General features: G+C 32.9%; 105 protein-coding genes and 3 pseudogenes (1 of these 108 running past the window's edge). 64 read left to right on the top strand and 44 right to left on the bottom strand.

The features are described from left to right. Positions 1–30: 30 nt before the first annotated feature. The 3 genes from NSR03_RS13200 to bioB form a co-directional block, all read right to left on the bottom strand. Entirely contained in the window at positions 31–1131 is a 1101-nt protein-coding gene (locus NSR03_RS13200; protein WP_069821165.1) for a hypothetical protein, read from the bottom strand. Continuing rightward, positions 1124–2377, bottom strand: coding sequence for an ATP-grasp domain-containing protein (locus NSR03_RS13195; protein WP_002511734.1), 1254 nt, complete (start codon positions 2375–2377; stop codon positions 1124–1126). Before NSR03_RS13195 ends, NSR03_RS13200 begins: the two co-directional genes overlap by 8 nt. Before the next feature lie 306 nt (positions 2378–2683). Beyond that, on the bottom strand, positions 2684–3667 hold the full coding sequence (bioB, locus tag NSR03_RS13190; protein WP_002511733.1) for a biotin synthase BioB: 984 nt from the start codon (positions 3665–3667) through the stop codon (positions 2684–2686). Between the two features lie 270 nt (positions 3668–3937). On the opposite strand from bioB, the gene NSR03_RS13185 reads away from it, so the two are divergent. Then, entirely contained in the window at positions 3938–5356 is a 1419-nt protein-coding gene (locus NSR03_RS13185) for a sodium:solute symporter family protein (protein ID WP_002511732.1), read from the top strand. 128 nt (positions 5357–5484) lie between these two features. Here NSR03_RS13185 and NSR03_RS13180 read toward each other — a convergent pair whose 3' ends face one another. Beyond that, complete coding sequence (locus NSR03_RS13180; RefSeq protein WP_069802185.1) at positions 5485–6489, bottom strand: NADP-dependent oxidoreductase; 1005 nt, start codon at positions 6487–6489, stop codon at positions 5485–5487. 189 nt (positions 6490–6678) lie between these two features. Here NSR03_RS13180 and NSR03_RS13175 point away from each other — a divergent pair, with 189 nt between their 5' ends. Both NSR03_RS13175 and NSR03_RS13170 read left to right on the top strand, forming a co-directional pair. Further along, a complete protein-coding gene (locus NSR03_RS13175; protein ID WP_021339371.1) occupies positions 6679–7020 on the top strand; it encodes a helix-turn-helix domain-containing protein in 342 nt (113 codons plus the stop codon). A gap of 72 nt (positions 7021–7092) precedes the next feature. Then, positions 7093–7452: a DUF1304 domain-containing protein gene (locus NSR03_RS13170; RefSeq protein ID WP_002511730.1), complete on the top strand. Its 360-nt coding sequence runs from the start codon at positions 7093–7095 to the stop codon at positions 7450–7452. 72 nt (positions 7453–7524) lie between these two features. On the opposite strand, the gene NSR03_RS13165 is transcribed toward NSR03_RS13170, so the two are convergent. Beyond that, positions 7525–8289 carry a 2OG-Fe dioxygenase family protein gene (locus NSR03_RS13165; RefSeq protein WP_069802187.1) on the bottom strand — a complete coding sequence of 255 codons (765 nt, stop codon included), beginning with the start codon at positions 8287–8289 and terminating at the stop codon, positions 7525–7527. 410 nt (positions 8290–8699) lie between these two features. On the opposite strand from NSR03_RS13165, the gene NSR03_RS13160 reads away from it, so the two are divergent. The 3 genes from NSR03_RS13160 (at position 8700) to NSR03_RS13150 (ending at position 12121) form a co-directional block, all read left to right on the top strand. Continuing rightward, positions 8700–10079, top strand: a complete 1380-nt coding sequence (locus NSR03_RS13160) for an LLM class flavin-dependent oxidoreductase (protein ID WP_021339374.1) — start codon at positions 8700–8702, stop codon at positions 10077–10079. Positions 10080–10104: 25 nt separating this feature from the next. After that, positions 10105–11604, top strand: a complete 1500-nt coding sequence (locus NSR03_RS13155) for a sodium:solute symporter family protein (protein ID WP_069802189.1) — start codon at positions 10105–10107, stop codon at positions 11602–11604. Positions 11605–11731: 127 nt separating this feature from the next. After that, complete coding sequence (locus NSR03_RS13150; protein WP_069821164.1) at positions 11732–12121, top strand: tautomerase family protein; 390 nt, start codon at positions 11732–11734, stop codon at positions 12119–12121. A 105-nt stretch (positions 12122–12226) separates the two neighbouring features. Here the strand turns inward: NSR03_RS13150 and NSR03_RS13145 are convergent, their stop codons facing one another. Then, a complete protein-coding gene (locus tag NSR03_RS13145; protein WP_002506316.1) occupies positions 12227–12370 on the bottom strand; it encodes a hypothetical protein in 144 nt (47 codons plus the stop codon). Positions 12371–12743: 373 nt separating this feature from the next. On the opposite strand from NSR03_RS13145, the pseudogene NSR03_RS14490 reads away from it, so the two are divergent. From NSR03_RS14490 to gtfB, 6 genes and pseudogenes are all read left to right on the top strand, one after another. After that, positions 12744–12842 (top strand): annotated as a pseudogene (locus NSR03_RS14490) (YSIRK-type signal peptide-containing protein); the annotation flags it as partial. A 1569-nt stretch (positions 12843–14411) separates the two neighbouring features. Continuing rightward, positions 14412–15785, top strand: a pseudogene (locus NSR03_RS14485) (hypothetical protein); the annotation flags it as partial. Between the two features lie 210 nt (positions 15786–15995). Next, entirely contained in the window at positions 15996–16451 is a 456-nt protein-coding gene (locus tag NSR03_RS13135) for an LPXTG cell wall anchor domain-containing protein (RefSeq protein WP_305143915.1), read from the top strand. A gap of 109 nt (positions 16452–16560) precedes the next feature. Beyond that, on the top strand, positions 16561–16749 hold the full coding sequence (locus NSR03_RS13130; RefSeq protein WP_002506318.1) for a hypothetical protein: 189 nt from the start codon (positions 16561–16563) through the stop codon (positions 16747–16749). Between the two features lie 44 nt (positions 16750–16793). Beyond that, positions 16794–18299 carry an accessory Sec system glycosyltransferase GtfA gene (gtfA, locus tag NSR03_RS13125; protein ID WP_069821161.1) on the top strand — a complete coding sequence of 502 codons (1506 nt, stop codon included), beginning with the start codon at positions 16794–16796 and terminating at the stop codon, positions 18297–18299. Continuing rightward, positions 18292–19614, top strand: coding sequence for an accessory Sec system glycosylation chaperone GtfB (gene gtfB, locus NSR03_RS13120; RefSeq protein ID WP_069821160.1), 1323 nt, complete (start codon positions 18292–18294; stop codon positions 19612–19614). Before gtfA ends, gtfB begins: the two co-directional genes overlap by 8 nt. A 60-nt stretch (positions 19615–19674) precedes the next feature. Here gtfB and NSR03_RS13115 read toward each other — a convergent pair whose 3' ends face one another. From NSR03_RS13115 to NSR03_RS13100, 4 genes are read right to left on the bottom strand one after another with little or no spacing between them, the layout of a single operon-like run. Next, complete coding sequence (locus NSR03_RS13115) at positions 19675–20310, bottom strand: ABC-2 transporter permease (RefSeq protein WP_069802503.1); 636 nt, start codon at positions 20308–20310, stop codon at positions 19675–19677. After that, positions 20310–21152, bottom strand: coding sequence for an ABC transporter ATP-binding protein (locus NSR03_RS13110; RefSeq protein WP_069821159.1), 843 nt, complete (start codon positions 21150–21152; stop codon positions 20310–20312). Before NSR03_RS13110 ends, NSR03_RS13115 begins: the two co-directional genes overlap by 1 nt. Positions 21153–21180: 28 nt before the next feature. Then, positions 21181–21900, bottom strand: coding sequence for a DUF3169 family protein (locus tag NSR03_RS13105; RefSeq protein WP_069821158.1), 720 nt, complete (start codon positions 21898–21900; stop codon positions 21181–21183). Next, positions 21897–22100 carry a helix-turn-helix transcriptional regulator gene (locus NSR03_RS13100; protein WP_002506324.1) on the bottom strand — a complete coding sequence of 68 codons (204 nt, stop codon included), beginning with the start codon at positions 22098–22100 and terminating at the stop codon, positions 21897–21899. Before NSR03_RS13100 ends, NSR03_RS13105 begins: the two co-directional genes overlap by 4 nt. Positions 22101–22227: 127 nt before the next feature. Here NSR03_RS13100 and NSR03_RS13095 point away from each other — a divergent pair, with 127 nt between their 5' ends. Then, positions 22228–22752, top strand: coding sequence for a DUF3267 domain-containing protein (locus NSR03_RS13095; protein WP_069821157.1), 525 nt, complete (start codon positions 22228–22230; stop codon positions 22750–22752). A 10-nt stretch (positions 22753–22762) separates the two neighbouring features. Here NSR03_RS13095 and NSR03_RS13090 read toward each other — a convergent pair whose 3' ends face one another. Next, positions 22763–23587 carry an AraC family transcriptional regulator gene (locus tag NSR03_RS13090; protein WP_069821156.1) on the bottom strand — a complete coding sequence of 275 codons (825 nt, stop codon included), beginning with the start codon at positions 23585–23587 and terminating at the stop codon, positions 22763–22765. A 185-nt stretch (positions 23588–23772) separates the two neighbouring features. On the opposite strand from NSR03_RS13090, the gene melB reads away from it, so the two are divergent. From melB to NSR03_RS13060, 6 genes are all read left to right on the top strand, one after another. Then, entirely contained in the window at positions 23773–25161 is a 1389-nt protein-coding gene (gene melB / locus NSR03_RS13085) for a melibiose:sodium transporter MelB (protein ID WP_069821155.1), read from the top strand. Positions 25162–25176: 15 nt separating this feature from the next. Beyond that, positions 25177–28152, top strand: coding sequence for a glycoside hydrolase family 2 TIM barrel-domain containing protein (locus NSR03_RS13080; protein ID WP_069821154.1), 2976 nt, complete (start codon positions 25177–25179; stop codon positions 28150–28152). 302 nt (positions 28153–28454) lie between these two features. Further along, positions 28455–29342, top strand: coding sequence for a cidABC operon transcriptional activator CidR (cidR, locus tag NSR03_RS13075; protein WP_002506331.1), 888 nt, complete (start codon positions 28455–28457; stop codon positions 29340–29342). Positions 29343–29451: 109 nt separating this feature from the next. Then, positions 29452–29979 carry an acyl-CoA thioesterase gene (locus NSR03_RS13070; RefSeq protein WP_002511719.1) on the top strand — a complete coding sequence of 176 codons (528 nt, stop codon included), beginning with the start codon at positions 29452–29454 and terminating at the stop codon, positions 29977–29979. Positions 29980–29984: 5 nt separating this feature from the next. Then, positions 29985–30359 (top strand): hypothetical protein, encoded by a 375-nt coding sequence (locus NSR03_RS13065; RefSeq protein WP_002506333.1) that lies wholly within the window; start codon positions 29985–29987, stop codon positions 30357–30359. A 38-nt stretch (positions 30360–30397) separates the two neighbouring features. Next, positions 30398–30586 (top strand): hypothetical protein, encoded by a 189-nt coding sequence (locus tag NSR03_RS13060; RefSeq protein WP_021338994.1) that lies wholly within the window; start codon positions 30398–30400, stop codon positions 30584–30586. A gap of 210 nt (positions 30587–30796) precedes the next feature. Here the strand turns inward: NSR03_RS13060 and NSR03_RS13055 are convergent, their stop codons facing one another. The 4 genes from NSR03_RS13055 to NSR03_RS13040 form a co-directional block, all read right to left on the bottom strand. Further along, positions 30797–30928: a hypothetical protein gene (locus NSR03_RS13055; RefSeq protein WP_256092634.1), complete on the bottom strand. Its 132-nt coding sequence runs from the start codon at positions 30926–30928 to the stop codon at positions 30797–30799. Between the two features lie 285 nt (positions 30929–31213). Then, positions 31214–32212: a FecCD family ABC transporter permease gene (locus tag NSR03_RS13050; RefSeq protein WP_021338991.1), complete on the bottom strand. Its 999-nt coding sequence runs from the start codon at positions 32210–32212 to the stop codon at positions 31214–31216. Then, positions 32209–33204 carry a FecCD family ABC transporter permease gene (locus tag NSR03_RS13045; protein ID WP_069812878.1) on the bottom strand — a complete coding sequence of 332 codons (996 nt, stop codon included), beginning with the start codon at positions 33202–33204 and terminating at the stop codon, positions 32209–32211. Before NSR03_RS13045 ends, NSR03_RS13050 begins: the two co-directional genes overlap by 4 nt. 18 nt (positions 33205–33222) lie before the next feature. Then, positions 33223–34215: an ABC transporter substrate-binding protein gene (locus NSR03_RS13040; RefSeq protein WP_069821153.1), complete on the bottom strand. Its 993-nt coding sequence runs from the start codon at positions 34213–34215 to the stop codon at positions 33223–33225. 215 nt (positions 34216–34430) lie between these two features. Between NSR03_RS13040 and sbnA the strand changes: the two genes are divergently transcribed. From sbnA to sbnI, 9 genes are read left to right on the top strand one after another with little or no spacing between them, the layout of a single operon-like run. Next, positions 34431–35411, top strand: coding sequence for a 2,3-diaminopropionate biosynthesis protein SbnA (gene sbnA / locus NSR03_RS13035; protein WP_069821152.1), 981 nt, complete (start codon positions 34431–34433; stop codon positions 35409–35411). Next, positions 35408–36418, top strand: coding sequence for a 2,3-diaminopropionate biosynthesis protein SbnB (sbnB, locus tag NSR03_RS13030; RefSeq protein WP_002511711.1), 1011 nt, complete (start codon positions 35408–35410; stop codon positions 36416–36418). The genes sbnA and sbnB overlap by 4 nt, the downstream gene beginning before the upstream one ends. A 13-nt stretch (positions 36419–36431) precedes the next feature. Then, complete coding sequence (sbnC, locus tag NSR03_RS13025; RefSeq protein ID WP_021338986.1) at positions 36432–38201, top strand: staphyloferrin B biosynthesis protein SbnC; 1770 nt, start codon at positions 36432–36434, stop codon at positions 38199–38201. After that, positions 38191–39450 carry an MFS transporter gene (locus tag NSR03_RS13020; RefSeq protein WP_002511709.1) on the top strand — a complete coding sequence of 420 codons (1260 nt, stop codon included), beginning with the start codon at positions 38191–38193 and terminating at the stop codon, positions 39448–39450. The genes sbnC and NSR03_RS13020 overlap by 11 nt, the downstream gene beginning before the upstream one ends. Continuing rightward, a complete protein-coding gene (locus tag NSR03_RS13015) occupies positions 39440–41167 on the top strand; it encodes an IucA/IucC family protein (RefSeq protein ID WP_069821151.1) in 1728 nt (575 codons plus the stop codon). Before NSR03_RS13020 ends, NSR03_RS13015 begins: the two co-directional genes overlap by 11 nt. Then, positions 41154–42926: a staphyloferrin B biosynthesis protein SbnF gene (sbnF, locus tag NSR03_RS13010; RefSeq protein WP_256092638.1), complete on the top strand. Its 1773-nt coding sequence runs from the start codon at positions 41154–41156 to the stop codon at positions 42924–42926. Before NSR03_RS13015 ends, sbnF begins: the two co-directional genes overlap by 14 nt. After that, positions 42901–43695, top strand: a complete 795-nt coding sequence (locus tag NSR03_RS13005) for an HpcH/HpaI aldolase family protein (protein WP_021338983.1) — start codon at positions 42901–42903, stop codon at positions 43693–43695. The genes sbnF and NSR03_RS13005 overlap by 26 nt, the downstream gene beginning before the upstream one ends. Next, positions 43670–44860 (top strand): type III PLP-dependent enzyme, encoded by a 1191-nt coding sequence (locus NSR03_RS13000; RefSeq protein ID WP_002511705.1) that lies wholly within the window; start codon positions 43670–43672, stop codon positions 44858–44860. The genes NSR03_RS13005 and NSR03_RS13000 overlap by 26 nt, the downstream gene beginning before the upstream one ends. A gap of 11 nt (positions 44861–44871) precedes the next feature. Continuing rightward, the gene (gene sbnI / locus NSR03_RS12995) at positions 44872–45636 is read left to right on the top strand and encodes a bifunctional transcriptional regulator/O-phospho-L-serine synthase SbnI (RefSeq protein WP_021338982.1); all 765 of its coding nucleotides are present in this window, start codon (positions 44872–44874) and stop codon (positions 45634–45636) included. An 89-nt stretch (positions 45637–45725) separates the two neighbouring features. Here sbnI and NSR03_RS12990 read toward each other — a convergent pair whose 3' ends face one another. From NSR03_RS12990 to NSR03_RS12980, 3 genes are all read right to left on the bottom strand, one after another. Next, a complete protein-coding gene (locus NSR03_RS12990; RefSeq protein ID WP_394802332.1) occupies positions 45726–47627 on the bottom strand; it encodes an endonuclease/exonuclease/phosphatase family protein in 1902 nt (633 codons plus the stop codon). Positions 47628–47889: 262 nt separating this feature from the next. Next, a complete protein-coding gene (locus tag NSR03_RS12985; protein WP_069821148.1) occupies positions 47890–50796 on the bottom strand; it encodes a DEAD/DEAH box helicase in 2907 nt (968 codons plus the stop codon). Positions 50797–50798: 2 nt separating this feature from the next. Further along, the gene (locus NSR03_RS12980; protein ID WP_002511701.1) at positions 50799–51191 is read right to left on the bottom strand and encodes a (deoxy)nucleoside triphosphate pyrophosphohydrolase; all 393 of its coding nucleotides are present in this window, start codon (positions 51189–51191) and stop codon (positions 50799–50801) included. Between the two features lie 222 nt (positions 51192–51413). Here NSR03_RS12980 and NSR03_RS12975 point away from each other — a divergent pair, with 222 nt between their 5' ends. The 3 genes from NSR03_RS12975 (at position 51414) to NSR03_RS12965 (ending at position 55246) form a co-directional block, all read left to right on the top strand. After that, a complete protein-coding gene (locus NSR03_RS12975; RefSeq protein ID WP_141714500.1) occupies positions 51414–53207 on the top strand; it encodes a purple acid phosphatase family protein in 1794 nt (597 codons plus the stop codon). An 84-nt stretch (positions 53208–53291) separates the two neighbouring features. After that, the gene (locus tag NSR03_RS12970; protein ID WP_069821147.1) at positions 53292–53969 is read left to right on the top strand and encodes a hypothetical protein; all 678 of its coding nucleotides are present in this window, start codon (positions 53292–53294) and stop codon (positions 53967–53969) included. A 149-nt stretch (positions 53970–54118) separates the two neighbouring features. Further along, the gene (locus NSR03_RS12965) at positions 54119–55246 is read left to right on the top strand and encodes an MrcB family domain-containing protein (RefSeq protein ID WP_002511698.1); all 1128 of its coding nucleotides are present in this window, start codon (positions 54119–54121) and stop codon (positions 55244–55246) included. 570 nt (positions 55247–55816) lie between these two features. Here the strand turns inward: NSR03_RS12965 and NSR03_RS12960 are convergent. Next, positions 55817–56425, bottom strand: a complete 609-nt coding sequence (locus tag NSR03_RS12960) for a GNAT family N-acetyltransferase (protein ID WP_002511697.1) — start codon at positions 56423–56425, stop codon at positions 55817–55819. 285 nt (positions 56426–56710) lie between these two features. On the opposite strand from NSR03_RS12960, the gene NSR03_RS12955 reads away from it, so the two are divergent. From NSR03_RS12955 to NSR03_RS12945, 3 genes are all read left to right on the top strand, one after another. Next, positions 56711–57973: a putative glycoside hydrolase gene (locus NSR03_RS12955; RefSeq protein WP_046465738.1), complete on the top strand. Its 1263-nt coding sequence runs from the start codon at positions 56711–56713 to the stop codon at positions 57971–57973. 226 nt (positions 57974–58199) lie between these two features. After that, on the top strand, positions 58200–59147 hold the full coding sequence (locus NSR03_RS12950) for a glycosyltransferase family 2 protein (protein WP_065367531.1): 948 nt from the start codon (positions 58200–58202) through the stop codon (positions 59145–59147). A gap of 1 nt (position 59148) precedes the next feature. Continuing rightward, positions 59149–60645: a DUF6056 family protein gene (locus NSR03_RS12945; protein ID WP_069821146.1), complete on the top strand. Its 1497-nt coding sequence runs from the start codon at positions 59149–59151 to the stop codon at positions 60643–60645. Positions 60646–60773: 128 nt separating this feature from the next. Here NSR03_RS12945 and NSR03_RS12940 read toward each other — a convergent pair whose 3' ends face one another. From NSR03_RS12940 to NSR03_RS12910, 7 genes are all read right to left on the bottom strand, one after another. Continuing rightward, complete coding sequence (locus NSR03_RS12940; RefSeq protein ID WP_046465740.1) at positions 60774–61442, bottom strand: PepSY domain-containing protein; 669 nt, start codon at positions 61440–61442, stop codon at positions 60774–60776. Further along, positions 61439–62797: a sensor histidine kinase gene (locus NSR03_RS12935; RefSeq protein ID WP_069821145.1), complete on the bottom strand. Its 1359-nt coding sequence runs from the start codon at positions 62795–62797 to the stop codon at positions 61439–61441. The genes NSR03_RS12940 and NSR03_RS12935 overlap by 4 nt, the downstream gene beginning before the upstream one ends. A gap of 5 nt (positions 62798–62802) precedes the next feature. After that, entirely contained in the window at positions 62803–63480 is a 678-nt protein-coding gene (locus tag NSR03_RS12930) for a response regulator transcription factor (protein ID WP_002511690.1), read from the bottom strand. A 12-nt stretch (positions 63481–63492) separates the two neighbouring features. Further along, positions 63493–64896, bottom strand: a complete 1404-nt coding sequence (locus NSR03_RS12925) for an SLC13 family permease (protein WP_040762665.1) — start codon at positions 64894–64896, stop codon at positions 63493–63495. Further along, positions 64886–66091 (bottom strand): glycerate kinase family protein, encoded by a 1206-nt coding sequence (locus tag NSR03_RS12920; protein WP_002511688.1) that lies wholly within the window; start codon positions 66089–66091, stop codon positions 64886–64888. Before NSR03_RS12920 ends, NSR03_RS12925 begins: the two co-directional genes overlap by 11 nt. Before the next feature lie 103 nt (positions 66092–66194). After that, a complete protein-coding gene (gene chrA / locus NSR03_RS12915) occupies positions 66195–67349 on the bottom strand; it encodes a chromate efflux transporter (RefSeq protein ID WP_021338970.1) in 1155 nt (384 codons plus the stop codon). Positions 67350–67373: 24 nt separating this feature from the next. Continuing rightward, the gene (locus NSR03_RS12910) at positions 67374–67676 is read right to left on the bottom strand and encodes a PadR family transcriptional regulator (RefSeq protein WP_002506400.1); all 303 of its coding nucleotides are present in this window, start codon (positions 67674–67676) and stop codon (positions 67374–67376) included. 274 nt (positions 67677–67950) lie between these two features. On the opposite strand from NSR03_RS12910, the gene NSR03_RS12905 reads away from it, so the two are divergent. Genes NSR03_RS12905 through NSR03_RS12880 form a run of 6 tightly spaced genes read left to right on the top strand, consistent with a single transcriptional unit; the run spans position 67951 to position 72635 of the window. Continuing rightward, positions 67951–68604, top strand: coding sequence for a DUF2848 family protein (locus tag NSR03_RS12905; RefSeq protein WP_069821144.1), 654 nt, complete (start codon positions 67951–67953; stop codon positions 68602–68604). Positions 68605–68614: 10 nt separating this feature from the next. Beyond that, positions 68615–69202 carry a nitrilase-related carbon-nitrogen hydrolase gene (locus NSR03_RS12900; protein WP_340719246.1) on the top strand — a complete coding sequence of 196 codons (588 nt, stop codon included), beginning with the start codon at positions 68615–68617 and terminating at the stop codon, positions 69200–69202. A 25-nt stretch (positions 69203–69227) separates the two neighbouring features. Next, positions 69228–70214, top strand: coding sequence for a DctP family TRAP transporter solute-binding subunit (locus NSR03_RS12895; protein WP_069821143.1), 987 nt, complete (start codon positions 69228–69230; stop codon positions 70212–70214). An 11-nt stretch (positions 70215–70225) separates the two neighbouring features. After that, positions 70226–70690 (top strand): TRAP transporter small permease, encoded by a 465-nt coding sequence (locus NSR03_RS12890; protein WP_141714499.1) that lies wholly within the window; start codon positions 70226–70228, stop codon positions 70688–70690. Further along, positions 70687–71961, top strand: a complete 1275-nt coding sequence (locus NSR03_RS12885) for a TRAP transporter large permease (protein ID WP_069821142.1) — start codon at positions 70687–70689, stop codon at positions 71959–71961. The genes NSR03_RS12890 and NSR03_RS12885 overlap by 4 nt, the downstream gene beginning before the upstream one ends. Before the next feature lie 20 nt (positions 71962–71981). Continuing rightward, positions 71982–72635, top strand: a complete 654-nt coding sequence (locus NSR03_RS12880; protein WP_046465742.1) for a GntR family transcriptional regulator — start codon at positions 71982–71984, stop codon at positions 72633–72635. Between the two features lie 346 nt (positions 72636–72981). Here the strand turns inward: NSR03_RS12880 and NSR03_RS12875 are convergent, their stop codons facing one another. Next, a complete protein-coding gene (locus tag NSR03_RS12875) occupies positions 72982–73416 on the bottom strand; it encodes a helix-turn-helix domain-containing protein (protein WP_256092637.1) in 435 nt (144 codons plus the stop codon). Positions 73417–73696: 280 nt separating this feature from the next. Here NSR03_RS12875 and NSR03_RS12870 point away from each other — a divergent pair, with 280 nt between their 5' ends. The 7 genes from NSR03_RS12870 (at position 73697) to NSR03_RS12840 (ending at position 79185) form a co-directional block, all read left to right on the top strand. After that, positions 73697–73885 (top strand): DUF3955 domain-containing protein, encoded by a 189-nt coding sequence (locus NSR03_RS12870; protein ID WP_251471057.1) that lies wholly within the window; start codon positions 73697–73699, stop codon positions 73883–73885. 236 nt (positions 73886–74121) lie between these two features. Next, on the top strand, positions 74122–74886 hold the full coding sequence (gene fadH, locus NSR03_RS12865; protein ID WP_002511678.1) for a 2,4-dienoyl-CoA reductase: 765 nt from the start codon (positions 74122–74124) through the stop codon (positions 74884–74886). 199 nt (positions 74887–75085) lie between these two features. After that, positions 75086–75742, top strand: a complete 657-nt coding sequence (rpe, locus tag NSR03_RS12860) for a ribulose-phosphate 3-epimerase (protein ID WP_069821140.1) — start codon at positions 75086–75088, stop codon at positions 75740–75742. A gap of 11 nt (positions 75743–75753) precedes the next feature. Further along, positions 75754–76203, top strand: coding sequence for a ribose 5-phosphate isomerase B (gene rpiB, locus NSR03_RS12855; protein ID WP_069821139.1), 450 nt, complete (start codon positions 75754–75756; stop codon positions 76201–76203). A gap of 38 nt (positions 76204–76241) precedes the next feature. Continuing rightward, complete coding sequence (locus tag NSR03_RS12850; RefSeq protein ID WP_069821138.1) at positions 76242–77615, top strand: PTS transporter subunit EIIC; 1374 nt, start codon at positions 76242–76244, stop codon at positions 77613–77615. A 75-nt stretch (positions 77616–77690) separates the two neighbouring features. Next, positions 77691–78146 (top strand): PTS sugar transporter subunit IIA, encoded by a 456-nt coding sequence (locus tag NSR03_RS12845; RefSeq protein ID WP_069821137.1) that lies wholly within the window; start codon positions 77691–77693, stop codon positions 78144–78146. Between the two features lie 28 nt (positions 78147–78174). Further along, on the top strand, positions 78175–79185 hold the full coding sequence (locus NSR03_RS12840; protein WP_069821136.1) for a LacI family DNA-binding transcriptional regulator: 1011 nt from the start codon (positions 78175–78177) through the stop codon (positions 79183–79185). Positions 79186–79224: 39 nt separating this feature from the next. Here the strand turns inward: NSR03_RS12840 and NSR03_RS12835 are convergent, their stop codons facing one another. Then, positions 79225–80145, bottom strand: coding sequence for a PfkB family carbohydrate kinase (locus NSR03_RS12835; protein WP_069821135.1), 921 nt, complete (start codon positions 80143–80145; stop codon positions 79225–79227). A 22-nt stretch (positions 80146–80167) separates the two neighbouring features. Beyond that, on the bottom strand, positions 80168–81160 hold the full coding sequence (locus tag NSR03_RS12830) for a LacI family DNA-binding transcriptional regulator (RefSeq protein ID WP_256092633.1): 993 nt from the start codon (positions 81158–81160) through the stop codon (positions 80168–80170). Between the two features lie 130 nt (positions 81161–81290). Here NSR03_RS12830 and NSR03_RS12825 point away from each other — a divergent pair, with 130 nt between their 5' ends. The 5 genes from NSR03_RS12825 to NSR03_RS12805 all read left to right on the top strand — a co-directional run bounded on the left by NSR03_RS12825 (position 81291) and on the right by NSR03_RS12805 (position 86062). After that, positions 81291–82670 carry a PTS transporter subunit IIC gene (locus tag NSR03_RS12825; protein ID WP_069821133.1) on the top strand — a complete coding sequence of 460 codons (1380 nt, stop codon included), beginning with the start codon at positions 81291–81293 and terminating at the stop codon, positions 82668–82670. Between the two features lie 76 nt (positions 82671–82746). Then, a complete protein-coding gene (locus NSR03_RS12820) occupies positions 82747–83211 on the top strand; it encodes a PTS sugar transporter subunit IIA (protein ID WP_069821132.1) in 465 nt (154 codons plus the stop codon). 11 nt (positions 83212–83222) lie between these two features. Next, complete coding sequence (locus tag NSR03_RS12815; RefSeq protein ID WP_069821131.1) at positions 83223–83501, top strand: PTS sugar transporter subunit IIB; 279 nt, start codon at positions 83223–83225, stop codon at positions 83499–83501. 18 nt (positions 83502–83519) lie between these two features. Then, positions 83520–84887: a PTS ascorbate transporter subunit IIC gene (locus NSR03_RS12810; RefSeq protein ID WP_069821130.1), complete on the top strand. Its 1368-nt coding sequence runs from the start codon at positions 83520–83522 to the stop codon at positions 84885–84887. Positions 84888–85222: 335 nt separating this feature from the next. Further along, complete coding sequence (locus tag NSR03_RS12805; protein WP_002506402.1) at positions 85223–86062, top strand: YitT family protein; 840 nt, start codon at positions 85223–85225, stop codon at positions 86060–86062. A gap of 99 nt (positions 86063–86161) precedes the next feature. Here the strand turns inward: NSR03_RS12805 and NSR03_RS12800 are convergent, their stop codons facing one another. The 7 genes from NSR03_RS12800 to NSR03_RS12770 form a co-directional block, all read right to left on the bottom strand. Then, positions 86162–87199, bottom strand: a complete 1038-nt coding sequence (locus NSR03_RS12800) for a galactitol-1-phosphate 5-dehydrogenase (RefSeq protein ID WP_002511676.1) — start codon at positions 87197–87199, stop codon at positions 86162–86164. Between the two features lie 27 nt (positions 87200–87226). Beyond that, entirely contained in the window at positions 87227–87382 is a 156-nt protein-coding gene (locus NSR03_RS12795; protein WP_002506404.1) for a hypothetical protein, read from the bottom strand. 54 nt (positions 87383–87436) lie between these two features. Next, positions 87437–88468, bottom strand: a complete 1032-nt coding sequence (locus NSR03_RS12790; protein WP_002506405.1) for a zinc-binding dehydrogenase — start codon at positions 88466–88468, stop codon at positions 87437–87439. 20 nt (positions 88469–88488) lie between these two features. Continuing rightward, positions 88489–89748: a galactitol-specific PTS transporter subunit IIC gene (locus NSR03_RS12785; RefSeq protein WP_002506406.1), complete on the bottom strand. Its 1260-nt coding sequence runs from the start codon at positions 89746–89748 to the stop codon at positions 88489–88491. A gap of 129 nt (positions 89749–89877) precedes the next feature. After that, positions 89878–90156 carry a PTS sugar transporter subunit IIB gene (locus tag NSR03_RS12780; protein ID WP_002506407.1) on the bottom strand — a complete coding sequence of 93 codons (279 nt, stop codon included), beginning with the start codon at positions 90154–90156 and terminating at the stop codon, positions 89878–89880. A 76-nt stretch (positions 90157–90232) separates the two neighbouring features. Next, positions 90233–90700 carry a PTS sugar transporter subunit IIA gene (locus NSR03_RS12775; RefSeq protein WP_002506408.1) on the bottom strand — a complete coding sequence of 156 codons (468 nt, stop codon included), beginning with the start codon at positions 90698–90700 and terminating at the stop codon, positions 90233–90235. 19 nt (positions 90701–90719) lie between these two features. Further along, a complete protein-coding gene (locus NSR03_RS12770) occupies positions 90720–92825 on the bottom strand; it encodes a BglG family transcription antiterminator (RefSeq protein WP_069821175.1) in 2106 nt (701 codons plus the stop codon). Between the two features lie 230 nt (positions 92826–93055). On the opposite strand from NSR03_RS12770, the pseudogene NSR03_RS12765 reads away from it, so the two are divergent. The 4 genes and pseudogenes from NSR03_RS12765 to NSR03_RS12750 form a co-directional block, all read left to right on the top strand. Beyond that, positions 93056–93181 (top strand): annotated as a pseudogene (locus NSR03_RS12765) (peptidase dimerization domain-containing protein); the annotation flags it as partial. A gap of 27 nt (positions 93182–93208) precedes the next feature. After that, entirely contained in the window at positions 93209–93478 is a 270-nt protein-coding gene (locus NSR03_RS12760; RefSeq protein WP_002506410.1) for a hypothetical protein, read from the top strand. Positions 93479–93839: 361 nt separating this feature from the next. Then, positions 93840–98963, top strand: a complete 5124-nt coding sequence (locus NSR03_RS12755; RefSeq protein ID WP_065367530.1) for a DUF4011 domain-containing protein — start codon at positions 93840–93842, stop codon at positions 98961–98963. 38 nt (positions 98964–99001) lie between these two features. After that, on the top strand, positions 99002–99529 hold the full coding sequence (locus NSR03_RS12750) for a DUF4064 domain-containing protein (protein WP_002506412.1): 528 nt from the start codon (positions 99002–99004) through the stop codon (positions 99527–99529). A 70-nt stretch (positions 99530–99599) separates the two neighbouring features. Here NSR03_RS12750 and NSR03_RS12745 read toward each other — a convergent pair whose 3' ends face one another. Beyond that, a complete protein-coding gene (locus tag NSR03_RS12745; protein ID WP_069821129.1) occupies positions 99600–101126 on the bottom strand; it encodes an SLC13 family permease in 1527 nt (508 codons plus the stop codon). Between the two features lie 255 nt (positions 101127–101381). Here NSR03_RS12745 and NSR03_RS12740 point away from each other — a divergent pair, with 255 nt between their 5' ends. Both NSR03_RS12740 and NSR03_RS12735 read left to right on the top strand, forming a co-directional pair. Continuing rightward, positions 101382–101891: a YfiT family bacillithiol transferase gene (locus NSR03_RS12740; RefSeq protein ID WP_002506414.1), complete on the top strand. Its 510-nt coding sequence runs from the start codon at positions 101382–101384 to the stop codon at positions 101889–101891. 465 nt (positions 101892–102356) lie between these two features. After that, positions 102357–103052, top strand: coding sequence for a transglycosylase family protein (locus NSR03_RS12735; RefSeq protein ID WP_046465751.1), 696 nt, complete (start codon positions 102357–102359; stop codon positions 103050–103052). 391 nt (positions 103053–103443) lie between these two features. On the opposite strand, the gene NSR03_RS12730 is transcribed toward NSR03_RS12735, so the two are convergent. Next, positions 103444–104112 carry an RluA family pseudouridine synthase gene (locus tag NSR03_RS12730; protein ID WP_002511670.1) on the bottom strand — a complete coding sequence of 223 codons (669 nt, stop codon included), beginning with the start codon at positions 104110–104112 and terminating at the stop codon, positions 103444–103446. A gap of 509 nt (positions 104113–104621) precedes the next feature. Between NSR03_RS12730 and NSR03_RS12725 the strand changes: the two genes are divergently transcribed. The 3 genes from NSR03_RS12725 (at position 104622) to NSR03_RS12715 (ending at position 106714) form a co-directional block, all read left to right on the top strand. After that, a complete protein-coding gene (locus tag NSR03_RS12725) occupies positions 104622–105332 on the top strand; it encodes a transglycosylase family protein (protein WP_069821128.1) in 711 nt (236 codons plus the stop codon). Between the two features lie 150 nt (positions 105333–105482). Beyond that, positions 105483–105902, top strand: coding sequence for a hypothetical protein (locus NSR03_RS12720; RefSeq protein WP_069802589.1), 420 nt, complete (start codon positions 105483–105485; stop codon positions 105900–105902). A gap of 68 nt (positions 105903–105970) precedes the next feature. Next, positions 105971–106714, top strand: a complete 744-nt coding sequence (locus NSR03_RS12715; protein ID WP_081333683.1) for an HAD family hydrolase — start codon at positions 105971–105973, stop codon at positions 106712–106714. 38 nt (positions 106715–106752) lie between these two features. Here NSR03_RS12715 and trhO read toward each other — a convergent pair whose 3' ends face one another. Both trhO and NSR03_RS12705 read right to left on the bottom strand, forming a co-directional pair. Next, entirely contained in the window at positions 106753–107706 is a 954-nt protein-coding gene (gene trhO, locus NSR03_RS12710; RefSeq protein WP_021338945.1) for an oxygen-dependent tRNA uridine(34) hydroxylase TrhO, read from the bottom strand. A 355-nt stretch (positions 107707–108061) separates the two neighbouring features. Then, the gene (locus tag NSR03_RS12705; RefSeq protein WP_002506421.1) at positions 108062–108280 is read right to left on the bottom strand and encodes a hypothetical protein; all 219 of its coding nucleotides are present in this window, start codon (positions 108278–108280) and stop codon (positions 108062–108064) included. A 153-nt stretch (positions 108281–108433) separates the two neighbouring features. Here NSR03_RS12705 and NSR03_RS12700 point away from each other — a divergent pair, with 153 nt between their 5' ends. Then, complete coding sequence (locus NSR03_RS12700; protein WP_002506422.1) at positions 108434–108904, top strand: peptide-methionine (S)-S-oxide reductase; 471 nt, start codon at positions 108434–108436, stop codon at positions 108902–108904. 95 nt (positions 108905–108999) lie between these two features. Here the strand turns inward: NSR03_RS12700 and rbsK are convergent, their stop codons facing one another. The 4 genes from rbsK to rbsR form a co-directional block, all read right to left on the bottom strand. Beyond that, positions 109000–109914: a ribokinase gene (rbsK, locus tag NSR03_RS12695; protein WP_021338944.1), complete on the bottom strand. Its 915-nt coding sequence runs from the start codon at positions 109912–109914 to the stop codon at positions 109000–109002. 20 nt (positions 109915–109934) lie between these two features. Continuing rightward, positions 109935–110339, bottom strand: coding sequence for a D-ribose pyranase (gene rbsD / locus NSR03_RS12690; protein ID WP_002511667.1), 405 nt, complete (start codon positions 110337–110339; stop codon positions 109935–109937). 23 nt (positions 110340–110362) lie between these two features. Further along, positions 110363–111244 carry a ribose/proton symporter RbsU gene (rbsU, locus tag NSR03_RS12685; protein ID WP_002506425.1) on the bottom strand — a complete coding sequence of 294 codons (882 nt, stop codon included), beginning with the start codon at positions 111242–111244 and terminating at the stop codon, positions 110363–110365. Between the two features lie 217 nt (positions 111245–111461). Beyond that, positions 111462–112457 (bottom strand): ribose utilization transcriptional repressor RbsR, encoded by a 996-nt coding sequence (gene rbsR / locus NSR03_RS12680; protein ID WP_069821126.1) that lies wholly within the window; start codon positions 112455–112457, stop codon positions 111462–111464. Positions 112458–113629: 1172 nt separating this feature from the next. Between rbsR and NSR03_RS12675 the strand changes: the two genes are divergently transcribed. Both NSR03_RS12675 and NSR03_RS12670 read left to right on the top strand, forming a co-directional pair. After that, positions 113630–114709: a GntR family transcriptional regulator gene (locus NSR03_RS12675; RefSeq protein ID WP_002506427.1), complete on the top strand. Its 1080-nt coding sequence runs from the start codon at positions 113630–113632 to the stop codon at positions 114707–114709. A 143-nt stretch (positions 114710–114852) separates the two neighbouring features. After that, positions 114853–115343, top strand: the 5' portion of a protein-coding gene (locus NSR03_RS12670; protein ID WP_081333682.1) for a xylulokinase. 1108 nt of this gene lie beyond the right edge of the window; the window shows 491 of its 1599 coding nt (coding positions 1–491); it begins with the start codon at positions 114853–114855; its stop codon lies off the right edge, out of view.

Genomic DNA, 115343 nt, shown 5'->3' with positions numbered 1-115343 from the left:
ATTTTATAATTTAACTATTTGAGTTTTTATCTACAGAGCTCCTTTTTGGTATTGAGTTTTAAGTAAAATAAGTAATATAGTTAATAAAATGAATGAGGGTAACCAAACAAGAGCCAAATTCAACATGCCTAGATAAATACAAACAGAAAAAATGGATAGGCCGAGTGCATTTCCCAGGGAATAAACACTTTTTACAGTGTGACTTGCGTATTCTGTCACGATTATTTTTCTGAATATGATTCTTGCACCACCAAAAGATAGACCAAAGCATAGCATTAATAGCAGTTTTATTATTATTGTATCCTCGTAGTAATACCACAGAACAGATATTGATATACTTATAATTAAAAAGATATTCATCCATTTATAGGACATATACTTACTAAGTAAAATACCGATAAGTGCCATACCAACGCCTAAAGCACTATCTAATAATGCTACTTCGTGTATCTCTCGATTTTTATATGCTGTAAATGTAGGTAACATAAAATTGATAGTTCCTAATATTGGCCACATAAGCATACCAATTAGGTAATGAACTATTTTTACAGTTTCCTTTGAAGTATGTGCAGTTTCACAGGTAACATCATGTGTAATCAATTTTACTTTTTTAATGCCTAAGTGAAGTAAGAAGTAGACTATCCCGTATATTAAAAAAATCCAAAATAAAGCAATGAATTTCATAATTACTGCAATAAACAAAGGGCCTATCATTAAAGCGACTTGATTGACTGTCATTGAAAGAGAACTATATTTATTAATAAATTCTTCATTTTTATTCTCAACTAATTCAGAAAACCACAATTCTAAACTTGTTTCTAATAGAAAAAATACAATCCATAAAGCAAAATTCAAAAGTATTAATAAAAGCGTGTTTTGGTAAAGCATGGTGATAGCGATAACTATAAAAAATATTCCTAAAAAAGATAATTTTGTAAGGTTACTGCCTGAATAATTTTTGAAAAATAAATTGATTAAAAATGGAGTGAATATTGCAGGAACGAATGAGAGAATAGTTGAAATCGCTAAATCACTTGTAGATTCAGGACTGGCTAATTCCCAGTTAATCGCTAGAATTAATCCACCACAGATAAATCTATATAAAGCCGTAATGATTAAGTAATTATTCATTATAATCATCACTACTATCAAAAATTTTATTTGCTAAATCATTAGCTTTATTTATATGTTTATATATTTTAGTAGTTGGTAGCTCGGGCCAGCTAAATTGTACTAAACCATCACGACTGCTCCAATTTTCAGGATCACTTATGATATCACCGATATTTTTTAATAAACTGATACGCTTAATTTCGGTATCTTTTGATATATCTGGGAAATTGATATTTGTTATTTTTCCTTTTTGTGCCTTCATGAAAGCTATTGCTGATGTGCTGTTTGGTCTGAATGTGAATGGAGGTTTGAGTTTGTTGTTTATATACATTGAAATATGTAGTTGATAGGGGTTAATACTGTAAGAAGATTCAACTAAATCCATAATAGCATCTCCGCCTGGTCTAGCTGCGGCTTCAATGACGTATAGATTGTTGTCTTTGATTTTTATTTCTATGTGAGCTACCCCACGATTAATTCCTAAAGATTTACATGATTGTATTGCTAGTTTTTTAATATTTTCATCTTTATATCTGTGGCTAGGAACTAAATGGCCCATTTCAGTAAACCAAGGTCTTGGAGATAAATATTTTTCTGTGACAGTGATTACTTCATAGAAGTTTTCACCACATAAGACTTCTACAGACACTTCCTCGTTACTATCGATAAACGCTTCAATTAGAAATGTATTTTTAGAAACTTTGAAAGAATCAGCATAAGCAGCCATAACTTTTTGAGATTTCATGTAAGTTTCCTTACATTCTGCTTCATTATGAGCTAAGTAAACGCCGCCACTACCACCAAAATCTACAGGTTTTATAATAACCGGAAATTCAAATGTTTGTATCAATTCTTTCAATTGTTCAATAGTTTCAAAAAGTTTCGATTTTGGAGTAGGGATATCAGCTTTTTCAAATACTTCCTTCATTAGATATTTATTTCTACAAGCTTCTACGACTTCATCATCAAGGTAAGGCAACCCGTAGTCTTTGTTTAACTTATTAGCTACTTTAAGTGTCCAATCATTTAAAGGAACTATAGATTTAGGTTCATAACATTGTGTTTTATAATAGTCTATTTTATTTTTTATATCCTCATAACTTAAGGGGTCTGCATCAATACAAAAATCAAAATAAGCATTGTATTTATATTTCGAACCTTTTATTGCTGTCCATATCTGAAAATCTCCTATTAATTTCCCACCGGCATATGATCGTTCTCTAAGGAATTGATCAGCTCCTAATAACAGTAAATATTCTTCCATATTAGCCTCCTTAATTTTTATGCATATTTTATTACATAAAAATAATACCATATTAATGTAAATTTAAAAAATTGGTAAAATGATTATTTTGTTATAGTATTGTGATTTATTTTATATAGTGTTACTTTGTCTTGATTAGAAGTTTGGAAAAACTTAGTGAGCTGATTGATTAAGAAGTATCATGATCTAAGTTAGCGTACAGATTTGAGGTTAATATATTAAAGGATTTTAAAGTTATAGTTTGGGGATGAAATCAAATTTCATATTTTTGATTTCATCCCCAGTTTTTTTTATTAAAATAAAGTTTTATTCTTCTTGCAGTTCATTGTATCCAAAGTCAATTTCAAAACCTAAATCTTGAATCATTTTATAGTCTAGTTGATTTGGCTGTCCTCCAGTAATTAAATAGTCTCCTACAAATATTGAATTTGCAGCCTTCAAAGCTAAAGGTTGTAGTGAACGTAAATTAACCTCTCTACCTCCAGCAATTCTAATTTCTTTAGATGGATTAACGAGTCTAAATAAAGCAATTAGTCTTAAACATTTCATAGGAGTTAATTCATCCATTTCTCCGAACTTTGTGCCTTGAATAGGATGTAAAAAATTAATAGGAATACTATCGGCATCAATTTCTTTTAAGGCAAATGCCATATCAATAATATCTTGATTTGATTCTCCCATACCACAAATGACACCAGAACATGGTGAAATATTGTTTGCTTTCATAATTTCTAAAGTATTGGTTCTATCCTTATAAGTATGTGTAGTTACAACTGTTTCATGGTAGTTTTCGCTTGTATTTATATTATGGTTATATCTATCGACACCAGCTGCCTTGAGTTTTTTAGCTTGCTCATCATTGGTTAATCCAAGACATGCACATACTTTCAACTGTGGGTGATTTGATTTTATTTCTTCTACAGTTCTACTTATATGGTCAATTTCTTTATTACTTGGACCTCTACCGCTCATAACGATACAATAAGTGCCTATATTGTTTTCATGCGCTACTTTGGCACCACTAACGATTTGTTCTTCTGGCACTAAACTATAGCGCTGCTTTTGTTTCATATCCCTAGATTGACCGCAATAACCACAATCTTCAGGACAGATACCACTTTTTGCATTTAAAATCATGTTTAATTTTACTTTTTTGCCGTAATAGTGTTTTCTTAATATGTAAGCCTCGTTTAATAAATCTAATGTGTCTACGTTAGAATCTTCATATACATTTAGCAACGTATCTTTAGTTAATATTTTCCCTTGTAAAATGTTTTCAGCTAATTTCATATTAATTCTCCTCATTTAATTAGGCTTTAATAGTTTCTCCTTTTTATAATAAGGCTATTTCTATACAAATGTAAACTAAAATAAATAAATGGTTTACATTAACTCCGTACTAGCTGAAAATTCTGATGAGGGGGGAACAAGGTTTTATATTCAACTTGCTTAAGGAAGTCTAATAAAATTTACAAAAACTTAAAATTTGATTTGATTCATCTAAGTAGTCACGATAAACTAAAGTCATTGTAAAAAATATATTTACGAGGGGATAGTGTAGTGTTTAATAGTAGCGAACAATTAATTTTAGGATTTACGATCATTATTTATTTTATTTTTCTATTGCTCATGTCTGTATACATACAACGAAAAATTAAAACTTATGATGACTATAATATGGCAAGTAGAACGGTAACATTATGGCCACTGATTTTAACATTTGTCAGCACTGGTGTAGGTGGCGCGACATTGTTAGGTTATATGGAGAATGGTTATACATTAGGTATGGGACAGCAGTGGATTCATATAACTATGATGGCCGCTGTTATCGTACTTGCATTCTTTTTATTAAAACGTATTAGATTATTAGGTGAAATGCACAATATGGTAACAATCGGTGATTATACTGCGCTTCGTTATGGAGAATCAGCACGTATTCCAACTGTTATCAGTTTCTTATTTGCTTATTGTGCGATGACAGGTATGCAGTTTGTTGCAATTGCTTCTATTTTAAATTTAACAATAGGATTAAATATGACAGCGGGTATTATTATAGGATGTATCTTGCTGACTATAAAAACTTATCTCGGCGGTTTAAAAGCTGTGATTTGGCAAGATGTTGTTCAAGGGACGATGCTAACGATTGGTATCATAGTACTATTCTTTGTGGTTATATTCTACTCAGGTAATTGGAGCGAAATTAAAGCTAATGCGAGTAGCCAAAATCAAAATGATATGTTGAACTTCCTTAATATCACACCAAATGAAATCTTAATTTATCTGTTAACATTAGCTTTTTATCAATTTATCAGACAAGATGTGTGGCAACGTATTTGGGCAGCTAAAGACTTGAAAACTGCGAGAAATGGTTATGGCCTCTCGATGATTATTGCGGTAGCATTAGGTGCAATGACAGTGTTTATTGGTGTCTATGCTAAGTTTGGTTTGAATTTGGACATAGCAGAAACCCCATTAGTTTATTATAATGTCATCCAAAACGTGTTCCCATTTCCATTAGTCCTTGTAATGATTATAATATTATTAGCAGCAGTCATATCTAGTGCGGATTCCTTCTTTATTGCAGGTTCTTCATCTATAGCTAACGATATTATAAAACCAAATGTGAAAAGTGATAATCAGAATAAAATGCTGTTATATAGTAAACTTTCAGTGTTAATCGTAGCTGTGATTTCTTTAGTATTGGCGCTTATGATCCCAGGATTAGTAGATCTTATGGTAACAGGTACTGCAATGTCAGTTTCAGGCTTACTTGCGCCAGTGATGTTCGGTCTATTTTGGAAAAAACCTACGAAGCTTGCAGGTAACATTGCAATGTGGAGTGGGCTTGGTTCAGCAGTGATATGGCAAATACTAGGTCATCCGTTTGGTCTACATCCAATCTTAATTGGGTTGCCACTATCAATAATTATGTTATTACTTGTAACATTCTTTGGTAAAAAAGATTACGCAACAGTTTAAGCAAACAGTTCACCAAAACTTTATAATAAATAAAAAATCTCACTCATCTTATTTGATGAGTGAGATTTTTATTATAAGCTAATTGTGTTTTTTATATCATATACTTTCATATTAGATTATATCTCAAGTTATTCTTCTGATATTTTAACCACTTGTTTACCAAAGTTTTCACCAGAAAATAATTTTCTAAATGCATTAGGCAATTGATCAAAACCTTCATCGATTGTTACTTGTGATTTTATTTTATCTTCAGCTACCCATTTGGCAAGTTGTTCGCTTGCTTCTTTAAAATGCTCTGCAAACTGTCCTACTACAAAACCTTGCATTAGGGCTTGGCTTTTAACTAGTGTTTCCTGAATTCTTGGTCCCATTTCAGTTTGCGTATTATTGTAAGTTGAGATTGCACCACAAACAGGTACACGTGCAAATGTATTTAAATGTTTGAAAACTTCATCTGATAATTTTCCACCGACGTTTTCGTAATATACATCAATACCATTTGGTACAGATGCGGCAAGTTGTGCTTCAAAATCATCGCCTTTATAATCAACAGCCGCATCAAAGCCTAATGTGTCTGTTAAATATTGTGTTTTTTCTTTTCCACCGGCAATGCCAACTACTTTTGCGCCTTTTATCTTAGCAATTTGTCCTACTACAGACCCTACAGCGCCGGAAGCAGCAGATACAACAACTGTTTCTCCCTCTTTTGGTTTACCTATTTCCAACAAACCAGTATATGCTGTCATACCTGGCATTCCTAAAATGCTTAAGTATAAATGTAGAGGAACTTCTGTGGAAGGTATTTTAGTCACTTGATTGGCATCAGTAGTGATTATTCTTTGCCAAGGTAAGACACCCGTAACATAATCTCCTTCTTCCAAGTATTCTACTTCGGATTTTATAACTTTCGCTAAAACATGCCCATCAATTGGTTTGCCGATTCCATAAGGTTTAACGTAACTTTTTGAATCATTCATTCTTCCACGCATATAAGGATCCACAGAAATATAAATAGATTTTAATTGTACTTCACCCGTACTAGGTTCTGGTGTTTGGATTGTTTCGTATTTAAAAGTGTCATCTTTAGGTAATCCTTCTGGTCTTTCGTTTAATACAATTTGTTCATTTTGCATAATAATCCTCCGTTTTAATGTTTTTTAATTAGTGTTTAAACTGACTTGCTTAAATAAAATGATTTCTTGTAATAATGATTGCTATTGAAGTATAGAAATCAAACCTTTTTTATTGTTTTTCCTCCTCTTGCGTGGTTATATAATAAGATAACAGTTAAACCTTAGTTTAAGAGAAGGGATGTGCTTACATTGGAAAAAATTTATATTGATCAAGTAGCAAGCATATGTGATATAAGTAAAAGTAAATTAAGATTTTATGAAAAAAAGGAGATATTAAAATTTATAGAAAGAGACACTAATAATAAAAGGCTCTATAGTAAAGATGATATTGAAATGATAAAATTCATCAAATGTTTAAGTAATTTGAATATGAGTTTAAAAGAAATCAAAAAAAATACAGGTATGTTATATGATAATGAAATAGATATAAAAACAATATTAGAAGTACATTTAGGGGTTTTAAATAACCAAAAAGAAGTATTGAACAAAAGAATTGGAGTTATTGAAGGAGAGTTACTTCAAATCACTTAATTTATTACTCCCCAGTTAAAGTTGTGATATTAATATATGGAAAGTTCATTTGAAAAAGAGGTGTATTCATTTATGAGTATTGTTACAGTAATTTTAGTTTTATTAGTTGCTATTGAATTTATATATATAATGATATTACAAACGATTAAAACGACTTCCCTTAGAACTAGTAAAATATTCAATATTAAGCAGGAAGAATTAAAAAAGCCCAATTTAAAGGTTCTTATGAAAAACCAAGGTGTATACAATGGACTTCTGGGTGTGATGTTATTATATGCGCTGTTCTTTTCCCATAATCCTAGAGAATTAATTACTTGTATTTTAATTTATATCATTTTAGTTGCTATATATGGGACAATTACTAGTCAAAAATCTATAATTTTAAAACAAGGCGGGCTCCCTATAATCGCACTTATTTCATTGCTTTTTTAGTTTGAACTTAACTTATTGCCGTAATGATGAGCTTTAAAATCCCCCTACTGTTATACAAGTAGGGGGATTTTATTATTCATCGACATCTGCAACAACTGTTTGTTGGTAATCAATTAATATGACAGATCTAAGACCTGTACCTTGTTCTGATCCTTTTTCAACTGGACTTACATAATGACTTACATTAGGGTCGTAAACGCCGTAGGATTCTAAAGGGTTCTCCATTTCAAAAACTTCTATTATATTGTTTTCATCAGTATCTTCCGGATTATTCCCAGCAGCTTCCGGTACAGCGATAGCATTCGTTCCACCAACAATATTCTTTCTTTCAATTAAATGAGCAAAAGTAAACGGCTCTCCGTCTTGGTGTAAACAGTTCGGTGAGGAAACAGCTTTATCTCCGTCATTTTTTACATACAATTTAACGAAATGCACTCCCACATGAATCGGTAAAATTTTATCCTCTTCGTTCCAAAACGTTTCATGATAGTTGGCTATTATAATATCGTTCAACAATTTATTACTTCTTATATTTTCATCAATAGAATGGAATTCTCTATATGAGCCAGAATGTTCTGGATTAAACTTCCCTTGAAAATACGCAGAATAATCAACGCCATTTCTTTCAATGGTAGGAAGCCAAAAAACATCTTCTGTGCCAGGTAACACGATTGCTCTAGAGTATCTTCTATATCTATTAAGGTTAGGGGCATAATCATCTTCAGGTAGATCAGCAAAGTACGCTAATATTTCATTATAATCTTGTTCAATACCCTCATAATTTAAACTTTTCATTAAATCATATCTTGAATAACCATCTTTTTGTAATTTATTCATTATTCAATAGTATCCTTTCTGTTTTTAAATCTAATAATGTTTGAATGTCCGTACTAATTGCGTCCAATTGTTCATGATTCTTATATATGTGACTTAATAATCTCTTTTATATTTTATACCATTGTAAGTAGCAAACACAAATATCGATAAATTTTGATTTTCTAAAAATGAACAAAAACATTTTACCGATTTAATCCGACTATTCTTATATCATTTACCATTTTGGTGTTGACGAAGTATATAATATTCGCTATATTTACTAGCATAGATGTTATCTGAAAATTCTATATATTGAGAATTTTCATCTTAGGAAATGAGTAAAGTAATTCAAAAAATATTAAATTAAATTTTAAAATTTCCTCAACAGTCACTATTAAGCACAACGAAACTACATTTAGGAGGAAAAACATATGCCGAAGAAGCAGATACATTTTAATGGATTTGTTCAAAACTCACCATCCCCACATTCATCTGGATTATGGAAACATGACAAAGACCAAGGTGCACATCATAATCAATTAGATTATTGGATAAATATTGCGCAAACTTTAGAGAAAGGTAAGTTTGATTCTATATTTATTGCAGACGTTTTAGGAACATATAGTGTTTATAATCAATCGAGTGATGCTGCAATTAAGCATGCAGTTCAACTGCCTGCGCACGATCCTATACCGATTATTTCTGCTATGGCGGCAGTGACAAAACATATTGGATTTGCCCCAACAATTTCTACTACATATGCACAACCGTATAGTTTAGCTAGACAATTATCTACATTAGATCATTTAACTAATGGTCGTTTAGGTTGGAATGTTGTCACTTCTTATTTAGAAAGTGAAGCGATTAACTTAGGATTGAAAGAACGATTACCAAAAGATTTAAGATACAACAGAGCAGATGAATTTCTCCAAGTCGTTTATAAACTTTGGGAGGACAGCTGGGAAGATGGGTCTGTAGTTAACGATAAAGACACGGATACGTACGCGGACCCTGATAAAGTGCATGAAATTAACCACGAAGGTGAATTCTTTAGTGTGCCAGGACCCCATATAGTTGAACCATCACCTCAAAGAACACCTGTATTATTTCAAGCAGGTGCTTCAGAAAAAGGTAAAACGTTTGCGGCGAAACATGCAGAAGCGGTGTTTACGAAACATACTTCAGTTGAATCATTGAAACGCTATGTAGACGATATACACACAAGAGCTGAACAGCATGGCAGAAGTAAAGAAGATATTTTAGTATTCCCTATGGTACTCCCAATTATCGGAGAAACAGAAGAAGAAGCCTATCAAAAATACGAAGCATTAACAGAACATATTAGCTATGAAGGTTCCGCATCATTATTAAGTGGACATACAGGTATTGATTTTTCAGAGTATGACCCAGATCAGTATATAGAAGATATTGAGACTGAAGCGATGCAAGGCAATCTTAATATGTATACCAAAGACCCACACCATAAATGGACACTCAGAGAAGCTGTGAAAAATCATGGTCTAGGCAATGGCACAGCTAAATTTATTGGAACGAAAGAGCAAGTCGCTGACAAGTTTGAAGCATGGGCAGTTGAAGGTGGGGCCGCTGGGTTTAATATCGCCCAAAGCTATTCACCTGGTACATTTGAAGAATTTGTCGATTATGTTATCCCTGAATTACAAAAAAGAGGTCTATATAGAACAGAATACGAAGGCACAACACTTCGTGAAAATATGTTCGGTAAAGATCAAAAAACAATAAAGGAAAATCATCCAGCAAAAAACAAGAGTGCAGCGAATACTCTTATATAAATTAATAATAAAGGAGTAAAGAACAATGGATGAAATTACTCTCTATACATGGATAGGCTTCATATTATTTATGATAGTCATGGTTATTGTCGGTTATATCAGTTCACGTAAGATGAAAAATATTGCTGATTTTGCCACTGGTGGTGGTAACATTGGGCCTAGAGTGCTTGGACTATCATTTGCAGCAACATACTTAAGTGCAGCCACCTTTTTAGGCTATCCCGGTTGGTCATATGAATGGGGTCTTAATAACTTATGGTTATTTCTAGCCATGTTTATTGGTGGACCCACGGGTGTCTTAATGGTGGCTAAAAAGGTAAGGAAATTGAATACAAATCAAAAATCTTTATCTCTTCCAGATTGGTTAGGAGATTTTTACGATAGTGATATTATGCGTGTCGGTACTGGCATCATACTTCTTTTTAATATATTTTATATAGCCAGCCAGTTTGTTGCAGGCGCAAGGATTTTTGAATATTTACTCGGTATGTCTTACTTTAGCGGACTCGTCTTTATAGCCGTTATTGTCGTACTATACGTATACGTTGGTGGCGCACTTGCAGATATCTATACCGATGCGATTCAAGTGGTAATTATGGCCATTGCAGGTCTTGCTGTATTTATCTCAGGAATCGTTATTTTTTGGAAAGGGAGTATAACAAGTACATTTGCTGGTATCGCAAATAATTTATCTAACCAAAATGAAAATTTAGTTAAGGTATTTAATCCAGAATCTGTACATTTCAACTCTTTTGCCATGGTTTTAGGTGCAATCGTTATACAGTGGGCGTTTGCTTCTGCACCACATTTATTCAATAAAATATTAGGTTTGAAAAATGAAAAAGATTTAGGGAAAATGATTAATACTTATATTATGGTCACGGGGCTGTGTCTACTCGTGCTATTCGGTGGTATATTCGCTCGTGTCGCGCTTGGAGATAGTGTCGAAACGTCAGACTTAGCACTGCTTGACTATATCATTTGGGCATTTCCTGCAGTGATTGTAGCACTTTTCGGTGTGGTCATTTTAGCTGCAGCAATGTCGACAACAGATGGATTATTTGTATCTATTTCTACAGTATTTGCGAATGACATATTCTTGAAGTTCTTAGTTAAAAGAAAAATAATTAATATTAGTGATGAAAAAGCGAATAGAATTGCATTTCAAATAAGTAAAATCAGTGTGCCAATTGTAGGTGTATTATCATTTTTACTTGTTTTACAACCACCAAAGCATATGAGTGACATTATGTGGATTGGAATATCAGGCATCGCAGCGGGCACATTAGGTCCTATCTTACATGCCATATACGCTAAAAGGAAAGCACCAGCGAGAGCAGCAGAGTTATCTATGTTTGTAGGGCTAGGTTCATATTTAGTCATTTACTTCGGCGGTATTATTCCAAGTACTATGTCGGCAGGGGCAGTAGCAACATTTATCGGTATCGCAACAATTACAATTGCTGCATTTTTCATCAAGCCAAAAGATAATCAAAAATATAATGTAGAAGAAGGTAATAATTAATGTTTGTTAATGAGATGTTATCGATATGGTTATATGGTTTTCTAGGAATGTTTGTTGTAGTGTTTATTTCGTTAAAAGTCGGATATTCAAATAAAGATAAATAAATAATTTTAAAAGGAGCATTTACATGCCATTAATTAAATTAGACATGATCAAAGGTAGAGAAAAAGAGGAAATCAAAAGTATTTTAGATATCACATATAACGTGATGTTAGATGCGTTTCAAGCACCAAAAGGTGATAAATATTTAATTGTGAATCAACATGAGGACTATGAAATGGAAATATTAGATACAGGCTTAGGCATCGAAAGAACGGATGACGTGATTGTATTTACTATTGTTTCAAGACCGAGAACAAAAGAACAAAAAACGACATTCTACAAAAATTTAGTGAATACGTTACATGAAAAAGTAGGCATTCGTAAAGAAGATATTATGATTAGTTTAGTAGAAAATACCGCTGAAAACTGGAGTTTCTTTAACGGTGAAGCACAATTTTTAACAGGTGAGTTATAATCTAACTCAAGGACATATTATTTCGTTAGGTGACAACACTTATATAAAGCATAAAAAATACACTTCCACTTAGTAGCGGAAGTGTATTTTTGTGTTTATCAAAAATTAGAATTTATCTTTTAAGTCTTTAGCTTTGTCTGTTGCTTGGTCTTTCAATTCTTCTTTTTTCTCGTCGTCATTTTTAATTTCGTTGGCCTTATCTTTAGCTTTATCTGTTGCTTGATCTTTATACTCGTCAAACTTACTCATAAATAAACGCCTCCTTAAAATGTTATATTACTATGATTCCACATATCAAAGAAGTTAAACATATTTATTTTTAACTTTTTCCATAATAAAGAAAATATTTTAAAACCTAGACAAACCCTGTGCTAAAAAGCATTAGGTTTGTCTTTTAGTTTTATTATATAACCATAAAATCTAATGAGAAAACGTTTTCAAATAACACATTTTTCAACTGTAAAAAGTATTAAAAATTAATCTTTATTAAGTTGAATTCTAATTAAAATATAAAAATAAACGTGAATAACACGAAAAAAATAATTTTTAATAAAGTAATAGTATTTTTATGAATACAATGTAATATGTAATCATACCTAATATTAGAGGGGGAGTTTATGCAGTGAGAGAGAGACAGAGGTTTTCTATAAGGAAATTGGGAGTTGGCGTTGGATCTGTATTGATTGGTCTTACGATTTTTGCAACAAGTGGGAACGTTGCATCGGCTGATGAGAGACAAAATAAGGGAGATAGTTTTGAATCCGTCGTGTCAGATAAAAGTGTAGGCGAAATTGGGAGCCCTATACAAAATGATACAGAAAAGCCAAGTGAAGATGAAAAAGGTACGATTGAAACTGCTCAACAAGAAATTGAAAATGTGAAAGCTGAGAATACATCAGAAGTTTCACAAGAAAAGTCAGAATTATCAAACGAAAGTAAAGAAGAAGTAACACAAGAAGAGACAACAACATCAACAGAAGATGTGAAAAGTACGGAAGAAGTTTCACAAGAAACACCAAAAGCATTACCTGAAGATGAGAAAAACATAGATGAGGTAACACCAGAAGAGCAAGAACCAGTAACTGAAGATGTGCAAAGTACGGAAGAAATTTCACAAGAAAAATCAGAATTATCAAACAAAAGTAAAGAAGATGTATCAGAAGTAACACAAGAAGAGCCAGTGACACCGACAGAAGATGGAAAAGATACAGAAGAAGTGACACAAGAAGATACGAAAGAATTACCAAAAGATGAAAAAGACACAGAAGAAATAATCGAAGAAGATACAGAAACGTCGCCTGAAGATGAAAAAGATACAGAAGAAGTACCTGAAGAAGATACGAAAACATCACCTGAAGATGAAAAAGACAAAGAAGAAGTGACACAAGAAGATACAAAAACATCACCTGAAGATGAAAAAGACACCGAAAAAATAACCGAAGAAGATACAGAAACAGCGCCTGAAGATGAAAAAGACACAGAAGAAATACCTGAAGAAGATACAGAAACGTCGCCTGAAGATGAAAAAGATACAGAAGAAGTGACACAAGAAGATACAGAAACGTTACCTGAAGACGAAAAAGACACAGAAGAAATAACACAAGAAGACTCGGAAATATCACCTGAAGATGAAAAAGAAATAATTGAACCGGCTGAAGAAGGATCAAAATCAGAAGATGAAGATATAGCAGAAACAAATGCGACACTTCAACGAAGAGCAGATGTAAATAATCAAGCTACTGAAGGTATACAAACCTATGCTGCGCTTGCAGATGTTACACTTTTGGATAATATGGAGCTAACAGCGACTCATAATAATGGTGTATTAAATCTACAATTAGAGGGGAGACCTTTAGTTGGTTTAGGCGTAGGAAATACGTATCCAACATTCCAATTGTCTCCACAATTCCGTGATTTAATGGCAGATTCTAATTTTTTAAATGCTATAGAATTAGATTATGATTTACCAGGATTGCTTGGTGTATTAAGAAATACTGGAACTTTACAGGGCAACGAATTGACGATTGACCCTAATACGGGTGTAGTTTACGGGACAGTTGAAAATTTAGTGAATTTAGGTGTTGGTAGTAGAGTTACTTATAATTTGATGATTGATTTAAACCAATTGACAGAAAATGGTATGTTACCTGAATCTGATCTACCAGGAAGACAAGAATATAATTTTTCATCAGCTGCGGGTAGTGGTTTAATAAATGTTGATCTTCTCGCAAACAGCGGAAATGACACATCTATTGTTATAGAAAACGAAGAGGATTCAGAGTCCATTAGTGAAAGCGAATCATTGAGTACGTCAGAGTCACTCAGCGAAAGCGAATCATTAAGTGATTCCGAATCACTAAGTGAAAGTGAGTCATTGAGTGCCTCCGAGTCATTAAGCGAGAGTGAATCGTTAAGTACGTCAGAATCGCTAAGTGAAGTTGAAAGTGAATCACTAAGCGAAAGCGAGTCATTGAGCGCATCAGAGTCGCTAAGTGAGAGTGAGTCGTTAAGCACATCAGAATCACTAAGCGAAAGCGAGTCATTGAGTACGTCAGAATCACTAAGTGAAAGTGAGTCATTGAGTACGTCAGAATCACTAAGTGAAAGTGAGTCGTTAAGTACTTCTGAATCACTAAGTGAAAGCGAGTCATTGAGCACCTCTGAGTCGCTAAGTGATAGCGAATCAATGAGTACGTCTGAGTCACTCAGCGAGAGCGAGTCATTGAGTGCGTCAGAGTCACTAAGCGAGAGCGAGTCATTGAGCACTTCTGAATCATTAAGTGAAAGTGAGTCGTTGAGCACTTCTGAATCATTAAGTGAAAGCGAGTCATTGAGTACATCGGAATCATTAAGTGAAAGTGAGTCGTTAAGTACATCAGAATCACTAAGCGAAAGTGAATCATTAAGTACGTCGGAATCACTCAGCGAAAGCGAGTCATTGAGTACGTCAGAATCACTAAGCGAAAGTGAATCATTAAGCACGTCAGAATCACTCAGCGAAAGCGAGTCATTGAGTACGTCAGAATCACTAAGCGAAAGTGAGTCGTTAAGTACGTCAGAATCACTCAGCGAAAGCGAGTCATTAAGTACGTCAGAATCACTAAGTGATAGCGAGTCATTGAGCACATCTGAGTCACTAAGTGAAAGTGAGTCATTGAGCACGTCAGAATCACTAAGTGAAAGCGAGTCGTTAAGCACATCAGAATCATTGAGTGAAAGTGAATCATTGAGTACATCGGAGTCACTCAGCGAGAGCGAGTCATTGAGCACTTCTGAATCATTAAGTGAAAGCGAGTCGTTAAGCACATCAGAATCATTGAGTGAAAGTGAATCATTGAGTACATCGGAGTCACTCAGCGAGAGCGAGTCATTGAGTGCGTCAGAGTTACTCAGCGAGAACGAGTCATTGAGCACTTCTGAGTCGCTAAGTGATAGCGAATCAATGAGTACGTCTGAGTCACTAAGTGATAGCGAATCAATGAGTACGTCTGAGTCACTAAGTGATAGCGAATCAATGAGTACGTCTGAGTCACTAAGTGAAAGTGAGTCGTTGAGCACTTCTGAATCATTAAGCGAAAGTGAGTCGTTGAGTACTTCTGAATCATTAAGTGATAGCGAGTCGTTGAGTACCTCTGAGTCACTAAGTGAAAGCGAGTCGTTAAGCACATCTGACTCATTAAGTGAAAGTGAATCAATGAGTACATCGGAGTCACTAAGCGAAAGCGAATCGTTGAGTACTTCTGAATCATTAAGCGAAAGTGAGTCGTTAAGTACGTCAGAATCACTAAGTGAAAGTGAATCAATGAGTACGTCAGAGTCATTAAGCGAAAGTGAGTCATTAAGTACATCAGAATCACTAAGTGAAAGTGAATAATTGAGCACATCAGAGTCATTAAGCGAGAGCGAGTCAATGAGCACATCAGAGTCACTAAGTGAAAGCGAGTCGTTAAGCACATCTGACTCATTAAGTGAAAGTGAATCAATGAGTACATCAGAGTCATTAAGCGAGAGCGGATCAATGACTTCATCTGATCCAAATAATTCATTAGATTCTACAAACGCAGCAGAAGCAACGAACAATTCATCAAGTTCTATAGACACAGCAGAAGCATCAAACAATTCTTCAGATTCTACAAATACATTAGAATCAGCAAATGATTCAGATTCTGAGAATGAAGCGAATCAAAATGATAAAGATAAAGACAAAGATTCAGAGTTACCAGATACAGGTGACGATACAACGAAGAATGGATTGTTAGCAGGTATTCTTGGACTAGGTGGTTTAGCACTACTGAGAAGACGTCGTAAAAAAGAAACTGATAATAATTAATAACATTTGATTTGAAAATCAATACAAAATACAGCTGAGGATATTCTCCTTGGCTTATTTTGTTATAATAAGTTAATAAATATTTCTATAGTTATAGGAAGTGTAATATATGAGTGAAAATATAAATGAAAAAGAAGAATTAGATCAAATAAATAAACAAATTGAAGAAGAATTAAATGAATATGATGCTGAAAAAGATCAACAAAAAGCAAAAAAAGAATTTCTGACACTTAAGTTCTTTGGCACGTCTATTATATTGACCTTTATGATTTTTAGCATAGTGAAATTGTTTGTTTGATAAGTAAAATTGTGATTTTAACTTTAGTTATTGAGGTGTAATACATGACGATATATAACATGAATTATGGCATTGGATGGGCAAGTAGTGGTGTAGAGTATGCGCAACTTTACAGAGCTCAAGCTTTAAGAGGAAGAGCGGAAACATTAAAGTTTGTGTTTTTAGAATTTATAAAAACTGAAAATATACAAACCTTAACAAAAAATTTAGGGTTTAATGATGATGAAGTGGTATGGTTATACCAATTTTTCACAGATATAAAAATAGCACCTTCAAGTGTTAAATTAGATGAGATTATTCAATCATTCAATGACGACATCACTAAAACAGAAGCTGAAGGAAAAATTAAAAAGTATTTTTTTAATAAAAGCAGTAACTATATCGTATGTCATTTGAAAGACGAAGATAGCGATATTGTTGATAGAGTCGAATATGTATCAAGAGGGAAGTTACTACGCAAAGATTATTATTCCTATGTACGTGTCTTTTCAGAGTATTACGCCCCTGAAGATAATATGGCTAAATTATATATGAGAGTCTTTTACAATGAAGACGGTTCTACAGCATATAATGAATATGTAAATGGTGATGATAGTATGTTTGTCTTTAAAGATAGAATACTATATTCCAAACAAAATTTTATTGCATATTTCATGGAAAAACTTCAGTTGTCGCAGGAAGATATGATTTTATTAGATCGCTCAAAAGATATTGGTCAAGTTATGATAGAAAATAAAAATCAAGCTAAATTAGGTGTAGTGATTCATGCAGAACATTATAATGCATCGACAACGAACGACGATTATATACTTTGGAATAATCATTATGAATATGTATTCACTAATGCGCAGGAAATTGATTTCTTTATCACAGCAACGGAAATTCAAAATAAACTGCTGACAGAACAATTTGAAAAGTATAATCATATCATGCCTAAGATATATACAATTCCTGTAGGCAATTTAACAACTTTAACACAACCTTTAAATAGAAAACCTTATTCTATTATTACAGCTTCAAGATTAGCAGCTGAAAAACGTGTAGATTGGTTAGTTAAAGCAGTCGCAATTGCGAAACAACAAAGACCTGAAATAACATTTGATATATATGGAGAAGGTGCTCAAAAGCAGACATTGCATAACCTTATTCGTGAAAATAATGCAGAAAGTTATATCACATTACATGGCCATGTAAATTTAAATCAAGTATATAAGAATTATGAATTGTTTCTATCAGGATCAACGAGTGAAGGTTTTGGATTAACATTGATGGAAGCGATTGGTTCAGGATTAGGACTTATTGGTTTTGATGTTAATTATGGAAATCCGACTTTTATTGAGGACAAAGTAAATGGCTATCTCATACCTATTGAATTAAATGTAGAGTCAGAGTTAGAAATAGTAGGAAAAATTGCTAAAGCTATAATTCGATTTTTTGAAAATGATACAAATGATTTCCATGAGGCATCTTATAAAGTTGCTGAACAATTTACACAAGATGCTGTAAAAATCCAATGGAATAATTTAATTGAAGAGGTGCTTTATGATTAATTTATTTGAAGCTTTCGATAGACAAACAATAGTCCTTTATAATTCATTTAAATTTTCTGGTATGAATAGACAAACAATCGTTATTGAAGCAGATGGCTTTCTTCCTGATGATGTTAAAACCCCATATGAATTCTTTGCAGAAAATGAAAATTTGCCAGTTAAACCATTATTTTTTAACCAAGTTAAAACACCGAAATTCTGGTTGATTGAAGGCAATAATAACGATGCTGTAATTAAAGATACGGGAGATATTAAAGCGAGAATTATTTATAAAAAGAATTATAAACATAGAATCGTAGAACGTATCGAATGGTTAAATAAACAAGGACATACGCAGTATATTGATTATTATAATAAATATGGATACAGTTATGCACAAGTAGTATTGGATCCTAATACCCATAAAAGAATATTAAAACGCTACTATAACGCTAAAGGTGAAGTGTTTCTGGTTGAGAATTTCATCACAAATGATGTTATTTTGAATTGGCAAGGCAAAGAATACTTCTTCCATTCGAAAATACAATTCGTTAATTTCTATATTCAAGTTTCAGGATTAGAATCCGAACAATTTTTAATTAACTCATTTTCAGTACCAGCCGCAGTGATGAATGGTTTAAGCGAGCCTAGCAATGATTATTTTTATTGGCAAGGTGATATTACGAACGATATTATTCGTCATATGGAAAATATACTATCTAAAGAACGTAGATCATTCAGTATTATTGTGCCGAGCGATGAAGCCTTCGAACAACTTAAATCATCCATTAGTGATAAATGGAAAAATAGAATATATAAATCTGGATATGTATATAAATTCCTGAAGTCTAATAATCATTCTAACCAAGTGCTAACACTAACAAATTCTGACCAAATACCGCATTTAGAACAAATTGTACAAGCACATCCACATTTAGATTTTCATATTGCAGCTATGACTGAAATGTCTAAGATATTAATGAACTTGAATAAATATACCAATGTTAAATTATATCCAAATGCTAAAAAGACTGAATTTAAAGCACTTTATAAAAAATGCGATATCTATTTAGATATTAATAAAGGCAACGAAATATTAGATGCAGTTAGGGCAGCTTTTGACTACAAACTATTAATTTTAGGTTATGATGCCACTGCACACAATAAGGTAGTAACAGCACCAACTCATTTATTCGATGTAGAGCATCCTGATATGCTAGTCAGTGCGTTAGAGGAAGTTACACAACACAATGACACATTCGATAATTACTTAGAATTACAATTACAACAAGCTAATGCTATCGATAAAACAACATTTATTGAATCAGTAAATTAACAAATCACACAATAATAAAAACTCCCAATGACTTTATAATTAATTCATTGGGAGTTTTTGCTAGAGTTCTTGTTTATTAAATATTTTAATTGATGAAATGTATGAAACTATTAATAAAATAATACCTAAAAGTGCATAGGTACTAACTACGAGTAAATTACTTGTTAGGTTAGCTATACCTTCAATTGATCCAGATGAAGCGAGAATTGGCATAATAAATCCAAAGAATACTAGGAAAAATAAAGCTATTACTATAAAAGATGTTGTGATTAAAATAACATTTGAATTTTCTGGTCCAAATTTAAATGTTAAAGGGAACATTATAGCGTATGAACCAGCGCCACCTATACCTATTAACATAGATACTAACGTGAGATTTAAATTTTGTGTTATGAGTGCTAATGGTATAACACCGATGATAAGTCCTATTAAAATAAGAACACCGTAGAAGATGAAATAACTGTTTACGTATGCACTTCTACCTTTAGGTAAAGTCGACACATAATACATCCATTTTGAATCCTTCTCATGTTTAATGTTATCAGTTACAGGTGAAATAAGAAAAATCATTGGTAAAAAACATGTCATGATAGGGTTCATAAATGTGAATAGTATACTAGAGACAATACCTACAATTAAGTAAGTAAAGAGTGATTTTTTTGATGAGTAATAACTGCTAAGTGTTAATCCCTTCATTATTTATCACCTCTCATAATTAATTTGGTTGCGTCATCAATATTTTGCAAAGGTCTCGCATTTGTTATTTGGCTGCGATTATTAATTAAAGTAGTCCTCGTGTTATTACGAGCTCTTGAAGCTACAATAAGATCAGTTGGAATATTGAAATCTTCTTCAGGTTGCTCAATAATGCCATAATTATCCAACAATTTTTGTTTATTTTCTTCAAAAATAACTTTGCCATCTCGCATAAATACTAATTTAGTTGCAAGCTGTTCGATATCTTCTGAAATATGAGATGAAATTAAAATTCCATTATCTTCTTCTATGTAATCCTCTAACATTTCAATAACTTCTTCACGACTTGAGACATCCATACCGGCAGTAGCTTCATCAAGAATGAGAAGTTTACTTTCGTGTGCTAATGATATTGTCAAAGCAGCTTTCATACGCATACCACGCGAAAAGGATTTGATTGCATTATTATTAGGTAACTCAAATTTATCGATTATTGAAAAGAATTTTTCGCTATTCCATGATTGATAAATATTAGAAAACACTTTATCAATTTCTTTGATTGTTAGTTTGTTTGGTACACGCAAATCATCAAATACAACACCAATATTTTCTTTATAATTGGAATCACTTTCTGTTATAGTTTCATCGAAAAAAATGACTTCTCCACTGTCTTTAAAGCGATTTCCTACCAATGTATTAATCAATGTAGATTTACCCGAACCATTTTTCCCAATTAAACCTACAACTTCTCTTGGTTTGATTGATAGTGAAATATCGGAAAGGTGAAAGTCAGATTTTGTGTAAGACTTATTTAAATTTTGAACTTTTAAAAGATGTTCCATAGATACACTCTCTTTCTATATATTATATTTATAAATAAAATTTACGGACTTTTAACATATAACCAAATGCATTATAGATAAAAAGAATAATAATAAGGAGCAATCCTAAAAGTTGGTTGATGCCAGCAATTAATGAGAATAAACCTAATATCATTCCACCAATAATCAATAAAGTAAGATTGATATGATAAATTTTGAACATAGAGACGAGTGTTATATGACGTTCGCCTTCGTCCATGATGTCTAGAATTTTCTCCGTATACTGAGCTTCACCTTGTTTTGGATAACGACTATCAAATTTCCTTACAAAGAAACCAATCATTAGAGAAGGAATAATTGTGATTAAATATGGAATAATAGGATAAAAAATGTCCCCCTCAGAAGCATTTACCATCACTATAATAAGCATACAAATTAAACTAATTAGAATTTGAACATAATAAATGAAGCTCGTTCTCATAAACATCATATTTGCCTTCTCTTCATATTCATCAGCTTGTTGCCCCTCTATATCATGGTTCAATTTTGATTTGAATGTGAGTGCATTTTTTTGAACTTTATATAACACTAGCGTAAGGATTATATTAATGAGGGATGCAATGAGACAAACAATGATTGTAATTTCGTGGCTTGCGAAACTTATGTTTGAAAAATGACCGTTATTTTCAAATATGCCAAAGGATAGGCCAATAATACCACCAATGAGTCCTCCTACTAAAACAAGCAATAAATAGCGTCCTACTTTCATAAATCTTCCTCCTCAATTATGAAGATGTTTTCAACGGGTTCATTAAATATGCGAGCAATTTTAACAGCTGTCAGAATTGATGGCATAAAATCATTACGTTCTATTAAAGAAACAGTTTGTCTAGAAATTCCTGCGTTTTTAGCAAGTTGTGTTTGATTATAGCCATCACGTGCACGTAATTCTTTAAGTCGATTGCGCATTATTGATCAACTCCTTAGGGTTAATATATATTACTTTTGTCATTTTGACAACTATATTTGTCAAAATGACATGTATCGTGTATGTTATATGTGAGAAATTTATAATATGAAGAGGGGAGTCATTATTATGAAAAAAATTGATATTATAGGTAATGATTCGTTAATAAAGGCATTTTCTAAATATCAAATCGCCTTATGTATTGTTTTTGGTGGCGTGTTTTTTTTCATGGTAAAGATGTCTGATACTATTGATATTTTCGATTCAATGTTAGCTAATATATTTATTGGAATAGGGTTATTTATAGGGACATTTATCGTACATGAATTAATTCATGCTTTGTTTTTCAAATTATTTTCACCATTGAATAAGGTGAATTTTGGGATGGCTAACGGCATGATATATTGTGCAATACCAGGGGGAAGCTTTACGCCATTAACTTTTGCTATAAGTGCAATAGCACCATTTGTAATTATTACTTCAACTTTCATCATAACTTTTTGTATGGGAATTTTACCCAAAGTGTTCTTTTTATCATTTGCTACCATGCATACAATGTCATGTGTTGGAGACTTTTATTGGGTGATTAAAATGATACAAACGCCTAAGCATTCTAAGATTGAAACTACAGATAGTGGCATTGTTATCAGTTAAAACTTGGAAGTTACGAAAAATTATTTCGATATTCAGACGCACTAATTTCAAAATGCTTTGTAAAATTTTTAGAAAATAGTAAAGGATCCTTATATCCGACTTTACTTGAAACTTCACATATCATGTTATTCGTATGTATAAGTAATTGAGATGCATGATACATACGGATATATGTTAAGTATGCTTTTGGAGAACAATTTAAATTCTTCTTAAACAGCTTGAATAAATGACTGCGAGTGACATTAACATATTGCGCAACATCAACGACACTAATATTCTTGTGATAGTTTGAATTGATAAATTCGACTGCTTTTTGGATATCTTCGTTAACAATATCGACGTTAACTGAGAAATTTTTAGGAAACTGTTCTTGTAGCATATAAACTAATTGGTATATATGCTGCATGATTAAAATATCATGTGAGTTGCTAGACGCAATGGTTTTTGAAAGATTACAGATATTTTGGATCGTTTTTTTAATTTCAGAAGTGTCTTTACCTTTAATGACGTGATAATCAACGATATAACTGCGTGCTAAATAATCTAGAATCTGTTTACCGCTAATACCAACCCAATAATAAGTCCAAGGTTTTGAAAATGAAGGCTTATATTCAACTTCCATACCTTTTTCTAGTAAAAACATATCGCCTTTTTTTAAGTTAAAACTCTCCCCATTATATTTAAAAATACCTTCACCATGAGTCACGATATGTATGACAGATGTTTGGAAAACTGTATAATTATAACCTACGTTTGGTACACCGACTTCAATACCACATTCTACTAAATTAGCATCTATTAACTTTTTGCTAAATTTTTTCCATAAAACTTGCATAACACACCTCTCAATTCATTATATTGAACTTCTTTAGACTTATATAACCACATTATAATAACAAAATGCAACATTTTGCCATATAACATCATCATTATGCTATTCATTACACGCACTTTAAGTTGTAAAATGACATTAACATATATGTAAACGCTTTAAAAAGTGAAATTTTAGAGGTGGAGAAGATGGATAGATATTTAACTGGAAAGCAAAAATTAGCTTTTGGATTTGGTGCAATAGGGAAGGACGCCATATTTAATATTGTTGGGCTCTTCTTAATGTTTTATATCACAGATATTGTAGGTTTATCTCCTGCGTTTGTCGGAGTTATGCTTTTTGTTGCACGTATTTGGGACGCGATTAATGACCCGATTATGGGGATGATCGTTGATAATACGCGGAATAACTTTGGTAAGTTCAAGACTTGGCTCGTTATCGGTACGCTTGCTAATGCTATTGTTACAGTCTTGCTGTTTACGAATTTAGATTTATCTCAAACGTCTATGTATATTTATATATCGATTATGTATATTTCCTGGGGAATGACATATACGATGATGGATATTCCATACTGGTCTTGGTTACCGAACTTGACGCATAATCCTAGAGAACGTGAAGAGATTTCAGTTATACCTAGATTTTTCGCAAGTTTAGCTGCATTTATTGTAGGTACTTTTGGTTTGTTCTTTATACATAAATTAGGTGATGTCTTTGGTAGTGGCAGTGATTCAGTAGGAATTTTTGTCTTTGCCGTAATTTGTAGTATTGTTTTTATCTTTACGATAGGTGTAACAGTATTCAAAGTACCTGAAGATCATGAAATGGAAAAACAAATAGGTATTAAAGTTAATTTTAAAGATATTGGTCGTATTTTATTTAAAAACAAAGAGTTACTTGCCATCATGGGTATTTTATTAACTTTTAATTTATGTCTACAAACGCTTAATGGTTCTATCATTTATTACTTTAAATATGTAGTGAATGCGGAACATTTATTTTCAATTTTTAATTCAATGATTCTGTGTGAAATGCTTGGTTTGCTACTTTTACCACGTTTTATTAAATGGGTTGGTAGAACTAGAGCGTTTAATACATCCATTACACTTATCATAACTGGTTTGGTTATTATTTTAATATCAGGCTTCGTGGCGCCACAGAGTACTATCTTAGTCATTATAGGTGCAGGTATGTTACGTGTTGGTTCAGGATTTATGATTGGTATAACAACAGTGTCGCTTGCAGATGTGATTGATTATGGTGAAGTGAAGTTTGGGCAACGTAATGAGAGTGTGATCACTTCCACAAATACATTTTTAACTAAAGCTTCACAAGCAGTTGCCGCTTTAATTGTGGGGATTGGCTTATCTGTATTAGGTTATACGCCGAATGAGGCACAATCAGAGACCACGGTTAATGGTCTGCGTATCATGATTATTGTCGCACCGCTAGTTTTCGTTAGTCTAACAGCATTTTTATATCATAAAGCATTCCATTTAAAAGGTGACTTTTTAAATGATATTGAGAAAACACTCCGATATAAACGTCAGAGAGAACATAGAGAGAATATTAAATAGAGGGGATGTCATTTTATGTTAGAAAAGCAATTTCATGAAAATATGGAGGTTCAGCATGTGAACTTGATGCCAAGACGTGCATTTTATATACCTTATCAACGAGGGGAGGCTGACTACCGTTTAGAAACACGTTATAATACAAAAAATGTGACATTATTAAATGGTGATTGGCACTTTGAATATTTCAATTCTCTAGAAGCATGTTTAAATCAACCTCAACAGATTAAAAAGGATATATTGCCAGTACCGTCTGTATGGAATTTATATGGCTACGATCAAATACAGTACCTTAACACACAATATCCAATTTCATTTGATCCACCATATGTTCCGAAGTATAACCCATGCGGACGTTATACGCGTTCTTTTGAGTTAAGTTCATATGATATGCAGAGTGATTATCATTTGAATTTTGAAGGTGTCGCTAGCGCATTTTATGTATGGATAAATGATCAATTTGTAGGTTATAGTCAGATATCTCATTCTATTTCAGAATTTGATATTTCAAAATTTGTACGTGATGGAGAAAATACGATACAAGTTCTTGTATTAAAATATTCAGATGGCACATATTTTGAAGACCAAGATATGTTCAGACATTCAGGTATTTTTAGAGATGTTTATATTTTAAAACGAGCGCAATCACGTGTAGATGATTTTAAAATTGAAACACACTTAAATGATGATTTGAATAAGGCAACGATAGATGTGAACTTGGCACTTAAACAAGGATTAGACCAAGTTGAATTACACTTATATAATCCATATGGTGAATTAGTCAGCAGTACTCAAGCTTCAGAACAGTGTAGGTTTACAGTTAACAAACCACAATTATGGTCAGCAGAAAGCCCTGTACTTTATACGTTAGCAATTACTACTGCTCAAGAAGTGATTACCCAAAAAATTGGTATTCGAGAAGTTAAAATCAGAGATAATCAATTTTATATTAATGGACAATCTATTAAATTACGTGGCACCAATCATCATGATAGTGATCCTAAAACAGGCTATACGATAAATGAAACTCAATTTATGAGAGATTTAGAGCTTATGAAGCAAGGTAATTTTAACGCAATTCGTACAGCACATTATCCGAAATCGCCTTTATTCTATGAATTAACAGACCAATATGGCTTTTATGTGATGAGTGAAGCAGATTTAGAAACGCATGGTGTAGTTCGTTTATATGGTGAAGAGAACACTGAGCACTTTAATATCATTACGGATGACCCTAAATATCAAACTGCAATTATCGAGCGTATTGAAGCATCAATAATCCCTTTGAAAAACTATAGTTCGATTGTTTCATGGTCAATGGGTAATGAATCTGGATATGGCGTTAATATGGTTGAAGGCTTGGCACGAGCGAAAGAATTAGATGTTACACGACCACTTCATTATGAAGGCACATTACATCGTGATAAATCAAAAGACTATGATTTATCTAACGTTGAAATGATTAGTAGGATGTATCCATCTCCAGAAGAAATTGAAACGACATATTTGAAGAACCCGAATTTAGATAAACCCTTTATTTTGTGTGAATATGCGCATGCCATGGGGAATTCACCAGGCGATCTTCATGATTATCAAAAGCTTGTTGAGGCATACGATAGTTTTATTGGAGGGTTCGTATGGGAATGGTGTGACCACGGAATTCAGACAGGCGTGAAAGATGGTAAGCCAATATTTAGGTATGGTGGAGATTTCGGAGAACGTCTACATGATGGTAATTTCTGTGTGGACGGTATTGTTTCACCTGACCGTATACCTCACGAAGGATATTATGAATTTAAACATGAACATAGACCTTTAAAAGTAATAGCGCAAGATGAGTATCAACTGACATTACGTAATCAACTTGATTTCACACATATAGAAGATTATTTAAGTGTTGAAGCAACCGCTACTTATTTAAATGGAAAGCGTCAGACGTTTGAAGTTACTTTTACTAAATTCGCACCCCATACGACTCAAAATATTGATTTAAGTGATTATATTAATATAAATGAACTTAGTGATGTGATGTTACACTACAAATTGGAATGTACAGATAAGTTACGTCCGGCTCATTTTGAATTAGGATATGATCAAATCGTGTACCAACGCCAATCAATGACGTATCAGAATACGAAACCGTCATCAATAGCATATAAAGACGATATTCATACAATCCATGTTTCTATTGGTGATTGGATATACACTTTTAATAAAATAGATGCGAGTTTAAAAACAGTTGCGCATGAAGGTGTAATAGTTATGAATCAGAAAACAGAAAATAATCTATGGCGTGCACCAACAGATAATGACATCAATGCTAAGCAAGAATGGGCATACGCTGGATATAAAGATATTACTACGCGTGTGCATGATTACAGAATCGTTGAAAATAAGAGTGACGTCAGTCTTGTTTTTGATATTGCGTTGGTTAATGAAGCGGTTCCTCCTGTGCTTTCAGGTACACTTACGTGGACAATTCAAAACGATGGTACACTTACTGTGAATTATGATTTAGCGAAAGATACATTAGCGCCATTTCTACCACGTTTCGGTTTAGCCATGACATTACCAAGTAACTATGAGCAAGTCGAATATTATGGGAATGGTCCTTATAGCAGTTATCAAGATAAAGGTGTGGCAACATATTTAGATTATTTCGAAACGACAGTGACAGATAATGTAAGTAACGATATCAAACCTCAAGAATCAGGAAGTCATAATCAGACTACATTTGTTAAAGTTTCAAATGGTCGAAATGCTATGGTTTTAACAAGTGGAGACACATTCAGTTTTAATACAACGCATTATTCATTAAATCAGCTAACGCATACGTCACATAAAGACGAATTAGAAGTCGAAGATTATACGTATTTGTATATTGATTATGCTCAAAGTGGGATTGGCTCTAATAGTTGCGGTCCAGAATTAAATGAAGCTTATCGACTCAATGATACACAATTAAAATTTAATTTTAAATTGAATTTTGAGTAGCTAGTGTTTAAGGTGTTCACTCATATTAGTCAGCAATTCAGAAATTTATTTTATATTTGAAAAGGCCGTTATCACGAAATGTGGTAATGGCCTTTTTTGAATTAAATCTTCATGACAAATAGTGATTTAGCTATTTCCTTGGAAAATAATAAGATGACATAAAAATAAATCATGGTGTTATATTTCCAATACATGCTAAAATTAAAATTAATAATAATGCTAAAAATTTCTGTATTATAAAATATAAAAATAATTGAACTATAGAACACTACATTCATAATATAAAAGAAGGTGTGATTTTATTGGAACTTAGACATATGCAGTATTTTGTTGAAGTCGTAAAACAAAAAAGTATGACGAAAGCAGCAGCTAAACTTTTTATTACACAGCCAACAATTAGTAATACGATTAGATTACTAGAAAAAGAATTAGAAGTAACATTATTTAATAGATATAAAAACCAAATATACCTAACTGATGCAGGAGAGGCATTCTTTTTTCAATGTAAAGAAATGCTAAAAATGTATGAAAACATCCCTAATGAATTAAGTAATCTTTTAGAATTGAAAAGTGGACATTTAAAAATAGGCATCCCTACAATTATTAATATTCGAAGACTAATAAAACTCATCTCTCAGTTTCATGATTCTTATCCAAATGTAACATTTCAACTTTTTGAAAATGGAAGTAAAAAAATTGAAAATGATATATATTATGGTGATTTGGATATGGGGATTACTGTCTTACCGACGAATCATAAAATTTTCAGTACATTCACTTTTTTGGAAGAAAAATTAAAGCTTGTAGTTCATAAAGATCATCCATTATCTGATAAAGATACGATTGATATTGAAGATTTAGAGCATCAAGAATTTATTTTATTTAATTCTGATTTTTACTTAAACGATAAAATAAAAAATACGTGTAGAAACTATGGGTTTAATCCTAATATTATTTTTGAAACGACTCAGTGGAGCTTTATAGAAGAAATGTTAATAAATAATATGGGCATCTGTATATTACCTGAGGGGATACTTGATTTATTGGATAAAGATTTGAAAGCTATTAGTATTAACGAACCTTCAATGAAATGGGAACTTGCCATTATTTGGAGAAAAGATATCATAGTTGATTCATTAACTAAAAATTGGATTAAATTTATACAAGAAAACTACTTATTACACCATTAAACGCAAGGTCATTCACAAAATTTATGCCCTTATAAAAAAAGGATATTTTCTATTTATATGCTCCCGCTCTATAATTTATGACATAAACATTATAGAACGGGAGTTTTTCATGGAAAATTATAAATATCCGAGCGATAGTAAAATTGTCAGTACCGATCAAGTGTTAATTAATGACTTAAATAATTACAACACACTATTTGGTGGCGTATTGATGAAAAAAATCGATAATAATGCGACATTGTCTGCTAGAAGACATGCAAGAGTTAAAGAATGTGTCACAGCATCTACAGATAGTGTAGAATTTTTACATCCTATTACTCAATCTGATTCAGTTTGTATAGAATCTTCTGTAGTTTATACAGGAGAAAAATCTATGGAAATATTTTGTAAGGTTATTTCGGAAGATATGATTACAGCAGAAAGAAAAATTGCTGCTATCGCTTTTCTTACGTTTGTAGCCTTAGATGAAAACAAAAAATCAATTAAAGTACCTAAAATTACAGCGCAGACTCAAGATGAAAAAACATTGTATATGTATGGTGAAGAAAGAGCGAAAATGCGTAAAGCGAGAAGAGCACAAAGTAAAACATTAATTAAGTCTCTTAATTTATGTAAACCATGGGAATTGGAGAAGTGATAAAAATGGTTAATGAAATGGATGAACTCACACAATGCAAATTAGATTTAAAAACTTTGAGAGAAGAATCTCCTCAGTTATATGAGCAATTAGAATATATAGCAAGTTTAACAAGACAATTAAGTATTCACTATAAATATTTAGGATTACTTATGTTTTCAAATAATAATGAAGCTATTCAAAACAATAGACCTATCTTAATTAGAGATTCTGTTTTGGAGTTATATGAAAGAGAAGTTGAAAAAGTAAAACAAAATAATGAATTCAAATTTGTTAATGAAATGATATTAAAATTCCAATTTGTAGCTTACTCACAAATATTCCTTATCGTTTTAGGTGCAGAACCTAGTTTTGTATTTAATAACACGATTATTAAATAATACAGGGCTACTTCTATCTTGAAATGAGGCAGCAATAAATGAGCATATCAGAATGTAGATATTTATGTATCAAACAAGACAAATCCTTTGAAAAAGGTAAGCTATATTGGCTTTTCCCAACAGAGGTGTCTACACTTGATGAAAAATATTTTTACGTATCAAACGATGGACAACTTTTAACAGAAGCGTACAAAAGTAGTAACTTTATTAAAAGTGTCTCGAACTAATGTAATTTAGCATTTTTTAAATACGGTAGGAACTCAATCCACTGTTGTTTTAAAAAATTAGGATTTTGAACATGTCTAGTTATCTATTTTATAGTATGCATCCTCAATCATACTATTCCTTAGTTGGCCGGACTCTTCAAAATATGACAAGTATAGATGTATAAAAAAAGCAGTCACAAATTTAATGATTTGTGACTGCTTTTTATAATATCATTCTTTTTCAACATTTGATGCACAAGCAAAGCAATACAAGTGATTGTCATTATATTCACCATTCAAGAAACCATTTAAACAATAAATATCTTTTTGGCAGACAGAACATTTCCCTACTAATTCTCTCATTTTAAAAACCCCTTTGAAAATTCATGCATTCGTCTTAAGTTAATCATACTATAAATCAATAATATTTATACAGTTGAGATAAAGGGACTAAATATGTTTTGTATAATTGTATCGATTTTGGAACGTGCTGACGCCCAGGGAAATAGTATGAGGGAGAGACTACAGGCTCGAGCCATACCCCTAGGCAAGCATGCACTTTCAAAATCGTAAGATTTTAGTATAGAAAAAAGAACTAATACATAATTTAATGTATTAGTTCTTTGCATTTGAGAATATATGATCATATCAGAGTTTTTTTACAGTCAATAATAAATAGATAAAGAATGGGGCGCCGAATGCAGCAATGAACACACCAGCCGGAACTTCTTTTGGTAAAAACACCGTTCTTCCTATAAGATCCGCAATGACGATGGAAAGTGCGCCAAAGATCGCTGACATTAATAAGCGCTTTAAATAATTCCCTTTAATTAAAGCTTTAGCAATATGCGGTGAAATTAAACCAACAAAGCCAATGTTACCCACAAAACTAATCGCTGCACCAGCAAGTATCGTTGTAATCACCATTTGAATGAGTCGCGTTTGATTAACCTTTACGCCTAAACCTGTGGCAACATTATCATGCATAACGGATACTTTCATTCTCGGAAGCACGATAATCAACAATGGCAAAGTACACACTATAAATAACCCCAATATCAAACTGTTTTCAAATGTGGCACCAGATAAACTACCGACAAGCCAAGTATAGGCTTTAGACGCAGCAAGTTGTTTTGTAAGCACAAGCGTGCCATTAACGAGCGCCATAAATAACGTTTGAAGTGCGATACCAATAATAACTAATGTCGTTGGTTGGATATTGCCCTTTTTTTGAAAACTGATAAGAATCATCATGACCACAGCTGCACCAGTGAGCGAAAACGCCGGCAGCCAATGGACACTAATATCTCCTAAAAACGCAATAAATGCTACTGCACCAAATGTTGCGCCACCTGTTACACCTATAATATCTGGAGAGGCGATAGGATTTTTAAGTACATTTTGTAGAATCAAACCACTAACGCCAAGTGCTGCACCAGCTACAATCGCCAATATAATTCTTGGCAAGCGTAACACTTCGATTGTAAATTGATCAGGACTTGAAATAGGATCAATAATATAAGAAAGGATACTATTTAACGATATAAAAGTAGACCCCAGCATTAAACTCAAGATTGAAAAAACAATCAATATGAGAACGGCAATGACTAAGCGTTTAGTATCTTTTTTATGGACTGTCTCATTCATATGCGTTGAATTCCTTTCCTAATAATATAAATAAGTGTAATTGAGCCAATGACTGCTGTGATAACACCTATAGGAAGTTCGAGTGGTTTAATAATTGTCCTAGCTAAAATATCGGACAATGTCATTAATATAGCGCCACTAACCGCAGTGAAAGGTATTAAATATTTATAGTTAGCCGGCATTAACTTTTTACTAATATTCGGTACGATTAACCCGATAAACATAATAGATCCTGCAAGTGCGACCGAAATGCCGGCAAGCGCACTAATAGTTAATACCATAACCCTTTTTGTTAATTTGACCTTTTGACCAAGTGAAGAAGCAATTTCATCACTCGTCATTAAGATGTTGATATGTGACGACATCGCAAAGGCAATGAGCAGAAATATAATAATTATTGGAATCACCCAAGGCACTTCCCACACATTACGCATAGCAACAGAACCACTTAGCCAAAACAGAAAACTTTGTAAATTGCTTTGGTTCATAATTAAAATGCCCTGTGTAAATGCTCCGAATAATGCTGAAATCGCTGCGCCAGCCAATATCACACGTTTAGGTGAAAATTGCGCTTGTTTAAACATGCCAAGTGTAATGACAAGAACAGTTACAATAATTGCCCCAATAAATGAAATAGTTATGAGCGCTTCAAATGATTGCACTTTAAAAAATGTTAAGCCACAAATCACAAAGAACACGGCGCCTGAATTAACACCAAACAGCCCAGGTGAAGCAATTGGATTACGTGTTAATACTTGCATAAGCAAACCAGATACAGAGAACGCCGCGCCGGTAAGTAGAGCAATGATTGTTCGTGATGCGCGTGATTCGGCAAGTAGAATATGTATATCGTTATTGCTATTAAAGTGGAACAACGCTTGTACCAACTGTGAAAGTGATACAAGCGTGTTTCCAATTATTAAACTTAAAATCGTTACAACGATAAGGCATAAACCAGAAAGCATTAATTTATACCGCGGTTTAAGTAACATGAGGTAACTCCTTATTGATTAAGATTGTTTTTCAATATCTAATTTTTTGTATAAATCATCAATGAGTTCAAGAGATGAAGTATAGCCACCAGCCATGTTCCATGTGATTTCATCTACATTTTTTGAAACTTCATCATTTTTTACTGCATTTAAGTTTTTCCATTGATTACTTGATGTCCAATCTGCTTCTGTCTTCTTAGTTAACTCTGCGTCTTTATCAGTAGTGTTAGACTTGAACATAAATATATGATCAGCATCCATAAGCGGAATGCTTTCTTTAGATGTTAATTGAATGATGTCTTTACCTTTATCAACTTGTTTTTGTTGTCCTTCTGGTCGTTTAAACCCTAAGTCATGTAAGATGTCTCCAGCGTATCCACTTGCATAAATACGTGCATGATCTGGTCTGAAGTTGATAACTGAAGCTGACATTGGCCATTGATCTCCATACTTAGCTTTTGCATCTTTTTTAAATTGTGCAACTTTATCATTATATTTCTTTAATAACTCATCAGCTTTGTCTTCTTTACCGAGTGCTTTACCCATCATTTTCGTTGTATCTTGAAATTTATACACTGTATCGTGCGTAATTGTTGGTGCGATTTTAGAAAGTTGTTCATATTGTTTTTCGTTTCTGACTTTAGAACCGATGATTAAATCTGGTTTTAACTTAGATATTTCTTCTAAGTTTGGTGAAGGTTCTTGACCTACTATTTTTGTATCTTTTAGGTCGTCTTTTATGTAATCATATTTAGGTTGTTGCGTCCAAGATTCTACAGCACCGACAGGCTTGATGCCTAATGCGACAGATACATCAGTCGCGCCTTGATATAATGTTACGACACGTTTTGGTTTTCCATTAATTTCAGTGGTCCCCATAGCATGTTTAATCTTCGTTGTTTTACTATCTTCTTTTGACTCCGATGACTTTTCGGACTCCCCATTTCCACAAGCTGCTAACACCATAACCGCTACTATAACAGTAATGAATACTTTTGCTAAATGCTTCATTTCTCTAAAACCTCCAACTTGGATTGATAATCATTATCAATCCTAATATCTTATAAAGTAAACGATATGTCAACAAAAATTTTTAATTTTTTAAAAAATTAAATAAAGATTTGACATTTTTAGAAAGGATACCTAGAATACAGTTTATTGATAATGATAATCGTTATCAGTATCGTAATGTTATTAATAATCCATATTTTTTAGGAGGAATTTAAGTGAGACAAGAACCTAAGCATTGTCATGATTCTTTACTTTCATGTATAGGCAAAACGCCAATGATACAGCTCAAGCAACTGTTCCCGGAACATAATGTTTACGCAAAATTAGAATATATGAATCCAGGCGGCAGTATGAAAGATAGACCAGCTCAATACATCATTGAAGATGGTTTTAAAAAAGGAACAATTACTAAAGGTACACATTTAATTGAGAGTACTTCAGGAAATTTAGGTATTGCTCTAGCAATGATCGCTAAGATAAAAGGATTAACACTAACATGTGTGGTAGACCCGAAAATTTCAGAAACAAATTTAAAAATTATTAAAAGTTATGGCGCAAATATAGATATGGTAAACGAAGCGGATGAAAATGGTGGATATTTAATGACACGTATTCAACGTGTTCGTGAATTACTTGATTCCACTGACAACGCATATTGGATTAATCAATACGCAAATGAATTAAATTGGAAAGCACATTATCATGGTGCTGGTGCAGAAATCGTAGAGCAAATAGAAACTCCAATTGATTATTTTATAGCGCCAGTGAGTACTACAGGTAGCATTATGGGCATGAGTAGAAAGATCAAAGAATATCACCCGAATGCTCATATTATTGCGGTGGATGCGAAAGGGTCAGTTATTTTTGGTGAAACGCCTAAAGATAGAGAATTACCAGGTATTGGCGCGAGTAGAGTGCCTGAAATTTTAAATAAAGAAGAAATAGACCAAGTTGTTCATGTGGATGACTACCAATCAGCACTTGGATGTAAACGCTTAGTTGATTATGAAGGTATTTTTGCAGGAGGATCAACAGGTTCAATTATATCAGCGATTGAAAAAGTCATTGATTCAATTGCTAAAGATAAAACAATTGTGACGATTTTACCTGACAGAGGCGATCGCTATTTAGATTTAGTTTATTCAGATAAATGGTTTGATGAAGTGAAAAACAAAAAAGGAGCGCTAACACGATGAACAAAGACATGTTGTATTTAAATAGATCAGATATTGAACAAGCAGGAGGTAATCATTCAACAGTTTATGTAAATGCATTAACTGAAGCATTAAAAGCCCATGCGAATCAAGATTTTGTGCAACCATTAAAGCCATATTTACGCGCAAATGGTACAGAAGGACATATTGCGGATCGTATTATTGCCATGCCAAGTCATATTGGCGGTCAAGATCCAGTATCAGGTATTAAATGGATTGGTAGTAAACATGACAATCCTTCAGAACGTAAGATAGAACGTGCAAGTGGTGTCATTATCTTGAATGATCCTGAAACAAACTATCCCATTGCAGTGATGGAAGCGAGCTTAATTAGTAGTATGAGAACGGCGGCTGTTTCGGTCATTGCTGCTCAGAAATTAGCGAAAAAAGGATTTGAAGCATTAACAATTATTGGCTGTGGTCTAATCGGTGATCGACAATTGCAAAGTATGCTAGAGCAATTTGATCATATTAAACAAGTATATGTATTTGATCAATTTGAAAAAGCCAGCGCTAATTTTATTGAAAAATGGGCAGAAGCACGTCCAGATATTCACTTTGTTCAAGCGACAACAGCGAAAGAAGCAGTTGAAAATGGAGAGGTAGTCATTACTTGTACAGTTACGGACAAACCTTACATTGAATATGATTGGATTCAAAAAGGCACATTTATCAGCAATATTTCAATTATGGATATTAAAAAAGACGTCTTTACACAAGCAGATAAAGTCTTGGTAGACGATTGGTCACAAGCAAATCGCGAGAAAAAGACAATTAATCAACTTGTATTAGAAGGGCGCTTTAGTAGGGAAGCCTTACATGCTGAATTAGGAGAATTATTAACGGGTGCTAAACCAGGAAGAGAAAATGATGACGAAATTATTTTATTAAATCCAATGGGTATGGCAATCGAAGATATTTCAAGTGCTTATTATATTTATAAAGAAGCTAAGCAACAGCAAATCGGAACAATATTAAGTCTATATTAAGGAGTGTCGTACAGTGATAGAAGTCACAGCGAATCATCAACAAAATCATGCACACACTACTATTTTAAGAGATCTAGTGGATGGTCTATTATTTGAAGATGTCTTCGGTCTTTTGACAAAAAGTGAAGCATTGCAAATCGCTTCAGATACGATATTGAAATATGGCAATGAAGATAAGGCGCTCTATATACCTGTTTATCATAGCGGCTTAAATATTTATAGATTAAAAGGAACGACCGTCTTTGTAAAAGACAATGACGAACAACACGAGATCAATGCTTTAGGGTTATGGGATGCATTAGTTGAAATGAATGCACCGTCGAGCAGTGAATTGAATACAGTACGTTTTCGAGAAGGACTTGAAGTTGCGATGGATCAGTTAACAGCCCAATTAGCAGGATTAACCTTATCAGAGCATCCCTTTATCAAATCAGAACAGTTTGCGAGTTTAAAGGATCGTCCATTTCATCCTTTAGCTAAAGAAAAACGTGGTTTAGGTAAATCAGATTATCAACAATATCAACCCGAATATTTTAAAACTTTTTCTTTAAAAACGGTCGCGATACATCGTGATTACATTTTAAAGAGTGAGTATTTAAACGAAAGCTTACTCAATAAAGCATTAGCAATCGAAGACGAGGATATATTGGCACACACGCTTGAATCGGCAGGCTTATCTTCAGAGTCGTATATGGTATTTCCTGTACATCCTTGGCAAATGACACATGTAATTCCCGAAATGTTTCAAGCAGAAATCGCAGCGCGCATCATTGTGCCATTAGATTATGAGTTCGGCGAGTTTCTACCCTCATCATCTATGCGCTCGCTTATTGATATTCAACGTCCGTTTCAGCATATTAAAGTACCGTTTTCAATGCAGTCGTTAGGTGCACTGAGATTAACACCGACACGCTACTTATTAAATGGTGAAAAGGCAGAACAATTATTAAGTGAAATTATAGCTCAAGACAGCACTTTAGAAAATAAGGTAGCGCTGTGTAATGAAAAGCAGTGGCTATCGTTTATTAATGCAGATAAAGATATATTCCAAGATCAAATAGGCCATCTGACAACACAGATTAGAAGTTATCCTAAGCAAGTGACAGCACCATCGTCACAACTCGTATCGATGGCTGCATTAGCGGCACATGATGCCACATTATATGAAGATATTCTTGGCATAGCCCAAGATCAAATGGAAAGTCAGCAATTAGAAGTGTTATTTGATGAGATGATAGATCAATTTCTTCATATTATGCTTAAATTTATGCAAAATGGTGTCTTACCAGAAGTACATGGACAAAATATTTTAATTTTATTTAAAGAAGGGCACGTGGATCAATTTATATTGAGAGATCACGATACAGTGCGTATTTATCCACGGTGGATGTATGAAAATAACATTGATATTCCACAATATGCGATAAGCAAAAATTCTCCAAATACGTTAATTAATGAAGATATAGAAACATTCTTTACATATTTTCAAACATTAGCAGTATCAGTGAATTTATATGCAATTGTAGATATGCTACATCACGTCTTTGGATTGGATGAACTAATGTTAATGAATAAAATTAAATCATCACTTTCAAAGCATGTGCAGCAGATGGATTGTTCGGAAGTGGATAAAGCACAAGTGCAACATATTTTGTTCGAGAAGCAAATGTGGCCTTTTAAACGCGTACTCTTACCACTTTTACATCAACAAGAATCAGGTGGCGGTAGCATGCCATCCAGTATTGGGACAATACCAAACCCAATGATGCGTCATGAACAGTGAAGCGATTTGGTATAGGAACTTTCGCATTTTATGGATGAGCCAGTTTATTTCGATAGCTGGACTGACTGTACTTGTTCCTTTGTTGCCAATCTATATTGCATCACTCAAGGATTTATCTGTTACAGAAATTCAAATGTGGAGTGGGATTGCGATTGCAGCGCCCGCTATCACAACGATGATTTCATCACCGTTGTGGGGAAAACTTGGCGATAGAATCAGCCGAAAATGGATGGTACTCCGCGCATTATTAGGTTTAGCAGTTTGTTTATTATTGATGTCACTCTGTACGACGCCACTGCAGTTTGTGTTAGTCAGATTATTACAAGGTTTATTTGGCGGTGTCGTAGATGCTTCTAATGCATTTGCGACGAGTGAAGCACCTGAAAAAATGCGTGGTAAAGTACTTGGGAAATTGCAAAGTTCTATTAGTGCGGGCTCTCTTGTGGGACCACTTATCGGAGGCGTTGCAGCAAGTATTGTTGGATTTCAGTCATTACTGTTAGTGATTGCTATTTTGACATTTATTGTCTGTGCAGTAGGTATTAAGTTACTTATAGAAACTACACATCAGCATAACAGTAGCGAACCAGAACCTATACGTTGTGGTGTAAGACAATCATTTAAATGTTTACTGTGTTCGCAAGTGACATGTCGTTTCATTATTGTTGGTATGCTTGCCAATCTTGCGATGTATGGCATGATGACTGCACTCGCCCCTTTAACAACTGGCGCCAACCAGACATTTTTAGATGATAAAGCGGCAGTAGGTCTTGTTCAATCTGCATTTTGGACTGCTTCTATTTTAAGTGCTCCATTATGGGGAAGCTTAAATGATAAAAACTACGTCAAATATGTCTATTTAATCACTGCACTCATTTGTGGCTTAAGTGTTATATTCCAAGGCCTGTCCACTACACTATGGATGTTAATCATTTTTAGAGTGATACAAGGCTTTACGTATAGTGCATTAATTCAAAGTGTGATGTATGTCGTTGTTAAGGCATGTCATCAAGATTTAAAAGGCACTTTCGTTGGTTCCACAAACAGTATGTTAGTTGTAGGACAAGTTGCAGGCAGTATGTTAGGCGCTGTGATTACAAGTAGCTATAACCCTACGGTTACATTTATTGTGATGGGTGGCATATTTATAAGCAGTTGTGTTGTCTTATTATCATCTCAATTAAACGCTGTGAAAGATTATAAATTAACAATGAATGTATGGGAGTTGAATAATAAACGTGCAAAGTAATCAGAATATTGAAATAGCTGAACATGCAGCTGTAGAACGTATATTGAATGTATATTTTAGAGAACAAAATTTGTACAATGCGCAGCCAGAGCAAAACATGTGGCACATCACGCTCGGGCCGTCTAAAACGTTAATAGGTAAATTTAATTATTGGTCAGTAATGGGTCATCACACATACCACCCAGTGATGTGTGCACAAGACAATGGCACGTCTTCACAGTTAGCACCAATGGAAGTGATTGAGCACGTGTTTGAGATGCTCGCACAACAAACAGAAGATGAAGATAAAACCGGATTAAAAGCAACACTACACAATATTTATAAAGATATTAACAATAGTGTAAAACGCACTGCACTCTATTTAACACGTGCGCAACAACAACAAACAGAAGATGAGTATATTATTTCGGAACAATCCCTTTATTTAGGTCATCCGTTTCATCCAACACCCAAAAGTTCTGTCGGATTTAGCGAAGAAGATTTATTGCATTATGCACCAGAGTGCCACGCACAATTCCAACTGTATTATATACAAGTTGATCGTTCTATCATGCTAGAACGATATGTAGAAGGCAGAGCGGCGGCAGTAAATGAATTGGTATTACAGTTGGCACAGTTAGATACTGATGACATAGACGACGGTTATACATTATTACCCTTGCATCCATATCAAATAACCGTATTAAAAGATAACGCTAAGTTTAAACAATGGATGGATGACGGCTTAATTAAAGACATCGGTATCAGCGGACATTATGTCTATCCAACGTCTTCTGTTCGTACCGTATTTTCAAAAGAGCTTAACATTTACCTGAAATTACCGATAAATGTCAAAATCACAAACTTCGTAAGAACGAATGATTATGAACAAGTAGAACGAACGATTGATGCTGCAAATGTCATCGCATCGATAAAAACAGACTATGAAACAAAGCATTTTAAACTGATGTTTGAAGAAGGTTATCGTGCATTGAAATATTCGTCTGAAGCAGGGGCTTTTGATTTATTAGCAAACACTGCAATGATCGTGCGTGAAGGTATTGAAGATTATCATTCGGAGAAACAAATTCACGTGTTAGCAAGTCTATTTGAAACGATGCCACATGAGCCGGACTCTATGTTAGGAGACTTGATTACTCAAAGCGGTTTGTCGGATGAGGAATGGTTAAGTGCATACTTAGACATCACCTTATATCCAATGCTTGAATTACTATCTGAAACTGGCATTAGTTTAGAAGCACATGTACAAAATACTTTAATTGAATTTAAAGACGGCCATCCGCAAGTTTGTTACGTCAGAGATTTGGAAGGCGTATGTATAGCAGAAGATATCGCAAAGCGTGCGCAAATTATTCCCAATATAATACAAAGCGATAGTCCAGTTGTCTATAGTAATGGAGCAGCGTGGCATCGTTTTAAATACTACATTATTGTAAATCATTTAGGACATTTGGTCGCTACAATGGGCAAACGCGTTGGCAGTGAAACGACATTATGGCAAACGGTTCGCAATAAATTGTTGAATTGGTCTCAAGACGCCAGTACATCAGCACAAATGAAAGTCTATGTGGATGACCTATACGAAAGGCCAACATTTTCAGCAAAAGCAAACTTTATGAGCAAAATAAAAGATTGCGGCGATAACCCACTTTATACCAATATACCAAACCCAATGTTTATGGAAGAGGAGGTACGACAACATGATGCACAATATTGAACAACAAGTAAAGCAACGCATTATGAATCAACTTGTAACTTCTATTATATATGAGGATGTTGTGCAATATGAGGTGACACAACAAGGTGCTACTTCGATAGTTACCATTGAAGCTGAAGACGCAACGTATCGCGCTGAAGTGAGAGAATTAGACAGCTTTCAAAGGCTAGAACTTACGTCACCTGTATGGCGAATCACAGATGATGGCGATACAGCAGTAACGGTTGATTACGCTACAATGTTACGAGAAGTCATATATACATTTGAGAAAAACAATGAAAAAGTTGAGGCGTTTATCAACGAATTACTACAAACGGAGCTGAAAGATACACAAGCCATGCGATATAAAGAGATGACTGCGGGTAGTGTTAAATTAACGTTCGATGCACTTGAATCTTATGCGATGGAAGGCCATCCTTATCACCCAAGTTATAAATCACGCCTTGGTTTTACACTGGTAGATAATTTGCAATATGGCCCTGATTTCCAACCGACATTTACATTGAAATGGCTGGCAATTCCCAAACAATATATTGAACAAACTGTCTCTCGAAATATTGAATCGAAAGACTTACTTCAACAACAATTAGGTGATGAAGTTGTGCAGCATTTTAAAGAAGTGCTACTAGCATTAGATAAATCATTAGCAGACTATGAGTGGTTGCCAGTGCATCCTTGGCAATTTGATCACATTATTGCGAATGAACTTGCTGAACAATGGATTAATGGTGAAATTATATTACTAGGCGAATCGGAAGAATACTATACACCGCAACAATCTATTCGTACATTATCACCTGTGGACACGTCTAAATATTATATTAAAGTGCCTTTAAGCATTACGAATACATCCACTAAACGTGTATTAGCGCCACATACGATTGAGAATGCAGCGCAAATTACAGATTGGTTAAAGCATATTCATGAACAGGATAGCTATCTAAATAAGGAATTGAAAACAGTATTTTTAGGTGAAATATTAGGTATGTCTTATATTAATGATAATTTAACTGAATCAAAGCGTGAAGCAATATATGGTGCAGTATCTGTCATATGGCGAGAGAACTTACACAGTTACTTAACTGAAACTGAAGATGCGATACCATTTAATGCGATTTATAGTTTAGACCAACGACAGAATCCGATTATTCAGCAATGGATTGCACAAAATGGTGTAGCAGCTTGGGTTAGACAATTTATCAAAGTCGCAGTGCAACCGATTATCCATATGCTTTATTATCACGGTATTGCACTTGAATCACATGCGCAAAACATGATGTTTATTCATGAAGACGGTTGGCCAACACGTGTAGCAATTAAAGATTTTCATGATGGTGTGCGTTTTAAACGTGGATTGCTAAGTACAGAGGCACAAAATCCTCAATTAAAAGACACACCAGAGAAACATAAGAAAATTAATCGTAATTCATTTATCGAAACAGAAGATGTGGAACTTGTTAGAGATTTTGCTTTAGACGCATTTTTCTTTATTAATATTTCTGAAATCATTATGTTCTTTGAACGTCACTACAATTTGAGTGAACGTCAACAATGGATGTATGTATACGATGAAATCAAGCAGTATCGTCAAACCCATCCTGACTTGCCTAATTATGAGCATTTTGATTTATTTGAAAAAACGATACAAGTAGAAAAATTAACGACAAGAAGATTATTAGAGGATACGGAAATAAGAATCCATCACGTAAGTAACCCGTTAGGAGTGATTCATCATGATGACGTTATCCCTCAAAGATAAATTAGCACAAGACGCTGAAGTCTATGGCATTTTCAATTCGATTCCGAATCCTCTTGTTATTGAAATCATCGCAGCAAGTGGTTACGATTTTGTAATTATAGATACTGAACATGCTGCCATTAACGATGAAACGTTAGAACATTTAATTCGTGCAGCTGAAGCAGCGCAAATCACACCAATTGTCAGGGTCACTCAAGTCATTGATCGAGATATTATCAAAGTGTTGGACATGGGCGCAAGAGGTATTATTATCCCTCATGTTAAAGATAAAGCGACCGTAGAACATATTGTGGAATTAAGTCGTTATTATCCTCAAGGTATGCGCAGTTTAAATGGTGGACGTATGGCCAAGTTTGGTGAAATTCCATTAACGGATTACATGGCGAACGCAAACGACAAAATTATTGTCATGGCGATGATTGAAGATCAAGAGGGCATCAGCGCCATAGAAGACATTGTACAAGTTGAAGGCTTAGACATGATTATTGAAGGTGCTGCCGATTTATCGCAATCGTTTGGCATACCATGGGAAACGAGCAGTGAAGTCGTACAATCAGCATTACGTTACATGCATGACGTGACAAGTGATTATAATAAACACTTTTGTGCCTTACCAAGAAATAAAGAACAACAAGATATATGGGCACAACGTGGTGTTAATACGTTTGTACTTGGAGACGACCGTGGCAAACTCTACCGTAACTTAAAATCCGAATTAACCTCATTTAAAGGAGGGGCAGAACGTGACACAAATATTCGACAAAATTAAAGAGATAAAGCAAAGTGGCGCACCTGTTTGTCATTATATATATGATTTAAACGCATTACGTCAACATGTGCATAAAATCGTGTCGTCCTTACCAGAGAACTGCGAGATGTATTATGCGATGAAAGCGAATAGCGAAAATGACATTTTAGCAACGATGAGTGAATCCGTTGCTGGATTTGAAGTTGCATCTCAAGGTGAAATACAAAAAGGCTTAGCACATAAAAAAACGAATCGTATTATTTTTGGTGGCCCAGGAAAAACAGACGAAGAATTAACATTTGCCATCGATCAAGGCATTCAACGCATTCACGTGGAAAGTATATACGAATTAAAAAGGTTAAATGCTATCCTAGATACCAAAAATGAACAGATGGATGTCTTATTACGTGTGAATTTATCAGGACCTTTCCCCAATGCGACATTACACATGGCAGGACGACCAACACAATTTGGTATATCGGAAAATGAAGTCGAACAAGCAATCAAACTTGCACTTGAACTACCGCATATCAACTTAGAAGGGTTTCATTTTCATTCTATTTCAAATAACTTAGATGCAGCGTTACATTTAGATGTTATGCGACTCTATTTTCATAAAGCCAAAATATGGTCAGAAGCTTTTCAATTTCCACTGAAACATATCAATATCGGTGGAGGTATCGGAGTCAATTACGCAGATTTAAATCAACAATTCGAATGGCAGAAATTTGTTGAAGGCTTTCAAGACGTCATTAATGAAGAAGCGATGAATGACGTTACGTTGAACTTTGAGTGTGGCCGATACTTAGTTGCGCAAATCGGTTACTATGCGACTGAAGTCATTGATATCAAGCAAGTGCATAATGCGTATTACGCTATTTTAACAGGGGGCACGCAACAATTCAGACTGCCAGTGTCATGGCAACACAACCATCCTTTTGAAATATGTCATATTGACCATAACCCTTATCACTTTGAACGCATGGAAGTCGCAAATGAAAAGGTGACATTCGTCGGTCAACTCTGCACGCCGAAAGATGTTTTCTCAAAAGAAACACCAGTAAAATCTGTAAGAACTGGGGATGTCGTAATATTTAATTACGCTGGCGCTTATGGTTGGTCTATTTCTCACCATGATTTTTTAAGTCATCCACATCCGACATTTATCTATTTATCTGATCAATAAGGAGGACTACAATGGAACAAATGTATAAAGCATTAAAACTTGTACCAGTGGAACACATAGACTTACACGAAACATTCGAGCAAAAGCGTTTAGAAAAGACAAAGCAAAGTATTGAAGCGGAACAAATTATGAGACATCCAGTGTTAGTTACACAAACACAGTCAGGTAGATATATGGTCATTGACGGTGTGCATCGTTTCACGAGTCTCAAGGCACTTGGATATCGTGTTGTACCAGTGCAAGATATTAATGAGACACAATATTCAATTAGTACATGGAACCATAAAGTGGCTATTGGTCAGTGGTGGGAAACTTTGCGACAAGATAACAGTTTGCCATGGACGACAGAAATTAAAAATGCCACGCCATTTATTACAATGTGCAAAGGCTATGACGAACAATATTTATATGTAGAAGATTTAGGAGAACAGAAATTAGAAGCGTGGGCAAAGGTCGTTGCAAGTTATAGTCAAACCTATGATGTGGAACGGATAGCACAGAGTGATAATACTTGTGTATCTAACCAACATATTTTGATGAAATATCAGCCGCTTGGTTTTCAAGAAATCGAAACAATCGTCAATAGAGGAGAAACTGTCCCAGCCGGTGTCACGCGGTTTAACATTTCTGGTCGCTGTCTTAACTTACAAGTGCCGTTAGCAATTTTAAAAGAACAGAGTGAGCTAAATAGAAATGTAAAATGGAATGAATTTTTAGAGGGAAAAATGGATAGTGTACGTTGTTACTCTGAAAAAGTATATTTAGTTGAGCAATGACGTCTTATTATAAAAAAAGAACGAGTGATGCATGGCATCCTCGTTCCATTCTGTCGACAAAGTCTTATGATTTTGTCGATTTTTTTTGCCTATTTAGTTTTTTCATCTTTACTGGCCTGTTTTAAATCAATTTGAGCTAATAGTGGATCATGATCACTTGCACGACCTGACATATCAGTGAAATCACTGTTTACATGAATTGGATCTAATTCTGTATGGTTTTTCAAGTTATTTGAAACGAATATGTGATCAAGTGCTTGTGAATTACCTTGATAGTTGTATGAATAACGTTCGCTTTCAGGTAAATCGTAAATCATATTGCTCATATTAAAGCTTTCAAATGTTTTTAACGGTTTTGACCATTGGAAATCATTATAATCGCCAACGGATACGATATTTGCATTAGGATTGTCTTTTTGAACTTGTTCTACAAAACGTCCAACTGACTTCGCAATTTCAACACGCTGATTTTCACTTTCTAATACAGGTGGTTGTTGACTACCGAATAGCGGTGTATCACCATTTTTAGAGTTCCAATGATTCGCTAATACGATGACTTGTTCGCCATGGAATTTAAATTGAGCAGCCAATGGTTTTCTAGAATCATCAAAGGCAGGGTTATTTGGGTCGATGCGACCTGGATTTAATGTTAAGTCGCCATCTTTATATGAGACTGCTGTGTCCGCATCTCCAGATTCAATAGATTTATCAAATTGAACACGCTTAGGATTGTATAAGAAACCAACACGAATATTTGCATCAGGCTGTCCGCCGTCTTCATTCATTGAAGGATCTATATTTAAATATTTATATTTAGGACCACCAGCTTCTTCAATATCTTTAATTAAGCGTTCATAAGATTTATTAGCTTCTGGTCCGCCTTCTTTTGGTCCGTCATTATCTTGTACTTCAGTCACGCCGATAATATCAGGGTTTTTCATGTGTTCCGTGATACCATTCGCAATTTTATCCGCTTTATCCTCTATTGTAGATGATGAATTGTTAGAGAAATTTTCTAAATTATAAGATGCAACATTGAGCTTTTGATTACTCGGTTCAATGGAAGTTGGTTGTGGCTCAGTGTCACCCTCGACATGTGCTTGTTTCATGTCATCTAAATCTACATTTAATTTGTAGTTTTGGAATCCATAATTCACATGACCAATAATTGGACCTTTAAATTTATCGCCTGTTGCTACATCAAAATTACGCGCTTTATTATTATCATACATTTTAAAAGGAATACGTTCACCATGCTGGTCATTTTCTGTTAAACGTACACCGCCATTTTCAGTTTCAGCAGGTTGGTCGTCTAAAACAGTGAAAAGGTCACCGTGTTCTTGTGGGCCAACACTTCGGACATCGCCAACTTCAACACGCATGCCCTCTAGCGATTCCCAGTAGTCAATTGCGTATTGCTCACGATCAAAGGTCTGAAAGTTATCGTTTGCAGAAATTTTGCTTGGTACTTTTTCAATCTCATAAGGCTCGGGCAATTTTTGGTTACTTTCTTCAATAGACACATTGCCACCTTTATCGTCACGCGCATTAATTTGAGTTACTGGTAAGTCAGTTTCTTGTTTATCGCCATAACCGTCAATATAATATTCATCGACAGTGCCCGTAACATTAACTAAGTCACCTTTTTGGGCGTCGTAATTTTGATTACCCGTATAAATGATAAGCCCCTCAGATGTATTTGGGTTATTATCCTGTTTATCGTCAGGTGTTTCAATATGTAAGTACTTGCCACCATTTAATTCATATTGATATGTAACAATGCCTTTTATGTTGTTTACTTTTTTGCCATCGTAAGGTGATTGATGACCTTCGCCTTGGATATCGTGAATCTCTATACTTTTTGTCGAACTATCTTTTGTATCTTTCGGACTCTGCTCTGCTGTCGTTGCGTGAAGTGTACTAGGTGCTATGACAGTAGTTGCTAATGCCATAGATGTGATAAATGACCAAGTTAATTTCTTCAAAACCATTCCCCTTTAAATTTCAAATTTAATTATATTGTAACAAATCTAATTAAAAGGAATTGTTAAGATAGCGTAAATTAATATTAAGTTTGGATTGGTTGATGGTAATGGGAAATAAAAGTGATGGTTAAGTCGCATATACAAAGGTAAGTACTTGTTTAAAAAATAAAAACTGTAATTCAAGACTGGGGTGGAGTTAAAAGAAGGAGTGATAAATTAGTAATTAAAATAAATAGCCATCTTTATAAGATGACTATTTTAAATTATTTTATTCTTCTATGATATATCTGTAAAGTTCATCTTTTACGGGTGTTTCTAGTGATAAATTCATTGTTACAATATTGTCTTGTTTTTCGTTAGGCATTGTCGTTTGTTCTGCTGTATCTTCAATGTAATGTGCTTTGCCTAAGTAATAATAATCTTTACCATCTGTTAAGGCTTCTTTTTTTACAAAAACATGCATAGTAATACCATCTCTTTGATGATTTAAAATATCTTTAACTTCAGGTGAATCTATCTTTCTTTCAGATTTTGTAAACCATTTTATTTTCTCATTACTTAAAAATGTATCTTCATACTTTGTATTATCACTTATATCATCTTGTTTATGATAATTAATAAAAATAGGTAACGTTCCAGAACCAAACATATAACCATTTACTACTGAAGATACATCGCTATCCCAATTTAATAGTTTTACAAAATCTTTTCGTGAATATTTATTATATAAAATAAGCGAGTTTTTACCATCATAATGTTTTTCATTATTATATTTAGCCAATTTGATAATATCTTCTACATAACACTTAAACAAATCTTTGGATAAAGATTCGATAAAGGTTTCTGTTAAATAAACATTATTATTATCTACCTTGATAATGGGGTTGCCATAAGATACATTTATATTTTCACTGAAGAAACTAAAATCCAAGACTTTCAAACTTGTAGAAACATCGTCAATTGTAACGGTAGAGTCGACTTCTTGTGCTCTAGCAAATAAATGATTGATATTTTGTTCTTGATTCATAACTGCTTTCAAAACTATATGGTCTACATTTTTTAATCCTTGAGCAATTTCTCGTGATAAAAATGTTAAATTCTTTTTCTCGTTTTCATTTAATTCATCTGAAACTTTCTTGTATCTAACGAGAAAATCATGATAGTTTTTATATGGGCTCCTTGAATTTCCGTTTGAATCAGTTTTAGAGGTGTATATGATTCCCGGATCGATAGAATTCTGTTCAATAAAATCCATTAACATAGGTATTCTACCAATTCTACTTTCAACTGTTGTATAAGCTTCTTTAATTAATTTGGCTGAGTTTAATTTAACTGCTTTCAATGAGTCATAGATTTTCTTCTTAGCTATTTCTTCAAAATTGATTGTCGATACGCCATTAAGTGCTGAATTATTTGTTAAAAATTTTCTGTAGTTATCCTTATTTTGCGACTGATCTCCAGACAAGGCTATTGGGATTAGATAGTTTTTATTATAGTTACCAATAAAATCTATGATTGTTACATATTCTTTATTACTACTTTTTCTTAACCCTCTACCTAACTGTTGGATGAAAATAATACTAGATTCTGTTTCCCTCAGCATTACAATTTGATTGACAGAAGGTATATCAATACCTTCATTAAATAAATTAACAGTTATTATATAATTAATTTCACCTGATTTAAGCTGTTGAATAACTTCTTCTCTTTTTTGAGGATTATCTTCTCCAGTTAGTGCGATAGAAGGAACACCACGTAATGACAAGTTTTCGGCTAAATCATATGCTTCTTCTTTTCTACTTACAAAAATCAAACCCTTTAATTCATCACCTGAGTAACCATAATAGTTAGTTTTTTCTAAGACATGCTCAACTCTTTCATTAGAAGTTAAATCTGACAAATTACTTACCTCATCGATTTTTTCTCCGTTATGGACATAGTCAGTTACTCCAAAGTAATGGAAAGGGCATAGCACTTCGCTTTCAAGTGCTTTTTGTAATCTAATTTCGTAAGCAATATTATAATCAAACATTTCAAATATATTTAGACTGTCTGTCCTCTCAGGCGTAGCTGTCATACCTAGCAAAAAATTAGGTTTGAAATAATTAAATACTTTTTGATAAGTAGCGGCTGCAGACCTATGAGCCTCATCAAAAACGATATAATCAAAGTGATCTTTTTCAAATTGATCGTATATATTTTCGTTAGAAAGGGTTTGAATAGTAGCAAATAAATATTTAGCATTAATATCTTTATTTTTACCAGTTAATAATCCGAAATCTGCATCATTTGATTGAGATAATACTTTTTTGAATTCATCTATTGCTCTGTTTAAGATCCCCTCGTTATGCACTACAAACAAGAATTTTTTTGGATCATAGTTTCTAACATCTAAAGCACTTAAAATAGTTTTCCCTGTACCAGTTGCCGAAATGATAAGTGCTTTATCTTTTGCACTTTTTCTCAGTGACGTTAATGATTTTAAGGCTTCTCTTTGGATTAAATTCGGCTCAATTTTATTTAAATCTTTTGTTTGTGTTTCAACTAGTGATTGCGTTTCTGCAACTCTAACTGTATTTTTAAATGTTTGGTATTCAAATGTATTTTCATACTCCTCAATCCATTCATGTGAAAGAGGTACACTCGTTGCCCATAATTCATCAAATTGTGATTTGATATTATATATAAGGTCACCACTTTGCTGTGTTGAAAAAAGGATATTATGTTCATAGTTTATTTTCAAAGCATTAGAGGTTAGGTTAGAGCTTCCAATAATTATTGATGAATAATCAATATGATCAAACATATAACCTTTTGCGTGAAAACCATTCACATCCGTTAATCTAACTTCTACGTTTTTAAGTTTTAATAACTCTTTATACATATTGGGTGTGTTGAAACCTAAATAGTTTGAAGTAATAATCTTACCTTTAATTCCTTTTTCATTTAAGTCATAAAGATAGGATTTCAAACTCGCCAAGCCACTTTCTGTTATAAAAGCTACTGAAATCGTAAATGACTTACACTTATGAAGTTCGTCTATAATTGTAGACAAAACATTCTCTTCTTTATTGTTTACCAGTAATTTCGGCATAAAGTTTCCTTTATGAGGAATAGTACGGTCAATAAATCCTTTATGTAATGATTGATTAAAGTCTTCTAACAAATTAGTCATAATTATTCCTCATTTACAATGATTTCAACTGCTGGAATGTCCGCTGGTGCCCATTCTAATTTTTCTAATTCTTGGATTGCTACCCATTTGATTTCTTTATGTTCTGTTAAAGTTGGTAATTTTTCATTTAATGTACATTTATAAGTGCTTAGTTTTACGATACCAAAATCATATTCATATTCGGTAGTGGTGATTTTGTCACCAACTTCAATATCACATAGCATTTCTTCTCGTATTTCTCTTTTTAATGCATTAATTTCTGATTCATCTTTTTCTATTTTTCCACCCGGGAATTCCCATAATAGAGGTAAACTCATATTTTCATTTCTTTGTGCACATAGCACTTTATTTTCAGAAAAAATGACAGCACCCACAACTTCAATTTTTTTCTTCAAATTACTTCCTCCTAAATTTTACGTTTGATTTAATTCTAACAAACTATGAAGATTAGCGTAATTATTTAAAAACTGTTATAAAGTAATACTTTAAATATAGCTAAACAAAATTAAATAGTAATTTGAAATTTACAAAATCCATATAGCATTAACTTTAGATTAATATTACATTGCTAGAATAGTGAATGAAACATTAAAAATTCATATTGGGAGGTACGTGTGATGGCATATAAGTATCGTTCTATTGCTGTAAGTACTGTTATGAGTCTAGTTATAGTATTTACTACAGTTTCAGCACCAACAGCTGATGCAAGTGGTTCAGGTAGTGCAGGTAGTGCAGGTAGTGCAACAGAAGGGGAAAAAAAAGGTGATATTGAATTACTGGATAAAAAACCTAAAGTAGCTGAGGTTCCAGAGAACAACAATCCTAACCGTGTAATTACAAATTTAAAGGGTGATACTAAAACAGAAATGGGTTTTAGTTGGTATACAACAGACAAGTTCAAAGATTCTAAAGTATGGGTTTCAGAATCTAAAGATTTTTCAGATGCAAAATCATTTGATGCAAAACCTAAAAAAGTAGACTCTAAGTATCTTGAAAGAGATAAAGATGGCAATATTATCTATAAAGATGTAGCCAAAGATGATGAAGGCGAACCTATTGAAAAAAATGGCAAACCTAAAGTGAATGGTTATTACACCGATGAAAATGCAGGTGGCCCTGAGTGGACGAGTGGCGACAAGCACGGTAAAACAGATTTAATCAAAGAAAAAGAATATACATACAAAGCACAAGCTAAAGATTTAAAACCGAATACACAATATTACTACAAAGTGGGTAGTGAAAGTGGGAAGAAAAGTGAAATAGGTAAGTTCAAAACTTCCGGTGATAAAGGCGATCCATTTAGCTTTGTACAATACACAGATACGCAAAATGCTTTTTGGAATGAGAACGTAAGAAATGAAGCAGCATTTGGTGCTGATACATTGAAAAACGCAATCCAAACAGCAGGAGATCCTAACTTCGCACTACATACAGGGGACTTTGTAGAAACTGCTGAAGTTGAAGATGAATGGAAAGACTTGTATAAACAATCTAGACCATCATTTATGTCGTTACCAGTTGCTGCAGCACCAGGTAACCATGATGAGTATGCGTTAAATGAAGAAGACGAAAAATTATTGAATAAATTCAATGAACACATGAACGTACCAAAAGAAAATGACGCAGTAAATGGCGGTTCGTACTATTCATTTGATTATAATGGGGCACACATGGTAGTAGCGAATACAAATGACAATAAGAAATCAAAAGACAATCCAGATGAAAAAGCCATCGGTGATGAACAGATGGAATGGATTAAGAAAGATATTAAACAGGCGCGAGACAATGGGGCAAAATGGGTTGTTTTAAACTTACACAAACCAATGTATTCTAAATCATATCATGCACTTTCAGATGAAGATGTGAAGAAAGTAAGAGACGAATTAACAAAAGAAATTGATGATCTTGACGTTGACTTAGTATTACAAGGACATGACCACGTGTTATCACGTACACATCCTTTAGAACACACATCTACGAAAAATAGTTTTGTGAACGCGAAGAAAGAAGATACTGAACAATTCGTTGGCGAAGATGGCGTGGAATATTATGACGATCCAGAAGGTTCAGTTTATGTGCTACCTAACACTGGTGGTACGAAAGAATACGATAGTATTTATGACCGTTCATTAGAGCACATTAAAAAAGTTAGACCAGAATTAAGCTGGTTAACTCAGAAAGATTTAGATCATTACAACAGTCTATTCAAACTAGGTGAACAACCACAAGAAACAGATGCATTTGAAGATAAACACGAAAATAACAGAGATTCATCAGCTCAAAACTTCTCAGTATATGAAGTTGAAGGCGATCAATTGAAAGTTAAAATTTATCAACTACGCGGTGACATCAGTAAAGGTGAACAACGTAGTGTAGAATTAGTAGATGAATTTGGTATTCAAAAAGATTAAATATAATTAAAACCAATACCTAAGCTGTAATTTATTTTATAGCTTAGGTATATCGGTTTTCCTTTGAAAAAGGAGACTTGTTTTATGAAACAATATATTAAAGCTTTATCAATAATATCTATGTGTACAGCGTTACTTATGGGTTGTAGTAATGAAAAAGCTGAGACAAATAATCATTCTGGAAAAGAAGCAATGGCACGAGAGTCCAGTGAAAACGAAGCATCAAATAAAACTCAAATTTCTGATAAAGAACAGAAGAAAATAAAAGAAGAAATGATAGATTGGTTAGCTGAAGATAAAAAAGAAGACGGTAAGGCAGTCTCCAATCGTTATTTTAGTACAAGTAGTATTTCTGATGGTGATTGGTATGCGGGTACGGAAAAAGGAGAAATACAAATCAATAATACTGGCAAACCTGGGCCTGAAGCATTCGATTTACATGCTGTAACTGGCGCCGTTGCCTATACACCTAAAGATGGTGAAACAGGCTTTGATAAAGAAGCGGAAGACCTTTCTAATGTAGAAGGTTATAAGGAAGTTGCAGACTTAAGTAAGCCAGTGACAAAATACATTTTCACTGAAGAGGGCAAGGTCTACGAATACCAATTTGAAGATAAAGACGATGTGACTTTAGCATCAGGATTTGCGCCAAAAGATCATACTGGTAAAGACCCGAACCTACGCCCAGACCAACAATTTAAAGAAACAGAAAACAAAGCGTTGAGTAAGTTTTATAAAGAATTGGTTGAAGAATATAAATAATATATCCAATAAGGGTTGTTAGATTTCTAATTTGAAATTTAACAACATTTATATTTAATCAACAATATAAAATCTATTTGTAAATTTAATGTATAATATTGGTATTAAGTTTCATATATTAAATAAAAACTTATAGGGGGAGAATGCGATTGAATTTAAATTTAGAAAATATATTTAAAACAATCCTTATGAATTATAAAAAAGAATCTGATAGCAATTCGAATTTCACTAATAATTATTTAGGTGACTTATTGAAAAACAAATTAAGAAATTACATAAAAAGTGAGGAGAGAATACAATTAAGAGATGCTGTAACAATGAAAGGTTCAATAGGCCAGACTAAGTGGGCTGAAATACCGTGGTTTAAAATTGCTTCTTCCATAAAGAACGTACATGAATCAACTCAAAAAGGCTGTTACTTAGTGTATTTGTTTGACGCGGAAATGAAGGGTGTATACATTAGTTTGAATCAGGGATGGACTTATTATAAAAAAAGATATGGTACTAAATTAGGCTTGGAAAAGGCAATAACTACGTCACACTTGATATTTGAAGAATTACAGCTAAATGAAAAGAATTTTAGTCGAAATATAAATTTAAAATCCAAGGCTATAATACCAAGGGGCTACGAAGCATGCCATATAATAGGTAAATATTATCCTTTAGCAGAATTCCCTTCAAATGACGAGTTAATCAATGATCTTAATGAGTTTTTATTAGTTTATCAGAAATTGTCAGAATTAATTGGAATTAATCGAGATTATAAAGATTATACTGAGTTATTATTACTTGAGAAAAATGATAGTTATATTGAATTAAAAGAAAAGACATATCAAGAAGCAATTAATTTTGAAAACCAAAAGCCAAGTGAAATAAATGATGATTTTAAAATAAGGAAAGATTTTGTCACAAATAGACAAGGGGTAAAACAATATCCTAGAGATAAAAACATGGGAATAATAGCGCTAAAAAAAGCTAATTATCAATGTGAATTTAATACGAATTTTCCTACATTTATTAATAATGTAACTGGTGAAAATTATATGGAGGCACATCACTTAGTACCGATAGAATATGCAGAGCAATTTGAATATGATATTGATCAACCAGCTAATATAATTTCGTTGAATCCTATATCTCATAGAATGATACATTTTGCTACAGATGACAAAAAAAGTGAAATGATTGATTATTTTTATAACCTTCGTAGTGAGGGTTTGAAAAAACAAGGAATTTCAATTAGTTTAGATCAATTAAAAAAAATGTATGGAGTATAGAAAAACATGTAATAGATCAGTAATATCCCCTTTTCTAATTACTAGAGCACTTTATTAAAAACTGTTTAAACATTTACATCGATTTGATAGTAATAAAAATGCTGAAATTAACTTTATTGCAGTAGCTGATATAGAATTTGGTGGTTCAGGTAATTTAAAAGAAGACAATGTAGGATGGTAAAAATCCAGATGGTACAGTTTATGTTACTTTAAATTCTTCGAGTGGTAGTAAATTTTATGAGCTTGATGGTGAAAAAGATTACGCTGCGAAATCAATTCAAGACAACAAACCTACATTTAGTAAAGTAAATATCAAAGATTCATATATTGAAGTCATAACATATCATGTACCTCAAGGTTCAGAAGAACTAGGTGAACCTATTGATAAAGTACGTATTAATAAATCATAAATGTTTTACATGAAACATTCCTTGTAAAACCCCCTCACATCATAAAGGTCAGTCATCGGGTTGTCTGGCCGAACAATGCCAGGCGTCTAGAAAACAACAATGAAGCACGCACTTCTTATCTAAAAGGAGTGCGTGTTTTTCATTTCTTATAAGGTAACTACTAGCTTAAATATTTCCGCATTTTATATACTTTAATATCGCCTTCACCAATTTCACCTACATAATCGTAACCTTGTTTTTGGTACAAGCGCTGGGCAGAAGTGTTATTAATTTCTACCGTCAGTGAAATAATATCATAGCCTTTATGTAAGGCAAGTTGTTCAGCATAAGTAAGTAGATTTTTAGCTATACCTATACCTCTAAATTGAGAAAGTGTGGCAAGCATGCTTACATGATATTCTCCTAAACTACCTTCATCTAAATTAATCAAAGCGACTATAGCTTTAAAGTTATTGATGAACTGAGGCACAATTTGAAGTTTCTGTATTTTTACTATCTGTTCAACAGTGGCTAATGTCTGACTTTCAAGCATATCATAAGGAAGACAAGAGATAGCACCGGCGGGTTGACCATCTACAAAAGCAATCATCGTGTTGTTGTAGCTAAATCGATTGCCATTTTGTCGCCATAGATTTTGCATGCCTTGTTCAAGTTTAATTTCATCCTCTGTATTGAAAAAGACTTTGGCCATGTCATCAATTGCTAATAAGTTAAAATATCCACCCTTTTGTAATTCAGGATAGGCAGGTTTAATTATTATACGTGACAAAATAATCCTCCGTTTCTGATTTATGAATATTTCATATTAACATTTACCCTTAAAGTGACAGAAATAAATTGAATATCAAATTATTTTACAAAGAACTATCTGATATTACGATAATCGATAATATGTAAAGTGTTCAACTTATTTGTTATAAAATAAATAATCTCAATAATTAATAATAAAATAAATAATTAGATGTTTGCAATACAAGCGTATTGTGCTAAACTTAAAATCAAGGCATTCGAACGTGAAGGGATACCTAAGTTTATATTAAGGGGAAAATGAATAATGAAAGAAAAACTAATTTTATCAACGATACTTGCTGGAACGCTTGTGTTAACAGGATGTGCGAATGACTCATCGCAGAAGGGTTCCGAAGAAAGTAATAATAAAAATCATGCAAGTGAATCGAAAGATAAAGAAAATGGCAAACCTTATAGTGACGTGGCGTATCCTAAAGACGGCGTGAAAGGTGTCTATGTTAGTGCAAATTCAACAAATGGAGAAAAATTTAAAGAATTAACAACATTTATTGATGAGACTGATTTAAATGCGATGGTTATTGATGTTAAAGATGATACAGGTAATGTGACTATCAATTTTAATACTGGTAATAAGCAGATTGATGATAATACGATTGATATCGTAGATGCAAAGCCATTACTTAAAAAAATGGAAGAAAAGAATATTTATCCAATCGCAAGAATTGTTACTTTTAAAGACTCAAAATTAGCTGAAGACCACCCAGAATGGTCATTTAGAGAAGAAGATGGCAGTGTATGGGAAAGTGATGGCGGTGATAAATTCGTTAACCCATTTAACAAAAATGTATGGAATTATAATATTGATATTTCTAAAGAGGCGGCTAAAGCTGGATTTAAAGATATCCAATATGATTATGTACGTTTTCCTGAAGGATTTGAAAATGTGGAAGGTAGCTTGCAATATAGCAAAGATGGATACGAAGATAGTAAGTTAAGTGATGTAGACCAGCGTGTTGATACAGTCACTCAATTTTTAAGTACTGCTAGAAAAGAATTAAAAGATTATGATGTTAAAGTATCGGCTGATGTATTTGGCTACGCAGCAATGGTAGAAGAGGCTCCTGGAATAGGTCAAAGCTTCCCTAAAATAGCTGAAAATACAGACGCAATTTCATCTATGATTTATCCTTCGCATTGGAGTCCAGGAGATTTCGGTCTTGCAGCACCAGATAAAGAACCGTACAAAGCAATAGATAATTATTTAAATAAAGAAACGTCAGTGCTAAATGCATTAGGCAAAGACAAACCAAAATCACGCCCATGGTTACAAGATTTTACTGCTCAGTATTTAGGTGAAGGTAATTATAAAGCGTATGATAGTCAAGCAATTGAGGATCAAGTTAGAGCGCTTAAAGATCACGGCGTAAATGAATTCTTACTGTGGAATGCTGCGAATGATTATACAACAGGCGTAGATTACACACCTGAGGCAGATAAAGAGAAATTAAAAGAAAATAAACAAGAGTTAAAGGACGAATCAAAAGAAAGCAAAGATAAGGAAAAGTAATATAAGTAAATTGTCGACAAAGAATCAAAATTTGTCGGCAATTTTTGATTACGATGAATAAAAGTATATGGCATTTAGTGTTTACCAAAGCGAAAATAAAATACACATAACGACTCGATAAAATCAGAATGTACAAAATATATAGTACATTCTGATTTGTTATATTGTATAATACTGTATATAATACATTTTATATAAATATAATTCAAAGAGGTGCACCGTTTTAATGATTAGAATATTGATTCCATGCTTTAATGAAGCGTTTGTAATTAAACAAACCTATGATAAATTAACAGAAATTATACAACATGATAGTTATATTAACGGTTATACATATGAATTACTTTTCGTGGATGATGGAAGTAGAGACCAAACATTAACAATAATTCAACAATTATCTGAATTAGATAGTAGAGTGAAATATATTTCGTTTTCACGTAATTTTGGTAAAGAGTCAGCGATGTATGCAGGTTTGAAAGCAAGTACGGAAGCTGAGGCGTTGATAATCATAGACGGAGATTTACAGCACCCGCCTTCATTGATTCCGCAAATGATTGTAGATTTTAGAAATGGCGAAGATCAAGTGGTGGCTAAAAGGGATAGAACTGGAGAACGTTGGTTACGTAAGCATCTGTCTAAAATGTATTATTTAATGATTAATAAAATGGTAGATGTTACCTTAGAGGATGGCATAGGAGATTTCAGGTTATTGAGTCAGCGTGCCGTTAAAGAGGTTGTTAAATTAGGAGAATACAATCGATTTTCAAAAGGATTATTTGCATGGATTGGTTTTGAGCCTAAAGTCATTGAATATCAAAATGTACAACGTGAAGAAGGAGAGTCTAAATGGTCATTTAGTTCATTGTTAAATTATGGTATAGATGGACTGATTTCCTTTAATAATAGACCGTTACGTATTATTATTTATTTGGGATTATTCAGTTGTTTGATGAGCTTTCTCTATATTGCATTCAATTTAATTTATACACTGAGTTATGGTGTGTCTACGCCTGGTTATTTCACTACTATTTTTGCGGTATTATTTCTAGGCGGCGTGCAGCTGACTTCTCTAGGTATTATTGGCGAATATATAGGTAGAATTTATTATGAAGTGAAACAGAGACCGTTATTTATTATACATAAGACGAATTTAAATAAACATGAGGTAAATTAATATGAAATCACTAAATTTGGACAAGATGTATCTGACACTTACAGCACTATTTTTATTTTACTATTTTATGGCGTTCTTTTTACCATTAACCCATGATGATTGGGATTGGTATAGTCAGTATGGCGTACAAATGTGGCAGGAAAAATATACGAATTTAAATGGGCGTTATTTGGGTAATATTTTAGAAACTGTAGCAGTTCGTTTGGATTGGTTTAGGTGGATATCTTACGCGTTGATTAGCATGGCTATGATATATATTATTGTTCGTTTTACTCATAATACGAAACAGCCACTATATTATTTAATAGCTTTCATACTTATGGTTACGATACCAAGTGAGATATACAAACAAACTTATGGATGGTTTGCAGGTTTTTATAATTATGTCCCAGCAACATTGTGCGTGGTGTTCATTTTATGGTTTATTGTTACAGTTTTATTCGAACGAAGAGGACTTACACCTGTAACTAATATTGTCTTTTATATTATTTGCTTTATTGGGCAATTTTTTATGGAAAATACCACACTCTTTAATAGTATGATTTTGGTGTTAGCTATCGCTCTGAACTTATTACTTTATCGACAAATTAATCCTAAATTTATAGTTGGTTTATTATTATCTGTGACTGGTACATTGATTATGTTTTTAAATCCCAATTATCGTAAAATATTTTTTGAAGGCAGCAGTTACCAGAATATATCGAGTGAAACAGGATTAGTCGATAAAATATTCCACACGATAACTACGACAATTCCAGATTGGGTCTTTTTCAATCAAATTGTGATTTTATCTATGATTATTGCTGTGGTGCTAGTTATGCTATATCGCAGTACTGTGATGCATAGCTTATCCAAGGTGAAAATAGGACTGACCGTTAGTGGATTATTGATATTGCCTATTTATTACTTTTTCATATATAAACAATTCGAATTACAAAATTTCCATTCAATCACTATAGCAAATCTGCTTAATACTGTGATTTGTATTATATTTTTAGGTGCAATGATTTATGCAATACATTTAGTGATCGGGCAAAAGGAAGTACGTTATACATTATATTTACTCCTAGCCTCAACTTTACTTGTATGTGCACCTTTAGTCATTGTATCACCACTGGGTCCAAGGAATTTTTATACAGTATATGTAATCTATAGCATCATTTTACTGATATTACTTGTTCAACTCAACGTTATGCATGCGTTGTGGCGTAATATGATTGTGGGAATTGCAATTATGTTTGGTGTTGTTTATTTGAGTGGTTTTTGCTATATTCACTATCAAAATGAAACGCGAATCGCGAATTTGAAACAAGAAGTAAAAGAGCATCCAGATAAGGATTTCTATACGATGGAGAAACTGCCATTTGAACATTATTTACATCATGCAACGCCAACCAGCGAGAAATATCAAACACTATTCAATAAATATGAAGGTTTACCAGCAGATACAAAAGTTAAGTATGTGCCTTTTGGTAGCGAAGAAAAGAAGAGTGATTGATGAAATCATGCGTTAATTATTATAAATTATTACTAGTTTTCAAATTACTCGAAACACATAAAAGCTCCGGGATAGTAAATTTACTAACTACCCTGGAGTTTTTATTTAAATATTTGTGAAGTAATTTATTAATCATCGCCATCTTCATAATCATCATAATCGTCGCCGTCGTCATCACTGTCATCATCGTCGTCATCATCACCTGAATAAATACGTTGTTTTTGATTTGTAGGCGGTGGTTGTGTAGGTTGGGTTTCAGTTGATGCTGCATCATTATTTTTATTGAACCAAGCCACTGAGGATACTTTACCTGTAACATGATTGATAATGATATTAGCACCTTTTTGACTACTTATATCTTGAGTCACCAAATAGTATTTAATACCTTTATCTTCTTTTAAAGTAATAGATTTAAAGGTACCGCCGACGTGTTCTTTTGCTATATCTTTGGCTGATGCTTCACTGATTTTTTTATCTTCCTTTTTCTGTTCCTTTTTGGGTTCAGGTTTCTTTGGTTTTAAATCCTTTGTTTGTTTTATATTAGAAATTGTTTTCTTTTCTCTATCTACTTTAATGTGATATATACCTTCACTTGATTTTAATTTTACTAAAAATTCATTTTTATTATCAGTGAGCTTGATAGATTCAATATCACCGTTGTAACGTTTCTCAACCATTGCTTTTGCATCTGTCTCTGCCATAAGTTGCTGATTCGCTTTTAAAAATATAATTACACATAGGGCGACAGATAATCCAATACATGTCATTATTAAAATTAATTTAACGAGCAGTTTCATTTTTTGACTCCTTTAGGCACAGTTAAAATAAAGGATGAACCTTTATTTACTTCGCTTTTTACATCAATCACTATATTTTGTTGTGTGGCAATTTCTTGCGCAATGGACAATCCTAAACCTGAACCGCCAGTGCTACGTGACCGTGCTTTATCTACACGATAAAAGCGAGTGAAAATATGAGGCAAGTCAGATTCTGGAATACCTATACCGTCATCCATAATTTCAATATTGAATGAATCTTTATTATCAGAAATTCTGACAATAATAAGTGATTCACCATATTTGTGTGCATTATCTAAAAATATGTGTATTAATTGCTTGAATAAAGAAATATTTAGCCAAGCTTCATAAGATTCACAAGCTACTTCTACTTTTATATCTTGTTTATATACATGCTTTAAGCGATGTGTGATTTCTTCAATTAATTCCACTATATTTTCATATTCAAGACTACTTTCCGTCTTATTTTTAGTTATTTGAGCATAATATAATAATTGTTCTGTTAAATATTTCATTTTTTTAGCTTCATCACCAATAGCATGGATACTTTCATCTAATGTTTTTTGATCTTTCTTTCCAAATCGCTGCAACATTTGACTATAAGAGTTTATAACTGTAATTGGTGTTTTTAATTCATGTGACGCATTCATAATAAATGCTTGTTGTCTCTCGTCGTGTTCTTTCAATTTGTTCATCATGTCATTAAAGGAAGTAGATAATTCCTGCAATTCATACGAATCATTTTGTTGTACTTCTACAGGTAAATAATCTTTGGTTTCTTGTGTTTCTTTGATGTGCTTACTTAATTTCAAAATCGGTTGCGTGATAATATTGGTGATTACTCTATTCAAGTAAAAAATAACTATTAGTAATAATATAACTGAGCCGATTAAAATCCATTTTAAAATTTGAAAGGATTCATACTTAAAGTCTACATTTTCATAAAGCTGTAAATTGACGACTTCACCATGTTCCCAAATGATAGGCAAGGAAATCATTGCAAAATGATGACCTTTATAAGCAAGGGTTTTTTTATATTGCTTACTTTGAAAGGGTTGTTGGATATTATTATAATCCACATTAGTCGTGAAATTCACTTTGGCTTTATCGTTCTTATCAATAACGCTGATGTAGCCATCAGAAAGTATGTAACTGTTATTCATAATTTCTTGATTTGTTCTATTATCCGATTTTTTAATTTCTTCTATAATATTAATACTACGTGCTTCAAGTTGATTTAGCTCAGAAGCTATTGAAAAATGTTTGAAAATAACATACACAAAGATGTTCACACAAATAATCAAAATTACGGTCATCACGGTGATATACAACTGGATTCTAGTTCCTAATCTCATATAAATTAATCCTTAATCATATAACCATACCCACGGACACTATCGATAATGGATGGTTTGTTTTTGTCTAACTTTTTACGTAAGTGACGTACATACACATCGACTACGTTAGTATCGCCTTGGTAATCAAATTGCCATACGTGTTTGATTATTTGCTCACGCTCTAAAGCCTGATTTTTATTTTCCAGGAAATAAACAAGCATTTCATATTCTTTTGGCGTAGTACTCACTATAGTATCGTCCATATAGACTTCACGTGACTTTGTATCTACAGAAATATGTCTATGTACGAGAATATCATCATCCTCTTCTGTGTCAGCATGTAGCATTTTTAAATGCGCACGGATTCTAGCTAATAATTCTTCTATTTCGAAAGGCTTAGTAACATAATCATTTGCGCCAGAATCAAGGCCGCCGACTTTATCCATTAATGCGTCACGAGCGGTTAACATGATGACCTTTATTGAATTATCTTTCGTTCTAATACGTCTTAACACTTCCAAACCATTTAATTCTGGCAACATAACATCAAGCAAGATGAGATCAAAGGAATTATCTTGAAATGCTTGTATTCCTTGCTTGCCTGTATATGCTAAAGTCACATCGTATTCTGCAAACTCTAGTTCTAATTGCAATACACGTGCAATTTTTTCATCATCTTCCACAATTAAAATCTTTTCCATTATTCAATACACCTACTTTAGTTTTAAACCTATAAATTGCCAATAAAATAAATACATTAAGACCATAAATACTACATAAATAGGGAGTAACCACATATTTAATTTTAAAAGTTGTGAAGTATTAAATGGTCGATCATCTAACTCATAAAATATTAGTAATGCTTTTGAACTTACTGGTAATGTTAAGCAATAGTTTATGCCAATTAATGTTATAAATACAACTGACATAGGATTTAATTCAAAGGTTTCTGCGAAAATAAGTACCGTTGGAACAAGTACCACAGCTCTTGTTGTATGGCTTGTAATGAGTAAATGTGAACCTACACTAATGATGCTTAGTATAATCACAAATACAATTGCAGGCATTACTGGTAATCCGTTAAGTAATGATAAAATTTGGTCTTGTATGTACTTAACGACACCGTATTTAATTAGTAATTCTCCAAGCGCAGTTGCACTAGCTACGAAAAATATTAAACTCCATGACACTTCTGATAAAGCTTTTTTCCAAGTTATGAGTCCTAATTGAGGAATCAACATGCAAAAAGCCATTAAAATTGTTACAAAAGCAATATCAAGTCCATGTAAACTTTCAGTAACCCACAGTACAATAGTTATGCCAATTAAAATAATTGCTTTACGTTCCTTTGACGAAAGTGGTGTTTGTTCAACGTCAACTTCAATATCGACAGGTTCTTTATCTGAAACTTCCTTCATAGGTTGTTGTTTAATAGGACTGTACATTAATATGACAGCAGCAATCAAACTAATTAGTAAACCAAAGGGTAAGCCCCATAACACGAAATCAATATAAGAAATCGATTTATCTGTTTGACCTTCTAAAATACCTATACCTATTAAATGACTTCCCGCACCAATTAAGGTCGTATTCGTCATAGTTAAAATAAGTATAGGTATCATTAAACCATACATGGTGGCACGCTTTGGAAACTGTGTTTTTATCGCTTGATAAATAGGTAACATTGCTGCTGCACGACTTGAAGTTGAAGGTATAAAGAAAGTCATGAGTTGAATCGTTGCCAAAATGAATAAACTTGCACGCTTTTCAGTATGGCATTTTCGGCTAAACCAATTGACGAGCCTTGTTAATAAACCACTTTCTTCTATGACACTACTGATGATAAATGCGCCAATCATTAACCAAACGATATGTTGATTTAATGATTCAAATAATATTGAATCTGGAACACCCAGCAACACTGCACCGATCAAACATAGCATCCCAGCTAATCCTGCAGGTAAATTTGAAAATATAAATAATATAAGAGCTAAAATAAAAATCATTATACTTACTTTGCCTAAGTAACTTAAATCTAATACCAAAAAGATATAAAAACTTAAACAAAGAAAAGATATCCAAATCCATAGATGTGAAAATGAAACATTAGCTAGCATCTGTAACGACTTCCTTCAGTTTATGCTTTTGTTGTTCTCTTGCTTTAAAAAGGTTCATACCAATCATAATATAACGAATCGCACTTTCTACACTGCCTTCTAACCATTTATCTGCGTCGTTGATTGCATTTTCTAAAGTAGCTGGTTCAGGTATAATACTAGAAAATGCATCAATACCACTTTGATAATTTATTTTTGCGCCTTTACCAATCGTTCCTGCAAAAGCTATTACAGGTTTATTGTGATTTTTAGCAATACGTGCAACTTCAGCAGGCACTTTTCCATTCGGTGTTTGATAATCAATACAACCTTCTGCAGTGATGACAATATCCGTTGATTCAAGATTGCTTTCGATTTGAATATAATTTTTAATTAAATCAAACCTTGGATGCAATGTTGCATTAGCGAAAGCGATGAGACCGGCTCCAAGACCACCTGATGCCCCTGTACCTTCTGCATAACGTAAATCCTTATTTGTATGTTGCTTAATTAAAGCAGCTAAATGATATAAATTATTTGATAAATGTTCTACGTCCTCTTGTGACGCCCCTTTTTGAGGACCAAATACTCGTGCAACGCCTTTATCACCACATAATATATTAGACCAATTTACAGCAACATCAATTGGTGTTGTTGATACTCGGTTGTCTATATTGCTTAAATCTAAGTCATGAATTTTATCAATATCAACGCCACCATCAATGTAAACTGCCTCGCCATGCTTATTATAAAATTTAACGCCAATAGCTTGAGCCATACCTACGCCACCATCAGATGTACCAGAATCGCCACAACCTATAATTATTCTATCTACACCGTAATCAAGTGATTTAATAATCATTTGACCTACGCCATAAGTTGTTGTGTATAATGGGTTTCTTTGTGTCTTAGGGACATGTCTTAATCCTGCAATTGCAGCCATTTCAATCACAGCTACAGTTTCTTTCCCTTCTTTAAATACGCCAAAGTAAGATTGGATGCGTTGTCCGACAGGGCCAGTGACATGAGTCATTATTTTATAACCATTTCTAATTTTAATAATAGATTCTACGAAACCTTCGCCACCATCAACCATAGGTATAACATTCACTTCATAATTTGAATTGACACGTTTAATACCTTTTTCAATTGCATAACCAACTTCTTCTGCACTTAAACTTTCCTTAAAACCTGATGGAATAACTGTAAATTTCATAATCTTCATCTCCCCGTATATAGTCTTAATTAATTGATACTCTTAGACTATGGCATGGGGGTTTACAATTGCTTAAAGAATTATTAAAAAATGATTAAAAAATTTAATAAAACATGATACCCAGTGCTAAGCCTAAAATTACAATTAGCCATGACGGAGCTTTACAGTATGCTAGTAATACAAATAATATGGCAGCAAATGCGAAATCCATATGTGAATTGACGGATGATGTAAAAATAGGATCATACAGTGCTGCAATTAGAATACCAACTACACCAGCACTGACCGCTTTTAACATTGCTTTAGCATAACGATTCGACTGCACGTGTTCCCAAAATGGTAAAACGCCAATTAATAGTAAAAAGGCAGGTAAAAAAATAGCGATTGTTGCGACAATACCACCTGGAATGCCAGACATAACGGTACCGATATATGCTGCAAAGGTAAATAATGGACCCGGCACTGCCTGTGTTAATGCGTACCCTGTTAAAAAGTCGTTCGCACTGATCATATCTGTTGCGACAAATGCTTGTTCTAATAATGGTAGAACAACATGGCCGCCACCGAAAACAAGTGCACCTGAGCGATAAAAATGATCAATCATACTCACCCATGAATTGGTTGTGAAGAAATTAATAATAGGTAAAATTAATAAAAAACTGAAAAAGAGTGTAAGTGCAATAACACCAACCAATTTAGGAATATTGAATATCTTTATTGATGGTTTACTTTCATCATTTTCTTTAAAGAGTATTAATCCAGCAAGCGCCACGATAATCAATGCACCCAATTGTGACATAGGGTGAATCACTGTGACTGCCATAACTAAGGTAAATAGTGCAAGAAGCTTTGTTTTCACATCAGGCAAAAGCTTCTTGCCCATGCCAATAATGGCATTAAGCACGATGGCAACTGCAACCAATTTCAAGCCATGCGTCCAACCTAAATCACTGCTGTAAGCAAGGAGCAGCGTCGCACAAAGCATTAATACAATGACTGAAGGCAATGTAAAACCAATAAATGAAATAACACCACCAAGTAAACCTGCCTTCGTTATACCGATACCAAAACCGACTTGGCTACTTGCAGGACCAGGTAAAAACTGACATAACGCGACTAAATTTGTATATTGCTGTTCTGTGAGCCACTTCCTACGTTTAACGTATTCATCATAGAAGTAACCGAGATGTGCTGTTGGACCACCAAAAGATGTACAACCTAATCTTAGCGCGACCAAAAAGACTTCAAGATATTTCATTAGCATAACCTCCCAATTTATAAATTATACTTCGCCAACAAGTTCTTTTAATTTTTGTTGGCTTTTGGCTAACATTTCTTTACCAAATGAAGTGATGGTATAGTTCTTGCGTTGTTTACCTGCAACCACATTTTTCTCACTAACAAGTAATCCTTCGTCTTCCATACTATGTAAGAGGGGATACAACGTACCAGCACTCATTGTATAACCGTGTTCTTGAAGTTCCTCAATCATCCAACTACCATAGATAGGATGTTCACTTGCATGATGCAAGATGTGAATATAAATAAACCCTAAAAACATACGTCTTTCTAATTTTGATTCCACATACATTCATCCTCTCTAATTAATATATCGAAAAGCGATATCGCATTTCGATTTCAATGTAACATTTATACTTTTGTCTGAGGTTGAATTTACATAAAATTTAAGAAATTATCATATTTTGTAATATTGCTTATAGCTCATTTTTCTTAATTAAAAAATAGTTTATTTAGTGAGAATTAGAAAATGTTTTTAAGATTTAAATTATAAAAATATTGTAAATATTCACTTAATTAATGTACACTGTATAATGTATACATTAAAAAGGGGTGTGAATATGAAATTTAAATTAGATTATGAAGAAATAGATTTAACTTTTGATAATGCTTATTGCATTGGATATTCAGGAAGAAATGTTGAAAAGACAAAGGAACATATAGCTGAATTAAAAGAACTAGGCGTGCCTGAACCTAATTCAGTTCCTGAAATATATCATTTAGATCCGCTACTTTTTAGACAAAATAAGTCTATTTCAATTATTGGTGATCAATCTAGTGGAGAAGCTGAAATTGTTATTATCTTTGATAATGATAAGCGCTATGTGACGCTTGGTAGTGATCACACTGATCGTGAACTAGAAACTGTGAGTATTCATAAGTCTAAACAATTATGTGCAAAGCCAATCGCCAGCACTATATGGGATTTTACTGAGGTAGAAGAACACTGGGATGAATTAGAGCTAAGGTCATTCGTATTCGTAGATGGGGACTGGCAATTATATCAAGACGATAAAGTAAGCAGTATTTTACCTTATAAAGATTTAATAACTTCTTTAAATCAAGATGACGCAAATTTAAAAAATGCTGTTGTTTATTGTGGTACTGTGCCATTGGTTAGTGGATTTAAATATCCGAATGCTTTTAAAGCTGAGTTAATAAATCCATCTAATAACAAATATATTACATTAGAATATGAGGTGAAAAAACTATGATCAACGTCCAATTATTTCAAATTTAGCTAAAGAATATAAAGTGAGCATAGTTGCAGGGTCTGTTTCGAATAAAAAACAAGATGAAGTTTATAATACGTTAGTTGTTTTTAATGAGAATGGCGAACTCATTTACAATTACGATAAGATTCATTTGGTTCCAATGTTAGACGAGCCAAAGTTCATGGTTGGAGGACATTTTTTACCACAACCTTTTCAATTGATGGATACAGATATGGGGGGCATTATTTGTTACGATTTAAGATTTCCTGAGTCAACACGTCAATTAGCAGTAAATGGCGCTAAAGTGATTTTTGTCGTTGCAGAATGGCCAGATTCAAGGTTATATCATTGGAAGCACTTAAATATTGCTAGAGCAATTGAGAATGCGGTATATGTTATAGCTTGTAATTCATCTGGAAGTGATGGCAAAACGACATATGCAGGACACTCTATGATTGTTGATCCAAGGGGAAACGTTATTCAAGAAGCTGGAGAAAGTGAAAGTACAATTTTTACAGAAATAGATGTGGAGCTCGTTCATGAAATACGTGAAAGTATACCCGTATTTAAAAATAGAAGAATAGATTTATATTCTTAATGAGCTTTTAAGGGGATGACATTTTATGAAAAGATTTTTTTCATTTTCTTTATTAATAGTTTTAATATTAAGCGGCTGTCAAAGTGGTGAGGATAAAACTAAAGATGAGGAAGTAAAAACAATACGTCTGGCACATACTGGTTCAGATACACACCAATATAATATAGCTTCCCAAAAATTCAAAGAATTAGTTGAAAAGAAATCTCAAGGTGAGTTAAAAGTTAATGTCTATGGAAATGGAAGCTTGGGTAATGAAGACGAGTTAGTAGATCAAACGATGACTGGCTCAATTCAAATGTCTACTGTAGCAGCTGATAGTAGCTTGTCAAACACAATACCAGAAATGAACTTATTTGGTATACCGTATTTATTTGAAAATAAACAAGATGTGTATTCTAAACTCGATGGCAAACCAGGAAAAGGTTTATTGAAATTAGCACAATCTAAAGATATGCAAGGTCTTGGATATTGGGAAGTAGGATTTAGGCATTTTACGAATAATAAAAGAGAGATAAAGCATCCTGAAGATATGAAAAATCTAAAGCTAAGAGTACAATCTGCGAAGGTATGGAATGAACATTTAAAATCTTTAGACGCAATACCTACGCCGATTAGTTTTAGTGAATTATATTCTGCATTAGATCAGGGCGTTGTAGATGGCCAAGAAAACCCATTACCAACAATTGCATCTCAAAAATTATACGAAGTACAAAAATATATTTCTTTAACCAATCATACTTACACACCTGCAGTAGTACTAATGAATCAAGATTATTATAAGAACCTTTCTGAGCAGGAGAAGAAAATAGTGAATGAAAGTGTTGAAGAATCAACAAAATATCAACGTAAATATATTGCAGACCAAGAACAAAAAATAAAGAAACAACTAAAAAATGAGGGCATGGTTATTACTGAAGTAAATCGGGATGAGTTTAAAAAGAATACGAAAGATGTACAGTCAGAAATCAATGATCAAGTACCTAAATCCATATTTCGTCAATTTAGCGAATAAGGGGGATAAATATGAATAAATTTAATATAATAGAGAAGAAATTTATAACCATTCTTACTCACCTAATGACAGTTTTTATGATTTTATCGATCTTGACTATATTCTTGCAGCTCCTTACACGTTTTGTTTTTAAAACTTCAATTTTTTGGTCGCAAGAACTTTTAATGTTGTTTTTTGTGTACAGTATTTTATTTGGAGCAGTGGTATTAATGTATAAGCAAGAGCATTTACAAGTTGATTTATTTGAAAAGTTACCTAAAAAGTTAGAAAAAGCGCTAGATTATTTTGTGAAAAGTGTAATCACCTTCGTACTATTAATAATTTTTTATTATAGTATTTTACAAGTGAATTTAAGTATAAGTGCGGGGCAAGTTATGACTTCTATGCCAATTGGTAGATGGATTATGTATATACCAATGCCAATATGTTTCATATTGATGATTTATTTTACTTGGAAGCCGGGTGATAAATCATGATATTATTTCTAATTATTTTGTTATTTGTACTTATAATTATCAGAATGCCTATTGCGTTTTCTTTAATGACTGTATCTATTATAGGAATTGGATGGACTGGTGTAGAATTTTTAGAAATTATACCGAGGAAAATGTATTTTGGCATAAATAATTTCTCACTTTTAGCTATACCTCTATTTGTATTAGCTGGAGAAATAATGTCAAAAGGTGGTATGTCTAAAAGAATTGTTGAATTCTCTAAACTACTAATTGGTCCATTGCCTGGTGGTTTAGCAATGGTTGTAATAATTTCGAGCGTATTTTTTGCTGCGTTAACAGGTACAGCAATAGCTGCAGCAGCAATAGGTGGCATGTTGTTACCATTAATGAAAAAAGAAGGATATGATGAAGGTTTTTCTGCATCATTAGTTGCTTCGGCTGCGACAGTGGGACCAATTATACCACCTAGTATTATATTTATTTTATTTGGTGTTATGGCAAACCAATCTATAAGTGATTTATTTATTGGAGGAGTTGTACCCGGTATTTTAATGGGTGTTGGGTTGATGATTTATAGTTACTTTGTAGGTAAAAAAGAAGGGTATAAATCTATGGATAGTTTTCCACCATTAAAAGATATACTCTTAGGTTTTAAAGATGCAGTTTTGGCGTTATTGATGCCAGCAATTATTATAGGAGGTATTGTTAGTGGATTATTTACTGCTACAGAATCTGGTGTAATTGCAGTTTTATATGCGATAATAATAAGTAGTGTTGTATATAGAGAATTAAACTTCAAAAAATTGTATGAAGCATTAATTAGTAGTACAAAGACTTCCGTTGGTATCATATTTTTAATAGGAAGTGCAGCAATATTTATTTGGTTTGTTTCCTTTAATAATGTTCCAGAACAACTACAATCTATGTTAGGTGTTTTTGCAGATAATCCAATTTTACTATTACTTGTAATAAATATTGTATTATTAATAGCGGGTACATTTATAGATACGATAAGTGCAGTTACTATTTTTACGCCAATCTTCTTACCGCTAATTATGGCAACAAATATAGATCCTATTCATTTCGGCGTGGTAATGGCTGTGAACCTATCAATAGGAATGATAACGCCACCAGTAGGAGTTTGTTTATTTGTAGTATCATCTATAAGTAAAGTGCACATCAAAAAAATTATCAAATCAGTTACACCACAATTAGCTATTTTACTTGTAATATTAATAATTATTACGTACGTACCATGGTTAATTACTTATCCGGTTTCGTTATTTAAATAAATTCTCTAGGAGGTTCAAGGATGTATGATTCTTTAAAAAAAGTTAATAGAAATTCAATAAAACAAGAAATATATGATCAAGTTAAGCGTTCATTATTTAATAATGAATTACCACTTGATCAATTTATTACTGAAGTTGAATTGTCTAATTTACTAGACGTCTCTCGTACACCGGTTAGGGAAGCAATAAATGAATTAGTGTTAGAACAACTTATGATTTTTAAACCAAGAAAAGGTTATAAAGTAAATACATTTACTAACCATGAAATTGATCAAATTTTCTTATTGAGAGAATCACTGGAGATTGCTTGTGTGCCTTTTATTGTACAAATAATAGATGAAGATCATATCCATGATTTAAAAGCTATTATTGAAAAACAAATAAAAGCAGCTCAAAATGATGATTATTATACATTTATGTTATTAGACAAAAGTTTCCATACCTACTTAATGGAAATTATTCAGTTTGAGTTATTTTTAAAAAGCTATAATGTGCAACATGACCTATCCATTCTTATTGGTACTCAAGGATTAAAAAGCCAAGGAAGAATGATAGAAGTTATTGATGAACATAATGAAATAATTAAGGCATTATCATACAAAAATGAGGAAGCTATCGTAAACACGATGAAATCTCATTTAGAGAAATCTATGACTGCGTTTAAAGTGAAATAGTTGTAGTTTTTATAGCAAATATTTCCTATATATAAGTTTAAACAATGAATGATAATAAATAATTGAAGATACTATATTATTATGGAAGTGGTACTAATTTGGGCTGACTCCTGCGGGAAAGGCACTGGCCGAAGACTACAGGCTGAGGCCGTGCCCGCGGAAAGCATGCACAAAAAAGTGCCAACAAAGTCGAAGACTTTGTCTATACCATGAAAAACGGCAAACTAAATATGTTTGCCGTTTTTTTATGTTGTTATGAAAATAAGTTAATAGAAATATATAAAATTAAATCGTCGAGCTTTCAACGTAGCCTTAATTTAAATATAAAGTGTCACCCTCTCTATGATTAACTACGTGAATGTTTGTAGTGACTCATGAATATTAAGATTAAATTGATAAGTCCTACGGTGAGACCACCTATCAGCGCATACAATCCAAGAGGTACGAGAAACCAAGGCTCATGCAGTATGCCGTCTTGTGAAACGTAAGAGGGGATGGCTAAGAAAAGTATCGCACAGGTGATACCAATCAAAATTAAAATCATACTTACAATACTTAGACGTATGCGTTTGATGCTTTTTCCATCATTAACGAGTTTATCTTTAATAACGTCATCGCCTAAGATTAAATCATCGAGTGACAAGTGGAACGTTTTAGCGATATGCACAATTATTTCTATATCTGGTAAATATCTATTATTTTCCCAAGCTGATACTGTTTGTCTCGATACATTAAGTTGTTCGGAAAGTTGCTCTTGTGTGAGTTGATGTTCTTTTCTAATCGATTTAATTTGATTTCAAAAATCCATACGATCTTTCCTCCAATCTCTATATAGTTAGATTCTTTGTAAAAGCTGATGTTATGCGATTGCTAGCAATACTTTACACCTCCCGCAAGACATACTGTCACTCAAAACAGCTATGTCTTGTGATGCTTTCTTTTATAAATACATTCTATATTTGATAATAAAAACTTGAAAGAAGGCAGTTAATTGTCTAATAAATTTAGGAGGTTATATACAGATTATGAGTAAAAAAATATTTTTTTCAAGTATTTTTTGCATGATTTTCGGAATTTTAATGGGAGGTCTATTTATTGTTTTACCTAGTCATGTCGATCAAGATGGCATCTTACGTGAGCCATGGTTTTTAGTGGAATTTGGTTTCTTATTTGTGGCATTAGGGATATTATTAATGATCGTAACTGCCGTAAAATATTTATACCATCGTTTTGTACAGCATAAACAATAACGTTTTAAGAGACTAGAGCATAAATAAAGCATCTCATGTTGATAATTTAAATATCTAGTAATCTTTATAGAGCGTGAAAAGAAATCAAATGACAAATTTTGGTTTATTTTCTCGCTTTTTTTAAAAACAAAAATAAGATAATTTACTAAAAAAGTAAAATTAATGTACAATAAGATGTAAGCGCTTACTAATTTATTTGAATCATACTAAATCAAGCTTTTAAAAGGAGAATGTAAATGAAGGACAAAGTGATGATGATAACGGGCGGTAGTAGTGGCATGGGCAAAGCAATGGCGAAACGATTTGCTGAAGAAGGTGCCAAAGTAGTCATAACAGGTCGCTCATTAGAACGACTTGAAGTTGCTAAAGCGGAAATTGAACAATATGAAGGTCAGGTGCTATGTATAGACATGGATGTACGTGATCCAGAGCGTGTGCAGTATACAGTAGATGAGACTGTAAAAACATTTGGACAGATAGATGGCCTTGTGAACAATGCAGCGGGTAATTTTATTTGCCCTGCAGAAGATTTATCGATTAATGCGTGGAATTCAGTTGTAGATATTGTATTAAATGGTACTTGGTATTGTACACAAGCAGTAGGTAAAGAATGGATTAAAAATGGTCAAAAAGGACGAATTTTGAATATGGTTGCGACGTATGCTTGGAGATCTGGTCCAGGTGTTATTCATTCTGCAAGTGCAAAAGCTGGCGTCCTTGCTATGACGAGAACACTTGCCGTGGAATGGGGTTCTAAATATGGGATTACAGTGAATGCCATTGCACCGGGACCAATTGAAAATACGGGTGGCGCAGGAAAATTAAGTCTATCTGAAGAAGCACGTCAACAGACACTAGATAGTGTGCCAGTTGGTAGAATGGGCCAACCTGAAGAAATTGCAGGTTTGGCTAAATTCTTGTTCTCAGACGATGCGGACTATATCAATGGTGCTTGCATGACGATGGACGGCGGACAATGGCTCAATCAGAATGCATTTTAATACTAAGAAAAATTTAAGCTGCTTTTACATATTAAATGTGAAAGCAGCCTAAAATTTTCATTTGAAATCCCAATAAGAGTATGTTATATTTTAATTGTGAATTATTTCCCTGTATGAGTAAACGATTACTCATATTGTGGAACAAAGAATATTTTTTTAAAAGAGTAAACGATTACTCAAAGATATATAGGAGGTATATATGTTGGAGAAAAAAATGTTTCCATCAATGATGTGTGCAGATTTTGGTAATTTAAAAAATGAAATTATTGGTTTAGAACAGGCAAAAGTAGACGGTTTTCATATTGACTTTATGGATGGTCAGTTTGTTCCAAATTTCGGTATGGGATTACAAGATTTAGAATTAATTAGAAAATCTACATCATTAATTGTTGATGTCCATTTAATGATTAAAGATCCAGATAATTATATTGATTTGTTTGCTGAAAAAGGTGTAGATATTATTTATTTCCATCCCGAAACAGATTTACATCCTGCTAGAACTATACAAAAAATTAAAGATAAAGGTATTAAAGCTGGTATTGCAATAAATCCTAATACTTCTATAAGTACGATTGAGCCTTTATTAAATATAGTTGATTATGTTTTAGTAATGACTGTTAATCCTGGTTTTGCAGGTCAAAAATATCTTGAATTTATTAATGAAAAAATTGAAAAGCTTACATCAGAGAAGTTTAAATCAAAATATAACTATGAAGTAAATGTTGATGGAGCAATTTCTCCTGAGAAAGTAGATAGCCTAAGCAAGTTAGGTGTTGAGGGATTCATTTTAGGGACATCTTCTCTTTTTGGAAAAGAAGAACCATACAGTGATATTATTAAAAAATTAAAGGAATAGGAGTAATTATTATGAAAATTGGTATAGGAAACGATCATGTAGCAGTAGATTTTAAATATAAAGTTAAGGATTATCTTGAGGAATTAGGACACGAAGTTGTTGATTTTGGAACAGATAGTGAAGAAAGAACTGATTATCCTAAATATGGTAAAAATGTAGCAGAATCAATTGTAAAAGGAGAGGTTGATAAAGGCATATTAATTTGCGGTACTGGCGTTGGTATTTCATTATCTGCTAATAAAGTGAAAGGTATTAGAGCTGTAGTTTGTAGTGAACCATATACAGCGAAATTATCAAGACAACATAATAACACGAATGTTTTAGCATTTGGTTCACGTGTTATAGGAATAGATTTAGCTAAAATGATTGTGAATGAATGGGTTAGCACTGAATTTGAGGGTGGAAGACACCAAAATAGAATTAATATGATAGATGATATAGAAACAGAATATTTATGCTAGAAATAGATTTCTAGCATAAATAATTGGGAGTGATAGTTATGAATTATAAGGCAAGTGCACAATTTATTTTATCCAGCATAGGGGGAGAGCGTAATATAAACTCGGTCACACATTGTGCTACGAGATTACGTTTTGTTTTAAATGACGAATCTTTAGTAAATGAAGACGCCTTAAATGAATCTGATGATGTGATTCAAGCTTTTTCAAAAAGTGGGCAATATCAAATTATTATAGGAACAGAAGTTCCCAAAGTTTATAATGCTTTAACGGAAATTACTGAATCTAGCATTAGCGATAAAGATTCAAATGAAGATATTCAACAAAATAAAGGCAATTTAGTATCTAGATTTTTTAATACTGTTGCAGCGATATTCACCCCACTTTTACCAGCATTAGCTGGTGCTGGTATTTTAAGAGGGATATTACTTTTACTAGCACAAATAGGTTGGATTGATGAGGAGTCAGGAACGTATGTAATACTTTCTTCTACTTCAATGTCAATCTTTTATTTTTTACCAATAATGTTAGCGTTTACATCCGCTAAAAGGTTTAAGGTTAATCCTTATATCGCTGCTGTAATTGGAGCATCATTGATTCACCCAGACTTGATAAAATTGCTTGGCGATGATGGGAACGGTACGACTACATCATTTATGGGGATTCCAGTGATTCTTATGAATTATTCTTCAACTGTTATTCCAGCAATTTTAGCGATTTGGGCTTATTCTTATCTTGAAAGATTTTTGGAAAAATATATATGGCAGAATATGCAAATTATTCTTGTACCTTTAATTTCGTTCGTTATCATTGTTCCTGTAACAGTTACTTTGTTTGGTCCGTTTGGTGTTTATGTGGGCGAATGGATAGCGAATGCAATTAATTGGATGAGCGAATCTAATGGATGGCTCACTGGTGCTATTGTTGGTGGAGTTTGGAATATATTTGTAGTGTTTGGCTTGCAATGGGCAGTAAATCCAATAATGATTAGTAATGTCAGCACTATAGGTTTTGATAAAATAGTGCCATTAACTGCTGCTGCTAACTTTGGCATGGCAGGTGCAGTGTTTGCAGTATTGATAAAATCTAGAAATAAAAAAATGAAATCATTTAGTTTATCTGCGTTATTATCCATTTTCTTAGCGGGAATTACAGAACCAGCTATTTACGGAGTTGGTATGAAATTAAAAAGACCATTTATTGGTGCGCTTATTGGTGGTGCTGTAGGTGGTGCTTATATAGGTGGTATGGGTGTTAAATCTTATGCTTTTGTGTTTGGAGGTCTTACAACGCTACCCGCATTTGTTGGAGCAACCTTTGTATACTATATAATTGGTTTAGCAATATGTTTCGTGGTAGGGGCAATAGCAACATATCTACTAGGATTTAATGACGCAAGCATGGATACAAGTTAAGTAGATAATACTAGAAATTTTGAAAACAGCAAGGATGAAAAAAATAAGAAGCACAATCGCGATTCAAAACAGGCGATAGCTAAAAGTCCTATTAAAGGTGATGTGATTTCATTATCAGAAATTGAAGATGGAGTGTTTTCTAACAAACTATTAGGTGATGGGGTGGCAATTATACCTGAGTCTAATGAAGTTTATGCTCCAATTTCAGGAGAAGTGGTAACAGTGTTCCCTACAAAACATGCTTATGGGATTCGTAGTTATAATGGTATAGAGTTGCTTGTGCATCTTGGTATAGATACTGTAGAATTAAATGGTGAGCATTTTGAATCACTGGTAACTCAAGGGCAACATGTAAACCAAGGTGATAAGATTGCAACTTTTGATATTGAAAAAATCAAACCTAACTACAAAGTTGTTACACCAGTGATAGTAACAAACAGCAATGAATTTGACATTAAGTCAATCAATCTTCATAACAAAGTAAATAAAGATAAAGGTATAATTGATGCTCAAAAAAAATCAAATAAATGATTCAACGTATAAATATTGAGGTGCATGTATGATAAAGAAAAATTTATCAATTAAACAAATTGCAGAAATTAGTGGTGTATCGGTAGCAACTGTTTCAAGAGTTATTAATAAAAATGGCAGGTTCTCTAAAGAAACTGAAGAAAGAGTGCTAAAAGTTATTAGAGATAATAACTATAAAACGAACTTAGTGGCTAAGAGTCTAAGAATAAATCAAACTAATACAATTGGAGTTATTGTACCAGATATTAAAAATGAATTTTTTGCATCTATAGTTGCTGAAATAGAAGAATACTTCTTTGAAAAAAGCGGCTTTACAGTGTTCATTTGTAATACAAATGGTGAGCAAGAGAAGGAATTGGATTACTTGGCAAGTCTTGACTCTAAAGGCGTAGATGGTTTAATTTATATTTCGGGGAAAAACGATACACTTCATACTTCAGTTAGACGTGATATTCCTGTTGTTTGTATAGATAGAAAACCAGCAGTAGAGCAAAAAATTGCAATTGTAGAATCAGATAATTTCAAAGGAGGATTTATAGCAACGCAATATTTGATTGATAAAAATTGTAAAAAGATTTTAATTTTAAAAAACAAAAATAATACATCCACCTCAATTGAACGCTATAAAGGGTATTGCAAAGCCTTAGAAAAAAATGGATTTGCAATTGATGAACGAGATGTTATTAATCTTGATAATACGCATTTCGATGATGCTAAAATGGTTATTGATGATTTGGTTAAAAAAGGATATGATTTTGATGGTATTTTTGCTACAAATGATTGGATTGCGCTTGGTGCATTACATGCATTGAAAGGTAATAATGTAAAAGTCCCTGAAAATGTTAAAATTATTGGTTTTGATAATGTATCAGTATCTCGATATAGCTATCCAAGTATAACGACAATAGAACAAGATAAGCCACTTATGGGAAAAACAGCAGCAGAAATACTTTTAGATTTAATAAGTAATAAGAATGAATATAATAAAGATATGCATGTAACGTTGCCAGTATCTCTAGTTGAAAGAGAAACGACTTAAATAAGAAGCATTCATACTTAGTATGAATGCTTCTTAAGTTTAGTTATGCTGTTCTATAAACTTTTCTATTTCATCTTGAGTTGGTATGGCTTCTTGTGTTTTGGAACTTTTAATTTTAATTGCAGAAGCTATAGTAGCGAATTTTACTGATTCCTCTAAACTTTTACCATTATTTAATTCAGAGGTAAGTGCACCTGCAAAAACATCCCCCGCACCAACAGTATTTATAGCTTTAACATGATAAGCAGGGATAAAAGCTTCTATATTATCATTGTAAATAACAGATCCTTGGGCGCCGATTTTTACAATAACGGTTGCAACGCCCATCTTGTGAATAGCTTTTGCGGCTTCAAGTGCAGTATCTTTATCAGTGACTTTTATTTTAGTGATGGTTTCTGCCTCTTGTTGATTTGGCGTAATAATATCTGCGTATTTAAGATATTGGATGTTGAATCCATCGGATGGTGCGGGATCTAACACTACAGTAATACCTTTACTTTTAGCTAGTTTTAATGCACTCAAAATGGAGTCTTTACTTGTTTCTAGCTGAAGTAAAAAATAATTAGCTTCTGTATTTTCAAATGCACATTCAACATCTTTTTTGTTGAGCAAATTATTAGCGCCTAAAGTGCCAAGCATTGTATTTTCTCCCGTACTATCTAATATGATGAAGAAAGTTCCTGTCTCAACCTCTTGTTTTACTTGAATGTAGTCAGTATTTAAATGAAGATTCTTAAAATATTTTAGCATGTTTTGACCGTTATCATCATCACCAACTGCTCCGATAAAGCGTATGTCATTATTTAACCTTGATAATGTCAGAGCTTGATTTGCACCTTTACCACCGGTTTGTTTATTGATACTTTTTAACCATACTGTGTCACCATGATTAGGAAAGCTATTTGCATTAAGAAATATATCTTGGTTAATAGCTCCCATAGTAATAATTTCGTTAGTCATAATCAGCGCCCCTTAATAATAATTATTTCGTCGTTTCCCTCACAACTATTTTTGGTTCGTATTCAAATTTTATGATTTCATTTTCGTGTATAGATTTCATAATAGAATCTCCAATTTCACTATTTAATTGATTGACAGTCGTTAGACTAGGAGTCGTATATTGAGATAAGTGACAGTTATCATATCCAACTATTTGTACTTCTTTTGGAATAGAAACCCCCTCTTGGTAACACGCTCGAATAGCTCCTATAGCCATAGCGTCATTTGCACAAACAATAGCATCGTATGAATTAGGTTTATTAATAGCATCAATTGTTAGTTCAAAACCGCTCTCGCAAGTAAAATCACCTTCTGACAAATATGTGTTGCCGTTCGTGATATACTGTTTGACGGCGTGTTGATAACCATTAAATCGATTGATTGATGATCGTTCATTCATTTTTCCAGAAAGGAATAAAATATGCTTACAATTACATTCCTTAATAAGATATTTTGTAGCCAAAAAGCTACCTTTAAAGTGATTTACAGATATAGCATTAGGGTGGCTATCAATATTTGTTCGATCTATTGTAATGACTTTTACTCCATTATTTTCTAAGTAATTAATATCATTTTGCGTGACTGCTAGTGAATTAATTATAACGGTTTTAATATAATTATTAACGATACTTTCTAAGAAGAATGCTAAATTTTCTTCATTATCATTACTATTACATAAATAAAGTTTATATCCATATTTATTAGCGGAAGACTCTAATAAATTAACTAAGTCTGAAAAATATGGGTTGTTTAAATTTGGAATAATTAAAGCAATTAAATTTGAAGATTTATTAGATAAAGATTGAGCAATGTGATTAGGTTTGTAGTTTAATAAATCAATTATTTTTTTAACTTTTTCTTCTGTTTCTGGTTTAGTTCCGGGACGGTTATTAAGTATTCTAGAAACAGTAGCAGTAGAAACTCCAGCCATCTTTGCTACATCTTTTATTGTAACCATAAACTTCACCCTCTTCATTGTAACCGATTACATTAAAGTATATAAGTTTCTGAATATTATGTCAATTTAACTTGAATTCAAAATATTATTAGGTTATTATGTAAATAACCATCTTTTGTAACCGATTACATCAAAAGGGAGGGAGAGCATGATTGATTTTATTAATAATATTTTCGAAAGTTTTATCAGTTTAGGCGGTCCAGCAATTATGTTTGTAATCATTACTTTGCTTTCATTAGGATTTGGTGTTAAATTCTCTAAATCGTTAGAAAGTGGAATTAGAATGGCAATAGCTTTAACTGGTATGACTGCTGCTATATCGTTGCTTACTGAAGCACTTGGACCTGCTTTAAATGCTTTTGTAGAGTCTACAGGTGTGAACTTAAATATTACTGATTTAGGTTGGGCGCCTATGGCTGTTATTACTTGGGGATCAGTCTATACATTATATTTTGCTCTTATTTGCATCATTACGAATTTAGTTTTGCTATTTTTTAACAAAACTCAAACATTGAATGTGGATTTATTCAACATTTGGAATATATCTATTATTGGTTTATTGATTGAATATTATGCACATAACATTATAATTACTAGTTTATTTGTTATTTTGATTTATATTTTTATGTTGAAAAATTCAGATGCACTAAAACCTTCGATTAATTATGTATTAAAATATGATAAGAAAAATGTTACTACTACTGCACATCCGTCACTACTTATCGCACCTTTTGTATTAATATTAGATAAAATTATTAATAGATATTTACCTTTTATTGATAAATATGATTTTAATGCAGAAACCTTGAATAGAAAAATTGGATTTTGGGGTAGTAAGTTTGCCATAGGTGTTTATTTAGGGGCGTTTATTGGAATACTTGGTCAGCAATCAGTGAAAGAAATTTTGACACTAGGCTTTACCACTGGCGTGGTATTAGAATTATTTGCATATATTGGTGGTTGGTTTGGTCCTGCTATCGGTCCTTTATCCGAGAAAATCAGTACATTGATGACTTCAAAATTTAAGGATAGAAAGTTGTTCATTGGGATTGATTGGCCGATACTTGCAGCTAGCGCCGAACTATGGGCTGTAGTAAACATTTTAGCTCCATTATTATTACTAATTGCAATGTTCTTACCTGGAAATAATGTTTTGCCACTTGGTGGTATTTTAATGACAGTATTAGTTCCTGCACTGTTACTCATCACTAAAGGAAAAGTAATAAGGATGACAGTGATTGGGACAATACTCATTCCACTATTTTTATGGGCAGCGACGATGATATCTAATTATCTAACAAATACATCTAAAAAAATAGGTGAATTTCCATCAGGACTTTCTGAAAATCAAATGTTTTCATCTGTGGATTCAGATCCAATTGAAAAAATGTTGGGTGTGTTAATTGGTAGAGCTTGGGATACAATGGATTTAGCTCTTGTTACTTTTGCTATAGTATCATTAGTGGCTTATATATTATTGTTTACATGGTATTTCAAAGCTATGGATAAGAGGAATGCTAATGGTTAAAATTCAATTTTAAAGCCTTGAACAATATATTAATATCACATTTAAATTATTGGTGAATTTAAAAGGGGGTTGTTTGATGGTGCTGTTTAAACAAGAGAACATAAATATTATAGAAGAAAAAATCGGATGGCAATCAGCAATTAAATTAGCTGCTCAGCCATTAAAAGATAATGGTTATATTGAGTTGAAATATATTGATGCAATGATCGAAATAGTAAATAGATTAGGTAGTTACATTGTTATTGCGCCACACGTCGCCATAGCACATGCAAGACCAGAAAATGGTGTGAATAAAATTGGTTTGAGTTTATTGAAAAATAATGTGCCAATTGATTTTAACCTAGATAAAAAAGAGATGTTTGATGAAGAGAAAGAAGTGCATATTATTATTGTTCTTGCAGCTGTTGATAATAATGAACATTTAGGTTTATTACAACAATTGTCTAAAGTAATCGATGATAATAAAAAAATAGAGGAAATTATTAAGGCTGATAATGAAATAGACTTATCAACAGTGATAGATAAATATATAAATTCTTAGGAGGAATCATTATGTTAAAAGTTGTAACAGTTTGTGGAAATGGTATTGGTAGTAGTTTATTGCTAAAAATGAAAGTGGAAGAAATTGCAAAAGAAAATGATTTAGAAGTGGATGTTGAATCGATAGATTCGAATGCAGCAGTTGGTAAAGATGCAGATTTATTTGTGACAGTTAAAGAATTAGCAAGTATTTTTAAAGAAAGTCAGAAAGTAGCTCTTGTAAGAAGTTATACTAATAAAAAGAAAATAACAGAAGATTTGTTAACAACAATGCAAGAGTTAAGTAAATAATTTATAGCGGGTGATAAAATGCAGATATTATATTTTTTTAAAGATTTAATTAGTGAACCAGCAATATTAATGGGATTGATTGCTATGATTGGTTTGTTAGCACTTAAATCACCTGGACATAAAGTGTTTACAGGAACAATGGGCCCTATTCTGGGTTATTTAATGCTTACTGCAGGTTCAAATGTAATTGTAATGTCTTTAGACCCATTGTCTCAAATGATAGAGAAGGGTTTTCATATCAAAGGTGTTGTACCTAATAATGAAGCGATCACCTCTGTAGCTCAGGAAGTATTAGGTGTAGAAACAATGAGCATACTTATTGTAGGGTTGGTATTTAATGTCCTAATAGCGCGATTCACTAGATTTAAGTATATATTTTTAACAGGTCATCATAGCTTTTTTATGGCATGTTTACTTTCTGCAGTATTAGGAGCATTGGATTTCAAGGGAATAAGTTTAGTACTTATTGGTGGGTTTATTCTAGGAGCTTGGAGTTCAATATCACCGGCTATTGGACAACGTTATACGAAACGTGTAACAGATAATGAAGATTTAGCGGTTGGTCATTTTGGTAGTTTAGGTTATTATTTAGCTGCTTATGTAGGTTCAAAAGTTGGAAAAAATAGTCCTAGCACCGAAGATATACAAGTAAGTGAAAAATGGAGTTTTTTACGTAATACCACTATTTCAACAGCTTTAACTATGATGATTATTTACTTGATTGCTGCTATAGCAGCTGGGAGTGAATACGTAGCAACTTTGTCAGATGGAAAGTCACCCTATCTATACGCAATAATTACAGGTTTACAATTCGCAGTTGGTGTTGCAATAGTATATGCCGGTGTAAGAATGATTCTTGCAGATTTAATTCCTGCTTTTCAAGGTATTGCTACTAAAGTCATTCCTAATGCAGTGCCGGCAGTCGACTGTGCTGTTTTCTTCACATTTGCTCAAACTGCTGTAATAATTGGTTTTATTAGTAGTTTTGCAGGAGGCATAGTAGGAATGTTTATAGTCGGTATTACAGCTGGGGTGTTTATTATTCCTGGTCTCGTTCCTCACTTCTTCACTGGGGCAACGGCGGGAATTTTTGGTAATGCAACAGGTGGAAGAAAGGGGTCAATTATTGGTGCTTTTGTTAATGGCTTGTTATTAACATTTTTACCTGCAATGCTGTTACCGGTTCTTGGGGATTTAGGGTTTAAAAATACTACATTCGGCGATATTGATTTTGGAGTAATTGGAGTAATCATAGGGAATATTGGGGCATGGATGGGTCATATAGGTATTTACATTATACTTGGACTCCTACTAACTATTTTGATAATTCCAAGTATTATTTCTAACTCTAAGGAAGCAATAAATAATATTGATATAGAAGAATAATATTTAAAATATTCAACTTATACTAAGACAAATCGGACGAGTCATATCGTTTGATTTGTCTTTTTAATTCAACGCTATTGCTAATATATAATAAAAGTAACGGATTCAATTACAATTTATAAAACAAATTAACCTTATTCAATTGAAATAGATGATCATTTCTACTATGATATATACTTGTGTTAAAAAAATAACGAAAAATTATATCTTCGAAACTTTTTGGTTAATAACTGAAAAGTTTCTTTTTATGTCGTGCTTCCTAGCCGATCAATATAAATGAAATAAAACAGTAGGAATGAGTGATTTTCAAATAAAAGGAATGAGGTGTTATTGGGATGTTGTACAAAATCCATTTTAAAAATATATGTTTCTGTATTTTAGGAACATTTCTTATAGGTATAGGCATTAATGTGTTTGTAATTCCTGCTAATTTAGGGGAGGGTGGTACAGTAGGTATTTCGCTAAATCTAAAATATACACTAGGCTTATCACCGGCAATTACCTCACTAATTATAAATATGATATTAATTGCGGTAGGTTGGAAATATTTAAGTAAAACGACAGCAGTTTACACATTGATTACAGTAATTTCAAGTTCAATATTTTTAGGACTAACTGAATCATTTAATATGCAGATTGAATCTGATTTTATAAGCACAGTGTTTGGCGGCTTACTACTTGGTGTCGGTACTGGACTTGTAATCTCAGCGCGAAGTACATTAGGTGGCACATCTGTTATTGCTAAAATTATAAACAAGTATACTGAGATCAAAACTTCTCAAGCGTTGTTTATGCTTGATTCAATCATTGTGTTATCTTTCTTATTCATCCTTCCCGTGCAAAATGTTTTATATACCATTGTTATGCTTTTTATCGTTGAGAAAAGTATGTCATTTGTAATAGAAGGTTTTAATCCTAAAAAGGCAATTACAATTATTTCAAATTATAATAATGAAATTAGTAAGGGGATTAATAAAGAAACAGGTAGAGGTTCAACATTATTGAATGGAGTCGGTGGTTATGAACGAAAAGAGACGAATGTGCTTTATGTCGTTGTACCGCAAAACCAATTATCAAGAATTAAGAAAATCGTTAATGCTCACGATGAAAATGCTTTTCTTGTTATTCATGATGTGAGAGATGTCTTAGGCAATGGCTTTATGAAAGTACAGTAACGTAAAATATGTGTAGATATAAATATGCATCAAAAAGTCCTAATACTGTCATCAGTGTTAGGACTTTTTGATAATAATTATGGCAATGTTAGATTTTAATTATGGGTGGAAGATTACTTTATCAAAATGTTTCTTTTTATTAACTAATGCATCAAATGTTTCAGGACCTTTTGCTAAATCTAAGCGATCTGAAATCATCGGATCCACTTGAATCTCTCCTGTAGACATGTAATGAAGGGACGCATGCCATTCTTCGCCTGGAAATGGGGCGGATAAGCCGTTCCAAGATCCAATAACATTAAGTTCATTACGTAATATTTTTTCAAAATGAACACGATCCATTTCAATATCGGAGTAAGGTATGCCCAGCAGTAAGACTTCCCCGCCTTTAGCTGGTAACGTTAAGACTTGTCCAATCGTAAATGGTGAGCCTGCTGATTCAACAGCGACATCTATGTTATGAGGAATAGTAGCGATAACGTCATCTAAATTTTCTGCTTTAGAATTAATCGTATAATCTGCGCCAAGCGTCTTAGCAATTGCTAATTTATCTGGGTCGATATCAATCGCAATCGTTTTAGCGGCACCAAATATTTTAGCCCATTGAATGGCTAGCAAACCGATACTGCCACATCCTATAACAGCTACAGTCGCCCCAGGTTTCATACTTGTTCTATAAAAACCATGTGCTACTACTGCAGAAGGTTCGACCATAGCAGCTGTATCAAAGTCTACATTAGTTGGCAATTTTAAGACGTTATTTGCAGGTAGTTTAACGAATTCTGCAAAACAGCCAGGTTCATAAGAGCCAATAACATATAAATGTTCACATCTAGAGTATTCACCTTTTTCACATTGTTCACAGGCGTGACAAGCGATAGCTGGGCAACCCGTGACTGCATCGCCAACTGCCACATGATTAACGTTATTGCCTATACTTTCTACAACTCCTGAAAATTCATGACCAAATGTCATGCCTTCACGATAAGGGCCTAGCTTCTTATAGCGAGAATTGTCTGAACCGCATATACCAGTTGCAATCACTTTAATAATGACATCGTTACTGTCTTCAATTTCAGGCGGTTTTGTTTCTTCGTATCTTAAATCTTCAATGTCGTATAGGTTCAAAGCTTTCAAAGTATTTCACCTCTTATCTTCTGAATATTAATTTTGTTCAGAAGTAACTTTTTTCTTTTTAAAAAATTTTGCGCCGAAGTAACCAAGAAAAACGACTATATTACAATAAAGTAAGTTATTCATATATAAATCTGTAATACCTCTCAATGGCCCAAGCATGAAATCTAACATATGTTCTACCATAATAATTATCTCCTTATATCATTTAATTGCTAAATGATGGTTATTTGAAACAAGTTAATCGATAGGGCGAAGGAGTACTTTGATGCCTTCTCCACCTTTGATATGGTTGTAGCCTTCTTCCCATTGCGTAATATCAAGTTCATTTGTGACTAACGCTTCAGCATTAACATCACCACTGCTTAATAGTTGTAAAGAAGGTTCCCAGTCGTCTGGTTTTTGACTTCTCGTACCGACCATTCGTATTTCTTTTTGTATGATTTTTTCTAAATCAAAAGAAATTTCTGGATCTTTAAAGATACCAACTTGGACATATTGTCCTTTTTTACGTAAGATATCTAAACCTTGTTTGGCAGCGGGTACTGCACCAGAACATTCTAAAACTACGTTTGCACCATAACCATTCGTAATACTGTTTACATAGTCTTTTAAATCAGTATTTTGAATATTGACGACATGATCTAATTTAAGTTCTGTTGCCTTATCTAATCTTGTTTGATCATTATCTAATCCAGTGATTACGACTTCTGCACCTTTACTTTTAACGACTTGCGCGACAAGTAATCCAATAGGTCCAGGCCCCATAACGACTACGACATCGTTAGGCTGTATTTCAATTTTAGAAACGGCATGGTGGGCACAAGCTAATGGCTCCGTCATAGATGCTGCTTTATATGAAACATTATCAGGAATACGGTGGACACTAGCTGCACGTGCAACTAAATATTGCGTAAAGCCACCGTTTTGTTGTGTGCCTAAACCTTTACGATGATTACATAAGTTATAATCACCACTTTGACAATATTCACATTCACCACAAATGTAATATGTTGTTTCAGAAGTGACGCGGTCACCAATTTTAAAATCAGTGACATTAGCGCCTGTTTCTACAACCTCTCCTGAAAATTCATGGCCAAGTGTCACTGGAAAGTTCACTTTATAATGGCCTTCATACGTGTGCACATCCGTGCCACAAATGCCTGCATAATGGACCTTTATTTTTACTTCATCTGCGTTCGGTGAAGGTCTCTCTCTATCTAAGACTTCTAGATTCCCGAATCCTGGTTCAGTTTTAACGAGTGCTTTCATGTAATGTCAGCTCCTATCTGTTAATTAAATAAACTAAAGAATTTGAAAATAATGTAATTTAAGATGTTACCACCTTGGTCAAGACTTGAAATTTGAGCTGAGCCAGATGGCATATTTACGTTTGTGCCTTCTGCCATGCTTGTGAATATCGGTGCAACATCTGTTGCGATATATAAAGAGATGGCAATCATGATTGTGCCGACAATAACAGAGTGTATGATATTACCTCGTGCAGCACCTACGATAAATGCGACAATAAATGGAATTGTTGCTAAGTCACCAAATGGTAAGACTTGGTTACCAGGTAAAATAACTGCTAATAATACTGTAATCGGAACTAAAATTAAAGCTGTTGAGATAACTGCTGGGTGGCCTAATGCAACCGCAGCGTCTAAACCAATATAGATTTCACGATCCCCAAAGCGTTTGTTTAACCAAGTACGTGCAGATTCGGAAACAGGCATTAAACCTTCCATCAAAATCTTAACCATACGAGGCATTAACACCATAACGGCAGCCATTGACATACCAAGGTTGATAACATCGCCAGCGTTGTAACCAGCTAACAAACCAATGATTAAACCAAGTACTAAACCGACGAATATGGATTCACCAAATGCACCGAAACGTTTTTGAATCGTTTCTGGGTCTGCATGTAGTTTGTTGATACCAGGCACTTTTTGTAAACCTTTGACTAAGAAAATACCTGGCGCATATGAAATTGTACTACCTGTGGCAATCGATACCCCAGGTAAATCGTAGAACTCACTCATCATTGGTGCAGTCCAATCAGCCACTTTCAGACAGACGATTTGGAATATTGCTGCAGCCACTAATGATTGCCAAATGCTATCAGATACGGCGTAAACCATGGCACCCATAAATGTATAATGCCAGAAGTTCCAAATATCTACGTTCATTGTTCGAGTAGTCTTTGTCAGTAACATGGCAATGTTAATCACAATACCTAAAGGAATAATAAATGCTGCGATAACAGATGCCCATGCAATAGATGATGTTGCTGGCCAACCCACATCAATAACATTTAAGCTTACTCCTAGGTTTTTAACCATAGCTTGAGCAGCGGGTCCCAAGTTGTTTACAAGTAAATCAATAACTAAGAAAATCCCTACGAATGCGACACCAATCGTCAAACCGGATCTAAATGCTGCACCGATTTTTTGCCTAAAGAATAATCCTAGTAAAAATATAACGATTGGAAGGATTACTGTTGCCCCTAAATCTAGAAAAGCTTGAATAAAATCTACAAATCCACTCATCCCTTACACCATCCTCTTTAATATAAAGTGATGTTGGTATAAATTAAGACGCCATTTTGATATAACCATGAACTTCTTTTTTAATATTTATCCCAACGATTGATTCGGTATGTTAAATTAAATGACTTATTATTCTTGTAACGCGTCTAAGATTTCTTTTTTAGTATCTTCAACGCCAATTCCAGTTAAGAAATTACGTGCGTTAATGACAGGGAAGTCGTATTCTTTTTGCGTCATTGCAGTTGTAACTAATAAATCTGCTGAATCTGCGTAAACGCCAACTTCTGAAATTTTAATTTGTTTTAAATCTACTTTGATATTGTGCTCTTTTGCCATTTCTTCGATTGCGTTATTTACTACCGTTGAAGTTGCGATACCTGCGCCACATGCTACTAATACTTGTTTCATAATAAATTCCTCCTAATTTGAGAACTTAATATTTAAATTCTCTTCCTGTTATATTTTTTATTAATAAATTGAATGATTATGCGTCTGCTAATTCTTGTTCAATAACTTCTACGACTTGATTGCTATCTGTTGCATTGGCAATGGTTTCAAGTATTTGATCATTTTGGAAAATACCCATCAATTTTTGAAGTAATGATAACTGAGCATCCTCTTTATCCATTGCGAGCATAAAGATTAATTTCACATCGGTTGTTTCTTCAACTTCGCCCATGATGACGAAGGGCACTGTTTCTTTAAGGACAGCCACACTGATTGATTTTGAATTCACATGCTGAATATCTGTGTGTGGGATAGCTACAGAACAATAAACTGTAGGTAACCCTGTAGCAAATGATTGTTCTCTTTCGATGACTGCATCTTTGTATGATGCTTTTACGTAACCATTGTCATGCATTAAATCAGCTAATTGACTTAATACGTCCTCTTTTGTTGTGGCCTCTAAACCAATGACAACATTCGAGGCATCAACTGTTAAACCTTCCATATGACGCAACCCCTTTGCTTTAGTCTATTTTTGAAAATTGTTTAATTGTTTCAAATATTTGGGACTTTGAATCTGTTTGTATAATGCTTTGCATACTTTCATTGTCTTGTGCTAAATCTCGTAACTGTAGTAGAGGTCTTAAATGCTTGAATTTATCTGTTGCTGCGATAACCACAAAGACCTGTACTTTCAGACCTGTACTTAGCGTTAATGGTTCATCTAATACCAACATACTCATAGACGTACGGTTTACGTTTTGTTCGTTTTCAGCATGTGGTATGGCGATGTGTTGATTGATAACCATATAAGTATCGTCAAAAGATTGAATCATTGAATCGATGTAATTTGCATCTATATACTTTTGACTAGAAAGTGGTTCAGCTGTTAGTCGAATTGCTTCTTCCAAATTTGAAACATGAGATGCAAATTGAATATGGTGTATCGGTAATAAATCTTGTAAATTCAAATGACCATTTAACGAAATTGAAGACGATTTGATTGAAGCATATGCATGAATATCATCAAATTGGTTTTTAATTTCATTAAGTAAAGCATCTTCGTTATGAATATCAGCATGTTCACGTATCATGGCTAACATCTTTTCAGCGTGTATGTCTGTCTCGAAACTATTGTTGAGTTGACCGAATACGTGCTGACGAAGGTCGTGTTTTTCTTTGGCAGTTAATATAGCTTTCGTGATATATAATCTTTTGTGTGTCATCACGTGCATTGGTGAAAAGACAATATCAAAGTCTAGCGTATACTGATTAAATTCACGTAGTGATAATGCATCTAAAAATATGAATTCTGGAAACACACTACGCAATTCTTGTAACATCAATTGAGAAATTGATGTACCTTGTGTACAAACCACAACAGCTTTTACCTTTTTGTCGATGTCTTCATCTTGTCTTCTTAAAATACCGCCAATGAGTATGGTTAGATATGCGAGTTCATTATCAGGTAATGGTTGGTTAAAGAACTTTTCCATAGGTTTAGAAGAGAGTTTAACAAGATGAAATAATTCTTTGTAATTATCTTTCAGATTATTCTGTAAACTATCGACATCAGATAACTCGTATCTAATTCTGTAAAAGGCAGGCTTCATATGAAATAACAATTGGTTGACCAATGTTTCACGATCTTCAAAAGTGATAAAAGTGATTTTCTCAAATTGATCAAGCATACTTTGTAGTGCAGTTTTTAATTCTGGTAAAACTTTCACATCATCTAATTCCGACCATTGCACACTTGTTGATAAGAGTTGCAATGTTATAAATAATTTCTCTTGCCGAGGTATATCAGGATAGTTTGAAGTTAGTATTTCAGTTGCTCGATACTCCTCAGTGTCGGAAAGGTCATCGTATCCAATTGAAAAAGGTGAGACGATCTTATCGTGCTGAATTCTTCTCATAATGAAATAGAGTTTGTAGCGTAATGTCTCAGTACTTTGATCAATAAAATTATTCTCTAAATATTGTTCGATTTTGTTGATTTGAAAATCGATGATTTGAAGTTTCTCTTCTTGCAACGCTAAACTTGCTAAAATATCATCTTTTGAAATATTTAAAGTGAATACTTTATCAATTAAGCGTGTTAAAAGTCTTCTAATTTCAAACTCATTACCGACTAAATAATAACCCTCCTGCCGTGAATATTTCAGAGTGACATCATATGGTTCTAGTAATAATTTTAATTTTTTCAAATCATTTAACACTGTGTTCTTACTTACTTTTAAATCGATTGCAAAGTGATTTAATGACAATGTTTCATCTTCTCTAAACAACATCAGTAAAATGAGATGCGCGCGTTGGTAAGCAGTATATACTTGCTCATCTTCCTGTGGAATAGGTTCAATTGATACATTAAGAAAATTTTTGATTATATCATCAACGATGAAAAATCCTTGGCTTGTGCGTTCAATCGTTGGGCAATCTTGTTCAGTTAACCATTCATTGATTTTTTGGATTCGATAGCCAAGTTGTCTACGAGACATGTTGAACATTACTTCTAAGTCTTTGCCTTTAATTTTCGGATTTTTAATCATTTCGGTAATGATATTAAAGTTTTCTGCTTGTATTTTGAATCCCTCCCTTGTTGTTGACTCTAATTTAGCACAGCTCATCAAAGAGTTGTACACTCATTAGACACAAATGCATTTCCGTTTTATGTACATCATTGTGATTAGCATGAGAAAAAGCACTTACCATCGCATTTGGAATGATAAGTGCTTATCGTATAATATGTTTATTATTTTAATAATTTCATTCTTAATTCATTGATTATAAGATACGAAAGTTAAAAAGAGAAATTATATTACCTTTACTGAATGATTTTCTATAACTTAATTAGCTTATCAATCTCGCTAAAATTGCTGGTGGTAAGGTTTATAACAAAGTACCAGATGCATGTACGCTTTCAATTGATATTCGTTATTTACTTAACCAAGATAAAGATGACATTCTAGAACAAATTAAAGGTGTTACAGATGATGAAATAGCTGTGCATATGTCAGGTCCGAGTGTGAAAAATGAAATAGATAATCCTTATATTCAACATCTTGTAAAAGAAATTAAATCTGTAACTGGCAATCAAGAAGCCAATATTTTTGGACAGCATGGCTTTGCTGATACAAGATATTTTTCTAGATTTGATGTGCCTGCAATTGAATTTGGACCTTCTGGTGATGCGCGGCATGGCGATGGTGAATACGCCGTAGTAGACTCATTAGATCAATATAAAGATATCATTGTAGGTTTTGGAAAAACGTTTAATTAGAAATAGACAAACGATTTAAATTAAGAAGTTTAGTAAATAAAAAAATTGAAATATAAGTATAAATAAATCCTAACTAGTTATTTGACTAGTTAGGATTTATTTCATTTTAAAATTCAGGTGCTTACAAATATAGAGTTTAATACAGAATTGCGGTTACTCTAGTTCACGAATAAAATTGTTAATTAATATGAATAACGATAGTATAAAACATTAATCGTAAGGTGGAATATTAAAATGGTTCTTTTTATATATATATAATTGAAAATATGTAGTAAAATTGATTTAAATTTATTAATATTGACTATAAGGTGTTTTTTAAAAAATTGATAATTACACATGAATTAAAAGGGGAGAAGCAACGATGGAAGCATCCAAATTTGCTCATTTAGAGTTAGATGTCAAAGTTGATTTTATAGAAATGATTAACTATTCACTTGCACATAACGATTTTTCACTTATAAATAATATATATATAATAAATGAATCAGAAGACATAGAGTTGACAAATGCAAAATTAAAAATATATTCTAATTCAGGTTTTATATATGAATTTGAGCGAGATATAGAAGTTATTGATATAGAGAATGATGTGTTGATACAGAAACCAAGTATTTCTTATAATTATGATTATTTCCGTGAAATTACTGAAAGGATTAAAACACATTTTTTTATTGAAATTGTAGATGAAAATAATGAAACGTTATATAAAAAGCCTTATAGAATCAATATATTACCTTATCAACATTGGTTAGGTACTAAAATTTATCCAGAACTTACATGTACGTATATAGTTCCTAATGATAATGAAATAAGAAGAATTGTTGCTGAGGCAGGTGTGAAATTAAAAGAATGGACTGGGGATCCAAGTTTTGTTGGTTATCAAGCAGGTGAAAGTGAAAAAGTAAGGTTACAAGCTGCAGCTATTTATGCAGCATTACAAAAAGATAATATTGCTTATAAAAACCCTCCAGCAAGTTTTGAAAGGTTTGGACAAAATATTCGTTATCCACAGGAAATTATACAGTATAAAAATGGAACGTGTTTAGATTTAGCGTTTTTATATGCTGCTTGTTTAGAAGCAATAGGCTTACATCCATTAGTTGTATTTATTAAAGATCATGCCTTCGTAGGATTTTGGTTACTAGATAAAAATTTTACTGAACCTTATATATCAGATTACGCAACAATATCTAAACGATTATCTCAAGATATTAAAGATATAGAAGTTATTGAAACAACGTCGTTAGTAAATGGTAACGATGCTTCTTTTGAAGATGCGATAATAATAGCTCATCAAAATTTGGTTAGTCCTTATAATTTTGAAGGAGTAGTAGATGTTACAAGTGGCAGGCAATATGGCATTACACCTATAATGACAAAATCAGATCAATCGGATTATATAATGGAAGGTTATGGAGATAGGAAAACTGTAACAGAAGCACCTAACACAGTTATTGAAAGATTAGGAAATGTAGAATTTAAATTGGATTCTATTGAAAAAACAGATATCTGGAGTAGAAATTTGTTGGATTTAACACTTAGGAATTCTATGATTAATTTTAGAATGAATAAAAGTGCCATTCAGTTAATGGTTTATGACCTAGCGTCATTAGAAGATGAATTATCCAGTTATGAAAGGTTTAAAGTCATTGAAAAACCAGAAATTTTAACTTTAGAAGAAGCAAATAATTCAGTAATTAATTCTAAAGCGCTAAAATCACGTTTTAAAAATATGATAGATGCAGATTTTAAGGAAAATAGAATCAGAAGTTTTTTAACTGAGTATATGCTAGAAAAGCAATTAAAATCACTATATAGAAAAGCAAAATCTAATTTAGATGAAAATGGTGCTAATTCTTTATTTATTGCAATTGGTTTTTTGAAGTGGTGTGAACCAGAAACAACAAATAAATTCTATAGAGCGCCATTGCTTTTACTTCCGTTATCAATTGAGAAAAAAAGTGCGAGTAGTAAGTTTCAAATTGAATTAAGTGATGATGAACCTCAATTAAATGTCACATTAGTAGAATACTTAAGACAAAAATTCAATATAGACTTAAGACATCTTATAAACTTACCTAAAGATGATAGAGGTATAGATATTCCCCTATTATTTTCATCAATAAGAAAAACAATAATGGATAAAGCAGGTTGGGACATAGAAGAAATAGCTGCAATTAGCAACTTTTCATTTAGTAAATTTGTAATGTGGAATGATTTACAAGCAAGGAAGGAAGAAATCAGTTCTAATTCTAACGTCCAAGCTTTAATCAAAGGTAACTATAAAATTGACAGAAATTTAGAAGAAATAAATGCTCGTAATATAGAGAAAACAGATAAACCTCATGAATTGAGTACTGGGAGTTTAGTAGATGCATCGCAATTAGAAGCAATTAAAGCAAGTGATCAAAGTAGCTTTGTATTACATGGACCTCCTGGCACAGGAAAGTCTCAAACAATTACTAACATGATTATTCATAATATAAACAAAGGAAAAAAAGTTTTGTTTGTTGCTGAAAAAAGAGCTGCTTTAAATGTTGTGAATGATCGTTTGACAAAATTAGGGTTAGAAGATTTTATATTAGAATTACACTCTAACAAGACAAAAAAATCTGTATTTTTAGATAAGGTAGAAAAAAGTTTAGCTCATAATTTAGAACCACAAAATCTAGATATTGACAACAAATCTAATGAATTATATAAATTGAAAAATGAATTAAGTGATTATGTTGAAGCCCTTCATAAAAAAGGATTAAGTGGATACAGCTTATATGAATTAATACAGTTACACGAAAAATATCATTCAATTCCTAGTAATATAAATTTGAAATCTAATATAGTTAAAACATTTAAAAACTCAGATTTAGTGAAAGTTAATGATATTACTACTATTCTTGATAATACAGTTAATCAGCTTAAATATAGTAAAAATAATCATCCTTTAAGTGATTTTAAAGTTACTAAATATAGTATTTCAAAGAGAGATAAGTTTCCAGAAATTATAATGCAGTTACAATCGTCAATTTCTCAATTACAAATATTAATAAAAAAACATGCAAAAATTAATGATTTGCAAACAATTAAGCATATTCAAAACTTTGAAAATGAGATTAATAAATTAGAAGAATACAAATTTAGTGAGCCTTTAAGTGACAATATGTATAGTCTATACAAAAAAGTTACATTAGAAAGTGCTTATAATTACGCTAGTGCAGTATTAACGACATATAGGGATACAAGCAATAAATTATTAAACAAGTATAAAGAAAAAGTATTAGATATCAATACTCAATATTTAAACTCAGAATATGCAGATTTGAATAAAAAAATGTTCAAAAGTAAAAAAATAAAAAAACTAATAGACAATTTAGCTATAGAATTATTGCAACCAAGAGAATTAGAGGAAAAAGAATTTGTCGATGATTTACAACTTATTAGTGAATTTCAAAAGGCAAGAGAAGCTTTACAAAAAAGAAATGAAGATTTTATTAATTCTTTTGGTAATAGTTGGAAAGGGAGAAATACTGACCTAGTTATATTAGGTCAACAAATCCAATTTATAGAGGATATTAATCTTCATAATAAAAATGAAGAAGAAAAGAACATAATAAAAAATTTAATGAATTTAGTTATAGAGGACCCAAATGAATTTAACTTATTCAAAGAAAACCTTGCTTTACTAAGATCATCTTCAAACAGTTTAATTAATGATTATAATTTGGATGAACAATTTTTAAAAGATTTACAATTAGAAAAACTAAGAACTAAAATGGAAAAATGGAAAACTAGTATGGCAGATTTTAAAAATTGGACGTTTATTAATGAACAATTCGATGAATTAGAAAAAATATTAAAAATAAACGTGAGAAAAAAATTCTTCGATGAAGAAAATAGTTATAAACTTAAAATGATAGTTTGGAAGGATATCATTGAAAATTTAATCAGAATAAATTTTTCTGAATATGAAGTGTTAGATTCCTTTAATGGATTTGAAATAGAACAAAAAATTCAATTACTTAAAGAAAAAGAAAGAGAATTTAATGAAATTAGTATCAATAATACTGTAAATAAAGCTACTCAAAATATTAAAGAAAAACGAAATAACGAAGATTTTGAATCAGAATTTTTATTATTACAAAAAGCGATTCGAAGTAATGCTAGAGGTCAATCCATTCGTACAATATTTAATAAAACATCAAATGTTATACAAGACTTATTTCCAGTAATGTTAATGAGTCCGTTATCAACAGCTCAATATATAGATCCTGATTTTCCTAAGTATGATTTAGTTATTTTTGATGAAGCATCACAAATTCCTACTGACATAGCAATAGGTGCGATTTCAAGAGCAGAAAACTGTATAGTAGTAGGCGATCCTAAACAAATGCCTCCAACCACATTCTTTGGAGCTAATAATATGGATGAAGATAATCTAGAAATGGAAGATTTAGAAAGTTTATTAGACGATTGTTTAGCCGCGAATTTTCCAGAAAAATATCTGCAATGGCATTATCGTTCTACACATGAAAGTCTGATACATTACAGTAATCGAACTTACTATAATAACTCACTACAGACATATCCTTCATCAAATGCTTTAAATTCGAAAGTTTCATTTAAAAATGTAGAAGGAATTTATAAACGTGGAACTCAGAGAAATAATGAAATAGAAGCAAAAGCAGTTGTTGAAATTATTATTCGTCATTTGAAAAGGGATAGTAAAGATAGTATAGGAGTTATTACATTTAACATACAGCAGCAAAATACTATTGAAGATTTATTTAATAATGAACTAACAAAATACCCTTTACTAGATTCTAAAAATACTAGCTCTAAAGAACCAGTTTTTATAAAGAATCTAGAGAATGTACAGGGTGATGAGCGTGACATTATACTGTTTTCAACTACATTTGGACCTGACGAAGAAGGGAAAATGACTATGAATTTTGGCCCTTTAAATAATAGTGGGGGTTGGAGAAGGTTAAATGTAGCAATTACTAGAGCAAGAAAAGAAATGAAAATTATAACCTCTTTTAATCCTGAGCATATTGATGTTAAACGTACAAAAGCAGAGGGTGTAATTGGTTTGAAAGGATTTGTAGAATATGCTAGAAATGCCGGTTCATTACCTTCAATAAATAGTAGTGTCTCTGATGATAAAAATGGAATTGCTACTATTCTTAAAGAGGAGTTATATAATCGAGGTATTAATGCAAAAGTACATTTAGGTAATTCTAAATTTAAAATTGATTTAGCGATTATTGATCCAGACAATAATGATAAATATAAATTAGCTATTTTAATTGATGGACAGAATTACTATCAAGCCCAAACAGCAAATGATAGAAATATTATACAACCTAGTGTTTTAGAAGGATTAGGTTGGAACATTCATAGAATTTGGACAATAGATTGGTATGAAGGCAAAAATAAAGAGATTGAAAAAGTGCTAAGTAAAATTGAAAGTATCGATAATGAAATTTAGTGAAAACAATTGTTAAAGATTAGAAGGAGCGTGAAATTATGATTAAACGAACAGCAGAAAAAGTAATGACATGGATAGGTATAGGCTTTCAAATTCTAACGGTTTTAGGAATAAGTTTATTGCTATTTCTTATGAATATGGAAACTGTTAAAGAAAGTATGATTGAAGATGGTGCTATGACAGCTAGTGAAGCAGCGTCTTCATCTCAACTGACTAATATATTCCTAATAATTGGATTGGTTTTAAGTATAGTCCTATTAGTTTTAGCAATTCTTTCAGCAAAGTGGATTGATAAAAAATCTAAAGTAGCAGGAGTTATTTTAATTATTATTGGTGTCATTTCATTATTTGGAAATTGGATTGCTACTATATTATGGATTGTTTCTGGAATTATGTTATTGGTTAAAAAACCTAAAACTTCCCTTTATAATGAAAGAGAAATAAAGGATGATGATCCATTTAGTGATCACAGTAATTCAACGCATAAACAAAATGAAGTTAAAGAGGCTTATGCTAATAGAAAAGAAGATGTAAAAAAAATAGACGATGACCCATATAAATATTAATTTTCATGAAAATAAAAGCGAACGCCCAATTTAATCATTGTGCGTTCGCTTTTTTGATAACTAAAAGTGACTAAATTAAACCAATCCATTGCCAGTAAGTGAAACTAAATAACACGATAAGTAAGTAGCCGATAACGGTGATTGGAATACCTGTTTTCAAGAAATCTTTAACGGTAAATGTTTCGGTACCATATGCTAGCATAGATTGTGGCGAACTAACAGGAAGTAAGAAGCCAAAGCTAATTACAAATTGCTGTATGAGCACAAAGGCCATAGACTGTTCTCCTAAATCTAATGTGGTTGTGAGTGAAATGAACACTGGAATCAATGCAGAAGCCAAGCTTGTGGCACTCGCAAAACCTAAATGAATCAATATATTAAACAAAGCAATTAAAGCAATCGTCATCACTAATGGATAATGTTCGAGGCCGATAAGCCCAAAGGTTTGATCACTTAACCATTGCGCAGCAGTTGTTTTTAATAACACGTTACCTAAGGAAATACCCACACCAAATACAATAATCGTTCCCCATGGAATACGCGACTCAGCTTCTTTCCATGTCATAATACCAATTTTAGGGGTTAACATGATTGCTAGCGCTAATAAAATAATAGAAGATGAATCAATCGGATGTAGCACTTTTTCTGTAGACCAAAGTAAAAGTAATGCAATTGAAATAGCGATGAGACGCCATTCTTTAGCAGTGACAGGGCCTATTTCATGTAATTGTTGTTTAATCAGTTGTTTGCCTCCAGATATTTCATTTACTTCTGGTGGCATTACTTTTAGCATAATGAAATAAAGTGCAATAGACATCAAGATAGACCACGGACCAGCATACAGGAACCATTGTCCCCATGAGATATCTATGCCTAATTGATCATTAATAAAATTGGTAGCAACGATATTTTGAGCGGCTGCCGTCTTAATACCTACATTCCAAATAGATACAGCCTGCACCGCCGTAATGATAAGTAAAGCAGCAAGTTTACTATTTTTAGAAATGCCAAAAGCAGTAACCATACCTAACAAAATAGGAATAACTGCGCCAGCACGTGCAGTTGCTGAAGGTACAAAGAAAGCTAGAAAGATGGCAACAATAATCGTCCCGATAACGATGCGATTAGTCTTATTGCCTACCATAGAAAGAACGATAAGTGCGAGACGCTTATGTAGATTTGTAATTTGCATTGCGGTAGCTAAAAATAGTGCTGCAGCTACGAGTGCAATGGCAGTAGATGAAAATCCACTAAAAGCGAGTTTCAATGCGTTAGTCGTCCCGAATAAACTACTACCTTCTAAAACTTTACCGCTTGCTTGTGGATTTCCTAGAGACTCGGTTAAATTTTGCACGGGGCTAAATCCTAAGAGCAAGATAATCAAACCGACAATCATCGCTGCTGATACAGGGTAAGTGACTGCTTCAGTTACCCATAAGATAACGGCGAATAGTAAGATAGCTAATGCACTTTTAGCCATGAAAGGTAAGGTGTCTGGCGTTGGTAATAGCATGATAATCACAAGCGCAAGCACACTGATGATTAACCAAAGCGGTTTAAATGTGGTGTTTTTATTCTTTGCTGAATGTTGTTTCATCTTTAAAATGCTCCTTTTCTTAATTTTTCAATTTTATAATATCAAATCAGTAAAATGTGCTCACTATAATATTAAAAAGTTCATAAAAATGCCTTTAGTTAAGTAAGAAATATAAAGAAGAGGATGAGAACCTACATTATAATGACTGAAAAATTGTGTGCATTTTATAAAATGTTTAATTTTAAAGAAACAGAGAATAATAATGATGTAGAGATAATGTGCGTGAATTTAAATAAATGATAATAAGGTGATTAAATGGATGTAAGATTTCCAATAGGAGATTTAGAAGTTCCAGATAATGTAACATTAGATGATATACAAAAATGGGCGAAAGAAATAGAAGGTTATACTGAACGCTTAAGAGAGACTGTAGACTCGCTAGATGATGAAGCGTTGAATGCAAAGTATCGTGCAGGGAGTTGGACAGTACGTCAACTTGTACATCATATTGCTGACTCTCAATTAAATATGTATCAGCGTTTGAAGTTAGCAATCACGGATAACAATCCGACCGTACCAGCGTTTATTCAAGATGAATGGGTGATGTTGCCGGATAACGATTTACCTATCGAAAGCTCGATTAAGATGCTAGAAGGCATGAATGAGCGTATCGTAGTGATAGCTAACAATTTAAATGAAGATCACTTAGCACAAACATTTACGTTGAAAGATAGTGGCGAGATAACGGTAGCTAAAAAGATAGCAAAATTATCTTGGCATGAAGAACATCACTTAGCACATATTAAAATAGCATTATCTAAATAGTAGAATCTAGAAAGTCGTTCAAATCATGAGGATTAGAACGGCTTTTTTAATTTGGTATGTAGTTGACTTAGTTGATTTATAGAAAATTGATGTAAAATATCGCTCGAAAAAAGTCTGAGTATGATTTCTAATAAATTGCAAAATGAAAAATAAAGTGGAATTATACACAATTGACAAACAAATTACATAAATATTACGTGTTTATATTTTATAATAATCTGTTTATAGACGTTTATGAAAGCTTTTAGTAACTTTTTCGCCATTATTAGTAACTTTTTCACTGTAATTTAGATGTAAAGAACATGCGTATATTTTAATTTGACTGTAACCTACAAACATTTTATGGATGTTATAGTATTATTTGTGAGTTGGTTGAAGCAGTAAATTAATTTTTAATTAAATAATTGAAATTCAGCCATATAAAATAAAAAATTAAAATTATCTTTTTGGGAGGATTTATTAATAATGAAAAAAACAGTAATCGCATCAACTTTAGCACTTGGATTAGGCGTAACAGGAGCAGCAGGTAATTCAGCTGACGCTTCAGAGCAAAACGTAGATAAAGCACAATTAGCACAATTAGCGCAATCAAATCCAGAGCAATTAAATGAAGCACCTGTTCAAGAAGGTTCATATGACATCGACTTTAATTATAATGGTACAGAATATAGTTTCGAATCAGACGGTACAAACTTTAGCTGGAGCTTTGGTGGAGGATCAGATGAAGGTTCAACTGAGGCACCTGCTCAACAAGAAGCACCAGCTGAACAAGCAGCTGAGCCAGCACAACAATCAGCACCAGCTGAACAAGCTGCAGAACCAGCTCAACAAGAGGCACCAAAAACTGAAGCAACTCAACAACCACAACAAGAATCTACTTCAAAAGAATCAAGCTCAAGTGAAGCTTCAAGTGGTTCATCAGTAAATGTTAACTCTCATTTACAAGCAATCGCTCAACGTGAATCAGGCGGCGATCTTAAAGCTGTTAACCCATCATCAGGTGCAGCAGGTAAATATCAATTCTTACAAAGCACTTGGGATTCAGTAGCTCCAGCAGCTTACCAAGGTGTATCTCCAACAGAAGCACCTGAATCAGTACAAGATGCTGCAGCAGTTAAACTTTACAATGAAGTTGGCGCTTCACAATGGGTTACTGCATAATTTAAACAGTAATTAATCATTTTAAATAAACGATTCAAAACCTGCTTCTATAATATAGAGGCAGGTTTTTTGATTTAATAAATAATTTGAGATAAATAAAACCAGGGAGTGGGACAGAAATCTAATTTTTCTAATAAAATTTCGTCGTCCCACCCCGGCACAGCTGACTAGAAAATGGAATACAAGAGCTTTAGCTCTTGCATAAGAACTACTTGTCTTCATAAATGAAGTAGTAGCTCTTTAAATGCTTGATATAAGCGTATTTTCAATTCAGTCAGCCACTGCCAATATAAAACAATAGGCTAAGACATGTGATATGTCCCAGCCTATTGTTTTTGTTATTAAAATATTTCCGAGGAAATGAAATTTTAGTATGAATACAATGCAAGTATTACAAATAATGTGACCAGATACCGTCGCTTGGAATTGATTCTACAGATATAATTTCATCTTTAGTCGGATGTTTTACGCTAAGATGTGATGCCCATAAAGCAATTTGTTGACCAGGTTTATTAATATGTTGTCCATATTTTTGGTCTCCATATAATGGTAAGTTTTGATTCGCAAATTGCACTCTAATTTGATGTGAACGTCCAGTTCGCAATTGTACTTCGACTAAACTTTTCTTTTCAACATTACGAATCATTTTGTAGTCTAAGATCGCTTGTTTTGCTTCTTTTCTTCTTGAATCTACCACATATACGATGTTTTTATTACGATCTTTCCAGAGATAATCTTTAAGTTCACCTTGTTTTTTTGCAGGTGCGCCATGAACAATTGCTAAATAAGTTCTATCAAAGTTTTGCTTTCTTAGTTCATTTGACAAACGAGATGCAGCTTTGGATGTTTTAGCAAATACCATAGCACCACCGACTGGTCTATCAAGACGATGTACTAAGCCAAGATAAACTTTTCCTGGTTTATTATATTTTTCTTTAATGTAATCTTTTAACATAGACAATAAATCTTCATCTTTTGAGTCATCAGCCTGTACTGGTATATTAATAGGTTTTTCGACCATAAGTAAATGATTATCCTCATAAAGGACATTGATAAACATTGAACTCCTCCAAATCGATATAATATTTTACATAGTTAGTACACAATATTAAAAAATAATTAAAATTATATCAACATAGTATATTATCATATCGTAGAATAAATTCAATATCATAAATATATTCTAGAAATAAAAAAAATGTGTTTAAAATAACGTGAAATAAAAATCAATCGAAGTAAAAAGTAACTGTATACTATTGGTGTAAAGATACACCGTTGTCACACTAATTACATAGAGATTACATAGAGGTAAAGCAAGTATTCTATTTGTGAACTATCGTGAGAGTATTTTGGTTGAATTTTCTGGAAATTATTAAGAAATTTAGCGTAATGGGAGTGTAAAAAGTCGATTGTTTTTTTAACTTCACTGTAACCCACGAGCTATTTATAGATGTTACAGTAGGTCTTGTAAATTAATTGAGGAAAGTAAATCGTCTTAGCGATGATTGAAATTACGAATTAATTTTAAAACTATAAAATGGAAATTATCTCTTAGGAGGATTATTAATAATGAAAAAAACAGTAATTGCATCAACTTTAGCAGTAGGATTAGGCGTAACAGGAGCAGCAGCAGGAAATTCAGCTGACGCTTCAGAACAAGGTATCGACAAAGCAGACTTAGCGCAACAAGCTCAATCAAACTCTGAACAATTAAATCAAGCACCTATACAAGAGGGTTCATATAATCATAACTTTACTCAAGATGGCGTAAATTATAACTTCCAATCAGATGGTACAAACTTTACTTGGAGCTATGGTGAAGGTTCAAATGGTTCATCAGAACAAGCTTCAACTAATAGTGGTCAACAACAAGCTCAATCACAACAAGAGCAAGCTCAACAAGCAACTGCTGAGCAACCAACTGAACAATCAGCTCCACAAACTGAAGAAACTCAACAACCACAACAAGAAGCTGCTTCAACTCAATCTTCAGAAAGTTCAAATGAATCAAGCTCAAGTGAAGCTTCAAGTGGTTCATCAGTAGAAGTTAATTCTCATTTACAAGCAATCGCTGAACGTGAATCAGGTGGCGACCTTAAAGCTGTTAACCCTTCATCAGGTGCAGCAGGTAAATACCAATTCTTACAAAGCACTTGGGATTCAGTAGCACCTGAAGAATACCAAGGTCAATCACCAACTGAAGCTCCAGAATCAGTACAAGACCAAGCAGCAATGGATCTTTACGAATCTGAAGGTGCTTCACAATGGGTTACTGCATAATATAAGCAGTAATGTCTAATTAAAATTAAATATAGTTAAGTGAATAAACTAATCCCTGTTTCTACTATGTAGAGGCAGGGATTTTTATATGTAAATAAATTTATTTTGAAAGTTGATTAACTAATGGGTGTAAGGGAATAATATGATATTATGAAAAAACTTTTAGCACATTTAATCGTAGCATTGACTTTAGCAATTATATTATTTTTGACTACTTTATTTTTCGATTTATTTAAATCGATGCACTTAACAGCATTATTACTGAATATAGATTTTTTAATAGATGACAATGCTTCAAATATTGTTTTGGAATTTTTAATTCATATAGGCATTACAATTTCACTTTATGCTTTACTCTATTTTATCTATAAAAAGTTAGGGGATCATTATTATATCGCGTTAATTTGTGTCATGTTTTCATTTTTAGCACTGTATCCATTATTAATTTATATGGCAATTAATCCTGTTTTTCAATTCCAATTCATGGGTTATATCTGTTGGACTATTGCACATATTCTATTTTTAGTTTGTACGCATAAAGGGATTAAGTTTATGGAGAGAAGATTTTAAAATTCATAATTTTGTTAAAAAATTAATACAGTAAAAGTGAAAAGTCGCTTTATAATTATTATGTAAAGATGTTAATTACTCTTAAGGAGGGGTTTTTAATTAAAAATGCAGAATTAGTATTATTTGATTTAGATAATACTTTATTTCCTTTCAATGATTTATGGTTAATTGCGAATAAACAAATTTTCAACGATTCAGGGTATGCAGAAGATATTGCATATGATGAATTCCTCAAAATTTACACTTATTATGATGAAAAATTTTGGTTGAAACATAGTCGAGGAGAGATAACTTTAGATGAACTCAGGCAACTACCATTAATAGAAAGTTTAAAATATTTTAAGAAAAATATTACAACAAAAGAAGCACATGAATATTTCTTAGCTTTTTTTGACATTATTATTCAACATATTAAACCTAATATAACATTAAATAATCACCTTAATGAATTGAAAAAATGGGTCAATATAGGTATATTAACTAACGGGAAAAATTCAGAACAAACAACTAAGATAGCACGTTTAGAATTAAAAAAGATATTTGAAAATAATATTTTTATATCTGAAGATATTGGAAGTGAAAAGCCTGATAGTGCTGCTTTCTTAAAGGTAACTCATATGCTAAATATCAAACCTGAGGATACAATATATGTAGAGGATTCTTGGGAAAATGATGTTTCTGGTTCACTTAATGTAGGCATGAAACCAATTTGGTTTAACGGTGATAAAAAAAGAAATGGCAAAAATATAGAAGTTACTAATAGTAGTATTGAAAAGTTAGTAAAAAGCTTGATAACACGAGTAAAACGATAAATAAAAACTGTTATGCATCATGCATAACAGTTTTTATATTATTGGCTTACAAGATTTTTGAAGTTTTCTAAGCGTGCGGCTTTTTCTTCTTCGCTAATGTCATGTTTTTTTACATAACGATTATTTTCGTGAGTTGCACATTCGTGTGTACAAGCACCTAAATAACGTTCTTCATTTTCTTCAGAAACAAGAATTTGTTTGTTACATTCTGGATTGCTGCAATTGATATAACGTTCGCATGGTGTACCATCGAACCATTCTTTACCCACAACTGTTTTGTCTACTTGGTTGACTTCTACACTAATACGTTCATCAAAGACGTACATTTTACCGTCCCATAATTCACCTTTTACTTCCGGATCTTTACCATAAGTAGCAATGCCACCTTCAAGTTGACCTACATCCTCAAAGCCCTCTTTTAATAAGTAACCAGAGAATTTTTCACAACGGATGCCGCCAGTACAATAAGTGACAATCTTTTTGTCCATGAATTGCTCTTTATTTTCTTTGATCCACTCAGGTAGGTCTCTAAATCTCGTGATATCAGGACGAACTGAGCCGCGGAAATGACCTAAATCGTATTCGTAATCATTTCTTGCATCAATGACTACAGTATCATCAGCCAATAAAGCTTCTCTAAATTCTTTTGGTGATAAGTAATTTCCTGTTAATTCTCTTGGGTCAACGTCATCTTCTAAATCTAGAGCAACGATTTCTTCTCTTGGACGTACGTGCATTTTTTTGAAAGCATGTCCTTCAGCTTCATCAACTTTAAAAGTAATCCCTTTAAATCTTTCATCTGATTTCAATTGTTCCATATATTTATCAGTAGCTTCGACTGTCCCAGATACAGTACCATTGATACCTTCTGTAGATACTAAAATACGGCCCTTAAGTTCTAAATCCTTACAAAATTCTAAATGCTCCGTAGCGAAAGTTTCGGGGTCATCAAGTGTTGTATATTTATAATACAATAATACTCTATAATCCATAATTCGATTCTCCTCTAATCTATTCTTTTCATTATTATTAATATAAAATTTATGGTTGAAGTGGTTGGTTGTATTGAAGCAACGTAATGCTTCATTTATAATTTACTTACTCATTATTTCGAGTAAAAGAACAAAATTCTCCTTATTGCATTATAACAAAAAAGGGATAATATTCAATTTATTAATTTAAATTAGTGCAATATTTTCATTATATATGAAAAGTACATTTGAAGAAATAGAAAAATAAAAATGCTCTTCTCAAAGCCGTCACTTTAATAGTGAAAACCATGAAAAGAGCATAGGTATATAGCATTCATTTTATACTTCTTAAAATTTAGAAACAGCTATGATGAACTTATTTCTTTTTATTTGTGCAAACAAGTGCAGTCACTAAGCCAATTGTACTTATAGCAAAAATAATGTTCATAATTGCTAAAGTTTCGATGATTACGACGTCTTTGCCTAATCTTTCAAAGGCATTTTGCTGCATTTCCTTTTCAGAGCTTAAATCGCTTTGTGATCTTGAAGGTTTTTCTTCGATATCTTCTAACATTCTTTCTTCAACTTTAGGCATGTAATTCCTCCTTGTATACTACTTTAATATTTTCCCTTTTGACAAAAAATCAATCATACACCTTTGAAAACGCTAAACTATAAGTAATTGCAAATGAACGTGGTTATTACTATACTGAATTGATAATTGTTAGTTGAAAAGGGAGAGATGTAAATGGAAACGGTATACTTGGCAGGCGGATGCCTATGGGGTGTACAAGCCTTTGTTAAAACTTTACCTGGCGTAGTAGACACAGAAGGCGGTAGGGCAAACGGTATTACAGATACACTCGATGGAGAATATGATGGATATGTAGAAGTCATTAAGACAACATTTGATCCAGCAAAAGTGACAGTTACAGACTTAATGGGATATCTATTTGAAATTATTGATCCTTATAGCGTAAACAAGCAAGGTGAAGATGTTGGCTTGAGATATAGAACAGGATTATACAGTGAAGATGCCAAGCATTTAAAAGAGGCACAAGCATTTATAGATGCAATTGAAGACCATCATCTGATTGCAACAGAAGTATTACCACTGACAAATTACGTGAAAAGTGCAGAAGAAAATCAAGATAGATTAACAAGATTCCCTGATGATTACTGTCATCTTCCTAAAGCACTCGTAAATAAATATAAATAAATAAACAAGGCGGCTCTCAGATTAGTGAGAGCCGCCTTTGCTTATGAGCAGTGATTATGAACTATCTCATGATGTATAAAATAAGTAGTTTATCTTTAAGCCTTTAACACATCTTGTTCTAATGGAATTGATTTTTGAGCGCCTTCAACTTGGACTGTAAGCGAAGCTGCTTTATTTGCGTAAGTAATACTTTCTTCTATATTAAAGTCTGTCATATTGAGACGACTTGCAAATGCACCGATAAAAGTGTCACCTGCTGCTGTTGTATCAATCGCTTTTACTTTAAACGAAGGTATTAAACCAGCAGAATTTGCTGTCGCGTAATAAGTACCTTGCTCGCCAAGTGTGATAATAACAACTTTCATTCCTAAAGATAAAAAGTATTCGGCGTTTTGATGCATTGATGCACGATCTGTAACTGCGATACCACTTAATAATTCTGCTTCTGTTTCGTTTGGCACAATAATGTCAGTTAAAGTAAGTAAATCTTTAGATAATTCACTTGCAGGAGCTGGATTTAAAATAGTAGTGACATTGTTTTCACGTGCGATTTTAAAAGCGCTAATAATCGCAGGAACAGGCACTTCAAGTTGAGCAATAATATAATCTGCTTCTGCAATTGCGTCAGCTGCTTTATTTACATCTGTATCATTTAATTCCATATTTGCGCCACCATAAACTAAAATTGTATTTTGTCCATTGGCATCAATTGTTATGAATGCTTGGCCTGTTTGGGCAGTATCTGTTGTCATGATGTAGTCTGTATTCATATGCGCTTCTTCAAAATCTTCTAACATGAAATCTGCGTCTCCTTCAGTTCCAATCTTAGAAATAAAAGTTGTTTGGGCATTTGAGCGTGCAGTTGCAAGTGCTTGATTTGCGCCTTTACCGCCACCATAAATTTTTTGAGCATTTTGAAGATGTAATGTTTCTCCCGGTTTAACAAAACGGTCAACGTTTAAAATTTTATCTACATTGGTAGAACCAATAATTACAACTTTATTTGTCATAGTATATTCTCCTTTTTTCTTTAAAATGTCACGTTAGATTCAAGTGCAATATTTGAAAATGGTGTCGTTTCCCCTGTGCGAATATTAGCTTTTGTTAGTGAATGATTTAAATTTTGTTTCATTTCTTCATGTGGAATAAATGAAATTTCTACATTGTCACCTATCAATGATTTAATTTGTTTAAGTTGTTCAGCGTTTTGTGTTTTGATTTCTTCTGCAAGAAATATTTTTTGAAATTCAACTTCTGATAAAACGTTCTCTAAAACATCAATAAAGCGCGGTAGATCTTTAGTAATCGCTAAATCAATACGACGTTCGTCATTTGGAATTGGCATACCCGCATCATTAATTGTTATTAAATCAAAATGACCCAATGTTGCAATTGCATGTGATACATGACTATTTAAAACCTTTGTTTTTTTCATAATTAAATCTCCCATCCTATAGTTTATTTAATAAATACTGTAACTGCTGCTGCTATTAATATGATTACAAGTCCAATAATAGTAACGATAAGTTCTTTTGGTGTTTTTCTCTGATTCAAGAAATAAATACCTGTTAACGTAGCTAATACTACTGATGTTTGTGACAGTATGAATCCTGTCGCTAATCCATTCATATCTGACTGTGCAGAAATTAAGTATGTTAATGCACCAAATGCAAAGAACAACCCTGAAATAATTTGTTTCCAGCTGACTTTTTCTAAGAAAGCATTGCCTTGTTTCATATTCATAAATGCATAAATTACTGCAGCAAGCACCATACCCATTGCTTGTGGTAAGAATGCTTCCATACCACTGATATTAGTTGCTTGAGGTGCTGCAGAGTAAGCCCAATAACCTATTTCACCTATAAGTAGTAAAATAACTGCATTTCTTAATTTTTTACTATACTGTTGTTCTGATTTTTCACTCCAAACAGTCATATATGCACCAATTAGCACAACAAGTAGGGCAGTGAAGCCGATAATTTTATTTGTTAATCCTGGCCAATCTCCTAATGCAAAGACACCCCATAGTGATGCACCTAATAGTTGAAATGCAGTTGTGATTGGCATAGCTCTGGAAGAACCGACTAGACCAAATGCTTTAAAAGTAATAATTTGTCCAAAGCCCCAACCAACACCTGATATTAATGAAAATATAAGGTTCATTCCTGTTGGAAAATCGATACCTTGAATGAATGCGAAACCTAATGCGAAAATCAAGGTTCCTACTGTTGCACCAAATATTTGGTTAACTGGTCGTCCACCAAACTTCGATGCGATGGTAGGAAATAGTCCCCAACCCAGTAATGGTCCAAGACCAATTAAAATTGCTATAATATCCATAAGACACCTCTATATATATTTATGTAGTGATTATTTTTAGGTAAAACGATTTAGTAAAACGTTTTACTAAGTCATAATAACATCAATTTCTATATTTGTACACGCTTTCATTTTTTGCAAAAAAATATAAGACCTAGAAGATAAGCTGAAAATTGATAACTGCTAACTCGAGTCAAGCAATCAATGACATATCTTTAAGTCTTATATTATGTGTGTTTTATTTTTTAAAATGTTGCGTTGTTTCTCTGATAATTAACTCATTATGTAATGCAACATTATGTAAAACTGCATCATTTTGATTCAGCTTATGAGTGATTAAAGCTAATGCAGCCTCGCCTATTTCTTTAATAGGTTGTGCAACTGTGGTGAGGGAAGGGACAAGATATTTTGCAATGTCTATATTATCAAATCCAATAACTGAAATATCGTTTGGTACGTGAAATCCTTTATCAGCGAGACCACGCATAATACCAATAGCCATCTCATCATTCGTTGCAAAAATAGCACTAGATTTGGACTTTATAATATCATCAATGACTGCAAATCCACCTTCTTTATTTAAAGGGGTTTCGATAATTATAGGAGATGGTATCTCATACATTTCGCAATATTTGATGAAGCCATCTGTTCTTGCTTTCATATTACTCGTTAAATTATGAGGTTGAATGATTGAAATGTGCGTGTGCCCGTAATCAATAAGATGTGCAGCTGCAAGTTCACCACCATTGCGTTCATTTGTTTTTACGATATCAGTAAATCCATGATCATCACTTTGATCTAGTACGATATAAGGTATATTATGATTTAATAAATATTGATTTAAACGAGACGGATTCTTAATCATCTGCGCAATAATCAGACCATCCATGCCTCGTTCGACAAGATGCATAATCCCTTCTTCGATTTTATCTTCCTTTGTTGTTAAGAAGAATAAATCGACATCATCTGGTTTATGATCGTCCATAGTTTGCATCATCGTGGAAAAGAATGGATTAGTTAAATTTGGTAATAGCACACCGATTAATTTTGTTTGGCTACCACGTAATTGTTGCGCATTTTTATTAGGGAAGTAGCCTAATCGCTCTTTAGCAGCAATGACTTTGTTTACTGTTTCCTCTGAAAAACGGTTGCTTTTTTTATTTAAAATTTGCGAAACCGTAGTCAAAGACACGTCTGCTTCTTTAGCTACATCTTTGATAGAAACTTTTTTCATCCAAGTTCACTCCTTATACAATCTATCCATTTAATATAATAAGTAATATTTTTATTAATTATAGCGTACCATGTACAAAGTAAAATGTATCATTTCTTATTAATAAAATGAAAACGTTTTATATTTTGGGGGTGAGTTTTTTAAAAAGTGAAGAAAAGGTAGGAGTGACGCAGTTCATGTAGTAAAATATTTTTACAGGCAAGTTGGAATAAAGGTGGCTAATCTCATTGAAAATGGGGTGATGCCTATGATTTTGGTTTCTACTCCAAGAAAGGATAGAAAATGACTGATTATGAAATCTTAATGGTTATGTTAACAATCATTGGTCTCATATTAGTTTGTAATAGCCAAAAAAAATAACGTTCCAACTTTAGGCAGATAAATGTTGAAACGTTATTTTCACTTTGTCTAGCCACCGTCTTTTTAACGGGTCTGTGAGGGAGGTATGTTCACGCATATCTCCTTCTTAATTTTAATATAACAACGGTTAATTCATAAGTCAAAAGATTTTATTATATTTTTAAAAGCGTACATAGAGACGTTATAAGACTTCAATAAAATGATTCATTTAGGGATAGTTAAATTTTTCAAAAAGTGAAGAAAAGGTAGGAGTGACGCAGTTCATGTAGTAAAATATTTTTACAGACAAGTTGGAATAAAGGTGGCTAATCTCATTGAAAATGGGGTGATGCCTATGATTTTGGTCTCTACTCCAAGAAAGGATAGAAAATGACTGATTATGAAATCCTAATGGTTGTGTTAACAATCATTGGACTCATTTTAGTTTGTAATAGCCAAAAAAAATAACGTTCCAACTTTAGGCTAATAAGTGTTGGAACGTTGTTTTCAAATCAAAAAACCACCGTATTTTAACGGGTCTGTGAGGGAGGTATGTTAGCGCATATCTCCTTCTTAATTTTAATATAACAACAGTCAATTCATAAGTCAAAAGATTTTAATGAGTGACGTTTCAATGGCTTAACAGTAGTCTTTCAAGAGGGAAGGCAGTACAAAGAACGACGTTTAAACTAAGTACGTAATTACTTTATATTATATGATGAATTCAACGTATAAATTCAATCTTTCTTAAAATTTGATTCATTGAATAAATATGACGTATGCTATAATATGCGGTATTAAGACAAATTGGTGAGACTAGGAGATTTTCAATTATGAATAAGCCGAAATATCAAATTGTAGCGGACGAAATTAAAGAAAAAATAATTAACAAAAGCTATCAAGTTGGAATGCTCTTACCTACAGAAAAGCAATTTCAGGATAGATATAATTTAAGTCGCTATACAATCAGACAAGCAATGGATTTATTAGTCAAAGAAGGATACATTAAAAAGAAAAAAGGTTCTGGATCATATGTGAGTTACAATTATTTAAATACAAATCAGAACAATGAAACTAAAAAAATAGGCGTAATCGTGACTTACTTATCGGATTATATTTTCCCGAGTATTATTCGAGGTATTGAGAATGTATTAAAAAAGAATGGCTATTCTTTAATATTAGCAAGTACGAATAACAATCATGAGGAAGAACGTAAATGTTTAGAGATGATGCTGAATCAAGGTGTGACGGGACTTATTATAGAACCTACTAAGAGTAATGTCTATAACCCGAATTTGTCCTATTATTCATTATTCAAACAGCGAGATATTCCGATTTTAATGATTAATGCTAAGTATGATGAGTTGAATTTGCCTTATATAGCAATTGATGATGTGAAATCTGGCTATTTAGCAACAAAATATTTAGTAGATCAAGGACATGAAAATATTGCTTTAATTACTAAAATAGACGATAACCAAGGTAAATTAAGAATGAAAGGTTATTTTAATGCTTTTGAAAGTAATCATATTCTTTTTAAAGGCGAACATATTTATACATTTGATACCGAAAGTAAGCCACAAGTCATCGAACAAATTGTTCAGCATATTTGTGAGAAAAAGATTAATATCACTGGCTTAGTTTGTTATAACGATGAAATTGCTTACGAGATCATCCAAAGATTAAAACAGCGAAACGTGCAGATACCAAGCGATTTATCTGTGGTTGGTGAAGATAATTCAGTGCTAAGTAAATTGAGTGAGATGGATTTGACTACAACGTCACATCCTCAAGAATTACTTGGTAGAAAAGCAGCAGAATGGATGATTAACGCGATAAATACAGATAAAAAACAAACGTCACAACTTATAGATACATATATTATCGAACGAAATTCTGTAAAAAAAATATAAAAGACAGGCTCAAATCAATCACGCTATTGGTTTGAGCTTTTTTATAACTCAAAACATGTACGGACATAAAATAATAAATATTGACATGTACGGACAAATATTATAAGGTATATTTGAAAACGGTTTCAATAGGAGTGTTGGAAATGGATGGTTTGAAGAAAGCATTAAATAGTGAAGATATATCGATTGGTATTGAACTTGGTTCTACAAGAATTAAAACCGTAGCAATTGATCAGCATTTAAATACAGTTGCATCTGGACATTTTGAATGGGAAAACCAATTCGTAGATGGATATTGGACGTATTCCATTAATGATATCTGGGTCGGGTTACAGAAAAGTTATAGTGCAATGACAACAGAAATGAAAGAAAAACATAATTTAACATTAAAACAAGTGAAGTCGATTGGTATCAGCGGTATGATGCATGGTTATCTAGCGTTTGATCATAATGAAGATTTACTTGTACCATTTAGAACTTGGAGAAATGGTAATACAGCAAAGGCAGCTACGTTACTTAGCGAAGCGTTTCAATTTAATATTCCAGAACGTTGGAGTATTGCGCATGTATATCAAGCCATATTAGATAAAGAAGCCCATGTGAATCAAATTGAATATTTAACAACGTTAGCTGG

The sequence above is a fragment of the Staphylococcus sp. FSL W8-1207 genome (genome assembly GCF_038003745.1).
GTDB classification, from domain to species: domain Bacteria; phylum Bacillota; class Bacilli; order Staphylococcales; family Staphylococcaceae; genus Staphylococcus; species Staphylococcus equorum.
This window is presented reverse-complemented; position numbering and strand designations above follow the sequence as displayed.

Excerpts from the sequence above, each read along its gene's own strand:
- NSR03_RS12930 (WP_002511690.1), bottom strand. The coding sequence starts at position 63,480 with ATGGAAAAGATTTTAATTGTGGAAGATGATGAAAAAATTGCACGTGTA.
- NSR03_RS13045 (WP_069812878.1), bottom strand. The coding sequence starts at position 33,204 with ATGTTACTTAAACCGCGGTATAAATTAATGCTTTCTGGTTTATGCCTT.
- rpiB (WP_069821139.1), top strand. The coding sequence starts at position 75,754 with ATGAAAATTGGTATAGGAAACGATCATGTAGCAGTAGATTTTAAATAT.
- NSR03_RS13040 (WP_069821153.1), bottom strand. The coding sequence starts at position 34,215 with ATGAAGCATTTAGCAAAAGTATTCATTACTGTTATAGTAGCGGTTATG.
- NSR03_RS12975 (WP_141714500.1), top strand. The coding sequence starts at position 51,414 with ATGGCATATAAGTATCGTTCTATTGCTGTAAGTACTGTTATGAGTCTA.
- NSR03_RS12795 (WP_002506404.1), bottom strand. The coding sequence starts at position 87,382 with ATGGTAGAACATATGTTAGATTTCATGCTTGGGCCATTGAGAGGTATT.
- sbnF (WP_256092638.1), top strand. The coding sequence starts at position 41,154 with ATGCACAATATTGAACAACAAGTAAAGCAACGCATTATGAATCAACTT.
- NSR03_RS12890 (WP_141714499.1), top strand. The coding sequence starts at position 70,226 with ATGAATAAATTTAATATAATAGAGAAGAAATTTATAACCATTCTTACT.
- rbsR (WP_069821126.1), bottom strand. The coding sequence starts at position 112,457 with ATGAAAAAAGTTTCTATCAAAGATGTAGCTAAAGAAGCAGACGTGTCT.
- NSR03_RS12675 (WP_002506427.1), top strand. The coding sequence starts at position 113,630 with ATGAATAAGCCGAAATATCAAATTGTAGCGGACGAAATTAAAGAAAAA.
- NSR03_RS12835 (WP_069821135.1), bottom strand. The coding sequence starts at position 80,145 with ATGACTAACGAAATTATTACTATGGGAGCTATTAACCAAGATATATTT.
- NSR03_RS12945 (WP_069821146.1), top strand. The coding sequence starts at position 59,149 with ATGAAATCACTAAATTTGGACAAGATGTATCTGACACTTACAGCACTA.
- NSR03_RS12770 (WP_069821175.1), bottom strand. The coding sequence starts at position 92,825 with ATGAGCTGTGCTAAATTAGAGTCAACAACAAGGGAGGGATTCAAAATA.
- NSR03_RS12955 (WP_046465738.1), top strand. The coding sequence starts at position 56,711 with ATGAAAGAAAAACTAATTTTATCAACGATACTTGCTGGAACGCTTGTG.
- NSR03_RS13130 (WP_002506318.1), top strand. The coding sequence starts at position 16,561 with ATGAGTGAAAATATAAATGAAAAAGAAGAATTAGATCAAATAAATAAA.
- NSR03_RS13080 (WP_069821154.1), top strand. The coding sequence starts at position 25,177 with ATGTTAGAAAAGCAATTTCATGAAAATATGGAGGTTCAGCATGTGAAC.
- NSR03_RS12755 (WP_065367530.1), top strand. The coding sequence starts at position 93,840 with ATGGAAGCATCCAAATTTGCTCATTTAGAGTTAGATGTCAAAGTTGAT.
- NSR03_RS12775 (WP_002506408.1), bottom strand. The coding sequence starts at position 90,700 with ATGGAAGGTTTAACAGTTGATGCCTCGAATGTTGTCATTGGTTTAGAG.
- NSR03_RS12990 (WP_394802332.1), bottom strand. The coding sequence starts at position 47,627 with ATGGTTTTGAAGAAATTAACTTGGTCATTTATCACATCTATGGCATTA.
- fadH (WP_002511678.1), top strand. The coding sequence starts at position 74,122 with ATGAAGGACAAAGTGATGATGATAACGGGCGGTAGTAGTGGCATGGGC.
- NSR03_RS12730 (WP_002511670.1), bottom strand. The coding sequence starts at position 104,112 with ATGTTTATCAATGTCCTTTATGAGGATAATCATTTACTTATGGTCGAA.
- NSR03_RS12740 (WP_002506414.1), top strand. The coding sequence starts at position 101,382 with ATGGATGTAAGATTTCCAATAGGAGATTTAGAAGTTCCAGATAATGTA.
- NSR03_RS12950 (WP_065367531.1), top strand. The coding sequence starts at position 58,200 with ATGATTAGAATATTGATTCCATGCTTTAATGAAGCGTTTGTAATTAAA.
- NSR03_RS13195 (WP_002511734.1), bottom strand. The coding sequence starts at position 2,377 with ATGGAAGAATATTTACTGTTATTAGGAGCTGATCAATTCCTTAGAGAA.
- NSR03_RS12725 (WP_069821128.1), top strand. The coding sequence starts at position 104,622 with ATGAAAAAAACAGTAATTGCATCAACTTTAGCAGTAGGATTAGGCGTA.
- NSR03_RS12935 (WP_069821145.1), bottom strand. The coding sequence starts at position 62,797 with ATGAGATTAGGAACTAGAATCCAGTTGTATATCACCGTGATGACCGTA.
- NSR03_RS13105 (WP_069821158.1), bottom strand. The coding sequence starts at position 21,900 with ATGAAAGTAGGACGCTATTTATTGCTTGTTTTAGTAGGAGGACTCATT.
- NSR03_RS13050 (WP_021338991.1), bottom strand. The coding sequence starts at position 32,212 with ATGAATGAGACAGTCCATAAAAAAGATACTAAACGCTTAGTCATTGCC.
- NSR03_RS12805 (WP_002506402.1), top strand. The coding sequence starts at position 85,223 with ATGTTGTACAAAATCCATTTTAAAAATATATGTTTCTGTATTTTAGGA.
- NSR03_RS13170 (WP_002511730.1), top strand. The coding sequence starts at position 7,093 with ATGAGTATTGTTACAGTAATTTTAGTTTTATTAGTTGCTATTGAATTT.
- NSR03_RS13065 (WP_002506333.1), top strand. The coding sequence starts at position 29,985 with ATGGTTAATGAAATGGATGAACTCACACAATGCAAATTAGATTTAAAA.
- NSR03_RS12970 (WP_069821147.1), top strand. The coding sequence starts at position 53,292 with ATGAAACAATATATTAAAGCTTTATCAATAATATCTATGTGTACAGCG.
- rpe (WP_069821140.1), top strand. The coding sequence starts at position 75,086 with ATGTTGGAGAAAAAAATGTTTCCATCAATGATGTGTGCAGATTTTGGT.
- NSR03_RS12815 (WP_069821131.1), top strand. The coding sequence starts at position 83,223 with ATGTTAAAAGTTGTAACAGTTTGTGGAAATGGTATTGGTAGTAGTTTA.
- NSR03_RS13055 (WP_256092634.1), bottom strand. The coding sequence starts at position 30,928 with ATGAGAGAATTAGTAGGGAAATGTTCTGTCTGCCAAAAAGATATTTAT.
- NSR03_RS12830 (WP_256092633.1), bottom strand. The coding sequence starts at position 81,160 with ATGAAGAGGGTGAAGTTTATGGTTACAATAAAAGATGTAGCAAAGATG.
- melB (WP_069821155.1), top strand. The coding sequence starts at position 23,773 with ATGGATAGATATTTAACTGGAAAGCAAAAATTAGCTTTTGGATTTGGT.
- NSR03_RS13145 (WP_002506316.1), bottom strand. The coding sequence starts at position 12,370 with ATGAGTAAGTTTGACGAGTATAAAGATCAAGCAACAGATAAAGCTAAA.
- NSR03_RS12985 (WP_069821148.1), bottom strand. The coding sequence starts at position 50,796 with ATGACTAATTTGTTAGAAGACTTTAATCAATCATTACATAAAGGATTT.
- NSR03_RS12885 (WP_069821142.1), top strand. The coding sequence starts at position 70,687 with ATGATATTATTTCTAATTATTTTGTTATTTGTACTTATAATTATCAGA.
- NSR03_RS12715 (WP_081333683.1), top strand. The coding sequence starts at position 105,971 with ATGTTAATTACTCTTAAGGAGGGGTTTTTAATTAAAAATGCAGAATTA.
- gtfB (WP_069821160.1), top strand. The coding sequence starts at position 18,292 with ATGATTAATTTATTTGAAGCTTTCGATAGACAAACAATAGTCCTTTAT.
- rbsD (WP_002511667.1), bottom strand. The coding sequence starts at position 110,339 with ATGAAAAAAACAAAGGTTTTAAATAGTCATGTATCACATGCAATTGCA.
- NSR03_RS12745 (WP_069821129.1), bottom strand. The coding sequence starts at position 101,126 with ATGAAACAACATTCAGCAAAGAATAAAAACACCACATTTAAACCGCTT.
- NSR03_RS12880 (WP_046465742.1), top strand. The coding sequence starts at position 71,982 with ATGTATGATTCTTTAAAAAAAGTTAATAGAAATTCAATAAAACAAGAA.
- NSR03_RS13020 (WP_002511709.1), top strand. The coding sequence starts at position 38,191 with ATGAACAGTGAAGCGATTTGGTATAGGAACTTTCGCATTTTATGGATG.
- NSR03_RS13155 (WP_069802189.1), top strand. The coding sequence starts at position 10,105 with ATGGATGAAATTACTCTCTATACATGGATAGGCTTCATATTATTTATG.
- chrA (WP_021338970.1), bottom strand. The coding sequence starts at position 67,349 with ATGAAATATCTTGAAGTCTTTTTGGTCGCGCTAAGATTAGGTTGTACA.
- sbnB (WP_002511711.1), top strand. The coding sequence starts at position 35,408 with ATGAACAAAGACATGTTGTATTTAAATAGATCAGATATTGAACAAGCA.
- NSR03_RS12720 (WP_069802589.1), top strand. The coding sequence starts at position 105,483 with ATGAAAAAACTTTTAGCACATTTAATCGTAGCATTGACTTTAGCAATT.
- NSR03_RS12705 (WP_002506421.1), bottom strand. The coding sequence starts at position 108,280 with ATGCCTAAAGTTGAAGAAAGAATGTTAGAAGATATCGAAGAAAAACCT.
- NSR03_RS13165 (WP_069802187.1), bottom strand. The coding sequence starts at position 8,289 with ATGAATAAATTACAAAAAGATGGTTATTCAAGATATGATTTAATGAAA.
- NSR03_RS13115 (WP_069802503.1), bottom strand. The coding sequence starts at position 20,310 with ATGAAGGGATTAACACTTAGCAGTTATTACTCATCAAAAAAATCACTC.
- NSR03_RS12785 (WP_002506406.1), bottom strand. The coding sequence starts at position 89,748 with ATGAGTGGATTTGTAGATTTTATTCAAGCTTTTCTAGATTTAGGGGCA.
- NSR03_RS13180 (WP_069802185.1), bottom strand. The coding sequence starts at position 6,489 with ATGCAAAATGAACAAATTGTATTAAACGAAAGACCAGAAGGATTACCT.
- NSR03_RS12825 (WP_069821133.1), top strand. The coding sequence starts at position 81,291 with ATGATTGATTTTATTAATAATATTTTCGAAAGTTTTATCAGTTTAGGC.
- NSR03_RS12790 (WP_002506405.1), bottom strand. The coding sequence starts at position 88,468 with ATGAAAGCACTCGTTAAAACTGAACCAGGATTCGGGAATCTAGAAGTC.
- NSR03_RS13005 (WP_021338983.1), top strand. The coding sequence starts at position 42,901 with ATGATGACGTTATCCCTCAAAGATAAATTAGCACAAGACGCTGAAGTC.
- NSR03_RS12700 (WP_002506422.1), top strand. The coding sequence starts at position 108,434 with ATGGAAACGGTATACTTGGCAGGCGGATGCCTATGGGGTGTACAAGCC.
- gtfA (WP_069821161.1), top strand. The coding sequence starts at position 16,794 with ATGACGATATATAACATGAATTATGGCATTGGATGGGCAAGTAGTGGT.
- NSR03_RS13150 (WP_069821164.1), top strand. The coding sequence starts at position 11,732 with ATGCCATTAATTAAATTAGACATGATCAAAGGTAGAGAAAAAGAGGAA.
- NSR03_RS12850 (WP_069821138.1), top strand. The coding sequence starts at position 76,242 with ATGAATTATAAGGCAAGTGCACAATTTATTTTATCCAGCATAGGGGGA.
- NSR03_RS12895 (WP_069821143.1), top strand. The coding sequence starts at position 69,228 with ATGAAAAGATTTTTTTCATTTTCTTTATTAATAGTTTTAATATTAAGC.
- NSR03_RS12920 (WP_002511688.1), bottom strand. The coding sequence starts at position 66,091 with ATGAAATTTACAGTTATTCCATCAGGTTTTAAGGAAAGTTTAAGTGCA.
- NSR03_RS12870 (WP_251471057.1), top strand. The coding sequence starts at position 73,697 with ATGATTTTCGGAATTTTAATGGGAGGTCTATTTATTGTTTTACCTAGT.
- NSR03_RS12820 (WP_069821132.1), top strand. The coding sequence starts at position 82,747 with ATGGTGCTGTTTAAACAAGAGAACATAAATATTATAGAAGAAAAAATC.
- NSR03_RS12750 (WP_002506412.1), top strand. The coding sequence starts at position 99,002 with ATGATTAAACGAACAGCAGAAAAAGTAATGACATGGATAGGTATAGGC.
- sbnI (WP_021338982.1), top strand. The coding sequence starts at position 44,872 with ATGGAACAAATGTATAAAGCATTAAAACTTGTACCAGTGGAACACATA.
- NSR03_RS12905 (WP_069821144.1), top strand. The coding sequence starts at position 67,951 with ATGAAATTTAAATTAGATTATGAAGAAATAGATTTAACTTTTGATAAT.
- NSR03_RS12735 (WP_046465751.1), top strand. The coding sequence starts at position 102,357 with ATGAAAAAAACAGTAATCGCATCAACTTTAGCACTTGGATTAGGCGTA.
- NSR03_RS13160 (WP_021339374.1), top strand. The coding sequence starts at position 8,700 with ATGCCGAAGAAGCAGATACATTTTAATGGATTTGTTCAAAACTCACCA.
- NSR03_RS12780 (WP_002506407.1), bottom strand. The coding sequence starts at position 90,156 with ATGAAACAAGTATTAGTAGCATGTGGCGCAGGTATCGCAACTTCAACG.
- rbsK (WP_021338944.1), bottom strand. The coding sequence starts at position 109,914 with ATGACAAATAAAGTTGTAATTATTGGTTCTACCAATGTAGATAAAATT.
- NSR03_RS13100 (WP_002506324.1), bottom strand. The coding sequence starts at position 22,100 with ATGCGCAATCGACTTAAAGAATTACGTGCACGTGATGGCTATAATCAA.
- NSR03_RS13090 (WP_069821156.1), bottom strand. The coding sequence starts at position 23,587 with ATGCAAGTTTTATGGAAAAAATTTAGCAAAAAGTTAATAGATGCTAAT.
- NSR03_RS13110 (WP_069821159.1), bottom strand. The coding sequence starts at position 21,152 with ATGGAACATCTTTTAAAAGTTCAAAATTTAAATAAGTCTTACACAAAA.
- NSR03_RS12940 (WP_046465740.1), bottom strand. The coding sequence starts at position 61,442 with ATGAAACTGCTCGTTAAATTAATTTTAATAATGACATGTATTGGATTA.
- trhO (WP_021338945.1), bottom strand. The coding sequence starts at position 107,706 with ATGGATTATAGAGTATTATTGTATTATAAATATACAACACTTGATGAC.
- NSR03_RS13200 (WP_069821165.1), bottom strand. The coding sequence starts at position 1,131 with ATGAATAATTACTTAATCATTACGGCTTTATATAGATTTATCTGTGGT.
- bioB (WP_002511733.1), bottom strand. The coding sequence starts at position 3,667 with ATGAAATTAGCTGAAAACATTTTACAAGGGAAAATATTAACTAAAGAT.
- NSR03_RS12925 (WP_040762665.1), bottom strand. The coding sequence starts at position 64,896 with ATGCTAGCTAATGTTTCATTTTCACATCTATGGATTTGGATATCTTTT.
- NSR03_RS12760 (WP_002506410.1), top strand. The coding sequence starts at position 93,209 with ATGTCAGGTCCGAGTGTGAAAAATGAAATAGATAATCCTTATATTCAA.
- NSR03_RS12810 (WP_069821130.1), top strand. The coding sequence starts at position 83,520 with ATGCAGATATTATATTTTTTTAAAGATTTAATTAGTGAACCAGCAATA.
- NSR03_RS12840 (WP_069821136.1), top strand. The coding sequence starts at position 78,175 with ATGATAAAGAAAAATTTATCAATTAAACAAATTGCAGAAATTAGTGGT.
- NSR03_RS13060 (WP_021338994.1), top strand. The coding sequence starts at position 30,398 with ATGAGCATATCAGAATGTAGATATTTATGTATCAAACAAGACAAATCC.
- rbsU (WP_002506425.1), bottom strand. The coding sequence starts at position 111,244 with ATGGATATTATAGCAATTTTAATTGGTCTTGGACCATTACTGGGTTGG.
- NSR03_RS13095 (WP_069821157.1), top strand. The coding sequence starts at position 22,228 with ATGAAAAAAATTGATATTATAGGTAATGATTCGTTAATAAAGGCATTT.
- NSR03_RS13070 (WP_002511719.1), top strand. The coding sequence starts at position 29,452 with ATGGAAAATTATAAATATCCGAGCGATAGTAAAATTGTCAGTACCGAT.